The organism is Fundidesulfovibrio sp. YSD1 (assembly GCF_055397115.1).
This window is the reverse complement of the sequence record NZ_AP043666.1, coordinates 2,064,667-2,175,919: the sequence shown is the minus strand read 5'-3', so window position 1 is coordinate 2,175,919 and position 111,253 is coordinate 2,064,667. Positions and strand designations below refer to the sequence as shown.

General features: G+C 67.7%; 104 protein-coding genes, 2 tRNA genes, 1 pseudogene and 1 riboswitch (2 of these 108 running past the window's edge). Of the genes and pseudogenes, 31 read left to right on the top strand and 76 right to left on the bottom strand.

What is annotated here, in order from left to right:
* From ACZ5V4_RS10160 to ACZ5V4_RS10150, 3 genes are all read right to left on the bottom strand, one after another.
* Window positions 1-154, bottom strand: the beginning of a protein-coding gene (locus ACZ5V4_RS10160; RefSeq protein WP_464314739.1) for a metal ABC transporter permease. Its footprint begins 650 nt before the window's first position; only the first 154 of its 804 coding nucleotides appear in the window; the start codon lies at window positions 152-154; the stop codon falls past the left edge of the window.
* Entirely contained in the window at window positions 151-939 is a 789-nt protein-coding gene (locus ACZ5V4_RS10155) for a metal ABC transporter ATP-binding protein (RefSeq protein ID WP_464314738.1), read from the bottom strand. Before ACZ5V4_RS10155 ends, ACZ5V4_RS10160 begins: the two co-directional genes overlap by 4 nt.
* Window positions 940-1,268: 329 nt before the next feature.
* Window positions 1,269-2,153: a metal ABC transporter solute-binding protein, Zn/Mn family gene (locus tag ACZ5V4_RS10150; RefSeq protein ID WP_464314737.1), complete on the bottom strand. Its 885-nt coding sequence runs from the start codon at window positions 2,151-2,153 to the stop codon at window positions 1,269-1,271.
* Window positions 2,154-2,399: 246 nt separating this feature from the next.
* On the opposite strand from ACZ5V4_RS10150, the gene cbiM reads away from it, so the two are divergent.
* Genes cbiM through ACZ5V4_RS10135 form a run of 3 tightly spaced genes read left to right on the top strand, consistent with a single transcriptional unit; the run spans window position 2,400 to window position 4,407 of the window.
* Entirely contained in the window at window positions 2,400-2,990 is a 591-nt protein-coding gene (gene cbiM / locus ACZ5V4_RS10145; protein ID WP_464314736.1) for a cobalt transporter CbiM, read from the top strand.
* Complete coding sequence (gene cbiQ, locus ACZ5V4_RS10140) at window positions 2,987-3,700, top strand: cobalt ECF transporter T component CbiQ (protein WP_464314735.1); 714 nt, start codon at window positions 2,987-2,989, stop codon at window positions 3,698-3,700. Before cbiM ends, cbiQ begins: the two co-directional genes overlap by 4 nt.
* The gene (locus ACZ5V4_RS10135; RefSeq protein WP_464314734.1) at window positions 3,697-4,407 is read left to right on the top strand and encodes an energy-coupling factor ABC transporter ATP-binding protein; all 711 of its coding nucleotides are present in this window, start codon (window positions 3,697-3,699) and stop codon (window positions 4,405-4,407) included. The genes cbiQ and ACZ5V4_RS10135 overlap by 4 nt, the downstream gene beginning before the upstream one ends.
* A 54-nt stretch (window positions 4,408-4,461) precedes the next feature.
* On the opposite strand, the gene ACZ5V4_RS10130 is transcribed toward ACZ5V4_RS10135, so the two are convergent.
* The 25 genes from ACZ5V4_RS10130 to ACZ5V4_RS10010 form a co-directional block, all read right to left on the bottom strand.
* Window positions 4,462-6,138 (bottom strand): DUF2079 domain-containing protein, encoded by a 1,677-nt coding sequence (locus ACZ5V4_RS10130; protein ID WP_464314733.1) that lies wholly within the window; start codon window positions 6,136-6,138, stop codon window positions 4,462-4,464.
* Window positions 6,139-6,186: 48 nt separating this feature from the next.
* Window positions 6,187-7,143 (bottom strand): GDP-L-fucose synthase, encoded by a 957-nt coding sequence (fcl, locus tag ACZ5V4_RS10125; protein WP_464314732.1) that lies wholly within the window; start codon window positions 7,141-7,143, stop codon window positions 6,187-6,189.
* A gap of 76 nt (window positions 7,144-7,219) precedes the next feature.
* Window positions 7,220-7,555 carry an Hpt domain-containing protein gene (locus ACZ5V4_RS10120; RefSeq protein ID WP_464314731.1) on the bottom strand — a complete coding sequence of 112 codons (336 nt, stop codon included), beginning with the start codon at window positions 7,553-7,555 and terminating at the stop codon, window positions 7,220-7,222.
* The gene (gene rpe / locus ACZ5V4_RS10115; protein WP_464314730.1) at window positions 7,556-8,212 is read right to left on the bottom strand and encodes a ribulose-phosphate 3-epimerase; all 657 of its coding nucleotides are present in this window, start codon (window positions 8,210-8,212) and stop codon (window positions 7,556-7,558) included.
* Window positions 8,209-8,664, bottom strand: coding sequence for a siroheme decarboxylase subunit alpha (gene ahbA, locus ACZ5V4_RS10110; protein WP_464314729.1), 456 nt, complete (start codon window positions 8,662-8,664; stop codon window positions 8,209-8,211). The genes rpe and ahbA overlap by 4 nt, the downstream gene beginning before the upstream one ends.
* Before the next feature lie 72 nt (window positions 8,665-8,736).
* Complete coding sequence (gene ahbD, locus ACZ5V4_RS10105; RefSeq protein WP_464314728.1) at window positions 8,737-9,906, bottom strand: heme b synthase; 1,170 nt, start codon at window positions 9,904-9,906, stop codon at window positions 8,737-8,739.
* Window positions 9,907-9,915: 9 nt separating this feature from the next.
* Window positions 9,916-10,893, bottom strand: coding sequence for a porphobilinogen synthase (hemB, locus tag ACZ5V4_RS10100; RefSeq protein WP_464314727.1), 978 nt, complete (start codon window positions 10,891-10,893; stop codon window positions 9,916-9,918).
* Between the two features lie 379 nt (window positions 10,894-11,272).
* The gene (gene ahbC / locus ACZ5V4_RS10095) at window positions 11,273-12,454 is read right to left on the bottom strand and encodes a 12,18-didecarboxysiroheme deacetylase (RefSeq protein ID WP_464314726.1); all 1,182 of its coding nucleotides are present in this window, start codon (window positions 12,452-12,454) and stop codon (window positions 11,273-11,275) included.
* 171 nt (window positions 12,455-12,625) lie between these two features.
* Window positions 12,626-13,357: a hypothetical protein gene (locus tag ACZ5V4_RS10090; protein ID WP_464314725.1), complete on the bottom strand. Its 732-nt coding sequence runs from the start codon at window positions 13,355-13,357 to the stop codon at window positions 12,626-12,628.
* 52 nt (window positions 13,358-13,409) lie between these two features.
* The gene (locus ACZ5V4_RS10085; protein WP_464314724.1) at window positions 13,410-13,745 is read right to left on the bottom strand and encodes a hypothetical protein; all 336 of its coding nucleotides are present in this window, start codon (window positions 13,743-13,745) and stop codon (window positions 13,410-13,412) included.
* Window positions 13,746-13,755: 10 nt separating this feature from the next.
* Window positions 13,756-15,351 carry a YIP1 family protein gene (locus ACZ5V4_RS10080; protein ID WP_464314723.1) on the bottom strand — a complete coding sequence of 532 codons (1,596 nt, stop codon included), beginning with the start codon at window positions 15,349-15,351 and terminating at the stop codon, window positions 13,756-13,758.
* 67 nt (window positions 15,352-15,418) lie between these two features.
* Entirely contained in the window at window positions 15,419-16,564 is a 1,146-nt protein-coding gene (locus ACZ5V4_RS10075; RefSeq protein ID WP_464314722.1) for a glycosyltransferase family protein, read from the bottom strand.
* Window positions 16,561-17,625, bottom strand: a complete 1,065-nt coding sequence (locus tag ACZ5V4_RS10070) for a glycosyltransferase family 4 protein (RefSeq protein WP_464314721.1) — start codon at window positions 17,623-17,625, stop codon at window positions 16,561-16,563. The genes ACZ5V4_RS10075 and ACZ5V4_RS10070 overlap by 4 nt, the downstream gene beginning before the upstream one ends.
* 72 nt (window positions 17,626-17,697) lie before the next feature.
* Window positions 17,698-18,207 carry a flagellar export chaperone FliS gene (fliS, locus tag ACZ5V4_RS10065; RefSeq protein ID WP_464314720.1) on the bottom strand — a complete coding sequence of 170 codons (510 nt, stop codon included), beginning with the start codon at window positions 18,205-18,207 and terminating at the stop codon, window positions 17,698-17,700.
* Between the two features lie 6 nt (window positions 18,208-18,213).
* A complete protein-coding gene (gene fliD, locus ACZ5V4_RS10060) occupies window positions 18,214-19,893 on the bottom strand; it encodes a flagellar filament capping protein FliD (RefSeq protein ID WP_464314719.1) in 1,680 nt (559 codons plus the stop codon).
* Window positions 19,894-20,031: 138 nt separating this feature from the next.
* Window positions 20,032-20,919 (bottom strand): flagellin N-terminal helical domain-containing protein, encoded by an 888-nt coding sequence (locus tag ACZ5V4_RS10055; protein WP_464314718.1) that lies wholly within the window; start codon window positions 20,917-20,919, stop codon window positions 20,032-20,034.
* 243 nt (window positions 20,920-21,162) lie between these two features.
* The gene (locus tag ACZ5V4_RS10050) at window positions 21,163-22,050 is read right to left on the bottom strand and encodes a flagellin N-terminal helical domain-containing protein (protein ID WP_464314717.1); all 888 of its coding nucleotides are present in this window, start codon (window positions 22,048-22,050) and stop codon (window positions 21,163-21,165) included.
* A gap of 216 nt (window positions 22,051-22,266) precedes the next feature.
* A complete protein-coding gene (gene cobI, locus ACZ5V4_RS10045; RefSeq protein WP_464314716.1) occupies window positions 22,267-22,971 on the bottom strand; it encodes a precorrin-2 C(20)-methyltransferase in 705 nt (234 codons plus the stop codon).
* Entirely contained in the window at window positions 22,968-23,834 is an 867-nt protein-coding gene (locus ACZ5V4_RS10040) for an ABC transporter substrate-binding protein (RefSeq protein ID WP_464314715.1), read from the bottom strand. The genes cobI and ACZ5V4_RS10040 overlap by 4 nt, the downstream gene beginning before the upstream one ends.
* Complete coding sequence (locus ACZ5V4_RS10035) at window positions 23,831-24,598, bottom strand: ABC transporter ATP-binding protein (protein ID WP_464314714.1); 768 nt, start codon at window positions 24,596-24,598, stop codon at window positions 23,831-23,833. The genes ACZ5V4_RS10040 and ACZ5V4_RS10035 overlap by 4 nt, the downstream gene beginning before the upstream one ends.
* Window positions 24,591-25,598: a FecCD family ABC transporter permease gene (locus ACZ5V4_RS10030; RefSeq protein ID WP_464314713.1), complete on the bottom strand. Its 1,008-nt coding sequence runs from the start codon at window positions 25,596-25,598 to the stop codon at window positions 24,591-24,593. Before ACZ5V4_RS10030 ends, ACZ5V4_RS10035 begins: the two co-directional genes overlap by 8 nt.
* Complete coding sequence (locus ACZ5V4_RS10025; protein WP_464314712.1) at window positions 25,595-26,491, bottom strand: sirohydrochlorin cobaltochelatase; 897 nt, start codon at window positions 26,489-26,491, stop codon at window positions 25,595-25,597. The genes ACZ5V4_RS10030 and ACZ5V4_RS10025 overlap by 4 nt, the downstream gene beginning before the upstream one ends.
* Before the next feature lie 143 nt (window positions 26,492-26,634).
* A riboswitch (cobalamin riboswitch) is annotated at window positions 26,635-26,814 on the bottom strand.
* Between the two features lie 247 nt (window positions 26,815-27,061).
* Window positions 27,062-27,679: a hypothetical protein gene (locus tag ACZ5V4_RS10020; RefSeq protein WP_464314711.1), complete on the bottom strand. Its 618-nt coding sequence runs from the start codon at window positions 27,677-27,679 to the stop codon at window positions 27,062-27,064.
* A 10-nt stretch (window positions 27,680-27,689) separates the two neighbouring features.
* On the bottom strand, window positions 27,690-28,469 hold the full coding sequence (locus ACZ5V4_RS10015) for a DUF4198 domain-containing protein (RefSeq protein WP_464314710.1): 780 nt from the start codon (window positions 28,467-28,469) through the stop codon (window positions 27,690-27,692).
* Between the two features lie 86 nt (window positions 28,470-28,555).
* Entirely contained in the window at window positions 28,556-29,284 is a 729-nt protein-coding gene (locus ACZ5V4_RS10010; protein ID WP_464314709.1) for a hypothetical protein, read from the bottom strand.
* Between the two features lie 182 nt (window positions 29,285-29,466).
* Here ACZ5V4_RS10010 and ACZ5V4_RS10005 point away from each other — a divergent pair, with 182 nt between their 5' ends.
* From ACZ5V4_RS10005 to garR, 3 genes and pseudogenes are all read left to right on the top strand, one after another.
* Entirely contained in the window at window positions 29,467-30,156 is a 690-nt protein-coding gene (locus ACZ5V4_RS10005; protein ID WP_464314708.1) for a GntR family transcriptional regulator, read from the top strand.
* A 28-nt stretch (window positions 30,157-30,184) separates the two neighbouring features.
* Window positions 30,185-30,970 carry a hydroxypyruvate isomerase gene (gene hyi, locus ACZ5V4_RS10000; protein ID WP_464314707.1) on the top strand — a complete coding sequence of 262 codons (786 nt, stop codon included), beginning with the start codon at window positions 30,185-30,187 and terminating at the stop codon, window positions 30,968-30,970.
* A gap of 18 nt (window positions 30,971-30,988) precedes the next feature.
* Window positions 30,989-31,879: pseudogene (gene garR / locus ACZ5V4_RS09995) on the top strand (2-hydroxy-3-oxopropionate reductase); the annotation flags it as partial.
* Window positions 31,880-31,928: 49 nt separating this feature from the next.
* Here garR and ACZ5V4_RS09990 read toward each other — a convergent pair.
* Window positions 31,929-32,411 carry a hypothetical protein gene (locus ACZ5V4_RS09990; protein WP_464314706.1) on the bottom strand — a complete coding sequence of 161 codons (483 nt, stop codon included), beginning with the start codon at window positions 32,409-32,411 and terminating at the stop codon, window positions 31,929-31,931.
* A gap of 37 nt (window positions 32,412-32,448) precedes the next feature.
* Entirely contained in the window at window positions 32,449-33,183 is a 735-nt protein-coding gene (locus ACZ5V4_RS09985) for an MBL fold metallo-hydrolase (protein ID WP_464314705.1), read from the bottom strand.
* A gap of 142 nt (window positions 33,184-33,325) precedes the next feature.
* Here ACZ5V4_RS09985 and ACZ5V4_RS09980 point away from each other — a divergent pair, with 142 nt between their 5' ends.
* On the top strand, window positions 33,326-33,676 hold the full coding sequence (locus tag ACZ5V4_RS09980) for a hypothetical protein (protein WP_464314704.1): 351 nt from the start codon (window positions 33,326-33,328) through the stop codon (window positions 33,674-33,676).
* A gap of 89 nt (window positions 33,677-33,765) precedes the next feature.
* Window positions 33,766-34,821: a class I fructose-bisphosphate aldolase gene (locus ACZ5V4_RS09975; protein WP_464314703.1), complete on the top strand. Its 1,056-nt coding sequence runs from the start codon at window positions 33,766-33,768 to the stop codon at window positions 34,819-34,821.
* Window positions 34,822-34,859: 38 nt separating this feature from the next.
* On the opposite strand, the gene ACZ5V4_RS09970 is transcribed toward ACZ5V4_RS09975, so the two are convergent.
* Together ACZ5V4_RS09970 and ACZ5V4_RS09965 are read right to left on the bottom strand one after the other, a co-directional pair.
* Window positions 34,860-35,150 (bottom strand): putative quinol monooxygenase, encoded by a 291-nt coding sequence (locus tag ACZ5V4_RS09970; protein WP_464314702.1) that lies wholly within the window; start codon window positions 35,148-35,150, stop codon window positions 34,860-34,862.
* Window positions 35,151-35,164: 14 nt separating this feature from the next.
* Window positions 35,165-35,782, bottom strand: a complete 618-nt coding sequence (locus ACZ5V4_RS09965) for a flavodoxin family protein (RefSeq protein ID WP_464314701.1) — start codon at window positions 35,780-35,782, stop codon at window positions 35,165-35,167.
* 135 nt (window positions 35,783-35,917) lie between these two features.
* Between ACZ5V4_RS09965 and ACZ5V4_RS09960 the strand changes: the two genes are divergently transcribed.
* Window positions 35,918-36,334: a winged helix-turn-helix transcriptional regulator gene (locus ACZ5V4_RS09960; protein WP_464314700.1), complete on the top strand. Its 417-nt coding sequence runs from the start codon at window positions 35,918-35,920 to the stop codon at window positions 36,332-36,334.
* A 62-nt stretch (window positions 36,335-36,396) separates the two neighbouring features.
* Here the strand turns inward: ACZ5V4_RS09960 and ACZ5V4_RS09955 are convergent, their stop codons facing one another.
* The 12 genes from ACZ5V4_RS09955 to ACZ5V4_RS09900 form a co-directional block, all read right to left on the bottom strand.
* Complete coding sequence (locus ACZ5V4_RS09955) at window positions 36,397-36,750, bottom strand: DUF488 domain-containing protein (RefSeq protein WP_464314699.1); 354 nt, start codon at window positions 36,748-36,750, stop codon at window positions 36,397-36,399.
* A 20-nt stretch (window positions 36,751-36,770) separates the two neighbouring features.
* Window positions 36,771-37,349, bottom strand: coding sequence for a flavin reductase family protein (locus ACZ5V4_RS09950; RefSeq protein WP_464314698.1), 579 nt, complete (start codon window positions 37,347-37,349; stop codon window positions 36,771-36,773).
* A gap of 23 nt (window positions 37,350-37,372) precedes the next feature.
* Window positions 37,373-37,993 (bottom strand): DUF4412 domain-containing protein, encoded by a 621-nt coding sequence (locus ACZ5V4_RS09945; RefSeq protein WP_464314697.1) that lies wholly within the window; start codon window positions 37,991-37,993, stop codon window positions 37,373-37,375.
* A gap of 57 nt (window positions 37,994-38,050) precedes the next feature.
* Window positions 38,051-41,287, bottom strand: coding sequence for an efflux RND transporter permease subunit (locus ACZ5V4_RS09940; RefSeq protein WP_464314696.1), 3,237 nt, complete (start codon window positions 41,285-41,287; stop codon window positions 38,051-38,053).
* Window positions 41,287-42,477 (bottom strand): efflux RND transporter periplasmic adaptor subunit, encoded by a 1,191-nt coding sequence (locus ACZ5V4_RS09935; protein ID WP_464314695.1) that lies wholly within the window; start codon window positions 42,475-42,477, stop codon window positions 41,287-41,289. Before ACZ5V4_RS09935 ends, ACZ5V4_RS09940 begins: the two co-directional genes overlap by 1 nt.
* Window positions 42,478-42,884: 407 nt before the next feature.
* On the bottom strand, window positions 42,885-43,352 hold the full coding sequence (locus ACZ5V4_RS09930) for a FadR/GntR family transcriptional regulator (RefSeq protein WP_464314694.1): 468 nt from the start codon (window positions 43,350-43,352) through the stop codon (window positions 42,885-42,887).
* A 19-nt stretch (window positions 43,353-43,371) separates the two neighbouring features.
* A complete protein-coding gene (locus tag ACZ5V4_RS09925; RefSeq protein ID WP_464314693.1) occupies window positions 43,372-44,592 on the bottom strand; it encodes an aminotransferase-like domain-containing protein in 1,221 nt (406 codons plus the stop codon).
* Window positions 44,593-44,695: 103 nt separating this feature from the next.
* Window positions 44,696-47,677 carry a PAS domain-containing protein gene (locus tag ACZ5V4_RS09920; protein ID WP_464314692.1) on the bottom strand — a complete coding sequence of 994 codons (2,982 nt, stop codon included), beginning with the start codon at window positions 47,675-47,677 and terminating at the stop codon, window positions 44,696-44,698.
* A gap of 46 nt (window positions 47,678-47,723) precedes the next feature.
* Window positions 47,724-48,854 (bottom strand): ABC transporter substrate-binding protein, encoded by a 1,131-nt coding sequence (locus ACZ5V4_RS09915; RefSeq protein WP_464314691.1) that lies wholly within the window; start codon window positions 48,852-48,854, stop codon window positions 47,724-47,726.
* Window positions 48,855-48,951: 97 nt separating this feature from the next.
* Window positions 48,952-50,391 (bottom strand): cardiolipin synthase, encoded by a 1,440-nt coding sequence (gene cls, locus ACZ5V4_RS09910; protein ID WP_464314690.1) that lies wholly within the window; start codon window positions 50,389-50,391, stop codon window positions 48,952-48,954.
* 22 nt (window positions 50,392-50,413) lie between these two features.
* Window positions 50,414-52,354, bottom strand: a complete 1,941-nt coding sequence (locus ACZ5V4_RS09905; RefSeq protein ID WP_464314689.1) for a SpoIIE family protein phosphatase — start codon at window positions 52,352-52,354, stop codon at window positions 50,414-50,416.
* Entirely contained in the window at window positions 52,338-53,312 is a 975-nt protein-coding gene (locus ACZ5V4_RS09900; RefSeq protein WP_464314688.1) for an ABC transporter substrate-binding protein, read from the bottom strand. Before ACZ5V4_RS09900 ends, ACZ5V4_RS09905 begins: the two co-directional genes overlap by 17 nt.
* A 120-nt stretch (window positions 53,313-53,432) precedes the next feature.
* On the opposite strand from ACZ5V4_RS09900, the gene fumC reads away from it, so the two are divergent.
* Window positions 53,433-54,833 (top strand): class II fumarate hydratase, encoded by a 1,401-nt coding sequence (gene fumC / locus ACZ5V4_RS09895; protein WP_464314687.1) that lies wholly within the window; start codon window positions 53,433-53,435, stop codon window positions 54,831-54,833.
* Between the two features lie 31 nt (window positions 54,834-54,864).
* Here fumC and ACZ5V4_RS09890 read toward each other — a convergent pair whose 3' ends face one another.
* Window positions 54,865-55,233 (bottom strand): molybdenum cofactor biosynthesis protein MoaE, encoded by a 369-nt coding sequence (locus tag ACZ5V4_RS09890; RefSeq protein ID WP_464314686.1) that lies wholly within the window; start codon window positions 55,231-55,233, stop codon window positions 54,865-54,867.
* A 213-nt stretch (window positions 55,234-55,446) separates the two neighbouring features.
* Here ACZ5V4_RS09890 and ACZ5V4_RS09885 point away from each other — a divergent pair, with 213 nt between their 5' ends.
* Window positions 55,447-56,091 (top strand): class I SAM-dependent methyltransferase, encoded by a 645-nt coding sequence (locus tag ACZ5V4_RS09885; protein ID WP_464314685.1) that lies wholly within the window; start codon window positions 55,447-55,449, stop codon window positions 56,089-56,091.
* 264 nt (window positions 56,092-56,355) lie between these two features.
* Window positions 56,356-56,799, top strand: coding sequence for a flavodoxin (locus tag ACZ5V4_RS09880; RefSeq protein ID WP_464314684.1), 444 nt, complete (start codon window positions 56,356-56,358; stop codon window positions 56,797-56,799).
* Between the two features lie 102 nt (window positions 56,800-56,901).
* Here ACZ5V4_RS09880 and ACZ5V4_RS09875 read toward each other — a convergent pair whose 3' ends face one another.
* From ACZ5V4_RS09875 to fdnG, 4 genes are all read right to left on the bottom strand, one after another.
* A complete protein-coding gene (locus ACZ5V4_RS09875) occupies window positions 56,902-62,094 on the bottom strand; it encodes a PAS domain-containing protein (RefSeq protein WP_464314683.1) in 5,193 nt (1,730 codons plus the stop codon).
* 795 nt (window positions 62,095-62,889) lie between these two features.
* Window positions 62,890-63,798, bottom strand: coding sequence for a formate dehydrogenase accessory protein FdhE (locus tag ACZ5V4_RS09870; protein ID WP_464314682.1), 909 nt, complete (start codon window positions 63,796-63,798; stop codon window positions 62,890-62,892).
* 104 nt (window positions 63,799-63,902) lie between these two features.
* Window positions 63,903-64,634, bottom strand: a complete 732-nt coding sequence (locus tag ACZ5V4_RS09865; protein ID WP_464314681.1) for a 4Fe-4S dicluster domain-containing protein — start codon at window positions 64,632-64,634, stop codon at window positions 63,903-63,905.
* Between the two features lie 101 nt (window positions 64,635-64,735).
* Window positions 64,736-67,783: a formate dehydrogenase-N subunit alpha gene (fdnG, locus tag ACZ5V4_RS09860; RefSeq protein ID WP_464314680.1), complete on the bottom strand. Its 3,048-nt coding sequence runs from the start codon at window positions 67,781-67,783 to the stop codon at window positions 64,736-64,738.
* Between the two features lie 576 nt (window positions 67,784-68,359).
* On the opposite strand from fdnG, the gene ACZ5V4_RS09855 reads away from it, so the two are divergent.
* Window positions 68,360-68,875: a GNAT family N-acetyltransferase gene (locus ACZ5V4_RS09855; RefSeq protein WP_464314679.1), complete on the top strand. Its 516-nt coding sequence runs from the start codon at window positions 68,360-68,362 to the stop codon at window positions 68,873-68,875.
* Between the two features lie 66 nt (window positions 68,876-68,941).
* On the opposite strand, the gene ACZ5V4_RS09850 is transcribed toward ACZ5V4_RS09855, so the two are convergent.
* From ACZ5V4_RS09850 to ACZ5V4_RS09840, 3 genes are all read right to left on the bottom strand, one after another.
* The gene (locus ACZ5V4_RS09850) at window positions 68,942-70,063 is read right to left on the bottom strand and encodes a class I SAM-dependent methyltransferase (protein WP_464314678.1); all 1,122 of its coding nucleotides are present in this window, start codon (window positions 70,061-70,063) and stop codon (window positions 68,942-68,944) included.
* 186 nt (window positions 70,064-70,249) lie between these two features.
* Window positions 70,250-70,327 (bottom strand) — tRNA-Glu (locus ACZ5V4_RS09845).
* Window positions 70,328-70,344: 17 nt separating this feature from the next.
* Window positions 70,345-70,418 (bottom strand) — tRNA-Gln (locus ACZ5V4_RS09840).
* A gap of 85 nt (window positions 70,419-70,503) precedes the next feature.
* Here ACZ5V4_RS09840 and ACZ5V4_RS09835 point away from each other — a divergent pair.
* Entirely contained in the window at window positions 70,504-71,208 is a 705-nt protein-coding gene (locus tag ACZ5V4_RS09835) for a septal ring lytic transglycosylase RlpA family protein (protein ID WP_464314677.1), read from the top strand.
* 142 nt (window positions 71,209-71,350) lie between these two features.
* Here ACZ5V4_RS09835 and ACZ5V4_RS09830 read toward each other — a convergent pair whose 3' ends face one another.
* Together ACZ5V4_RS09830 and ACZ5V4_RS09825 are read right to left on the bottom strand one after the other, a co-directional pair.
* Window positions 71,351-71,653, bottom strand: coding sequence for an integration host factor subunit alpha (locus ACZ5V4_RS09830; protein WP_464314676.1), 303 nt, complete (start codon window positions 71,651-71,653; stop codon window positions 71,351-71,353).
* Between the two features lie 25 nt (window positions 71,654-71,678).
* Window positions 71,679-72,098 carry an HIT family protein gene (locus ACZ5V4_RS09825; protein WP_464314675.1) on the bottom strand — a complete coding sequence of 140 codons (420 nt, stop codon included), beginning with the start codon at window positions 72,096-72,098 and terminating at the stop codon, window positions 71,679-71,681.
* 96 nt (window positions 72,099-72,194) lie between these two features.
* Between ACZ5V4_RS09825 and ACZ5V4_RS09820 the strand changes: the two genes are divergently transcribed.
* From ACZ5V4_RS09820 to rlmN, 6 genes are all read left to right on the top strand, one after another.
* Window positions 72,195-73,226 carry an elongator complex protein 3 gene (locus tag ACZ5V4_RS09820; RefSeq protein ID WP_464314674.1) on the top strand — a complete coding sequence of 344 codons (1,032 nt, stop codon included), beginning with the start codon at window positions 72,195-72,197 and terminating at the stop codon, window positions 73,224-73,226.
* Window positions 73,216-74,343, top strand: a complete 1,128-nt coding sequence (locus ACZ5V4_RS09815; RefSeq protein WP_464314673.1) for an amidohydrolase family protein — start codon at window positions 73,216-73,218, stop codon at window positions 74,341-74,343. The genes ACZ5V4_RS09820 and ACZ5V4_RS09815 overlap by 11 nt, the downstream gene beginning before the upstream one ends.
* 69 nt (window positions 74,344-74,412) lie before the next feature.
* Window positions 74,413-75,333: an aspartate carbamoyltransferase catalytic subunit gene (locus tag ACZ5V4_RS09810; RefSeq protein ID WP_464314672.1), complete on the top strand. Its 921-nt coding sequence runs from the start codon at window positions 74,413-74,415 to the stop codon at window positions 75,331-75,333.
* Window positions 75,334-75,344: 11 nt separating this feature from the next.
* Complete coding sequence (locus ACZ5V4_RS09805) at window positions 75,345-76,625, top strand: dihydroorotase (RefSeq protein WP_464314671.1); 1,281 nt, start codon at window positions 75,345-75,347, stop codon at window positions 76,623-76,625.
* A gap of 12 nt (window positions 76,626-76,637) precedes the next feature.
* Window positions 76,638-77,963, top strand: a complete 1,326-nt coding sequence (locus ACZ5V4_RS09800) for an HD domain-containing protein (protein WP_464314670.1) — start codon at window positions 76,638-76,640, stop codon at window positions 77,961-77,963.
* Between the two features lie 11 nt (window positions 77,964-77,974).
* Complete coding sequence (gene rlmN, locus ACZ5V4_RS09795) at window positions 77,975-79,021, top strand: dual-specificity RNA methyltransferase RlmN (RefSeq protein WP_464314669.1); 1,047 nt, start codon at window positions 77,975-77,977, stop codon at window positions 79,019-79,021.
* A 274-nt stretch (window positions 79,022-79,295) separates the two neighbouring features.
* Here rlmN and ACZ5V4_RS09790 read toward each other — a convergent pair whose 3' ends face one another.
* Window positions 79,296-80,039: a methyltransferase domain-containing protein gene (locus ACZ5V4_RS09790; protein WP_464314668.1), complete on the bottom strand. Its 744-nt coding sequence runs from the start codon at window positions 80,037-80,039 to the stop codon at window positions 79,296-79,298.
* Between the two features lie 145 nt (window positions 80,040-80,184).
* Between ACZ5V4_RS09790 and ACZ5V4_RS09785 the strand changes: the two genes are divergently transcribed.
* The 9 genes from ACZ5V4_RS09785 to ACZ5V4_RS09745 all read left to right on the top strand — a co-directional run bounded on the left by ACZ5V4_RS09785 (window position 80,185) and on the right by ACZ5V4_RS09745 (window position 89,999).
* Window positions 80,185-80,391: a Nif11-like leader peptide family natural product precursor gene (locus ACZ5V4_RS09785; RefSeq protein WP_464314667.1), complete on the top strand. Its 207-nt coding sequence runs from the start codon at window positions 80,185-80,187 to the stop codon at window positions 80,389-80,391.
* An 86-nt stretch (window positions 80,392-80,477) separates the two neighbouring features.
* Entirely contained in the window at window positions 80,478-82,169 is a 1,692-nt protein-coding gene (locus ACZ5V4_RS09780) for a glutamine--tRNA ligase/YqeY domain fusion protein (protein WP_464314666.1), read from the top strand.
* A gap of 237 nt (window positions 82,170-82,406) precedes the next feature.
* Window positions 82,407-83,132 carry a class I SAM-dependent methyltransferase gene (locus tag ACZ5V4_RS09775; protein ID WP_464314665.1) on the top strand — a complete coding sequence of 242 codons (726 nt, stop codon included), beginning with the start codon at window positions 82,407-82,409 and terminating at the stop codon, window positions 83,130-83,132.
* A 63-nt stretch (window positions 83,133-83,195) separates the two neighbouring features.
* Window positions 83,196-84,440 carry a histidine--tRNA ligase gene (gene hisS / locus ACZ5V4_RS09770; protein ID WP_464314664.1) on the top strand — a complete coding sequence of 415 codons (1,245 nt, stop codon included), beginning with the start codon at window positions 83,196-83,198 and terminating at the stop codon, window positions 84,438-84,440.
* Between the two features lie 19 nt (window positions 84,441-84,459).
* Complete coding sequence (aspS, locus tag ACZ5V4_RS09765; RefSeq protein ID WP_464314663.1) at window positions 84,460-86,283, top strand: aspartate--tRNA ligase; 1,824 nt, start codon at window positions 84,460-84,462, stop codon at window positions 86,281-86,283.
* A gap of 3 nt (window positions 86,284-86,286) precedes the next feature.
* Entirely contained in the window at window positions 86,287-86,802 is a 516-nt protein-coding gene (gene def, locus ACZ5V4_RS09760; RefSeq protein ID WP_464314662.1) for a peptide deformylase, read from the top strand.
* Window positions 86,772-87,806 (top strand): methionyl-tRNA formyltransferase, encoded by a 1,035-nt coding sequence (gene fmt, locus ACZ5V4_RS09755; RefSeq protein ID WP_464314661.1) that lies wholly within the window; start codon window positions 86,772-86,774, stop codon window positions 87,804-87,806. Before def ends, fmt begins: the two co-directional genes overlap by 31 nt.
* Before the next feature lie 61 nt (window positions 87,807-87,867).
* Window positions 87,868-88,686, top strand: a complete 819-nt coding sequence (locus ACZ5V4_RS09750; RefSeq protein WP_464314660.1) for a DUF116 domain-containing protein — start codon at window positions 87,868-87,870, stop codon at window positions 88,684-88,686.
* Window positions 88,683-89,999 carry a transcription antitermination factor NusB gene (locus ACZ5V4_RS09745; protein WP_464314659.1) on the top strand — a complete coding sequence of 439 codons (1,317 nt, stop codon included), beginning with the start codon at window positions 88,683-88,685 and terminating at the stop codon, window positions 89,997-89,999. The genes ACZ5V4_RS09750 and ACZ5V4_RS09745 overlap by 4 nt, the downstream gene beginning before the upstream one ends.
* 28 nt (window positions 90,000-90,027) lie before the next feature.
* Here ACZ5V4_RS09745 and ACZ5V4_RS09740 read toward each other — a convergent pair whose 3' ends face one another.
* Genes ACZ5V4_RS09740 through ACZ5V4_RS09695 form a run of 10 tightly spaced genes read right to left on the bottom strand, consistent with a single transcriptional unit; the run spans window position 90,028 to window position 96,426 of the window.
* Entirely contained in the window at window positions 90,028-90,417 is a 390-nt protein-coding gene (locus ACZ5V4_RS09740; protein WP_464314658.1) for a lysozyme inhibitor LprI family protein, read from the bottom strand.
* Window positions 90,418-90,463: 46 nt separating this feature from the next.
* Window positions 90,464-90,697 (bottom strand): hypothetical protein, encoded by a 234-nt coding sequence (locus ACZ5V4_RS09735; protein ID WP_464314657.1) that lies wholly within the window; start codon window positions 90,695-90,697, stop codon window positions 90,464-90,466.
* Window positions 90,694-91,080 carry a DnaJ family domain-containing protein gene (locus tag ACZ5V4_RS09730; protein ID WP_464314656.1) on the bottom strand — a complete coding sequence of 129 codons (387 nt, stop codon included), beginning with the start codon at window positions 91,078-91,080 and terminating at the stop codon, window positions 90,694-90,696. Before ACZ5V4_RS09730 ends, ACZ5V4_RS09735 begins: the two co-directional genes overlap by 4 nt.
* Complete coding sequence (locus ACZ5V4_RS09725) at window positions 91,077-91,679, bottom strand: ABC-type transport auxiliary lipoprotein family protein (RefSeq protein WP_464314655.1); 603 nt, start codon at window positions 91,677-91,679, stop codon at window positions 91,077-91,079. The genes ACZ5V4_RS09730 and ACZ5V4_RS09725 overlap by 4 nt, the downstream gene beginning before the upstream one ends.
* Window positions 91,676-92,566, bottom strand: a complete 891-nt coding sequence (locus ACZ5V4_RS09720) for an MlaD family protein (protein WP_464314654.1) — start codon at window positions 92,564-92,566, stop codon at window positions 91,676-91,678. The genes ACZ5V4_RS09725 and ACZ5V4_RS09720 overlap by 4 nt, the downstream gene beginning before the upstream one ends.
* Before the next feature lie 48 nt (window positions 92,567-92,614).
* Window positions 92,615-93,409 (bottom strand): ABC transporter ATP-binding protein, encoded by a 795-nt coding sequence (locus ACZ5V4_RS09715; RefSeq protein WP_464314653.1) that lies wholly within the window; start codon window positions 93,407-93,409, stop codon window positions 92,615-92,617.
* A gap of 2 nt (window positions 93,410-93,411) precedes the next feature.
* Window positions 93,412-94,164 (bottom strand): MlaE family ABC transporter permease, encoded by a 753-nt coding sequence (locus tag ACZ5V4_RS09710; RefSeq protein ID WP_464314652.1) that lies wholly within the window; start codon window positions 94,162-94,164, stop codon window positions 93,412-93,414.
* 8 nt (window positions 94,165-94,172) lie between these two features.
* Entirely contained in the window at window positions 94,173-94,490 is a 318-nt protein-coding gene (locus ACZ5V4_RS09705) for an STAS domain-containing protein (RefSeq protein WP_464314651.1), read from the bottom strand.
* A 12-nt stretch (window positions 94,491-94,502) separates the two neighbouring features.
* Entirely contained in the window at window positions 94,503-95,525 is a 1,023-nt protein-coding gene (locus ACZ5V4_RS09700) for a bifunctional heptose 7-phosphate kinase/heptose 1-phosphate adenyltransferase (protein ID WP_464314650.1), read from the bottom strand.
* Complete coding sequence (locus tag ACZ5V4_RS09695; protein ID WP_464314649.1) at window positions 95,518-96,426, bottom strand: ParB/RepB/Spo0J family partition protein; 909 nt, start codon at window positions 96,424-96,426, stop codon at window positions 95,518-95,520. The genes ACZ5V4_RS09700 and ACZ5V4_RS09695 overlap by 8 nt, the downstream gene beginning before the upstream one ends.
* A 128-nt stretch (window positions 96,427-96,554) precedes the next feature.
* Between ACZ5V4_RS09695 and ACZ5V4_RS09690 the strand changes: the two genes are divergently transcribed.
* The gene (locus tag ACZ5V4_RS09690; RefSeq protein ID WP_464314648.1) at window positions 96,555-96,974 is read left to right on the top strand and encodes a hypothetical protein; all 420 of its coding nucleotides are present in this window, start codon (window positions 96,555-96,557) and stop codon (window positions 96,972-96,974) included.
* Between the two features lie 116 nt (window positions 96,975-97,090).
* On the opposite strand, the gene ACZ5V4_RS09685 is transcribed toward ACZ5V4_RS09690, so the two are convergent.
* The 11 genes from ACZ5V4_RS09685 to ACZ5V4_RS09635 form a co-directional block, all read right to left on the bottom strand.
* On the bottom strand, window positions 97,091-97,858 hold the full coding sequence (locus tag ACZ5V4_RS09685; RefSeq protein WP_464314647.1) for a ParA family protein: 768 nt from the start codon (window positions 97,856-97,858) through the stop codon (window positions 97,091-97,093).
* A gap of 46 nt (window positions 97,859-97,904) precedes the next feature.
* Complete coding sequence (locus tag ACZ5V4_RS09680; RefSeq protein ID WP_464314646.1) at window positions 97,905-98,195, bottom strand: GAK system XXXCH domain-containing protein; 291 nt, start codon at window positions 98,193-98,195, stop codon at window positions 97,905-97,907.
* A 79-nt stretch (window positions 98,196-98,274) separates the two neighbouring features.
* Window positions 98,275-99,282, bottom strand: a complete 1,008-nt coding sequence (locus ACZ5V4_RS09675) for an NAD-dependent epimerase (protein ID WP_464314645.1) — start codon at window positions 99,280-99,282, stop codon at window positions 98,275-98,277.
* Between the two features lie 107 nt (window positions 99,283-99,389).
* Window positions 99,390-100,061, bottom strand: a complete 672-nt coding sequence (locus ACZ5V4_RS09670) for a hypothetical protein (protein WP_464314644.1) — start codon at window positions 100,059-100,061, stop codon at window positions 99,390-99,392.
* Window positions 100,037-101,263, bottom strand: coding sequence for a bifunctional phosphopantothenoylcysteine decarboxylase/phosphopantothenate--cysteine ligase CoaBC (coaBC, locus tag ACZ5V4_RS09665; RefSeq protein ID WP_464314643.1), 1,227 nt, complete (start codon window positions 101,261-101,263; stop codon window positions 100,037-100,039). Before coaBC ends, ACZ5V4_RS09670 begins: the two co-directional genes overlap by 25 nt.
* A gap of 53 nt (window positions 101,264-101,316) precedes the next feature.
* Complete coding sequence (locus ACZ5V4_RS09660) at window positions 101,317-101,643, bottom strand: DUF190 domain-containing protein (protein WP_464314642.1); 327 nt, start codon at window positions 101,641-101,643, stop codon at window positions 101,317-101,319.
* Window positions 101,643-102,020, bottom strand: coding sequence for a fluoride efflux transporter FluC (locus ACZ5V4_RS09655; RefSeq protein ID WP_464314641.1), 378 nt, complete (start codon window positions 102,018-102,020; stop codon window positions 101,643-101,645). Before ACZ5V4_RS09655 ends, ACZ5V4_RS09660 begins: the two co-directional genes overlap by 1 nt.
* Before the next feature lie 126 nt (window positions 102,021-102,146).
* Window positions 102,147-104,588, bottom strand: a complete 2,442-nt coding sequence (gene gyrA / locus ACZ5V4_RS09650; RefSeq protein WP_464314640.1) for a DNA gyrase subunit A — start codon at window positions 104,586-104,588, stop codon at window positions 102,147-102,149.
* 146 nt (window positions 104,589-104,734) lie between these two features.
* Window positions 104,735-107,143, bottom strand: a complete 2,409-nt coding sequence (gyrB, locus tag ACZ5V4_RS09645) for a DNA topoisomerase (ATP-hydrolyzing) subunit B (RefSeq protein ID WP_464314639.1) — start codon at window positions 107,141-107,143, stop codon at window positions 104,735-104,737.
* Complete coding sequence (gene dnaN, locus ACZ5V4_RS09640; RefSeq protein ID WP_464314638.1) at window positions 107,140-108,297, bottom strand: DNA polymerase III subunit beta; 1,158 nt, start codon at window positions 108,295-108,297, stop codon at window positions 107,140-107,142. Before dnaN ends, gyrB begins: the two co-directional genes overlap by 4 nt.
* A gap of 616 nt (window positions 108,298-108,913) precedes the next feature.
* Window positions 108,914-110,224, bottom strand: coding sequence for a helix-turn-helix domain-containing protein (locus tag ACZ5V4_RS09635; protein WP_464314637.1), 1,311 nt, complete (start codon window positions 110,222-110,224; stop codon window positions 108,914-108,916).
* Window positions 110,225-110,367: 143 nt separating this feature from the next.
* Between ACZ5V4_RS09635 and ACZ5V4_RS09630 the strand changes: the two genes are divergently transcribed.
* Window positions 110,368-111,253, top strand: partial view of a homocysteine biosynthesis protein gene (locus tag ACZ5V4_RS09630; protein WP_464314636.1) — the 5' portion only. Its footprint extends 278 nt past the window's final position; 886 of the gene's 1,164 nt are visible here — the first part of the coding sequence; its start codon is at window positions 110,368-110,370; its stop codon lies beyond the right edge, outside the window.

Here is a 111,253-nt window from a genome sequence, read left to right as displayed (position 1 = left end):
CCACCCCGCCGTAGGCCGCGTGCGAGATGCCCCCGGCCACGAACACCACCCGGTTCACCACCACCAGGCTGCCGATCACCCCGCAGGCGACGCTGGCCAGGAGCCCGGCAAGCACCGCGTTGCGCATGAAGTCGTAGGAAAGGGCCTCGATCACGGTTTGCCCCCGCAGTCCGGGCAGCAGGACGCGCCCTTGCCGGGCAGGCCCTGGGACAGAAACTCCACGGGGCAGCCGTGCGGGCCGCAGCGGTACATCATGCCGAACATCTCCGGCGTTATCTCCGGGCGGGGGTGGAAGTGCACGGTCTTGTTCACGCAGGCCACGCAGGTCACGTGGCGCGAGATCACCGCGATGTCGTGGCTGACCAGCACCACCGTGAGCGTCCTGGCCAACTCCCCCAGAAGCTCCTGGATGGAGGCCCGGCCCTCGGGGTCCACGCTGGCCGTGGGCTCGTCCAGCAGCAGAAGCTCCGGTCCGCAGGCCAGGGCCCTGGCGATGAACACCCGCTGGCGCTGGCCGCCCGAGAGGTCGGCAAGGGCCTTGTCGGCCAGGTGCGCGGCGCCTGCGCGCTCCAGGCACTCCATGGCCGCGCGCCTGTCCTCGCGCGACCAGAACGGCCAGCGCGTGCCAGGGGTCAGCCTGCCCAGGAGCACGGTCTGAAGGACGCTTATGGGGAATGCCCGGCCCGTGGAGGTGATCTGGGGCATGTAGCCCACGCGCGGCGCGGCCTCGGCGGGGTCCTGCCCGAGCACGCGCACCAAGCCCCTTGTGGGCTTCAGGAGCCCCAGAAGCAGGCGCAGAAGCGTGGTCTTGCCGCCGCCGTTTGGGCCCAGGATGGCCAGGTACTCGCCGCGCGGCACAAAGAGCGAGACGCCCTCCAAGGCCGTGGTCGGGCCGAAGGAGAAGCTCACTGATTCGAGTTCGATTGCAGGGTCGTTCATGATCGTCACGTAATGGGTTTCTCGGGCAAAGCAGAGTCAAAAGGCAAGAGAAAGATGCCTCCGGCGGCCAGAGAGGGCGCTGCCCTCTCTGGACTCTCCCGGCAGGGGCATGATGCCCCTGCACCCCCAGTAGCTTCGCGTCGATCACCGGCAGCCCTTGTACTGGCCGGCCCTCGCCCTGGAAGCGAGCTTCCAGGGCGAGGGCCGGCCAAAGTTCACGGTGCTGGTGAAACCCGCGAAGCCGTTGCCGGGGTCCGGGGCCAGGCACTGGCCCCGGCGGGTGCAGGGCAGAGCCCTGCCGGGGCGCGGGGCTGGCCCCGCCCTCTTTGCTACTTGAACGCCTCGGCCAGGGCCTTGGCCACGGATTCCAGGTTCGCGGGCCAGTCCGGCGCCAGGTCGTCGGCGGGCACGAGCCTGGCCCCGATGGCTTCGGCCACGGTCTGGGCGGTTTTCTTGGAGAACTGCGGCTGCACGAAGATGGCCTTGGCCTTGCTCTCTTTCGCGTGCTCGATGAGTTCCAGCAGCTTGCGCGGCCCGGGCTCGCGCCCGCCAGCCTCGATGGCCGCCTCCTTGAGCCCGTGGTCCCTGGCGAAATAGGCCCACGCCGGGTGGAACACGATGAACTCGCTCCCGGCGGGCACGCCCTCGAGGATCGCGGCCAAGCGTCCTGCCAGGGCGTCCAGCTCGGCCTGGAACGCGGCCAGGTTGGCGGCGTAGGCCTGGGCGTTGGCCGGGTCCGCCTCGGCCAGGGCCTTGGCCATGGTCGCGGCCTGGATCTTCACGAGCCCGGGCGAGGTCCAGGTGTGCGGGTCGGTGGTGGCTTCGTGGACGTGCTTGTCCTTGTGGCCATGCCCGTGGCCGTTGTCGTCGTCCCCGTCCAGGGGCAGGAGCTCGATGCCCGCGAGCGTGTCGACCACCTTCATGTTCTTGTTGGTCTTGGCGAGCCTGGGCAGCCAGACCTGCTCGAACTCCACGCCCTGGGCGAAGTAGAGCCTGGCCCTGGCGGCCTGGGCCATCTGTCCGGGCTTGGGCTCGAAGGTGTGCGCGTCCGCCCCGGGCGTGACCATCACGGACACCTCGGCCAGCGGCCCGGCGAGCTTTTCCACGAAATACTTCTGCGGCGCGATACTGACCATGACAGGCAGCGGTTCGGCCAGGGCGGGCGCGGCGCACAGCGAAAGCGCCAGGACGGCGAGGGAAAGGATGCGGCTCATGGTTCCTCCGGTCCGGTCATGCTGGATCGTGAATGCAACCTGGTTGCACTCAAGTCAAGCCAAAATGGTTGACCGGGCGGCGTGTCACGATTATTCAGCATGTGTGCATCGGGCAGGCGCGGATGGCGTAACCCGGCGCAAGCAAAAGGAAACCGCACCCGGCCGCCAGACGCCGCCTGAGGCTTCCATCCCAGAAACCGCCCCGCCGAGCCCGGCGCGGGGCGCACAGCAGGCGGATCACGACGCATGCACATCTCCGAAGGCGTACTTTCAGGTCCCGTGCTGGCCGCTGGCGCGGCTGCCGCCGCCGCTGGCGTGGCCTGGGGCGTGAAGAAGCTCGAGGGCGAGGCGCTGGTGCGCACGGGCGTGCTTTCGGCCGCATTCTTCGCGGCGAGCCTGGTGCATCTGCCCGTGGGCCCGGCGAGCATCCATTTGATTCTCTCTGGGCTTACCGGGGCCATGCTCGGCTGGGCCGCGTTCCCGGCCATTTTTGTCGGGCTTCTGCTCCAGGCGCTCCTGTTTCAATTCGGCGGGCTCACGGTGCTCGGCGTGAACACCGTGGTCATGGGGTTGCCCGCCGTGGCCTGCGGCCTGGCGGCGAAGCCCTTTTTGCGCAAGCCAGGGGCCGCCTTCGCCGTGGCCGCGTTCTGCTGCGGCGCGCTGTCCATCCTGGGCAGCCTGGCGCTCCTCTACTTGGCCCTGGCCTTCTCGGGGGACGAACTCACCGTGTTCGCCGGGGTGTTCTTCTGGTCGCACCTGGCGTTGATGGGCATCGAGGGCGCGATCACTTTGGCCGTGCTCTCCTTCCTCAAGCGCCTGCGGCCGGGGCTTTTGTGATCCCGCTGGACGCCCGGTCGCGGATTCTCGGGGCGCTGGCCGTGTCCGTCGCCGTGGCCGTGTGCCGCACCTGGCCCGCGGCCCTGGCCGGGCTCGGCTGCGGGCTGGCCGCGCTTTGCCTGGGCGGGCAGGACTGGCGGGCGCTCGCGAAGCGCATGGCCCTTGTAAACGTGTTTTTCCTGGGGATCGTGGCCACGGTGCCCCTGGCGGCCAAGGGCGACCCGCTCTTCTCTGTTTGGGGGCTGGCCTTCACCAGGCAGGGCCTGGACACGGCGCTCGTGATGACCGCCAAGGGCAACGCCATCTTCCTCGTGTTCTGGGGGCTGGTGCGCCCGCTCTCCCCGGCAAGGCTGGGCGCGGCGCTCTCGAAGCTCGGCGTGCCCGACAAGCTCTGCCTGATCCTCTCGCTCACCAGCCGCTACCTGGAGCTCATGCGCCTGGAGTGGGACAAGCTCATGACCGCCGCCAGGATGCGCGGCTTCGCGCCGGGCAGATCGCCCGGCACGTGGCGCACCTACGGGCTCATGCTGGCGCTTCTCTTCATGCGCGCCCTGGACCGCTCCACGGCCATACATCAGGCCATGCTCTGCCGGGGCTTCACCGGCCGCTTCGTGAGCCTGGGCGGGCCCGGCTGGAGCCGCGCGGATACTCTTCTCGGCCTCGGCTGCCTGGCCGGGGCCATTGCCGTCACCTGCCTGGAGCTTGCATGATGCTCATCGAACTGACCGGATTGTGCAGCGGCTACGACGGCCGCATGGTGCTCGAGAACCTGGATTTCAGCCTGGAGCAAGGCGAGCGGGCGGGCCTGGCCGGTCACACGGGGTCGGGCAAGACCACGCTGCTGAGGGCCATCATGGGCCTGCGCAGGCCCGACTCCGGGACCGTGAGGATCGAGGGCCGCGAGTGCGCGAGCGAGCACGACTTCGCGGCGAGCCGCCACGTGCTGGGGTACCTGTTCCAGAACCCGGACGACCAGCTCTTCTGCCCCACTCTCCTGGAGGACGTGGCCTTCGGCCCGCTGAACCTCGGGGTCAGGCCCGCCCGGGCCAGGGACATCGCGGTTGAATGCCTGGAGGCCGTGGGCCTGGCCGGATTCGAGGACAGGCTCACGCATTGCCTTTCCGGCGGGGAGAAGCGCCTGGCCTCCCTGGCCGGGGTGCTGGCCATGCGGCCCAAGGCGCTCCTTTTGGACGAGCCCACCACGGGCCTGGACCCGGAGAGCAAGGCCCGGGTGGCCGAAGTGCTCGAAGGCCTGGACATGGCCCTGCTGGTTGTCTCCCACGAGTGGGACTTCCTGGCCCAGGTGGCCCGGTCCCACTACGTGCTCTCCCACGGGCACCTGCACCGCGCGGCCGAGGCCCCGCACGTGCACGCCCACGTGCACCCCATGGGCGCGGTGCCGCACAGCCACGACTAGCGGAGCGTCCGCCGCCTTGCGGACTCCAGGCTGAAGGATCGCCGCCGACGCGGCTTAAGGGGCGGGAAGCGCCGGGGCGGGCTCCGGCGGCGATTGCGGCTGCTCGGGCTGGGCCGACAGGCCCGGCTCCGGCTGCTCGGCCTGGACCGGCGGCGAGGGCGCTGGAGGCGCGGCAGGCTTCCTGCGCTTCAGGATCATGAACCCGTCGTCCTCGTGCACGGTCTCGAAGAGCTCTCGCGCGCGGGCCACGTTCTCGCGAAACACCGCCGCGAGGGCCTCGTCCCCGCACCTCTCCCCGTCCCAGGCGCAGCCCCTGCCCCCCACGTACCAGGGCCTCTTCAGGTCCAGGGTGACGTACTCGGCCAGGTTTTCCGTCACGGGATACAGGGGCTTCTCGCCGGAGAACACGAAGCGCCTAAAGTCGCGCAGGCTCGCGGCCGAGGGGTTCTGCTCCGCGTAGGGCTCGAACACGGCCAGGGGGAAGGCCTGGCTGAAGATGCGCGTGACGGCCTTGCCCCAGTTCAGGCTGTTCTGGGTGACCACGGGCACGGCCGGGTCTTCGGGCAGGATGGTCTCCATGGCCCGGATGATGCGCTTGTCGCGCTCGCCCGGCCAGTAGGCCGCGAAGCCGCCGTGGGAGAAGAAGTCCACGGACGCGGGAGAGGGGGAGAAGGCTACGTGGGCTGCCGCGACCACGAGGAGCAGTGTCCCGGCCCAGCGGTCCACGCGCCAGCGCCTGGACTGCACGATGTCCCTGGCCAGGGGCAGCGCGCCCGCGAAGGCCACCAGGAGCGGGGCGGTCAGGCCCGCGCCGAACTGGCTGCCGAGCGCGTAATCCTCGGGCCTCCCCGAAAGCAGCGCGAAGGCCAGCACGGGCAGGGCGGCCAGCAGAGGGCCGGGGTTCAGAAGCGGCAGGAACCCCAGCGAACCCAGGAGCGCCAGCACGTAGCGCAGCTTGGCCGGTTCGCAGAGCACCTGCGCCGTCACGGAGAACGGGTGCGTGGCCACGTACCAGACCTTGCCCAGCACCGACCCGCCGCCGATCCAGGCGTAGGGCGCGGCGGCCAGGGCGGCGGCCCCGTCGGTGGAGAAGAACGGCACCAGCTTGGCCGTGGCCACCCAGAACCAGCTCAGGCACGCGAAAAACACGGCCAGCCCGGCGGCCGCGCCGCGCCGCTGGAACATCAGGTACACGCCGCAGGCCGCTGCCTGGGCCGCGTAATGCTCCTTGACCAGGCACAGACAGAACGCGAAGAAGGCCGCCCGCCACGGCTTGCCGTCCTGGGCCGCGAAGAAGAACCAGAAGGTGAGGGGCACGGCCAGGTGGTCCGTGTGGAAGTCGAGGACGCCGTTGTACCAGACCGCGAAGAAGGCGAAGTAGGCCAGCGCCGGGAAGGGGCCGTAGCGCCGGGCCAGGGCGGGCAGCGGCAGGGCCAGGGCGAAGGTCTGGGCCACCATCAGGCCCAGGGGGGCCAGCCACTCGGGCAGGGGGCGCATCAGCCAGGCGAAGAGCCAGAGCACGGGCTGGATGTGCCCGTTCATGGCCCGCCACCACTGCCCTTCCGAGTTCATGGCCGTCAGGTCGCGCACGGTCAGGCCCAGGTCGTGCACCAGGGTGCCGAGCGCCAAGTAGCGCAGGCAGGCCATGCCCGCCAGCACTCCGAAGAGCACGATGCCCATGGTCCTGGGCCAGCGCTCGGGCTCCGGTGGCAGGATGTCCAGCCGGGTCACGCTGCGGCGCTCCGGGGCAGGCGGGTTTGTGTCGGCTCGGCCATGGCCTCAGCCGTCGAACCGGGCTTCGGTGCGCACTTCGCCCCGGTGCTCCAAAAACCAGCGGTATGTGCCGGCCACGCCCTCGGCCAGTTCCACGGAGTGTTTCCAGCCGAGTTCCCGGATGCGCGAGACGTCCAGGAGCTTCCGGGGCGTGCCGTCGGGCTTGGTGGCGTCGAAGACCAGGTCTCCGCTGAAACCGACCACGTCGGCAACCAGCCCGGCGAGCTCCCTGATGGTCACGTCCTGGCCCGTGCCCACGTTGAGGATCTGCTCGCCCGAATAGTTCTCCATGCAGTAGACGATGGCCCTGGCGCAGTCGTCCACGTGCAGAAATTCGCGCCTGGCGTTGCCCGTACCCCACACCGTGACGCTCTGCGCGCCCGAGGCCTTGGCGTCGTGGAAGCGGCGGATGAGCGCGGGCAGCACGTGGGAGTTCAGCAGGTCGAAGTTGTCGCCCGGCCCGTAGAGGTTGGTGGGCATGAGGCTTATGGCGTCGAAGCCGTACTGGCGGCGGTAGGCCTGGCAGGTCTTGATGCCGGCTATCTTGGCCACGGCGTACCACTCGTTGGTGGGCTCGAGCGGCCCCGAGAGCAGGTGCTCCTCGCGCATGGGCTGGGGCGCGAACTTGGGGTAGATGCATGACGAGCCAAGGAACACCAGCTTCTCCACGCCGCTGCGGTAGGCCGCGTCGATGACGTTGCACTGGATGATGCAGTTGTTCCAGATGAACTCGGCAGGATAAGTGTCGTTGGCGTGGATGCCGCCCACCTTGGCCGCGGCGAGCACCACGGCCGAGGGCTTCACGTCGGCCATGAAGCGCCTGACCGCGTCCTGGCTGGTCAGGTCGAGCTCGGCGCGGGTGCGGGTGATGACCTCGGAGACGCCCAGGGCATCGAGAGCCCGGACGACCGCGGAACCGACGAGGCCCCTGTGGCCCGCCACGAAGACGCGAGAATGTTTCATTTGGAATCCACCGATGGGAAGTGAAGGCAGGGGGCTCTTAGCATGGCGGACCCCGCTTGGCTAGAGAGGCGCGGAGTCAGTCCGCGCGGAGGAACGAGGCCAGCGACGCCTCCAGGCGCCCGAGCGCGCCGCGCAGCTCCCGCTCGCAGGCGTGGCCGCGAATGGCCGAAACCTCGATGGACAGGGCTATCTCCGCCAGTTCCGGCAGGCCGGAATTGAGCAGGTTGCCCTTGATGCTGTGCGCCCAGTGCGAAACACCCTCGCTGTCGCCGTTGCCTATGGCCTCGCCCAAGGCCGAAAGCCCGGCGCGCAACGCCGCGCGGCTGGTGTCGAGGAGCCCGTTCGCGACCGCGTCGGAGAGCCCGAACGCGCTCTTGAAGTGCTCCAGGATGCGCTGGGACACCTCAGCCATCTAGGCTCCTCCGGCGGCCTCCAGGAAAGCCCTGTGGCGCTCGGCGTAAGGGGGCTTGGAGAAGAACGCCGACCCCGAGACCAGCACGTCCGCCCCGGCGTCCGTGAGCTCCCGGCAGTTCTCCAGGGTCACGCCGCCGTCCATCTGGATGAGCGTGGACAGCCCCCGGCCCGCGATCATGGCTTTGAGGCTGCGCACCTTGTCCAGGCAGAAGGGGATGAAGGACTGGCCGCCGAAGCCCGGGTTGACGCTCATCACCAGGACCATGTGCGCCTGCGGCAGCACGTATTCCACCACGGACAAGGGCGTTGCCGGGTTGAGGGCCACGGCGGGCTTGGCCCCCAGGCGCTCGATCTCTGCCAGGGCGCGCTCCAGGTGCACCGTGGCCTCGGCGTGCACGCAGACCAGGTCCGCCCCGGCGTCCACGAATTCGGCCAGGTAGCGCTCCGGGCGCTCCACCATCAGGTGCACGTCGAAGAAGAGCTTGGAGCGCTTGCGCAGGGCCTTGATCACCGGGGGCCCAAGGGTGATGTTGGGCACGAACATGCCGTCCATCACGTCCCAGTGCACCCAGGAAAGCCCCGCGTCCTCGAGCGCGGCCAGCTCCTCGGCCAGGCGACCGAAATCGCAGGAGAGAAGCGAGGGCGAAAGGATCATGCGGGCTTCTCCATGGCGAAATCCACCTTGATCTTGTAGAGCCGCTCGGCGGGCAGGTTGAGCACGGAGATGCCCGTGTTCAGGGCGATCTCGGCCAGGGCCTTGCGCACGTCCTCCATGGACGGCCCCACGTAGGTGAACCAGACGTTGTAGGGGTGGTCGCGCAGGTAGTTGTGGGTGACGTTGGGGTGGCGGTTCACCTCGGCCACGAAGGACTCGATCTTGTCCTCGGGCACGCGGGCCGCGCACAGGGTGGACTGCCAGCCCAGCTTGTCGGACTGGAAGTTGGCCCCGATGCGCCGGATCACGCCCTTCTGCCTGAGCGCGCGCACCCGGGCGAGCACCTCGGCCTCGGTGAGGCCGACCTGCTCGCCCACTTCGGCGTAGGGCCGCGCGGAGATGGGGAATTTCGACTGGATGACGTCCAGAATCTTGCGGTCGTATGCGTCCATCCGGAGAATATAGCCCAGACCCGCCCCGCTGTCACGGGCGGCGACGCCTCCTGGAGAAGGCGCCGCCTTGATCTATTTCAGCCTCTTCGGCTCGTACGTGCACAGCGGTTCCGGGGCCATGGGGTCGTCCCGCATGGTGTAGGCGCGGGCGCGGCAGCCGCCGCAGACCTTATGGTACTCGCACGGCCCGCACTTGCCCTCGTAGGCCTTCTGGTCCCTGAACTTCAAAAACCACGGCGTGTTGGCCCAGATCTCCGGGAAGGGCGTCTTGAGCACGTTGCCGCAGTCCAGGTCCAGGTATCCGCAGGGCTGGACCATGCCGGAGTGCGAGATGAAGCAGAACCCGATGCCGCCCAGGCAGCCCCGGGTCATGGCGTCCAGGCCGAAGGTGTCGGGCGTGACGGAGATGCCCTCGGCCTTGGCGCGCTGGCGCATGATGCGCAGGTAGTGCGGCGCGCAGGTGGCCTTGAGCTGCATGCGGGTGGTCTTGCGGAAGTCGTAGAACCAGTTGAGCACGGTCTCGTATTCCTCGGCCGTGATCACCTGGGCCGCGATCTCCGAGCCGCGCCCGGTGGGCACCAGGAGGAAGATGTGCCAGGCGCTGGCTCCCAGGCCCTCGGCGAGTTTGAAGATGTGCTTGAAGTTGTGCAGGTTGGACTTGGTGACGGTTGAGTTGATCTGGAACTCTATCCCCGCGTCCTTCAGGTACTGGATGCCGCGCAGGGCCTGCTCGAAGGCCCCCTTTTCGCCCCTGAACTCGTCGTGGGTGGCGGCGTCCGGCCCGTCTATGGAGATGGAGCAGCGCTGGATGCCCACTTCCTTCATGCGCCGGGCGTTCTCGGCGGTGATCAGCGTGCCGTTGGGGGCCATGACGCAACGCAGGCCCTTGTTGTTGGCGTAGTCCACCAGGTCGTCCCAGTCCGGGCGCATCAGGGGCTCGCCGCCGGTGAAGATCACGATGGGGTTGCCCACCTCGGGGAAGGTGTCGATGAGGGCCTTGGCCTCGGCGTTGGTCAACTCGCCCGGGTAGGGCTCGAAGTGGGCCTCGGCGCGGCAGTGCTTGCAGGCCAGGTTGCAGCGCCGGGTGATCTCCCAGGCCACCAGGCGCACCGGGGGCGCGCCGTTTGGCAGGGTCTTGGGCATGGCGCCGGGATGGCCCACGGGGTGGCCTCCCCCGGCGTGTCCCGCGCCAGGCGATCCGGCCAGCTGCGGGCCGGGGTGGCCCTTGGAGTGCGGGTGCATGGTCGGTCCTTACAGACGCTCGAGCACGTCTTCGGTGAAGTAGGTCAGGATCAGGTCCGCCCCGGCGCGCTTGATGGCCAGGAGCGACTCCATCATCACGGCGTCGTGGTCCATCCAGCCGAGCTGCGCGGCGGCCTTGATCATGGAGTACTCGCCGCTGACCTGATAGGCGGCCAGGGGCAGGTCGAAACTGTCGCGCACGAGGCGGATGATGTCCAGGTAGGCCCCGGCGGGCTTGACCATGAGGAAGTCCGCGCCCTCGGCCACGTCGGCCGCGGCCTCGCGCAGGGCCTCGCGCCAGTTGGCCGGGTCCATCTGGTAGGACTTTCTGTCGCCGGACTTGGGCGCGGATTCGGCGGCCTCGCGGAACGGGCCGTAGTAGGCGGAAGCGTATTTCACTGCGTAGGACATGATGGGCACCGACAGGTGCCCGGCGTCGTCGAGCGCGGCGCGGATGGCGGCCACGCGGCCGTCCATCATGTCCGACGGGGCCACCACGTCCGCCCCGGCGTCGGCGTGGGACACGGCGGTCCTGGCCAGAAGCTCGAGCGTGGGGTCGTTTAGCACCTCGCCCTCGCCGGAGAGCACGCCGCAGTGGCCGTGGGAGGTGTACTCGCACAGGCACACGTCGGTGACGAGCACCAGCTCGGGAAACTTGCGCCTAAGCTCGCGCAGGGCGCGCTGAACCACGCCGCCCTCGGCGTAGCCCTGGCTGCCCACGGGGTCCTTCTCGGCAGGGACGCCGAAGAGGATGAGCGACTTGAGGCCCTTGTCCACGGCGCGGGACACCCGCTCCAGCAAGGCCTTCATGCCCAGCTGGTTCTGGCCCGGCATGGAGCCGATGGGCTTGACCATGCCCTCGGAGCCGGTCTCGGCCACGAAATAAGGCATGATCAGGTCGTTTGCCGAAAGCGCTGTCTCGCGCACCAGCCCGCGCAGGGCCGGAGTGCGGCGCAGGCGGCGGCCGCGATGGAAATCGAGCATCATGAAAACCCCTCTTCCCGGAGAGGGCGTCGCCCTCTCCGGACCTCTCCCGCCAGGGAACTTCGTTCCCAGGACCCTTTACAGCTTCGCGCCGGTCACCGGCGATCATGCCGCCGGAACAACTCCTCCCGCTCACCGGCCGTGCGGCCATGCTCCGCCGGTCGGCTTGCGCCGCGAGGCGGGCGCGCAGGAACATCAGGTCGTTCAAATCGGCCCTGGCCGCCTCTTCTCGTCCACATGCCGCGCGGTCGTGGCTCCGTCCGCCGTGTCCGCCGCCAGGCGGGGGCATGGTGGCGACGGATCGTCTTCAAATCGGTCCTAGCCGCCGTGCCCCCGCCTGGCGGCGGACACGGCGGACGGAGCCGAACTACACTACGCCGCTCTATTTCCTGATCTCGTCGTCGGTCAGGTAGCAGGCCGGGTCCTGCGCCCAGACGTCGCCGTAGTAGGCCTCGGCGCGGGCGCGGAAGTTGCCGCCGCAGATGTTCAGGAAGCGGCAGTCCTTGCAGCGTCCGCCCACGTGTTTCCTCTTCTCCTTGAGCTTGGAGAGGAGTTCGATGTTCGGGTCGTCCCAGATCTGCGAGAAGGGCCGCTCGAGCACGTTGCCGAAGGTGTGGATGCGCCAGAACTGGTCCGCGTGCACCTGGCCGTCCCAGGAGATGCACCCGATGCCGCGCCCGGAGTTGTTGCCCTCGTTGTACTGCAGGAGCTCCATGACCTCCTCGGCTCGCTTGGGGTCCTCCTTGAGCAGGCGGAAGTACACGTAGGGGCCGTCCGCGTGGTTGTCCACGGTGAGCACTTCCTTCTCATGCCCGGCCTCGAAGAGCTCGCGGGTGCGGTCCATGATCAGGTCCACCACCTGGCGGGTCTCGGCGTGGTCCAGGTCTTCCTTGATCAGCTCCGAGCCGCGCCCGGAGTAGACCAGGTGGTAGAAGCAGATGCGCGGGACCTCGAGGTCGCGGATCAGGTCGAAGAGCCCGGGGATCTCGGTCCAGTTGCGCTTGTTGATGGTGAAGCGCATGCCCACCTTGAGCCCCTCGGCCTTGCAGTTCTCGATGCCCTGGATGGTCTTGCGGAAGGAGCCGGGCACGCCCCGGAACTTGTCGTGGATCTCCTCCAGGCCGTCCACGGAGATGCCCACGTAGGAGAGGCCGACGCTTTTGAGCTCGCGGGCCTTTTCCTTGGTGATGAGCGTGCCGTTGGTGGAGATGACCGCGCGCATGCCCCGGCCCACGGCGTGGTGGGCCAGTTCCACCAGGTCTTGCCGGACCAGGGGCTCGCCGCCGGAGAACAGCATGACCGGCGCGCCGTAGGCGGCCAGGTCGTCGATCATGGCCTTGGCCTGCGTGGTGTCGATGGGGTCGCCGCCTTCCACCTCCACCGCCTTGGCGTAGCAGTGGACGCACTTCAGGTTGCAGCGCTTGGTCATGTTCCAGACCACAACGGGCTTCTTGTCCTTGGAGAACTGAAGCAGGTGGGAAGGAAGCTTGCCGGAATGGCGTCCGTAACGCAGGGCGTCGGAGGCCTCCACGGTGCCGCAGTAAAGCTTGGAGATGCCGATCATGCTCTGACCTCGATTGTGCTTGGGTGGGGGGGTGCTACCATTTTTCCCCCCGGCCCGAAAGGACCTGGATCACATTTTCGCCGGCCGGGCGAAAGCCGCCCGGCTCCCGGGGAGCGCGTCCCACGGGAGCCGAAACATTGAGGTAAGTCCCGCCCGGGAGGCGGCAAGGGTCTAGCTGTCCAGGTTGGAGCTCTGCAGGGGTTTTTTGGGCGGCGGGGGCGGCGCGGCCGCCTCGGTGGGCACGGACACCGGGGCCGAGAACGCGCCCGATGTCTGGAACTGCATGCCGGTGTTCCACTTCTTGATGGGGCCGCCCGTGTCGTGGGCCAGGGCGGTCATGATCGCCCAGAGCGGATCCTGGGGCATGCGGCTCTCGCGCCTGAAGAGCACGAAGTCGCCGCTGCGGTCCGGGTCCATGCGCCCGGACTGGGCCATGGACCAGATGCGCTGGCCGGAGTTGACGTCGAAGATCTCGAAGGAGAACGACACGGACGAATCCGAGCGCGTGCCCCCGGCCAGGATGTAGGAGTAGCGGCCGATGACCACGCAGTCCGCGCCCCGGTCGCGCCCCACGAGGATGGCCTGCTCGCTGGAGAGGCCCTCGAGGTTGGGCTCGTAGTAGATGGAGGGGAAGACCTGGTCCTGCATCCAGGTGTTGGCGAAGACCTCGGTGAGCTGTTTCGAGATGTGCCTGGCGTTGGCCACGTCCTGCTGCACCGCGAACGGCAGCACCACGGCCTTGAAGGGCCTGCTGGGCGCGTTCAGGGGCTGCACGAACACCGAGGGGTTGTTGCGCTTCACGTGCACGTCCACGTAGAGCACGGACTGCTCGGTGATCTTCTGCTCGTAAGCGCAGGCCGAAAGCATGGCGGCAAGCGCCAGGGTCATGAGGATGCGTTTCATACTGTGCCCTCGCGGGTTTGTTGCCGGGGCGCCGTGCGCGAAACCAGCCCGGCTACTGGGGCCGCGTGGTGGGCGGCGGCGCGGTGGAGACGGTGTCCATGAGCTGCGTCTTTGAGTGCAACAGGCTCTCGCGCAGCTCCAGGCGCTTTTTCAGCGGCAGGAGCCTGAACTCCGGCTTGGAGGTCAATTCGTCGAGCTGGTCCATCTCCTCGCGGATGTTGTTGATCCGGTTCTGGAAGGACTTCTGGTCCGGCCACACGCGCGACGCGACCTCGGCCAGCTCCCGAAGCTCCCGGGAGAGGTCCCGGAAGGCCTTGGGGTTGGTCTCGCGATGCATGCGGCGGTGCGAGAACACTTTCTGTATGCCGCGCGACAGCCAGGAAAACATGCCGACCCTCCTACCTGCGCGTGATCAACACGTGCAACACGGCGAAGGAAGCCATGAAGTAGAGCGACCACTTCACCAGCACCGAGGCCAGTATCTGCGGATAGCCCGCCCGGTGCAGCTTTTTCAGGCCTATGGCCTGCAGCGTCATGTGCCAGATCAGCACTACCGGAATAAGATACGAATACGGCATTGGCAAGGCCGCCAGCAGCCAGGGGGTCCCGGCGTAGCACACGGTGCGGAAGGTCTCCTCGAAGGGCCTGGCGGCCGAGCGCAGAAGCCCCAGCAGCAGGTGCGTGAGCGACGAATCCAGGAACACGAAGGCGATGAGCGCCAAGGGCGCGAGCCCGAGGAGCGCGAGCCCGCCGATGGCCCCGGAACCAAGGCCCTGGAAGCCGTCGGTGCGCCCGAGTTCCGCGAGGTTGGGCCCGAGCCCGAAATAGTTCCAGACCACGCCCGCCAGCATGGCCATGACGCTCACGGCCATGGCGAAGAGCAGGGGCCTGAGCTTGCCCGAGGCGGGCGGCAGCTGGTCGAAGAAATCGCCCGGCTTCAGGAGCACGTTGCGCGCCGTGTTCAAAAAGGCCGGGACCACGCCGTAGTGCTCCAGCTGCTCCCACGGGGCAACGGTGTCCGGGTGGAAGGGGCGCGCGGGCCGGGGCTCGCCGTCCTCTTGCTGGCGGGAGGGCTTGGCGGCGGCCTTGGGGTCGGAGCCCATGGCCTGGAGCCTGGCCCAGATGTCGCGCACGGAGTCGTCCCCGGCCTGGGCCTGGGCCGGCTGATCCTCTTCCGGGGCGTCGCCCTCGGGGAGGCTCGCGGCCTCCTCCCTGCCCGGCACGCCGGGTTCGGGGCGGGTTTCCTCCTCGAAGGCCCTGGCATGCGCGGCGGGCCCCTCGATCACCGGCCCGGGGGCCTCGCCACCCTCGGCGGGTCCGGCCGGCTGGCGTCCGAACTCCATGCGCTCCCAGGGGGCGGGGGCTTCGTCGGGGAAATCGAGGGGCGCGGCTGGGGGCGGCGGCCGGTGGCCGGGCTGCGCCTGGGAGGCCAGCGCGTCCGCGCGCTCGCGCGCGGCCAGCGCCGCCGGGGAGGGCCGCATGGGCTCGCCCGGACGCTCCTCTCGCGCGTGCTCTCCGACCCCGGGGGCCTGGGGCTCCTGGCCCGGCCCGGCGTCCTGGGCCTCTTCGACCGAAGGCCTGCGCACGCGCCGGTACAGGCGCTCGGAAATCTGCTGCGTCTCCTCGCCGTGGCCGGGCTCCGGGTCGGGCAGCCAGCGGGCCTGGGGCCAGGACGGGACGTGCCCAGCGCCCTCCCGCTCGCCGGAGGCGGCCCTGGGCGCGCGCGGCAGCCTGGGCTCGAAGGGCGGCGCGGGCGGGGTCTCCAGGGGTTCGCGGTCCAGGGCGGTCCTGGAGGGCCGGGGCGGGTACACGGGTTCGTCGGCCCCGTAGCCGGGCGCGAAACCAGGCCCCGCGTCCTGGGCGGGCGCGGGCGAAGGGCCACGGAACCGGAAGCGGAACTGACACTTGGGGCAGGTGGCTATGCTCGAGTGGGCCGGGATCTTGTCCGAGGGAATGTCCCGGCTGTATCCGCATTGCGGGCAGACGATGCGCATCGTTAACCTTCATTGGCGGGCTTGAAGCCTCGAAAGCCCTTAGCCCGCCTCGGCCCGCAAATCAACGTCAAACCGGCGCGAACCGCACCGAGCCGGGCCAGGTCCCAACCAGGGGCGCGCTTCTCAGCCCCGCGAAGAACGCGAGCGGCAAGGCCGGATACTCCGCGCTCTGGCGGTGCGTGGCCTCGAGCCCCCCGGCCGCGTCGAACAGGGCGTGCTTGGCGGCCAGGGATTCGGCGTCCTTCATGAGGTCGCTCAGGTGCAGGATGTGCGCCCCCACCACGAGCCCGGTTGGCCCCGGGAGGCCCTCCAGGCGCTCGTGCACGGGGCGCGTGAAGCGCACGGAAGGCCCCGGCCGGAAGAGGCGCAGTTGCAGGTCGGGCCACAACCCCCACCCGGCCTTGGCCCCGCCCCGGGTCAGGGCCAGCCTGGGGAAGGCGAAGGCGTTCACTCCGCCCTGGGCCGTAAGCGAAGGCAGAAGCGCGGCGAGGGAGGGTTCCAGGCGCTCGTCGCCGTCCAGGTAGAGCACCCAGGAGGTGCGGCAGGCGTGAAGCATCCGGTTTCTCTGGGCCGCGAAGTCGTTTTCCAGCGGATGCGCGAAGTGGCGCACTGGGATGGGGCACGGCGGGACCTCCCCGGGCGGCTCCGGGCCGTCCCATACCACCACGGCCTCGCGGGCGAACGCGGGCAGCGAGGCGAGGAAGCCCGCCAGATCCGGCTCCCCTGGGTGCAGGATTGCCGCCACCGTGAGGTCCGGGGCCTGCCCCGCTTCCGGCTGCCCGGCCATGGGCTCGAAGGCCGCGTGGAGCTTCTGCAGGGCCTGAAAGTTCGCCCTGGCGCGGGCATCGTCGATCTCGGGGTTGAGCGCGCAAAAGGCGCGACCGCGACAAAGCCCAACGGAAAACAACAACCAGGCAAGAGCCACGGCCGAAGCGTCCGCGAGGAGCGGCAGGCCCCCCCCGTGGGCGCGCGCCTGCTCCGGGTGGAGCTCGCAGACCACCAGCTCGCACCCCGGAGGCAGCGTGCGCGCGAGTTCCCGGGCGGCCTCGCCGCGCCCGGCCCCGAGCAGCACGCACGCGCCCGTCCTGGCCGCCTGGCGCACGATGGGCGCGAGCGCGCCCGGCGGGCAGGGGCGCGTGGCGTACCCCCCTCCCCCGCCGCCCAGGCGGAAGGAGAGCATGGTCCGGGTGTAGGCTTCGAAGGCTTCCCTCATTTGCTTTCCAGAAGCTCCAGGTAGATGTCCCCAAGCTGGCGCGCCACCACCTGGGCGCGGTAGAGCCGCGCGGCCTTTTCCCGCCCGGCCTCGCCCATGCGCAAAGCCTCCCCGGGGTGCCGCCAGAGCCAGGCCTGGGCCTGGGCGTAGTCCTCGGCCGTGGCCGCCACGAGCCCCGTCACGCCGTGCTCCACGAGCTCCAGCTGGGCGTTGTCGCGCTCGCCACGGGCCGGGTGCGTCACCACGGGAAGCCCTGCGGCCATGGCCTCGGCAATGGCCATGCCAAAGGATTCCCCCGTGTCGTTGGCGTGCGCGAGGTGGCTTATGCGCGTAAAAAACCGCGCCAGGCCCGGGTCGTCCTCCACCGGCGGCAGGATCTCCACGTTTCGCGCGAGCCCGGCCCCGGCCACGAAGGCCTCGAACCCGGGGACCGCGCCGACCACGAGGAACTTGAACCCAGGTTCGGCGGCCTTGAGAAGCGGCAGCGTGGCCTCCACCAGCGTGGACCACTTGCCCGGGTCGCCCCGCGAGAGCCGCCCGGCCACGGGCGCGGCGAAGTCCCTCCCGGTGCGGCGCACCTGGGCGAAGAGGTCGGAGTCCACGGGGTTGTGGAGCACGCGGCAGCGCGAGAGGTCGGCTTCAAGGCCGTGATGGCGGGAGAAGCGCTCCAGGCAGAAGCGCGACACGAACAGGTGCATGTCGATCACGGCCCCGAGGGGGGAGCCGTCGAAGCGGCCGAAGACGTTGGTCTCCACCACGGCCCGGGGGCCGAAGCGCTTCACCGGGGCCAGGAGCTCGGCCTCGGGCCAGCCCGCCCGGTGCACGTGCACCACGTCGGGGCGCAGGCGCTCGAGCGCGGCGAGCAGGTCCCGGCCCACGAGCACGGGGACTCCGGCGGCCTTGAGCTGCGCGCGGCGCGGCCCGTCCTGGGGGCTGTGCACGAAGACCTCGAACCGGGAGCGGTCCAGGTTGGCGGCCATGAGCTGCATGGCCTTCTCCGTGCCGCCCAGGCCCAGGGACTTGACGGCGTGCAGCACGCGCACGGGCTTGGCTTGGGGCATGCGCGGTTATGGCCCGAATCGGCCCGCGCGTCCAGACGGGGAGGAAAAGCGGGGAGCCTGCCGCCCCCCGCGTCAGCCTGTCTGCTTCCTGGCCGAGTACGCGGCGAAGGCCCGGTGCATGGGCGCCCCTGCCGAGGGCGCGGCCCCGGTCATGGTGGGCGGCATGGGCGAGCCCGCGCGCGCGGCCTGGATTGGTGCCGGGCCGGTGGGCGCGAACTCCGGGGTGTTGATCTGGGAGAAGGCGTCGCGGATGCCCGAGAGCATGTTGATCACCTCGTCCACCAGGTTCTGGTCCATGCGCATGTTGGCCATGAGCAGCTTGGTGGAGCACAGAAGGTAGAGCTTGCGCAGGTTCTCCGCCACTTCGCCGCCCTTTTGCGGGTTGAGGCTCGACTGCAGCTCGGCCACCACGTCCAGGGCCTTGGAGATGAGGATGCCCTTCTTGGCGTAGTCCTTGGCGGCCATGCTCTCCTTGGCCTGGCGCAGGAACTTGATGCACCCGTCGAAGAGCATGATCAGCAGGTCTCCCTGGGTCGTGGTGGTCACCTGCGTCTGGAAATATGCTTGAGCGGCCTTTTGCATGACTGCCTACTCCTTGCCCAACTGGGCAATCTGGGACGAAAGCTGGGTCTGGATGGAGCTGTACTGCCCAAGCAGCGCGTCCAGCTTGGAGAACCTGTCGCGCATGTGCTTCTCCATCAGGGAGATGCGCCGGTTCTCGTTGTCGATCTTTTTTTGGATGTTGTCCGAAATGGTCACGTAGTTCTTCTGAAGGATGCCGAGCGGCCCGGTGTCAGCGTTGGTCAGGTCGGCGAGCTCGTCCACCAGTTCGGAGGTCTTGCCCAGGCGCAGGTTGACCTTGTGCGAGTAGGTCCCGTTGGTCAGGTTGTTCACCTTGACCACCAGACCGGCTTCGTCCTGGCCCGAGGCGCCGGTGATGAAGGCGGAATTGGAGCTGAAGGTCGCGGGGTGTCCGTTGATGGTGGTCGAGGTGATCTTGCCCCCGGCCACGGTGTAGTTGACCGTGTACTCCCCGGCCTTGGTGATGCCGTCGATGTAAGAGTTGTAGGTCATGTCCGCGCTGTTGGTGTCGCCCAGGTGGTTGGCCGAGAAAATCTTGCCCACCGAGTAGGCGTTGGAGGCCAGCACCTCGCGCAGGCGCTCCTCGTCGAGCAGGATCAGGCCCTGGGTGGCCGAGCCCTCGGTGGCGTCGGTGGAGAGGCCCACCGAGGCCACCGAGATGTAGTCGTCGCGGGTGCGGTCGAAGCCGACGCCCGGGGCGGCCGTGATGTTCTTCATGATGGAGTCGATGATCTGCAGGCCGTAGTTGCCCGTGAGGATCGACGCCTGCTTGGTGGTGGAGTCGTACTTGGTGAGTTCCTTGATCTTGGCGCGCACCTCGTTGACCTGGTCGATGAAGGTGCGCACGTTCTGCACCACGGCGTCCACGTCCGTGTTCACGGTGATGGTGCCCGCGCCCGAGGACTTGAAGTTGAGCGTCAACCCAGTGATCACGTCGGACACGGAGTTGGACGGCCGCGAGATGTAGGCGTTGGAGAGCGGCCAGCCGTCGATCTTGAACTTGGCGTCCTGGTTCTGCTGGGTGGTGGAGAACCCGGCCGACCCGTAGCCCGGCAGGGTGGTGCTGGGGGCGATGACTAGGCTCGCGTTGGAACCGGTGTCCAGGCCGCGCAACTGAAGGTGGTAGCGCGTGCCGTCGTAGATCGTGGAGGCGCGCACCCCGGTGTTGCCCGAGCCCGCGTTGATGATGTTCACCAGGTCGGTGAGCGTGGCCGTGGCCGGGACGGAGTTGGAGACGGTGACGCCCTTGTAGGTGTAGTTGAAGGTGGCGGAGGTGGCCAGGGAGTTGATGTCGTCGGTGAGCGTGGCCGGGCCCGAGGTGGTGACCATCATCTTGTTCTTGGCCAGCTGGACCACGCTGAAGGAGTGCGTGCCCGTCTCGGCCTCGCCCCCGGCCGTGGCCGTGAGCGCGCCCGTGTTGCTCGACGCGGCCGCCTTCTTCAGGAACTCGCTGATGGTGTCCATGCCCTGCAGGGTGCTGCGCAGGGTGAGCATGCGGGAGTTGAGGTCCTTGAAGGCCGTGTTCTTGTCCAGCCAGGATTTCTTCCAGGTTTCATAGGTCTTGACGCGGCTCTGTTCGACCTGCACGAGCTTCTTGATCATCGTGTCGAAGTCGGTGCCGCTGCCGAGGCCCGAGAAATACACCTGGCCCGATGTTGTTCCTGTAGTCACGTCTCCGATCGCCATGGCCTCACCCCTGGGAATTTTTTGCCTGGGCCTCACGCCTCGACAAGGGGGTAAGCAATCATCGCGCCGCCACCGAAAACGGCCGGACCGCTCGCGCGGCCCGGCCGGATTCTTCGGTCGGTTCAGCCGCTCCCGGCGTTAGCCGAGGAGCTGCATGGCCATCCTGGGCAGGCTGTTGGCCTGGGAGAGCATGGCCACAGCGGACTGGGTCAGGATCTGCTGGCGCACGAACTCCGTCATTTCGGTGGCCACGTCCACGTCGGAGATCTGCGACTCGGCGGCCTGGAGGTTCTCGGCCTGGATCTGCAGGTTCTGCACGGTGTTGGACAGCCTGTTCTGCAGGGCGCCCAGGTTCGCGCGGATCTTGTCCTTGGACACGATGGCCGTGTTCAGCTGGTCCAGGGCCTGCTGCGCCAGCTGCTGGGTGGAGATGGAGCGGCCGGCGGTGCCAGCGGCGCCCAGGCCCACGCCCAGGGCCGAAGCCGTGGAGGTGCCGATCTGGATGTAGTAGTAGTCCTCGGCGGACAGGTTGCCGGTGCCGAAGTGGACCTTCAGCTTGCCGGAGGCCACCAGGCCCGCCCCGCTGTGCGTGGAGGAGGAGAGGTTGCCGTTCAGCAGGTAGATGCCGTTGAAGTCGGTGGCGTTGGCGATACGGGTGATTTCCGAGGCCATGGCCTGATACTCGGAGTCGATGATCAGACGCTGGTCAGAGGTGTAGGTGCCCGTGGCCGCCTGGGTCGCCAGTTCCTTCATGCGGATGAGCTTTTCGTCGATGACGCCGAGGGCTCCGTCCGCGGTCTGGATCAGCGAGATGGCGTCGTTGGCGTTGCGCACGCCCTGGTTGAGGGAGGCGATGTCGGCGCGCATGAGTTCGCGCACGGCCAGGCCGGCGGCGTCGTCAGCGGCGGTCCCCACGCGAAGGCCGGAAGACAGGCGGCGGGTCGAAACGCCCAGGCTGCTGTACGATTCCGACAGGTTGCGCGAGGCATTCATTGCCATCAAGTTGTGGTTGATAACGAGAGACATGGTTCTTCCTCCGTGAAAGAGATTGGCATCCTTGCCGTGCGCTCGCGCCGGGACCCTTTCCCTTTCGTCCGGGTCCCTGACCCGGCCGTGGCGCGGCGACTTTGACCTTCATATCGTCCTCCCCGGAATTTCCTTTAGGGGCTTCCCGCGATTTCGGGCGCGAAAAAGCCGGGCCGCTTTCGCGGCCCGGCTCCACGGAGGAAGGGGGAGTCTCTCTTTCCCTCTTCCAGGAAGAAACGCTTGCTAGCCCAGAAGCTGCATGGCCATCCTGGGCAGGCTGTTGGCCTGGGAGAGCATGGCCACGGCGGACTGGGTCAGGATCTGCTGGCGCACGAACTCCGTCATTTCGGTGGCCACGTCCACGTCGGAGATCTGCGATTCGGCGGCCTGGAGGTTCTCGGCCTGGATCTGCAGGTTCTGCACGGTGTTGGACAGCCTGTTCTGCAGGGCGCCCAGGTTCGCGCGGATCTTGTCCTTGGACACGATGGCCGTGTTCAGCTGGTCCAGGGCCTGCTGCGCCAGCTGCTGGGTGGAGATGGAGCGGCCGGCGCTGCCGGAGGCGCCCATGCCCACGCCCAGGGCCGAGGCCGTGGCCGTGCCGATCTGGATATAGTAGTAGTCCTCTGCGGAGAGGTTGCCCGAACCGAAGTGCACCTTCAGCTTGCCCGTGGAGTTGATGCCCGCGCCGTTGTGCGTGGCGGCCGAGAGGTTGCCGTTCAACAGGTAGATGCCGTTGAAGTCGGTGGCCTTGGCGATACGGGTGATCTCCGAGGCCATGGCCTGGTACTCGGAGTCGATGATCAGGCGCTGGTCCGAGGTGTAGGTGCCCGTGGCCGCCTGGGTCGCCAGCTCCTTCATGCGGATGAGCTTCTCGTCGATGACGCCCAGCGCCCCGTCCGCGGTCTGGATCATGGAGATGGCGTCGTTGGCGTTGCGCACGCCCTGGTTGAGCGAGGCGATGTCGGCGCGCATGAGTTCGCGCACGGCCAAGCCGGCGGCGTCGTCGCCCGCGGTGCCCACGCGCAGGCCCGAGGACAGGCGGCGGGTCGAGACGGCCAGGTTCGAATACGAGTCCGCCAGGTTGCGGGCGGCGTTCTGGGCCATCAGGTTGTGGTTGATAACCAGTGACATTGCGATTCCTCCTTGAATTGCGGTGGCATCCTTGCCTTGCGCCGCTTCTCCCCTCCCCCCGGAAGGAAGAGCCGCGCTTCTGCACCCTTTCTGGCGTACTTATCGTTTACGCGGGGCGGTTCTTTAGGGCGCCACCCGGAGAAAACACGAAAAACCACGGCAAGCCGGCCCAAGAAATCGAGCCAACCTGCCGTGGTTAAAAGATATTTTATTTTTTTATTTTTTCACGAGAAGAAGCGAGAAATAGGGCGGCCTGTCCGGGCAATCCCTAAGCCCGCGCACCACGGCCTCGCCCTCCAGGCCGCAGCGGCTCACCAGCACGGCCTTGTCCGCCAGGCCCATGGAGGACAGAAGCGCCTTGAGCGCGGGAAAGCTCTTGTAGGCCTTGAGGATCACCGCGCCGTCGCAGGCCTCCAGGGCCCTGCGCAGCCGGTCGGGGTCGTCCACGCCCGAGAGCACGGCCAGGCTCTCGCCGGACTGGGCCAGGTCCACCCCGGCCACGGCGGCCGAGGCCTGGATGGAACTCACGCCCGGCACCACCTCGATCAACGCGCCCGGCTCGATCTCGAGCATGGTCCGGCGCAGGTAGACGAAGGTGGAGTAGGTCATGGGGTCGCCCAGGGTGATGAAGGCCGCCCTCTTCCCCTGGGCGAGCGCCTCGAGCACGGTCCTGGCGCTTTGTTCCCAGGAGGCGCGCAGCACGGATTCGTCGCGCGTCATGGGAAAGCCCAGGCGCACCACGGGGGTGCCCGGGCGCACGTGGGCCCCGGCTATGGAGAGCGCCAGGGAGTGGTCGTTGCCTGATGACGACGCGGCAAAGACCACGTCCGCCGAATTCAAGACCCTCGCCGCCTTCAGGGTGACGAGCTCCGGGTCGCCCGGGCCCACCCCCACCGCGTGCAAAACGCCGGGCGCGCTCACTGGGGCAGCCCCCCGGGATAGAGCGCGGCGGACACGGCGGCCACGCCCTCGAGCAGGCGCGGGGTCGGGCGGCCCACCAGGGCCTCGTCGATCAGGTGCACGCGGCCTTCGCGCACGGCCTTGAGCGTGGAAAGCCCGGGAGTGCGCGCGATCTCCTCCGCGCTCACCGGGTTCATGGGACCCTTCTGGGCCAGATACGCATCCATCCTGTCTCCAAGGGCCACCACCCGCTCGAGCCCGAAGGAGGCGATGTTCGTCTCCCCCACGGGCGGCGCGTCGGCGGCCAGGTTCACTGCCCCGGCGCTCTCCAGCACGTAGGCCGCGAAGGACCCGGGGCTTATGGTTTTCATCTGGCGGTGGATGGACTCGAAGAACACGCGCTTGCGCTTCTCTTCGGGTATCGCCGCCGCCTTTTGGCGAAGGGCCGCCATCTCCCGGCCGAAACTCAGGGCCATCTCGCGGGCCTGGGCTTCGCGCCCGGCCAAGCGGCCGAGTTCGAGCCAATACTCCTCGAGTTCCCCCACGGACCCGGGCTGGAGGCAGGCCACGCGGATGCCCAGGCGCTCCAACTGCTCCAAAAGCCCGGGCCGGGTCACGCGGTGCATGGGCCTGGCCAGCACCAGGTCCGGGCGCAGGGCCGCGATGGCCTCGGCCCCGTCGCGCGCCCCGACAACGGGCGCGTCCACTCCGGGCAGGGGTTCGCTGACGCCCACAAGAAGCCCGGCCGCGCCCATGGCAACGAGGTTCTCGGCGTGGGCAGCGTACAGGCTGACCACGCGAGGCTCCGCGCCGCCTTGCGCCCAGGCCGGAAACGCCAGGGCGAGCGCCAGAACCAGCGCGGCGAGAAGGCGCACGGGCCTCACGCTTCCTCCAGGAATCTCACGTTGCCATCCTCCACCCGGGCGCGCACGCCGAAGACCCCGGCCACGGTCCCGGGGGTGAGCACCTTATCCGTGGGGCCGTGGGCCGCCACGCGCCCGTCCTTCAGCATGAGCATCCTCGGGCAAAACATGGCCGCCAGGTTCAGGTCGTGCAGCACCACGGCCACGGCCGCGCCCTGCCCCGCCCTTTGCGCCAGGGCCTTCATGCAGGCCAGGGCGTGACGGATGTCCAGCCCGGCGGCCGGTTCGTCCAGGAGAAGCGCCGCGCCGGGGGGGCTCCCAGCCTGGGCCAGGGTCCTGGCCAGGGCCGCCCTGCGCCGCTCCCCGCCCGAGAGCTCCCTGAGCGGGCGGTCGGCCAGACCGGCCACGTCCATGGCCTCCATGGCCGCCCGGGCCAGGGCCTCGTCCTCGGGCGACGGTTTGCCGAAGCGGGCCATCCAGGGGTGGCGGCCCATGAGCACGCCCTCGCGCACGGTGAAGCCGAAGCGCTCCCCCGAGTCCTGGGGCGCGTAGGCCACCAGGCGGGCCAACTCGCGGCGGGAATAATCGCCCACGCGCCGCCCGGCAAGGAGCGCCTGCCCGCCGTCCGGGGCGAGCATGCCCGCCATGCAGCGCACGAGCGTGGTCTTGCCCGCGCCGTTGGGGCCCACGATGGCCAGGAAGTCCCCAGCCTGGAGCTCAAGGTCCACCCCGTCGAGGACCACTCCCCGCCCCAGGTCGACGCGCAGGCCGCGCGCCTCAAGCACGGCTCCTGCTCCTTATGAAGAGAAAGCAGAAGTACGGGCCGCCGAGCATGGCCGTGAGCACCCCCACCGGCACCTCGTGGGCGAGCAGCGCGCGCGAGGCCGTGTCCGCCGCGAGCAGGAGGAGCATCCCCCCGCCCACGCAAACGGGCAGAAGCCTGGGGTGCGACGGCCCCACGGCGAGGCGCGCCACGTGGGGCACGATGAGCCCCACGAAGCCCACGATGCCCGACACCGCCACGGAACACGCGGTCATGGCCGAGGCCGCGCACAGAAGCGCCAGGCGCACCCGGCCCACGGGCACGCCGAGCGCCCGGGCCTGCTCGTCGCCAAGGCACACCGCGTCCAGGTCCCGGGCGAGAAACACGGCCACGGGCAGGCCCAGGCCCAGCCCCGCCCAGGCGATCGCTGCCTCGGCCCAGGTCTTGGCCGAGAGCCCGCCCATGAGCCAGAACACCAGCCCGGCCACGTTCTCACCGGCCAGGAACTTCACGAACCCGATGGCGGCCTGGAGCGTGGCCGCCACCATCACCCCGGCCAGAACCAGGGTCACGGCGTCGAACCCGCCCCCTGCCCGGGCCATGAAGAGCACCACGGCCAGGGCGCACGCGGCCCCGGCCAGGGCCCACGCGGGCACGGAGAGCACGCCCAGGCCCGTGAACCCGGCCATGAGGCACAGGCAGGCGCCCAAGGCCCCTCCGGCAGAGACGCCCAGGGTGTAGGAGTCGGCCAGGGGATTGGTGAGCACGCCCTGGAAGACCGCCCCGGAGAGCGCCAAGGCCCCGCCCACGGCCAGGGCGGTCATGATGCGCGGCAGGCGCACGTCCCAGACCAGGGCGCGTGCGGCCTCGGGCACGGCGTCCATGAGCCCGTCGAGGCCCAGGAGCCTGCCCGCGAGCACGCGCGCCGTGTCCAGGGGGTCCACCGGCACGGCCCCGCTCCCGGCCGCCAGCAGCACGAGCGCGGCCAGCGCCGGGATCAGAAGGGCCGGCGCGCGGTTCACCTGGCCTTGGCCATGGCCGCCTTGGCCCGCTCCACTATCATGTCCGCGAAGGCGTCGGACTCGCCCAGGCCGCGCATGCGGCAGTCCACCCTGTACCCGGCCTTCTCGAAGAGCGTCTTCCAGGATTCGGGCTCGGGGCCGCAAAGGTCCTCCTCGGCGTGCACCCCGGCCCCGAAGAGCAGCGGGTAGATGATCACTTTCTTCCTGCCGGATTTCTTGAGCCCGGCCAGCACGTCCTCGACGCCGGGGCTGGACTCCATGGTGGCGGCCAGCACCGTGACCCCGGGGTAGGCCTTGGCCATGGCCGCCTGGAAGGCCTTGACCTCGGTGGCTGGCCATTTGGGGTTGCCGTGCGCGCCGTAGACCAGGGCCGCGCCCTGCTCCCTGGCCTGGGCGGCGTCGCCCGCCAGGGCCTCGGCCGTTTCCGCCAGGGCCTTGGGGTCGCCGCCGCGCGTGCGCCCGAGGGCCGTCTCGCCGAGCACGACCTTGCCGAACGGCGGCTTCTCGATGCCTTGCTTGTTCAGGGAGTTGAGCGCCGCGGCAAGAGCGGCCATGTCCTTGTATTCGGAGCCCGCGCTCACGTGCAGGGGATGCACGAACACATTGGAGCAGCCCTCGTCGGCCAGCTGGGCCATGGCCGCGAGCAGCCCCGGGGCCTTGAGCGTGGCCACGGCGTGACGGCTGGTCAGCCCCACCTTCACGGGCACGCCCGGGAAGGCGGCCTCCATGCGGGCCTTGACCTTCTCCACCCCGGCCATGCCCTGGGGCTTGGTGGAGCCGAACGCGGCCAGGACGATGCCCCACCTGGGCGGCTGCTTGGGTTGGCCTGCGGCCAGGGCCGCGGACTGGAGGGCGAAAAGGACGAGAAATACGGATACCGCCAGACGCTTCATCGTTTCCTCCTCGGGAAGTGATGGTTTTGGCCATCCTGCGAGGCGAAACAGGCACGCCCGGCGCGGGGCGGCTCCGCCTTTGGGGAGGGAGCTTCCTGTGTGCGCTTGGAGATAGGCATGTGGCCGCTGTACCTCGCATGGCCGACACGGATGAGGCCTGGGCAGGTCTTCTGGCTCACGGATCAGCCTACTCCCCGCGCCTTCCCGCCTTGCGGCAGTGGCGTGAGCGGGTTTCGTCCCCGTATACAGCGGCGGGACCGCTCCGGTTTCGCACCGGATTCCCTTTTAGCGCCCCGATGGGCACCCAGGCAGGCCTTGAGCTAGGACAAACGGGGCGGGATGTCAAAGGCGGGGATACGTGCGGGGCGCCGCCCCGAACCACGCAAGGGCTCCGCCCTTGACCCGCCGGGGGCAGGGCCTGCCCCCGGACCCCGGCGATTCGCTTCGCGGGTTTCACCCTTGCCGTGACGTGTCGCGGCAACCGGTGGTCGACGCGAAACTATAGCGGGGTGCAGGGCAGAACCCTGCCAGGATGGTGTCCGGGAAGGCTAAAGCCTCCCCGAGACACGGCTATTTCTTCGCAGGCCTCTTGAACCAGGCCACGATGCCCACGAGCCCGACGATCCAGCCGATCCCGCCCACGATGTCGCGCAGGCGGCCGGTGCTCTCCTGTGCGGCGAGCTTGGCGAGCTCCAGGCGCAGCGGGGCCAGCTTCTCCTCCACGGCCTTGGCCGTGGCGGCCTCCACCAGGGACGTAAGCGCCGCCTCGTCGATCCCCTGGGCCACTGACGGGGTCGGCTTGGCCTGCGCGGGCGGCGAGGCGGCGGCCTGGACCGGCGCGGGAGCTTTTCCGCCCAGGTCGGCGGCCGTGAGGGTGAAGTCGTTCTGGTGGCCTTCCCCGGCCTTGAGCACCACGCGAAGCGGCGGCTCGGCCCCGGCCGGGACTGGCACGGAGAACGACCCGTCCGCGCCCGTGCGCGCGGAGGCCACCAGCGCGCCCCTGGCGTCCAGGACCTCCACAGGGCAGTTCATGGCCTTGCCCCCGCCGCCGAAGTAGCCTTCGCCCGTGATCACGCCGCGCTCCGCCACGGCGAAGACGTTCACCTTGTGGGCAAGGGCCGCGCCCCCAGTAAGGGACGCGGCCAGGAGCAGGGCGGCCAGGCAGGCCAGGATCTTTCGAGCGTTCAAGAATATCCCCCTATTTGCCGGGCGCGGGGTGGAAGTACACCCAGATGACCCCGCCGAGCTCCACGGCCTTGTCCTTGCCGTCGTGCTTCATCTTGGCGTCGTCGTCGGTGAGCGCCGCGAAGCCCCACCAGCCAGCCCACGGGGCCGCGTAGGTGAACACGCCCGCGCCGTCGGTCTTGACCACCTGGGTCACGTAGGCGTCGTCCGGGGCCTTGAGCGCGCCGTCCTTGTTGAAGAACTCCACTTCCACCTCGGCGTTGGCCAGAGGCTTGCCTTTGAAGAGCACCTTCCCGGTGAAGGCGTTGCCCGCGTACAGGGCGAAGGGCTTGACCATGGGCACGATCTCGAGCTTGTACCCGGCGGGCTTGTCCCAGCCCTCCTCCTCGCCGAGCGCGCCGATGACGGTCTTGGTGATGTGGATGATGAACTTGTCCTCGGCGGGCTCCCAGTAGGCCGGGGGCGTCATCACCAGGGCCGTCACGCCGGGCTTCTTCACGGCGTAGTCCGCCTTCCAGGCCTTCTTGCCGTCGATGTCGGCCTGGACGAGCGCGGAAGAGACGTCCTGCTTCTTGCCGTCAACGACCGCTTCGAGCCTGGGCTTCTCCAGGCTCATGCCCTGGTTCTCCATGGGGTGCCAGAAGCGCAGGTCCAGGCTCACTGACTTGGGGCCGTCCTTGGTGACGATGTTCTTGTCCGGCACGGCCATGCCGAAGTGGGCCCGGGCCGGGGAAGCCAGGGCAAGGGCGAACACGAGGACGAGGAACGCGGAAACGTGCGGTCTGACGAACATGCAGGCATCTCCTTGTGACATGAATTGCCTGTTCGTGTAACCAAGCAAACACGAAAAGGCAATGCGTGCCACGCGGTGCGGGCCGCTTATTTCGCGGCGAGCAGCGCGCGCCAGTCGCCCCCGGCCATCTTGGCCAGGGCCGCGCGGATCACCTTGTCGTAGGGCACGCGCTCGAACTGCCTGTCGCGGTAGATCGCGTCCATCTCGGCCAGGACCACGTCCGGCGGCAACGGGGCCAGGGGCTTCAGGCAGCCTTGGCCCGCCGGGGTGTCTCCGTACTTGTCCAGGCACTGCTGGTAGACCATGTCCCCGAAGCCCTCCACGAAGAACTGCTTCTGGTGCTGGGCCGAGTCGAGCCAGGTGCGGGCGTAGGTGGGGCCGGAGCCCGGGACCTGGCGGGGCACCAGGGCGTCCAGGTCGATGGGCGCCAGCCAGGGGCGGTCGAAGAGGATCATCTGGTCGAACTGGGGGTCGCGCACCTCGGAGCCCTTCTCCACGAAGGAGACCCCGGTGTCCTGGGCGTGGGTCAGGGCCTGGAGGGCCACGGAGGAGATGGGCTTGCGGGCGTACATGGGGTCGCGGGAGAGGTGGTCCATATTGGTCACGGCCTGGTCCACGCGGATGCGCGCGAGCTTCGCCGCCCCGGGCTGGGCCTGCGAGAAGGCCGAAGCCCCGGCCGCCGCGCCGGTCATGTAGGCCATGCGCGCGTCCTGGGGCAGGCGCGGCCACTGCCCGGCCTGCACGGGGTCGCCCGCCCGGGCCAGGGTGGGCGTGAGGAGGCTCAGGGCCAAGAGGGCGGTTGCGAGAACGCGCATGCGGGGTCCCCTTTCGTTGGCGGTTTGCACCGGAAGGGATCGCTCCGGCGGTCCACTGAGGTAGCGCATGGGCACGCGCCTGTCGAGGCCGGGCCTTGCGGAGGGGACTGGACTCCGCAGAGTGCATTTTGAATTCAAAATTCATATTGACCGGCCTTGGCCCCGGGGCTACGCTCGAGCCCATGAAGACAGGCACCCCCGGCGCGGCCCGGGCCAAGGCCCGGCCCATCGAGCACGAGAACCTGGACGACAAGGTCTACGGCCAGGTGCGCGACATGATCGCCTCCGGGCAGTTCGAGCCCGGGGCCCGCATCGTCCAGGAGGACCTGGCCTCGGAGCTCGGCGTGAGCCGCACCCCCCTGGTCAACGCCCTCAAGCGCCTGGCCCAGGACGGCCTGCTGGAGTGGGTGCCCAGGCGCGGCATCTACGTGCGCGGACTGGACCCGCCCCGGATGGTCGCGCTCTACGAGGTTCGCGAGCGCCTGGAGCCGCTGGCCGCCCGGCTCGCGGCCACGGCCGTGAGCCGCGAGGAGGCCCTGGAGATGCGTCGGGACTGGCAGGCCATGGCCGGCCTTCCGGACACGCCCGAGGCGCACAGGCTGTTCATCGACCGCGACAGGCGCTTCCACCGCAGGCTGGCCGAGCTCTCGGGCAACCCCTACCTGCTCGCGGCCATGACCCCGGTGAACATGCTCGCCTCGGCCTACCTGCACGGAAACCCGCGCCCGTGGGACGATACAATTCCCGATCACTTATCGATAATCGAGGCCCTTGCGGCAGCCGACCCGGACGCGAGCGAGGAGGCCATGCGCCGCCACATCGCCCAGTCCCTGGAGGAGCTGCGCGCCCAGGCCGGCCCCGGCAACAGCTGACAAACCGCGCATCCCAAGGAGGACGCCCATGCCCAGATTCGCGGCGAACCTGACCATGCTCTTCACGGAGCTGCCCTTTCTCGAACGCTTCGCGGCCGCCCGGGAGGCGGGCTTCAAGGCCGTGGAGTACCTCTTCCCCTACGACCACGAGCCCGCCGTGCTGGCCGGGCTTTTGAAGGAGAACGCCCTCGCCCAGGTGCTCTTCAACCTCCCGGCCGGGGACTGGGCCGCGGGCGACCGGGGCATCGCGGCCGACCCGGCCCGCACGGCGGAGTTCGCCCAGGGCGTGCCCAGGGCGATCGCCTACGCCAAGGCTCTGGGCGTGGCCAACGTCAACTGCCTGGCGGGCAAGACCCCGGCCGGGGCCTCGCCCGAGGCCTGCCGCGAGGCGTTGGTCTCGAACCTGCGCCTGGCGGCCGACGCCTTCGCGCCGGAAGGCCTGACGCTCCTGGTGGAGTTCATCAACCGCAAGGACATCCCCGGGTTCTTCCTGCACTCCTCGGCCCAGACCCTGGAGATACTGGACGAGGTGGGCAGGCCCAACGTGAAGATGCAGTACGACGTCTACCACGCCCAGCGCGAGGAAGGCGAGCTCGCGGCCACCATCCGCGCGCACCTGGGCCGCATCGGCCACGTGCAGGTGGCGGACAACCCGGGCCGCAACCAGCCCGGCACCGGCGAGATCAACTACCCCTTCCTCTTCGCCGAGCTCGACCGCCTGGGCTACCAGGGGCACGTGGGCCTGGAATACATCCCCCTGCCCGACACCCGCGCCTCGCTCGGGTTCGCTGCCCGCATGGGCTACCCGCTCTAAACGACCGCAAAGGAGCACGCCATGAAACGTATCGGATTCATAGGGCTCGGCATCATGGGCAAGCCCATGTGCCTCAACCTGCTCAAGGCCGGATACCCCCTCACTGTTTACAGCCGCACGGCCAAGGACGTGGACGCCGTGGTCTCGGCCGGGGCCAATGCGGGCACGTCCCCGGCGGACGTGGCCTCCCGCTCGGACATGGTCATCACCATGCTGCCGGACTCGCCCCAGGTGCGCGACGTGCTCACCGGTCCGGGTGGCGTGATCGAGGGGGCCGCGCCCGGCTCCATCGTGGTGGACATGAGCTCCATCGCCCCCCTGGCCGCCCAGGAGATCGCCGCGGCGCTCAAGGCGCGGGGCATACGCATGATGGACGCCCCCGTGAGCGGCGGCGAACCCAAGGCCATCGACGGCACGCTCTCGGTGATGGCCGGCGGCGAGCAGGCCGACTTCGACGAGTGCCTGCCCGTGCTCAAGTCCATGGCCGCCTCGGTGGTGCGCGTGGGTTCGGTGGGCGCGGGCAACGTGACCAAGCTGGCCAATCAGATCGTGGTGGCCGTGAACATCGCGGCCATGTCCGAGGCCCTGGTCCTGGCGGCCAGGGCCGGGGTCAACCCCGAGCTGGTCTACCAGGCCATCCGGGGCGGGCTCGCCGGAAGCACCGTGCTGGACGCCAAGGCCCCGCTGGTCATGGACGGCAAGTTCACGCCGGGTTTCCGCATCAAGCTGCACGCCAAGGACCTGCGCAACGTGCTGGAGACCTCGCACGAGCTGAGCGTCCCCCTGCCCGTCACGGCCCAGGTGATGGAGATCATGCAGGCGCTCAAGGCCGACGGCCTGGGCGACGCGGACCACGGGGCGCTCATCCGCTACTGGGAGAAGCTGGCCGGAGTCGAGGCCAGGAGGTAACGATCCGCACCGAATGAAAAGGGCGGGGCCGCGCGGCCCCGCCCTTTTTTCACGCCCTGCCCGCGCGCCCGGCCGCCAGGCGGTCGCGGACCACGTACGCGAGCATCAAGGCGAAGAACACCGCCTCGAGCCCGAGAAGCACGGGCTGGTCGTGCAGGATATAGAAGTGGCGCAGGCTTTCCGCCAGGTCGAACTGGTACCCGATGGGCGCGGGCTGGAAGACGAGCACCTGGCGCAGGCGCAAGGGCCACAGGAGCGTGCGCAGGTCCAGCTCGTCCAGGGCCAGGTGCAGGAGGTAGAAGAAGAGCGCGAGAAAGCCCGCGCGCACGGGCCTTCGCGCCCCCACGCCCCAGGCGCAGGCGCAGACCAGGAGCCCTACGGCCGCGCCCGAGAACACCGAGTGGGCGTAGCCGCTGGACGACAGCCCGAAGAAGAACGACGGCGACTTGTCCAGGATGTCCGGCAGGTAGGCCAGCACGAACACCAGCACTGGGCCGGGCGCCCGGCTCACGCCGAGCGCGCGCCAACCCACGTACGCCGCCGGGAAATGACCCAGGACCACCCGGGCGCTACCGCATGGGCCGGATGCGCACGTCCACGCCGGGCACTGCCTTGAGCATGGCCTCCAGCTTGGCCATGTCCGTCTCGCCGGTGTGGTACGGGTAGAGGATGCCCGGCTTCAAAAGCTTCGCGGCCTCCACCGCCATCTCGGGCGTCATGGTGTAGGGCAGGTTCACGGGGATGAAGGCCACGTCCACGCCCGCCAGGGCGGCCATCTCGGGGATGTCCTCGGTGTCGCCCGCCACGTAGACCTTCTTGTCCCCGAAGGTGATCACGTAGCCGTTGCCCACCCCCTTGGGATGGTAGAACTCGCCCTCGGGGCGCTTGTGCACGCGGTTGTAAGCGGGAACGGCCTCGATGGCGAAGCCCTGCTCCGTGAACTTGTCGCCGTTCTTCACCACCTTGGCCCCCTTGACCTGGGCCCCGGCGTTGGCGTTGGCCACGACGGGCGCGCCGGGCTTGGCGGTCAGGGCCAGGGCCTCGGGGTCCAGGTGGTCGCGGTGCTCGTGGGTGATGAGCACCAGGTCCGCCTTGGGCAGGGCCGCGTAGTCGCCCACCTTGCTCCAGGGGTCCACCTGGATGACCTTGCCCTTGTACTCGAAGAACACCGAGCCGTGGCCCACGAAGCCGATCACCAATTCACCGTCCGAGGTCGCCATCCGGTCCGTGGTGACCGCCGACGCCAACCCCTGCCCGAGAACCGCGAACAGGGCCGCCGCGAAAAATGCCGTCTTGAGGATCATGGTTTGCTCTCCTTTTCCTCGTCACCATATGCATTCACTTTCCCGGGGGCGCAAGGGGCGGCGGCCCGGCCCGCATGCGTCTGGCCTTTTCTCGCGGGAACGGATAATCATCCCCAAGAGCGCGACGCCCATGGAGGGACGAATGTGGATCTTCACCCGTGACGGGTTTTATTCGGTGGCCGCCACCAAGTTCTGCGAGCCGGGCGACGTGGCCGTCCGGGCCAGGAAGAAGGAGCACATCGAGAGCCTGATGAGCCGTCACGGCATCACCGCCGACATCCTGACCTTCCCCAGCTCCGACTACCGCTTCCGCATCCAGATCCCCCGCGAGCAGTGGGCTCAGGTCATGCACGACGAGGCGGCCTCCATCGACTACAACTCCTTCAAGGACGCCATGGCGGGCGCGGGGGCCTCGGCGGACTACCTGCGGGCCATGTTCGCCACCTGGGCCGTGATCCACAAGATACAGGACCAGGAGCTCCCCCACGACTGACAAGGCCCCGAAAGGGGCTTTTTTCGTTGCCGCGAGGCTTGGCCACGGGTATGGACCAGGGTGAAACCCCGAAGCCAGGAGACCCGCCAATGATCGACACCATCGCGCAACTGCTCGGCGCCGAAGCCAAGTCCCTGCTGGAACACACCTGCGCCACCGTGCCCCAAAAAAGCCTGCACCTGCCCGGGCCGGACACCGTGGACCGCGTCTACGCGGCCACCGACCGCCCCATCCCGGTGCTGCGCAGCATCCAGGCCCTGTGCTCCGCCGGGCGGCTCTCCAACACGGGGTACCTCTCCATCCTGCCCGTGGACCAGGGCATCGAGCACTCGGCCGGGGCCTCCTTCGCGCCCAACCCCATCTACTTCGACCCCGAGAACATCGTGAAGCTGGCCCTGGAGGCCGGATGCAACGCCGTGGCCTCCACCCTGGGCGTGCTCGGGGCCGTGGCGCGCAGGTACGCCCACAAGATCCCCTTCGTGCTCAAGATCAACCACAACGAGCTGCTCACCTACCCGGCCAAGTTCGACCAGGTCATGTTCGCACAGGTGGAGCAGGCCTTCGACATGGGCTGCGCCGCCGTGGGGGCCACCATCTACTTCGGCGCGCCCGAGGCCACCCGCCAGCTCCAGGAGGTCACCCACGCCTTCGCCAGGGCCCACGAACTGGGCATGGCCACCATCCTCTGGTGCTACACGCGAAACCCGGGCTTCGTGAAGGACGGGGTGGACTACCACGCCGCGGCCGACCTCACCGGCCAGGCCAACCACCTGGGCGTGACCATCCAGGCGGACATCATCAAGCAGAAGCTGCCCGTGAACAACGGCGGGTACAACGCCGTGAAGTTCGGCAAGACCGACAAGCGCGTCTATTCCGAGCTGACCACCGACCACCCCATCGACCTCTGCCGCTACCAGGTGCTCAACTGCTACTCGGGGCGCATGGGGCTCATAAACTCGGGCGGGCCGTCCTCCGGGGCCTCGGACATGGCCGAGGCCGTGAAGACCGCCGTGGTCAACAAGCGCGCGGGCGGCATGGGGCTCATCTCCGGGCGCAAGGCCTTCCAGCGGCCCATGGAGGAGGGGGTGAAACTTTTGAACGCCATCCAGGACGTCTACCTCTGCAAGGACGTCACCATAGCCTGAAACGGGAAAACCGGGGGGAGAAGCCTCCCCCCGGTTCTTCAGCCGAGCTTTTCGAGCACCTTCACCTCGGCCCCCGCCACCAGTTCCCCGGCGGCCTCCCGCCAGGCCGACAGGTGCGGCGCGGCCAAGTGCGCATCCAGCATTTCCCGGCTCTCCCAGGCTTCGTAGAAGACGAACGTCCCGGGCTCGTCCAGGCTGCGGTGCAGGTCGTACGCGAGGCACCCCGGGTCCTGGCGCGAGGGCTCCAGAAGCCCGCGCAGCCAGCCTTCAACGGTCTCCTCGCAGCCGGGCCTGGCCGTTATCACGGCCACCACGTTCACAACGGACATCGCGCCCTCCCGGCTCAGTTCTCGCCCGGCACGGGCAGCTTCGGGTACGCGCCCAGGTTGGGCTTCACGGCCCTGCCCAGCCAGTCGATGGCCTGGCCCAGGTGGCGCATGTTGCGCATGCCTTCCGCGTCGCCCTCCACCTCGCCCGGGTTCAGGCCGAAGCCCAGGTTCCAGTAGGACGACCCGGGCACGATCATGCCCGACATCAGGTACATGTGGTTGATGCTGTCGAAGGCGTGCGTGCCGCCGCCACGCCGCACGGCCACCACGGCCGCGCCGATCTTGCCCGCGAAAAGCATGCCGTTGGCGATGGCCACCAGCCCGGAGCGGTCGATCACGGCCTTGAGCTCGGCCGAGACGTCCGTGAAGTAGGTGGGCGTGCCCATGATTATGGCGTCCGCCGTGACCATCTCGGCCATGCAGTCGTTGAACGCGTCGTTTTTTACCGCGCAGCGCCGGTCGCGGTTCTCGAAGCACTTGTAGCAGGCGATGCAGCCCCGGACCTTGGCCCCGCCGACCTGGACGAAGCTGGTCTCCCATCCGGCGGCCTCCAGGGGCGTGAGCGCCTCCCGGAGCAGTCTTTCCGTGTTGCCGCCCTTGCGGGGGCTTCCGTTGATGGCGACGGCCTTCATGCGTCTCCTCCTTGGGTGGTGTCGCGGGCGCTTGACGTCCCGTCATTGGGCGACATATGCAGGGAACACGCTTAAAGCGCAAGTACTGTCTGAAATGTGCCATACTTACATTTTGTATAGCGTGAGGTGAGAGGCGTGATCCAGCCCTGCAAGGACAAGCAGCTCGGGGACAAGGTCTACCGCTGCTATTTCGAGCTTACTCTCCAGGTGATGGGCGGCAAGTGGAAGCCGGTGATCCTCTACCACCTGGCGGTGGAGGGGGTGATGCGCTTCAGCGACCTGCGGCGCAGCATTAACGGCGTGACCGAGAGGATGCTCGCCAGGCAGCTGCGCGAGCTGGAGGCGGACCGCATCGTGAACCGCAAGGTCTACCGCGAGGTGCCCCCGCGCGTGGAGTACTCGCTCACGGAGATGGGCCAGGGGCTAATACCGATCCTCAAGGAGCTGCGCGACTGGGGGGCCGTCTACGAACAGCGCATGGGCGGGGCGGACCTGTTCGCGGGCGAGGGGTACGAGCGCCCGGAGAGCGGGCGCAAGGTTTCCGGGGCGTAGTCCGCGCCCCGGGGCGAGGTGCTGCCGGGCGGAGCGCGCTGCGGTTTCCCCGGGAGGAGGCGCTACGCCCCGGAGTCCAGGAGCTCCTTCAAGACCACGGCGTTGTTTCGCGCCTCGTCCTTGGCCGCGAAGACCAGCGTGACCGTCCCGGCCGCGGCCTCGCGGCGCAGGCGGGCGAGCAGCTCACGCGCCTCGGGGCGCCCCAGTTCCAGCAGGTAGCGTTGCCTGAACTCCTCCCAGCGGGCCGGGTCGTGCCCGAACCACTGGCGAAGCCCGGTGCTGGGGGCCAGGTCCCTGAGCCAACCGGCCAGGGCGGCTTTCTCCTTGCTCGTGCCCCTGGGCCAGATCCTGTCCACCAGGTAGCGGGAGCCGTCCTCTGGCGTTGCCGGTTCGAAGGCGCGCTTGATGGCGATCACGGACGTCCCTCCCGGCGGGCCTAGTTCTCCCGGCCCTGCTTGAGCTTCTTGCCCACGTTCCAGCACCCGCCGAGCAGGCCGCCCAGGCCGTAGTAGGAGAGCGTGCCCATGTCGAACAGGAGCGGGCGGACCCTGGCCGGGTCCACCTTGCCCTTGTCCGTGAGCACGTCCCCGTCCGCCCAGGTCTTGACGATCTCTCCCACGAACACCTCGTGGGCCGGGAAATCCATCACGGCGTGCAGGCGGCACTCCATGCACACGGGGCACTCCCGGATGAGCGGCGCGTGCTCGAGCTCGCCGGTGAACAGCGTGAAGACCTTGGACTTGTCGGTGTTCTTGCCCGTGACGATGCCCACGTAGTCGGTCTCGGCCATGAGCGCCTCGCCGGGCACGTTCACGCTGAACTGGCGGTGCGCGTGGATGCCCTGTCCGGAGTAGTGGCTCTTGTTGATGCCCACCGAGATGTACTGGGGCTGGCCGTGGTTCATGATGCCCACGTGGGCCACGGCCAGGAAGTTGGGGCGGCTCTCCACCACGGTGCCCACGATGGTGGTCAGGGACGGATAGAGCGCGTTGGCTGGGCCGAGGTCTTTTTTCATGGCGTAAGCTCCCTTGCGGCCGCTCACATGCCCGGCTTCTTGCCGGGGGCCGCTCCGGGACCGGGCCTCTGGCCCATGTCCGGGATGTTCATGCGCTGGTAGCCCTGGGGCACCTCGAAGAGCTGGTTGTCCAGGGGCTTCTGGCTGATGTTCTTGTATTCCACGGTCATGGTTTCCTTGCCGCTCACGAATACCGTCTTGATGGGGTAGTCGAGCTTGAGCGCGAACCAGCCGGTCATCTCGCCCTGGCTCTTGTCCTTGAAGTCGAACACGCGCTTCTCGCACTCCCAGCCGTCGAGGGTCTCGCGCCCGAGCACGCGCCACTGTCCGAGTTCGCCGGGCTTGCCGGACATGGTTTCGGGGGCGAGCTTGGCCGGGTCCACGCGGGTCTCCATGTACATGCGCGTCTGGGGCTGGAGCATGATCATCCGGCCCTTCACCGGGTCGGAGATGACCACCTGGCTCACTCCCTGGACCGTGGATTCCATGCGCACCTTGCCGTCCTTGACGGCGGCCTTGCCCGAGAGCAGGGGCTGGCCGTTCAGGGTCTGGGTCATGTCGGCCGTGAAGTCGGCGGCCAGGGCCGGGACCGCGATTGACGCCGCCAGCAGCAGGGCGGCAACGACTCTGAGCGCTTTGGTCATGGTGGTGTTGTCCTTTGTTCGGAGTATGCACGGCTGTAGCCGCGAGGCTCGGTGCGGTCAAGTGCGGCCGGGGCCGCGGCGCTGGTCCAGGTAGTACATCACGGGCACCACCATGCGCGAGAACAGCGTGGCCGCCACCTCCCCGGCCATGAGCGAGATGGCCAGCCCCTGGAAGATGGGGTCGAAGAGGATCACGAACGCGCCCGCCACCACGGCGATGGCTGTCAGCAGCATGGGCCTGAAGCGGATGGCCCCGGCGTCCACCACGGCGTCCTCCAGGCTCGCGCCCTGGGCGCGGCGCATCTCGATGAAGTCCACCAGGATGATGGAGTTGCGCACCACGATGCCCGCCCCGGCGATGAACCCGATCATGGACGTGGCCGTGAAGAAGGCCCCGGCCAGGGCGTGGGCCGGGATGATGCCTATGAGCGAGAGCGGGATGGGCGACATGACCGCGATGGGCGTGGTGTAGGATTTGAACCACCCCACCACCAGGATGTAGATGAGCACCATGACCACCCCGAAGGCCAGGCCCATGTCCCTGAAGACCTCGTAGGTGATCTGCCACTCGCCGTCCCACTTCATGGCGTAGCCCGTGGCCGCCCCCGGCTGCGAGGTGTAGAGCACGGGCAGCAGGCCGCCCTCCCCGCGCTGCCACGCGCCCTCCCCTTCGCGGCCGAGGGTTTCCAGGCGCTCGGTGATGGCTGACATTGCGTAGACCGGGCTTTCCTCCCGCCCGGCCACGTCGCCCGTGACGTAGACCACGGGTTGCAGGTTCTTGTGGTAGATTGCCGTTGGCACGGTCCGCTCCTCGATGGTGGCGATCTGCGACAGCGAGACCAGCCCGCCGCCCTCCCCGCGCACCGGGATGTCCGGGATGTCCGAGGCCCTTGCGCGCGCAGGCAGCGGCAGGCGCACCACCACGGGCGCGTCCTCCCGGGCCGCGTCGTCGTGCAAAAGCCCGGCCCTGGCCCCGTCCAGCGAGGCCGACACCACCTCCAGGGCGCGCCTGGGGTCGATCCCGGCGGCCAGGGCCTTGTCGCGCTCGATGCGGATGAGCTTTTCGGGCTGGGGGTCGTCCACGTACCAGTCCACGTCCACCACGCCGGGCGTGCTCCGGAAGGCCTGCTTCACCTGCCCGGCCACGGCCAGCCTGCCCTCCAGGGTGGGGCCGTAGACCTCGGCCACCAGGGTCTGGATCACCGGGGGCCCGGGCGGCACCTCGGCCACCTTGATGCGCGCTCCCGTGCGCTTGGCCAGGGGGACGAGCGCCTCGCGCACCTGCTTGGCGATGTCGTGGCTCGAAAGCCTGCGCTCGCCCTTGGGCGCGAGGCTCACGGCGATGTCCGCCGCGTTCTGGCCCCGGCGCAGGTAGTAGTGCCTGATGAGCCCGCTGAAGGACACCGGGCCGGACGTGCCCGCGTAGATCTGCGCCCCGGTGACGTCCGGGCGCTTCAGTATCTCGGCGGCCAGTTCCGAGGCCGCGCGCGTGGTCTCCTCCAGGGTCGCGCCCCGGGGCATGTCCACCACCACCTGGAACTCGCTCTTGTTGTCGAAGGGCAGCATCTTCACCAGCACGAGCTTGAGCGGGAAGAACAGGCAGGAGAGCGCCAGGAGCCCGGCCACCGAGCCCAGGAACACCCAGCGTTTGCGAGGCTCCCGGATGAAGCCGCCCATGAGCCTGCGGTAGAGCCTCGTGCCCGCTCCCTCGCGGTGCTGGGCGTGGCTCGCGGCGTGCTTGAGCGCGCGCTTGGCCGTCCACGGGGTGATCACGAAGGCCACGCCCATGGACAGGAGCATGGCCATGGACGCGCCGATGGGCATGGGCCGCATGTAGGGGCCCATGAGCCCGCCCACGAAGGCCATGGGCATGATGGCCGCCACCACGGTGAACGTGGCCAGCACCAGGGGCGCGCGCACCTCGTTCACGGCCTCGACGATCACCTGGGAGAGGGGCTTTCGTGAGCTGCCCGGCATCTCCAGGTGGCGCACGATGTTCTCCACGTCCACGATGGGGTCGTCCACCAGGATGCCGATGCAGAAAATCAGCGCGAACAGCGTGACCCGGTTCAGCGTGTAGCCCGACAGCCAGTACACGGCCAGCGTCACGGCCAGCGTCACGGGCACGGCCACCATGACCACCAGGCTGGCCCGCCCGCCCAAAAAGAGCGCCACGATGAGCCCCACGGACACGGCCGCCAGGGCCAGGTGTTCGAGCAGTTCGTTCACCTTGGCCCTGGCCGTGGCCCCGTAGTCGCGCGTGGCCTCCACGGACACCCCGGGGGGGATGGCGTAGCCCTTGAGGGCCTCCACCCTGGCGAACACCTCCCGGGTGAGCTTCGTGGCGTTCTCGCCCGGGCGCTTGGCCACGGTGAGCGTCACGGCGGGCTGCATGGCGCCAAGCGCCTCCCCGGCGCCGCGCGCGGCCCGGCCGTCCATGTGGAACACGTACTCCGTGGCTTCGTCCCAGCCGTCCGTTATCTTCGCCACGTCGCCCAGGAACACGGGCCTGCCCTCGCGCACCGCGAGCACCGCGCGCTCGAGCTCCTTGACCGAGCGGAAGAAGTTGTCCAGCCGGATGCTCACGGCCCTGGACTCCTGCACGGCCTCGCCCAGGGTGCGGCCCTGGTTCTGGGACCCGAGCGTGTCGAGCACGTCCACGGCGTCCAGGCCGTTGGCCTTCAGGCGCTCCTGGTCCAGCTCCACCATGAGCGCGCGCTTGCGCCCGCCGATGACCGAGGTCTCGGACACCCCCGGTATCCGGCGCAGCTCCTCGTTGACCTGGAGGGCCACGGTGCGCAATTGGCGCGAGTCGAGCCCGCCGCCGTGGAAGGTCAGGGCGGCCACGGGCACGTCGTCGATGGAGCGCGGCTTGAGGATGGGCTCGGAGCAGCCCGGGGGGATCCAGTCCAGGTGCTGGTAGAGCCTCGCGTAGGTCTTCACCAGGCTGCGCTCCGGGTCGTCGCCGACCTTGAAGCGCACCACGCAGAGGGCCTCGCCGTCCATGGCCGTGGAATAGACGTACTCGACACCGGGGATCTCCCAGAGGATCTTCTCCATGGGCGCGACCACGCGGTTCTCCACCTCGCGCGGGGAGGCCCCGGGCATGGTCACGTGCACGTCGATCATGGGCGCGTTTATCTGCGGCTCCTCCTCGCTGGGCGTCGCGAGCACCGCGAACGCGCCCAACAGCACCGAGGCCAGGATGGCCAGGGGCACGAGGCGCGAATCCACGAAGGCCGCGGTGATGCGCGAGAGCAGGTCGTGCCCGTGGGGCGGGGGAGAAGCGCCCATCAGCGCGCTTCCTCGATGCGGTCGCCCTCGCGCAGGGTGTCCGAGGCCGAGCAGACCACGCGCTCGCCGCCCGAGAGCCCGCTCAGCACCTCCACGAACGCCTGGCGCGACGGGTCGGAGAAGGCCTCGGAGTCGGTGAGGTAGGGCTTGCCATCCAGCTCCACCCTGATGAAGCGCCCGCCCGGCTTGACCACCCTGAAGCGGGCCACGCCGTCCGCGTCGGCCACGAACACGGCGGGCAGGTCGCCGCGCATCACCAGGCAGTCCGCCGGTATGAGCACCTTGCGCCCCACGCGCGCGGGCAGGAAGAGCCTGCCGAACATGCCCGCCCTGGGCTCCTGGGACATGCGCGGCAGCTCGGCCTTGAGCTTGAACGTGCGCGTGCCCGGGTCCACCCGGCCGACCACGGCGCTTATCCTGGCCGCGAAAGGCCCGGGCGAGAGCGCCGGGATCACGCCCACCACCTGCTGCCCGGCGCTCACGGCGGAGAGCAGGCTCTCGTCCACCTGTGCTGTCAGGTCGTAGCCGCCGGAGGCGTCGTCCATCTGGGCCAGGGGTTGGCCCGCGCCCACGAAGGCCCCCAGGTCCACGAAGCGGCGCGTGAGCACGCCGTCGAAGGGCGCGGTGATGCGCGTGTAGGCCGAGAGCGCCCCGAGTTCCTCCAACTGCGCGGCCACGGCTCGCTCGCGGGCGGCCACGGCGTCCTGCTCGCGCGAGAGCGCGAGGAACTCCGTGCGGGCCTTGTCGAAGTCGTCCTGGCTGATGACCTTCTGGGCAACGAGCTTCGTCAGCCGCTCCAGGTTGGCCTTCGCGTGGGCCACCTTGGCCTCCAGGGCCTGGCGCTCCGAGGCGGCCTGGGCCATGGACGCCTTCAGGCCCTGGGCGCGGCCTTGCAGGTCCTTGTCGTCGATGCGCATGATCGCGGCCCCGGCGCGCAAAGCGTCGCCCTCGCGCGCCAAGACCTCCACCACCGCGCCGGAGAGCTTGCTGGCCAGGGTCACGCTGTTGGCGGCCTCCACCTGGGCCGGAAACGAGCGGCACTCCACGGCCTGCTCCAGGATGGCCGCGCCGGTGCGCGCCTGCACGGTGCGCGCCTTCGGCGCGGCCGGAGGCTGCGAGTTGCAGGCGGCGAGCAGGCAGAACGCGACGGCCGCAAGCGCGAAGGCCTTCGAAAAGCTGGCTGTGGTCATGCAATGGCTCCGTTGCGGATGGGCACGAACGGGCGGACGCCTGGCCGCTCCGGTTCATGCAAAGTCCTGGGAGTGTGTATTACGGATGCAGGACAGGGGCGCATCTGTCAACAGCACAGGCAAAAGCCGACCACGACAGTACGAATGGGACAATCAGGAGCGGGGCGCTGCCCCGAGCCCCGGCAGGGCTCTCCTGCACCTGCTGGGGGGAGTGCCTCCCCCCAGACCCCGGCGACGGCTTCGCGGGTCTCACCACCAGCCTGAAACATGTCCGCCCGGCTGCCTGGAAGCGTGCTTCCAGGCAGCCGGGCGGATCAATTATAGGTAACCGGTGATCGACGCGAAGCTACTGAGAGTGCAGGGGGATGATCCCCCTGCCGGGTCCAGGGCGGAGCCCTGGCGATTCGTCAGCGCCGCGCGGCTTCCAGGGCGTGCTCGCCCACGTCGGCCAAGTGTTCGCGCATGGCCTCGCGGCAGGCCTCGGGGTCCCCGGCGGCCAGGGCCTCGTACACGCGCCTGTGCCCGGCCAGGGAACGCGCGCGGCGTTCCGGGCCAAGCAGCGGTTCCACCCTGCTCTCCGAGAGCAAGTCGGAAAGCACGGCCGCCATCTCCCAGACCACTTCGTTGCCCGAGGCCTTGGCGATGGCCATGTGGAAGCGCGAGTCCTTCAGCGCGAACTCCTCGCCCTGGGCGCTTTGCTGCTCCTCGAGCAGGCGGGCCAGGCGCGCGAGGTCCGCGTCCGTGCACCGCGCGGCGGCCAGGGCCGCGATCCCGGGCTCGATGACCTGGCGCAACTCCAGCACCTCGCGGATGCGGCCGGGGTTGGCCGCGATGAGCGCGCCGAAGTAGCGTTTCAGGGTCTGAGCGTCCTGCATGGTCCGCCTCCCCCGGGGTTTAGATCTCCAGGTCCGTGCCGGACGCGCCGGGCGCGCTGGGCCCGGTGCCCGCCAGGACCTCCTTGAGGCAGGCCCCCAGGCGCTTGATGCCCTCCTCGATGCGCTCCGGAGTGGAGTTGGAGAAGTTCAGGCGGAAGGCGTTGTCCGTGCCGTCCACGAAGAAGGGCAGGCCAGGCACGAAGGCCACCTTGCGCTCGATGGCCTTGGCGAAGACCTCCTCGGCCGTGACGCCCCTGGGCAACTCGCCCCAGAGGAACATGCCGCCCTCGGGCTCGGTGCAGCGCACCTCCTCCGGAAACTCGCGGCGGATGGCCTTGACCATCAGGTCGCGCCGCTCGCCGTAGGCTTGGCGAATGGTGGCGATGTGGGCGTCCAGGTCATTGTCCTCCAGGAAGCGGTGCAGCACGCTCTGGGCGAAGATGGAAGTGTGCAGGTCCGCCGCCTGCTTGGCAGTGACCAGCTTGTGCATGAGCTCCGGCCCGGCCGCGATCCAGCCGACGCGCATGCCCGGGCTGGCGATCTTGGAGAACGAACCCATGAGCGCCATGGAGTCCCCGTCCATGTAGGCGCGCATCGGCGGCACGGACTCGCCCTTGAAGCGCAGCTCGCCGTAGGGGTTGTCCTCCAGGAGCACGGTGTCGGAGGCGGCCAGGAGCCTGGCGGCCTCGCGCCTGGTGTCGGCGTCGTAGGTGGTGCCCGAGGGGTTCTGGAAGCTCGGCACGGCGTAGAAGATCTTCGGGCGCTCCTTGAGCCTGTCGGCCAGCTGCCCCAGGTCCACGCCGCGCGGCCCCAGGTCGGCGGTGATGAAGTTCGCGCCGAAGAGCGAGAAGGCCTGGATGGCTCCCAGGTAGCCGGGGCGCTCGATGAGCACCTTGTCGCCCGGGTCGAGCAGCACCTTGGCCATCAGGTCCAGCCCCTGCTGGGAGCCGGTGGTGACGAGGATGTTCTCTGCCGGGATGTCCAGGCCCCACTTCTTCTTGTAGCGCGCGGAGATGAACTCGCGCAGCTGCGGGTGGCCCTCGGTGATGGAATATTGCAGGGCCTGCGCGCCCTGGTTGGCCAGCACGTCGGCCGCGGCCCTGGCGAAGGCCTCGGCGGGGAAGTGGTCCGGGCTCGGCAGGCCGCCCGCGAAGGAGATGATCTCCGGGTTCTGGGTGACCTTGAGGATTTCTCTGATGTAGGAACGGCGGACGCCGGACATTCTCACGCTGAAACGCACGATGGCCTCCTGTCGGGGATTTGCGCCTGTCTCTTTGCGTTGAAGGTAGTTTTTTTGCCCTCCGGCCGCAACCGGAAGGGAGCCGAACGGTCCGGCCGGACCGTCAGATGTTCATCCCCGGGGGGCGGGGGGAATAAGGGATGCGGATGGTGAAGCGCGCGCCCTTCCCGGGCTCGGACTGGACGGTCATGTCCCCGCCGTGGTTCTGTGTGACGATGAAGTAGGAGACGGAGAGCCCGAGCCCGGTGCCGATGCCCGGGGGCTTGGTGGTGAAGAACGGCTCGAAGGCGCGCTTGCGAACGGCCTCGGTCATGCCCGGGCCGTTGTCCTCCACCTCGATCCTGGCGAACTCGCTCTCGGCGGCCAGGCGAAGCACGATCACGGGGTCGCGCACGTCCGCGCCCGGCCCGGCCAGGGCCTGGGCCGCGTTCTTGATCAGGTTGAGCAGCACCTGTTCGAGTTCGGTCTTGGCGCAGCGCACGGGCGGGATGCCCGGCTCGAAGACGCGCTCGATGCGGATGCGCTTGAAGTCGTAGTTCTTCTTCAGGTCGTAGTCGTTGGAGGCGAGCTCCAGGGCCTTGCCCACCATGTCCGGCAGTTCGCAAGGGGCCATCTTGGACTCGCTGCGGCGGCTGAACTCCAGCATGTTGGCCACGATGCGCGCGGCCCTGGCCCCGGCGTCCTGGATGGCGTTCAGGAAACGGTCTATCTCGCGGGATTCGAGATAGGCGTTGACCTGCTCCAGGCCGAAGCCGCCCTCCCCGGCCGAGCGGCGGTTGGCCGGAAGGGAAGGGTCCAGGCGGCGCTTGATGATCTGCACGCTCTGGAGGATGCCGCCCAGGGGGTTGTTGATCTCGTGGGCCATGCCGGCGGCCAGCCCGCCCACGCTCATCATCTTCTCCGTCTGGAGCACCACCTCCTCCATGCGCGCCCGCTCGGTCACGTCGTCGAGCCTGAGCACCGCGCCCGCGCCGCCGGGCTCGGGGTCCATGGGGAACACCTGGAGGTCCACGAGCCTGGGCTCGCCCGAGATGCTCATCCTGAGCCTCGGGATCAGCGCGGGCTGCCCCGAGGCCATGGACGCCCGGACCGCCTCCTCCTGCCCGGCCAGCAGGGGGAAGGCCTGGGCAAAGGGCAGGCCCTGGGCCGCCAGCAGCGGAACGCCGGCCAGGTCGGACGCCGCCGAGTTGACGTGCGCCACGAGCCCGCCGCCGTCCAGGCCGATCACGGGCGAGGGCATGGAGTCCAGGATGTGCTGGATGTCCACCCGTGCGCGCTCCAGGGCCTGGCGCGTCCGGATTTCCTCCGTGGTTTCCATGAACACCGTGGCGAACTGGCCAGGGGCCGGGCAGAAGGCGGAGACGTGGAAGTGTTTGTCAAACGGCTCGTAATACGATTCGAACGTCGTGGGATGGCCAGAGGCCGCCACTTCGGCATAGATTTCGAGAAACGGCGCGGTCTTCCCCCCGAAAAGGTCCGAGGCGAGCCTGCCGATCGCCTCGTCGCGGGTGATCCCCAGGATGCGCTCGAAAGCGGGGTTCACGTCCAGGACGCGGTAATCGATCATCCGGCCCGATTCCGCCGGGATCACCTCGTGCAGGCAGACGCCCTCGGTCATGGATTCGAAGAGCGAGCGGAACTTGCGCTCGCTGCGGCTGAGCTCCCGCTCGGAGAGGAGCCTCCCGGTGACGTCCAGGCGCACGGAGAGCACCTGCCCGCCGTCGCGGCCCTCCAGCGGGAGCCTCAGGGTTTCGAAGTAGCGCTCGGCCCCGCCCGGGCCGGGGGCTATCTCGGCCTGCACGTAGCGGGGGCTCCCCGAGGAGAGCACCAGGGCGTCCTCGGCCTGGGAGGCCTCGGCCCAGGCCTCGTCCGCGCCCAGCTCGGAGTCGGTGCGCCCGGGCACCTCGCCGGCCGCGCGCCCGAGCAGGAAGGCCTGGGCCCGGTTGGCCACCAGATAGCGGCCCTGACCGTCCTTGACCGCGATGGGGTGCGGGATGTTGTCGATGATGGCCCGCAAGAGCTTGTGCTGGCGGTTGAGCCGGTCGTAGAGCGCGGCCAGGTCGGCGCTCATGGAGTTGAAGGCCTTGGCCAGCTGCCCGATCTCGTCGTCCCGATGGGCCTCGTGCAGCGTGCCCAGGCCGCTCAGGTCCCTCACGCCGGAGATGTGGCCGGTGATGCGCCCCAGCGGGACGAGCACCGCGCGCCTGACCAGGGCCAGGCTGGCCGCGAAGGCCAGCGCTCCCGCCAGCCCCATGAAGGCCAGGGCCAGATAGACGGACTGCCTGAACTGCCAGGCGTCCATGCGCGGGTGGTCCACCCGGACGAGGAAGGCCGGTATGCCCAGGTAGTCCGGGTAGGCCGCGTAGACCGGGAGCACCCCGTTGACGGGCGCGCCGAACACGGCCAGCCCTCCCTCGCGCAGCGCCTCCCTGGCCCTGCGGGCCGTGTCCGGGTCGGCTTCCTTCATGGGCGAGACCGCGAAATCGAGCTTCAACTGGTCCTTGATCCGCGCGACCAGGGCTTCGTCCAGGAAACGCCCGGCCAGGAGCGTCCCCCTCGGCGGCCCCCAGCCCAGGGAGTTGAGCACCGGCTGCCAGCACACGAGCATGGGGCCCAGCGGAGTGCGCAGAAGCCCCCTGCCCTGGTTGCGCGACTGCGTGCCCTGCCTCATCACTTCGCCGGGCACGCCCTCCAGGAGGGTGCCCAGGGCTATGGCCTCGCGGTTGCCCAGGTCGTAGGCCCCGCCCGCCACGAGCTTGCCCGCCGCGTCGTAGAGGGCCATCAGGTTGAGCCCGCCGCCCTTGAGCGCCTCCCAGGAGAAGAAGTTGGCCGCGAGCTTGGGGTCGCGGTCGGCGGCGAAGCGGAAGGTGATGTCCGAGACGCTCTTGAAGCGCAGGGCCGCGTCCATGTGGGCGAGTTCGTTGTCCAGCGCGCCCACCACCCTGGCCGCGTCCCCGGCCGCTCGCTCCTGGTCGATGCGCGCGAAGCCTTCCATGCTCAGGTAGCGGATGGCCGCCCACCCGGCCAGCACGGTGAGCACCGAGGTGAACACCATGCCGAGGAAGACCCGGCGCCTGATGGTCACGGCAGGGGCCTCCGCCCGGCGCGGCCCGCTCTGGCCGGGGGGCCGCTCACCGCCCCAGCCTTTTCACCTGGCCGCCCTGCCAGACGCCCATGTAGAGGTTCTCTGACTTGTAGAGCTCGTGGCCCTTGTCCTTGAACGGACGCTCGAAAACCCGGGCCACGCCCTCGAAGCGTTCCATGTTCTCGAGCGCCGCGCGCACGGCCGGGCCGTCCTGCGATCCGGCCTCGCGCACGGCCTGGATCACGAGCATGGCCCCCTCGTAGGCGGCCTCCACGAACTTGAAGGGATAGTAGCCCTGGGGCAGGTAGCGCTCGCGCACGAGCCGGTCGATCTCCCTGGCCTTGGGGCTTGCGTCGGGCGACGAGCCCAGCACCCCGGTGAGCCCGTTGGAGAGCCGCTCGGGCAGCTCCTTCACCGGGTGCAGGAAGAAGGGGTACTGGCCGATGAGCGCGGGCCTGTAGCCTATGGCGTCCGCCGAGCGCACGAAGTTGGCCACTTCCGTGCCCAGGCTGAGCACGGCCACGGCCTCGGCGGGCGTGGCGGCCAGCTGCCTGGCCTGGGCGGTCATGTCCAGCGCGCCCAGGGGGAAGCTGACCACGGCCACCGGGGCCAGGCCCTTTGCGGCCATGATCTCGGCCATGTCCTGCTTGGCCAGCTGGCCGTAGGGGGTCTCGTCGCAGGCGATGGCTATGCGCGTGAAGCGGGCGGACGCCCAGTCCACCAGGGCGCGGATCTGCTCGCGGTCGGGCAGCGTGGCCCGGAAGATGTAGTTCTCGGGCTCGCCCGCGTAGGCGCGGGTCAGCTTGGTGGCCGAGGCGGTGAGGATCATCAGGGGCTTCTTCGCCTCCTGCATGATGGGGATCATGGCCAGGGCGTTGCCGCTGTTGGCCGGGCCGAGCACGGCCACGGCCTTCTCCTCCCCGATGAGCCGCCGGGCGTTCTCGGCGGCCTTCTGGGGGCTGGTCTCGTCGTCCAGGATGACCGCCTCGAACTTGGGGCCCGCCTTGGCGTTGGCTTCGGCGAAGGCGATCTCCACGCCCCAGAGCAGGTAGCTGCCGATGTCGGCGGCCGACCCGGTCAGGGGGATGTTCACTCCGATGCGCACGGGCTCTCCCGCCAGGGCGCCGACTGGAAGAAACGCGGCGCAAGCCAGCAAAAGCGTGATGATTCTTTTCATCATGACTCTTTGCGTCCCTCCCGGCGCGAACGTTTTTGCCTTTTCACGATAACCCCGGCCGCAAAAAAAACCCAGACAAAATCGCTGGGCCGATCGATTACAGAATGGGCGAGAAGAGTCGCGCCAGGCGCACCGCCGCCTTGAACCCGGGCCAGCGGCGGTCGTAGTCCTCGGCCGTGGCCCGCTGGCAACGCGCGAAGTCCTCCAGGAGCATGGCTTCCACGCTGGAGGCAAACTCGCGCCCGGTCACGGCCATGGTGATCTCGAAGTTGAGCCGGAAGGAGCGGTTGTCGCAGTTGGCCGTGCCCACGAAGGCCAGATCCCCGTCGGCCAGGACCACCTTCTGGTGCAGAAAGCCCCGCTTGTAGCGGTAGAACTTCACGCCGTGGCGCTCGAGTTCGGGAAAGTAGGAGAACGACGCCAGGTAGACCAGCCGGTGGTCCGGCTTGTCCGGGAGCATCACGCGCACGTCCACGCCGCGAAGCGCGGCCAGTTGCAGGGCCGTCGTCACCTCGCGGTCCGGCACGAAGTAGGGGCTCACGATCCAGAGCCTCTCCCTGGCCGAGCGCACGAGCTCCATGAAGGCCAGGGTGTAGGTCTCCACCACGTCCGCCGGTCCGCTGGGCAGGGCCAGCACGTCCATGCCCGGGCCGTGCTCCCTGGGCGGCTCCCACCTGAGCTTGGGCAGCCCGCCCTGGGCCCAGTACCAGTCCTCCACGAAGCACAGCTGCACCAGGGACACCACGGGCCCGCGACAGCGCAGATGCGTGTCGCGCCAGGGGCCGAAGCGGCGGCTTAGGCCCATGTACTCGTCGCCCACGTTGTGCCCGCCCACGAAGGCCGTCTCGCCGTCCACCACCACGATCTTGCGGTGGTTGCGGAAGTTGACCTGGAAGGGGTTGGTCCAGCCCCGGGTGGTGTTGAAGGGGCGCACGTCCACCCCGGCCGCGCGCAGGTCGTCCTTGTAGGCCTCGGGCAGTGCGTGGCAGCCGATCTCGTCGTAGAGCAGGTGCACGCGCACGCCCTGGCGGGCTTTCGCGCACAGGCGCTCCTTGAACTCGCGGCCTATGGCGTCGTCGTGGATGATGAAGAACTGGGCGAGCACGTAGTCCGTGGCCCGGGCCACCTCGGCGAAGATGGCCTCGAAGGTCCTGCGGCCGTCCACGAGCAGTTCCACCCGGTTGCCCGAGGTGAAGGGCGTGTCCGCCAGGGTTTCGAGCACCGTCAGGGGGGCCCGGGTCCCTGCCGGGCCCAGGTCCGCGCGGTCGCGGTCGAGCCTGGCGCGCAGGGTGTCCAGCTCCGCGCTGCCCGCCCGCCTGGCCCGCACGTAGCCCACGAAGCGGTCGCGCCCGAGCACCCAGTAGAGCGGCACGGCCACGTAGGGGAAGGTGATCATGGACACGGCCCAGGCGATGGCCCCTTGCGTGGAGCGCGTGGAAAAGAGCGCGTTCACGGCCGAGACTATGCCCGCCGTGTGGAACACGGCCATGGCCGTGAGGAAGATGCGCTCCAGGGTCACCAGCAGATCGTATTCCATTCCGCGCCCCTCCCTCCCCGCGTCAGGCTCCCCGGTACAGAAGGGCCAGGAGCGTGATGTCGTCCGCCTGCGGGGCATCGCCCGCGAATTCGCGCACCGAGGCGGCCACGGCCTCGCACGCGGCCTTGGGCTCGAGCCCGGCCAGCCCGGGGGCCACCTCCAGGAGCCGCTCGCTGGAGTAGAGCTCCCCGGCCTCGTTCATGGCCTCGGTCACGCCGTCCGTGTAGACCAGCAGCCGGTCGCCTGGCGCGAGCGTCACGGAGGCGTCCCTGTAGCTGGCCTCTTCCATCACGCCCAGGAAGAGCCCCTTGGGCAGCGCGAGCCAGTCCGCCCCGCCCCGGCGCACGAGCACCGGCGGGTTGTGCCCGGCGTTGGAGTAGGCCAGCTCGCCCGTGGTATGGTCCAGGATGCCCAGGAACATGGTCACGAAGAGCATGGCCTCGTTGTCCTTCAGGAGTTCCCTGTTCACCCGGTCCAGGATGGCCGAAGGCGTGGCCTCCTGCTCGGCGATGCCCTTGACCAGGGTCTTGGTCACGGCCATGAAGAGCGCCGCCGGGACGCCCTTTCCGGACACGTCGCCCACAAGGAACAGGAGCCGCCCGTCCTCCAGCAGGAAGAAGTCGAAGAGGTCGCCGCCCACCTCGAAGGCGGGCTCCAGCCCGGCGTGCAGGTCAAAGGCCGGGATGTCCGGGAAGGGGGGGAAGCGCTTGGGCAGAAAGCTCATCTGGATGGTCCGGGCGATCTTCAGCTCGGACTCCATGCGCTCCTTGGCCTTGGTGGTCTGGGTCAGGTTGGCGATGTACTCCTTGAGCGCCAGGCGCATCTCCTCGAAGGAGCGCGCCAGCTGCCCCACCTCGTCCCCGGAGGCCGGGGCGGGCACGGGGATGTCCAGGTCGCCCCGGGCGATCTCGGCCGTGCGCCCGGCCAGGGCCTTGATCGGCCGGGTGATGGAGGTGGCCACCAGCGTGACCACCAGGGCCAGGAGCACGGACCCGCCGATCCCGATGCCCGCCACCCGCCTGCCCAGGGCTTCCAGGTCCTCGAAGAGCTCGTCCTCGGGGATGACGAGCCCCACCGACCAGCCCGTGCGCCCTACCGGGGCGAAGCACAGGCGCGCGGCCCTGCCGATCACCTGGCTCGGCAGCTCCACGTGGCCGGATTCCCCCGCGGTCATGCGCCGCCCGATGGCGCGCAGCCCGGGCAGGCCCGTGGCCTCGGCGATGCTGAAGATGCTCTCGCGCATGATGCGCGACCTGTCCGGGTGCGCCAGGTAGACCCCGTTGCGGCTGAGCAGGAAGGCGTAGCCCGTGCGGTAGATGGACACCGCGCCCACGAACTCCTTGAGCCATTCGAGCGAGATGTCCGCCGTGACCACGCCGAGAAAGCGCCTGCGGGCGTCCTCCTCCCGGAAGATCGGCGCGGAGTAGGTGGACATGACCACCCCGCCCCCGCCCTCGTCGAAATAGGGCTCGCTCCACAGGGCGCGGCGAAGCTCCCTGGGGATGAGGAACCAGTCCGCCACGGTGTAGTCGTAGGCCTGGGCCAGGTCGGTGAAGGAAAGGCCCCCGCCCTCGCGCCAGGCATAGAGCGCGCCCGGCCCGGCAGGCCCGCCCAGGCTGCCCGGGGCGTAGGCCACGCAGGAGCCGTACACGGCCTGGTTGAAGAGCACGAAGCCCGTGAGGTCCTCCCTGATGTCGGAGGCGAGCGGCGTGCGCTTGCCATAGGTGAAGGCCAAAAGCTCGGGCACCACCTCCACCGAGACGAGCACGGACTCGATCCTGCGGGCGCTGGCCAGGGTCAGGCTCTCGGCGCGCGCCCCGGCCTCCTTGAGGATCGCCTCGCGCGAGGAGTGGTAGTAGTAGGCGAAGGCACCCAGAAACACCGACGTGGTGCAGGCCAGGATCAGAAACGACAGCCTGAAGGCCAGGCCGCGCCCGCGCGGGATGTCACCTTGGGAACGCACTGAATTCCTCGTAGGTCACCGGCTTGTCCAGGAGCCCGGCCTGTTTCAGGGCCGCGGCCACCTTCTCGAACTCGTCCCTGGCCAGCTTCCCCGGCCCTTCCGCACCGCCGCGCGGGGCCATGGCCTCGCGCAGGCGCGCGAGCATCCACTTCTGGTGCATGCGGTTGGTGGGCAGCCTGGCCTCGTCCACCCGGGCCATGACGAGGTCCAGGGCCTCGTCCTGGTGCTCGAAGGCGTAGCGCCAGCCCTCCAGGCTGGCCTCGGCCACGTCCCGGCACAGCCCCGGGTCGGCCCGGCAGGTGCCCTCGAGGGCGTAGAGCCCGTCCTCCGGGTAGTCGAAGCCGTGGTCGCGCATGGGGAAGAGCGCCAGTTCGTCCGGCTCCAGGCCGCTGTTGAGCAGTGTGTGATACTCATTGTAATACATGGCGCATACGGCGTCCACGCCGCCGCGCAGGAAAAGGTCCACCCCGTGGCCCTGGGGCAGGCGGACCACGTTCATGCCGTACTTACGGAAGAAGGCCTCGGGCTGGAGGCTGAACTCGCGGCCCCAGAGGCTCACGCGCCTGCCCGCCAGGCCTTGCGGGGAGGCGACGCCCGCGCGGGCCACGATCATCAGCGTGGAGCCGCGCATGAACTGGGCGAGGTTCACGAGATCGAGCCCCCTGGAGCGCTCCAGCACGGCCGTGGCCAGGAACATGGTGCCGAAAGCGGCCTCGCCGTCCGCGAGCAGCCTGGAGGGCGGGCGGGACGGCCCGCCGCGCAGGATGGTCATGTCGATGCCGCGTTTTTCGTAGAAGCCCTTGGCCAGGGCCACGTAGTAGCCCGCGAACTGGGCCTGGGGCTCCCACTGGGGGATGAGCGCGGCCTTCCTCGGCCCCTGGGCCAGGGCGGACGAAAAGGCCAGGCAGGCCAGCACGATGCAGGCCGGGACGGAAACAGTTCGCCGCCATGAACACATGCGCCCTGGTTACCCGACTCGGGCGCTCTTGGGAAGCCGCCGGTTGACACGGCAAGGGCCTTTGTGCAGGAGAATGGAGCATATCCTCACCTTCCCGCCTTTCCCCGAACGGAGGCCCGCATGGCGCAACATCGAGTGGAAACCGACAGCATGGGCGAAGTCCAGGTCCCGTCCGACGCGCTCTGGGGCGCGCAGACCCAGCGCTCGCTTGCGCACTTCAGCATCGGGCGCGACCTGATGCCGCGCGAAATGATTCCGGCCTACGCCTGGCTGAAGAAGGGCTGCGCCATGGCCAACACCGCCCTGGGCAGGCTCGCGGAGGCCAAGCGGGACATGATCTCGGCCGTGTGCGACGAGATACTGGCGGGCAAGCACGACGCCATGTTCCCCCTGCACGTCTGGATGACCGGCAGCGGCACGCAGTTCAACATGAACGTCAACGAGGTCATCGCCAACCGCTGTTCCCAGCTGGCCGGGGAGCCCCTGGGCAGCAAGCGGCCCGTGCACCCCAACGACGACGTGAACATGTCGCAGTCCACCAACGACAACTTCCCCTCGGCCATGTACATCGCTGCCGCCGTAGGCGTCTCCTCCACGCTCCTGCCCGCGCTCGCGGACCTGTGCGAAGGCCTGGACGCCAAGGCCAAGGCCTGGGACGGCATCGTGAAGATCGGGCGCACGCACCTTCAGGACGCAACGCCCCTGACCCTGGGCCAGGAGTTCTCGGGCTACGTGGGCATGCTCTCCGACGCGGCGGCCGGGCTCGAATCGGCCCTGCCCGGGGTATTCAGGCTGGCGCTCGGCGGAACGGCCGTGGGCACGGGCATCAACGCCCCGCCGGGCTTCGACCGCCAGGCCGCCGCCGCCATCGCGGAGCTCACGGGCCTGCCCTTCGAGACCGCGCCCAACAAGTTCGCGGCACAGGGCGCGCACGACGCGCTGGTGCACCTTTCCGGGGCCATCCGCACCCTGGCCGTGGCGCTCTTCAAGATCGCCAACGACATCCGGCTGCTGGCCTGCGGCCCGCGCGCGGGCCTGGCTGAGCTGAAGCTCCCGGAGAACGAGCCCGGCTCGTCCATCATGCCCGGCAAGGTCAACCCCACCCAGTGCGAGGCCATGGCCATGGCCGCCGTGCAGGCCATGGCCAACGACATGGCCGTGGGCATGGGCGGGGCCGGGGGCTATCTGGAGATGAACGTCTACAAGCCGCTGATGATCCACAACGTGATGCAGTCCGTGCGGATACTCGCCGACTCCATGGCCAACTTCCGCAAGTACCTGGTGGACGGCATGGAGCCGGACCGCAAGCGCATCGCGGCCTACGTGGAGCGCTCGCTGATGCTGGTCACCGCGCTCTCGCCGGTGATCGGCTACGACAAGGCCTCGCGCATCGCCCACCACGCGGCCGAAAACGACCTGACCCTGCGCGAGGCCGCGCTGGAGCTGGGCTACGTGGAGGCCGGAGAGTTCGACCGCATCGTGGTGCCGGAGCGCATGGTCAGGCCCTCGGTGGCCAAGTAGCCCGGGCGCGGGGCGGCGCCCCGCCGGCCTCCTACGAGACGCTCAGGTGTTCGGTCTTGCCGATGGCCTCGGCCTTGATCCTGTTCAGGGTGTCCACCAGCGTGGGGGCGACGTTCTCGCGGATGTCGCCCGCCACGATGATGAAGAGCAGGTCGTCGCCGGGCTCGAACACGCCGCTCTTGGCGTGGGCCGTGACCGCGAATATCCCGGGGCGCTCCTCCATCTCGCGGCACACGGCGGCCACCCGCTCCTGGTCCGGCCGGACCTCCAGGCGCTCCACGGCCGCGCCCGTGCCCCGCGAGGTGCCGCGCACCACGCCGTTGTGCACCAGGACCATGCCCACCCTCTCGGTGAACCCGGGCCTTTTCTTCAGTTCCGCGATGGCCTGCGAAATGTCCATGCAACCCTCCTCGCGCCTGCTTGCCCGGGTTTCGCCGCGGGCGGGCGCGGCCGGCAGGTTACCCGGCCGCGCCCGGCGCGTCCAGACGCCCGGAACGGACGAAGTCACCATACTTCAAGAAAAAGTGACCCGATTGCCCGCACGAGCGGAGCGGGGCCTTCCTCGGTCCCTTCCTTGCCTCCACGTCCCTGAACGGGTAACGCGCAAGGCCGCATGACCGGAAAGAAAGGAGAGGCCGTGGGCGGCAAGCCATCCATCTGCCAGCGCTACGAGCGCATCAGCGCCTGGTACGCAAAAGTGCGTGGGGCGGACGGCAAGCTCATGGAGACCGAGTACCTGGAGGCCGTGCGCCGCGAGCTGCCCGAGGGCGCGGAGGTGCTGGACCTGGGCTGCGGCGCGGGCGAACCCATGGCCGGGTACTTCATCCGGCAGGGCTTCGCGGTCACGGGCGTGGACGGCTCAAGGGCCATGATCGCCACGTGCCGGGAGCGCTTCCCGGCCATGACCTGGATCGAGGCCGACATGCGCGGGCTGGACCTGGGCAGGCGCTTCGACGCGGTGATCGCCTGGGACAGCTTCTTTCACCTGAACCCGGCGGACCAGCGGGCCATGTTCCCGGTGTTCGCCAGGCACGCCCTCCCTGGCGCGCTCCTGCTCTTCACCTCCGGGCCTGACCAGGGCGAGGCCACGGGCGTGATGGAGGGCGTGGCCTTCGAGCACCACAGCCTCTCCCCTGGCGAATACCGCGAACTTCTGGAGGAGCACGGCTTCGCGGTCCTCACGCACCTCGTGGAGGACCCGCGCTGCGGCGGCCACACGGTCTGGCTGGCCCGCGCCCGCAAAGGGCTGGCGGGCTGAAGCCCCCGCGCCCGGAATCCGGCTCCGGGCGCGTCCCGCGGGCCGCCGGTCCGCGAACGGCCGCTCCCGGATTATCATCAAGTAGACTTCCCGCTTGCTTTCCCCGCGCCTTGTTCCATGCTCCAACATCCCGAAATGAAAGTCAGAACAGGGTGGACGCACGAAAAACATAATTGACTCTGATTTTCAATCTCATTAGGCCACGCACATGACGGCATGGCCGGAAGCGGCCAAGCCACAACACTCAAGCGCATGGAGATGGTCATGGCGAAGGCACTTGTTCTGTTCGGCTCCACCACCGGCAACACGGAATCCGTGGCCGAGTACGTGGCCAAGACCCTCGAAGGCGAAGGCATGTCCGTGGACGTGCTCAACGCGGCCAAGGCCTCCCCGGCCGGGCTGGCCGACGGCTACGACCTGGTGCTCATGGGCTGCTCCACCTGGGGCGACGACGAGATCGAGCTCCAGGAGGACTTCCAGCCCATCTTCGACGAGATGGAGAAGGCCAACCTCAAGGGCAAGAAGGTGGCGGTCTTCGGCTGCGGCGACTCCAGCTACACCTACTTCTGCGGCGCGGTGGACGTGATCGAGGAGAAGGCCGAGCACCTGGGGGCCAGCGTCGTCGCGCCGTCGCTCAAGATCGACGGCGACCCGGACAAGGACGAGGCCGTGTCCTGGGCCCAGGAGGTGGCCAGGAACGCGGCCTGACCGGATACCCCGGAGATGCCCGGCAACGCCGGGAAAACGCGAAGGGCCCGCGCGACGCGCGCGGGCCCTTGTGTTTTGGAATCTCCCGGGGGTTGAGTCGAATCAGGCCGAGCCGGCAGAGCCGGGGCGAAGCCCCGGCGAGATGCTCCGTTGAAGCGGGAAGCACAGCTTGAAGCGCGTGCCGCCGGACGACTCGACGCCCAGTTTGCCGTGGAGTTGCTCTGCGAGCATGGACACTATCTGCAGGCCCAGGGAGACCGCCGTGGCCAGGTCGAACCCTTGGGGCAGCCCCGCGCCGTCGTCCTGGACCACGAAGCACACGGCTTCCTCCTCCACCGAGGACGACACCGTGACCGTTCCGCCGTCTCTCTCCCTGAACCCGTGCTTGAGCGCGTTGGTCACCAGTTCGTTAATGATCAGGCCGAAGGGGATGGCCTGGTCGATGGAGAGCGAAACCGGCTCGAGCTTCAGCATGAGCCCGATGTCGCGCTCTCCCTGGTAGGCGGAGATCAGCCTGGGCAGGAGCTGCTGGATGTAGTGGTCGACGCGGATCTCGCTCAGGCTCGAGGAATGGTACAGCTGCTCGTGGATCAGGGCCATGGAGGTCACCCGTCCGCGGCTTTCCGCGAGCACGTCCAGCGTGTCCAGGTCATCCAGCGACTGTTCCTGGAGGCTCAAGAGGCTGGAAATTATCTGGAGGTTGTTCTTCACCCGGTGGTGGATCTCGCGCAGCAGGACCTCCTTCTCCCGAAGCGACGCCGTGATCACCTCCTCGTGCTGCTTGCGCTCGGTGACGTCCTGGCTGAAGACCACGATGCCGCCCACCTCGCCCGTGGCCGTGCGCCAGGGGCGGATTTCCCAGCTGATCCACTGCGTGTGGCCGTCGGCGCGCACGAAGGGGTCGTTCTCCTCGCGCTCCACGGCGCCGGCGAGGCAGCGCCGGTGGATCGCCTTCCAGCGCTCCGGGATCTCGGGGAAGATTTCATAGTGGCTGCGCCCGATGATGTCCCCCGTGAGGCCGTATTCCTCCAGCCAGCGGTTGCTGGCCACCAGGTAGCGCATGTCCGCGTCGAACATGGCCACCGAGGCCGGCGCGTGGAAAGCGAAGAGCCGCAACTGCCCCTCGCGTTCGGCCAAGAGCCTGGCCGAGGCGACGGACTCCGTGATGTCCAGGACCGTGCCCACGAAGCTCACCGCCTTCCGGGCCTTGCCCTCCCCCGAGAACGAGGCGATTCCGTGGGCCTCTATCCAGCGTTCCTCGCCGTGCCTGCGAATGCGGAAGCTGGCCGTGTACGGCTTCGGAGCGACAGGATCGAGGGCTGCCTCCACCCTGGACCAGACTCCAGGCAGGTCGTCAGGATGGATGCGGGCGAGAATCTCCTCGTTGGGACGCTGGAAGCCCTCCACTCCGAAGATTTCCTTGTAGCGTTCGTCCCAGGTGGCCACCTTGGTCTGCGGGTCGTAATGCCACCAGCCCATGTTGGCCGCGGTGAGCGCGAGTTCGAGCTGGGAAGCCAGCGCCTGGAGCTTTTTCTCCGCCCGCTTGCGCTCCGAGATGTCCAGGACGATGCCCATGTACCGCTCGACGGTTCCGTCCGGTGCAAGCCGCGCCCGGCCCCGGGAGAGCAGCCAGCGCTCCTCGTCGCCGGGCAGGTTCACCCGCCATTCAACACTGACCTCCTGGCCCTTGGCCAAGGCCGAGTTGACGGTGGCCTCGGCCTCGGCCCGGCAGGCGGGGTGGATCGCCTCGCGCCATGAGTGGTAGGAAGGCTTGTGCAGCGCCGGATTCAGCCCGTAGAGAGGCCAGAGCCTCTCCGACCAGATGTTCTCGTTGGTGGCGGGAATCCACTCCCACGTTCCGGCGTTGGCCGCCTCCAGGGCCAGCACCAGGCTGTCCGCAGTGGCCTTGAGGGCCTGCTCCAATTCGACTCGCTCCGTGATGTTCACGCCCACGCCGCCGATATAGCGCCTGCCGCCTTCGTCAATGACGAGGAATTTCGAGTTGTGCCAGTAGAGGCTCTTGCCGCCCGCATCCACGGTGCGCTCGGTGAACACCCGGGCCACGCCGTCGGAAAGGACTAGCAGATCGTTCTCCCTGAACACCTGGGCGATGTCGGATGGCCAGAGCTCGAAATCCGTCCTGCCCTTCCAGTCCTCCTGGCGCACGCCGAACTGCGCCTCGTAGCGCGCGTTCAGGTAGACATGCCTCCCCTCCTCGTCCTTCATCCAGGCGATGCTGGGGGCGTTGTCCATGAAGAGCTGGAAGAGCATTTCGGCCTTGCGCTTGCCCGCCACGGCGGCCTTGAACTCCGTGTAGTCCAGGAAGACGCCCACCGCGCCGCTGGGCTCGCCCTGGGCGTCGCGCAAGGGCGCGGCGTTGCCGAGGATGGTGAGGATCGAGCCGTCCGGGAGCGCCAAGTCGATCTCCTCGCCAGTAACGGTCTCGCCCCGGGCCGCGCGCTGCAGGGGCAGCTCTTCGGGCTTCAGTTCGCGGCCGCCCTTCACCGGCCGGTACGGAGGGGAGCTGCCCGGGCCGGACTTGGAGACGTTGGCCCCTGGCTCCATGCCAAGAAGCCTGTAGCCCGCCGGGTTGCCCACGATGACCCTGGCCTGGGTGTCGCGGGTTATCCAGATGGCGGCCGGGGTCTGTTCCATGAGGGCCTCGAGCTCGCCGGCCCGGCTTTCAGCCTCCTCGCGCGCGGCAATCAGCTCCCGGCTGCGCTGGCTCACCAGGGCCTCGAGGTCCTCCTTGCTGCGCATGAGGACCTTTTCGGCCTCCTTGAGCGTGGTCACGTCGCTGTAGGTGAGCACCACCCCTTCCATGGCGGCCGCGCCCGTCCGGAAGGGGAAGACCCGCCTGAGGTAACAGCGCCCGCCCGGCCCCGCCACCTCCCGCTCCGTCAGCTCCCTACCGTCCAGCACCTGCCTGATGTCGTCCATCAGGTGCGCGTCGTCCACGCGGGGCTTGATGCCGGAAATGGGCCTGCCCCGGTCCTGAACGGCCAGGTGGAAGATGTCCAGAGCCTGCGGCGTGGAGCGCACCACGCAGAGGTTGGAATCCAGGAATACCGTGGCCACGTTGGTGCTGCGCAGGAGGCTCTCCACGAAGCTGTTCGCCCTGGAGAGCTCCTCCAGCTTGAGCGAGAGCTCCTCGTTCAAGGCCTGGAGCTCCTCCCGGGAGGCGTCCATCTCCTCGTTGGCGGACTGAAGCTCCTCGTTCATGCTCAGGAGCTCTTCGTTGGAGGCGCGCAGCTCCTCGTTCAGGGCCTCGTCGCGCGCCACGACCTCGCGGAGCTGGTCGTGGGAGGCCTGGAGTTCGGACTCGTAGCGTTGCACCACCCCGCATTCGGTGAGCCCGGCCAGGGCCGGGTTGGCGCCGGACAGGCGCGGTTCCTCGCACTGCTCGAACACCACCAGCATGGAAGACAACTGTCCGGCTGCGCCCTTGACGGGGTCAACGACGATGTTCACCGCCGCGCCCCGGAGCCCTTGCAGCTTTGGCCCCAAGACCACGGCAGGTTCCCCCGAGGCCAGCACGGAACGCAAGGCCATGCGCAGATGGTGGCGCAGTTGCGGGTCGGCCAGCTTGAGCACGTTCAGGCTGGGCTCCCCGCTGGGCATTTTCAGGAAGGGGGTGATATCTCCGCGAGAATGCAGGACGCTGAAATCCCGGTCCACGAGCACGGCGGGCCTGGCGTAGCGGCGTTCGAGGGCCTCGGCCATCACGGCGGCCGGGCTCTGCTCCTGCCTGGTCTGGGCCACGGCCGCCGCCTTCTGCTGGAAGGGTGACTGCCCCGAGGCGTAGGAGACGAGCCCCTTGCGCTCCGGGGCGCCCGTGCTGCGGAAGATCCGCCAGCGCTTGTCCACCACCTCCATCTTCTTCATGTGCGGGGTGGCTGATTCCGAAGGCCCCAGGAAGAGGAACCCGCCGGGGTTGAGCGCCTCGTGCAGGAGCGTCACGGCCTTTTCCTGAAGGCCCTCGTTGAAATAGATGAGCAGGTTGCGGCAGGCCACCAGATCCATGTGCAGAAACGGGGGGTCCTGCAGGAGGTTGTGGTGCACGACCACCACGCGTTCCCGCAGGAAGGGGGCGATGGTGTAGCCGTGCCGGTCCCGCCTGAAGTAGTGTTCGAGCCTGGCCTGCGAAAGCCCCTTCTGGCCGCGCGCCGTATAGCGCGCCTTGCGCGCGGTCTCCACGGCCACGGAGTCGATGTCGGTGGCGAAGATCTTCACCCGGCAGCGCACGTTCGAGGACTCCATGTACTCGTCCATGAGCATGGCCAGGGAATAGGCCTCTTCCCCGGTGGAACACCCGGCCACCCAGACCCGCACCGTCTCGTCTGGCTCGCGGTCCCGGAACACCTCCGGCAGGACCTTTTGGTGCAAGGCCTCGAACGCGTCCGGGTCCCGGAAGAATTCGGTCACTCCGATGAACAAGGCCTTGAGGAGCTTCGGCCGCTCCTCGGGGTTGGCCTTCAGTTCCGCCAGGTAGCTCTCCATGCTGTCGAAGCCGGCCAGGATCATCCGCTTGCGGATGCGCCGGGCCAGGGTGGTCTTGCGATACCCCCCGAGTTCGTAGCCGCAGTGCTCGCTGATCACCTCCAGCACGCCCTCGACGAAGGAAGAGGTCACCTTGCCGCGCGTGCCCGCGCCCTCGATCAGCCTGACGAGGTGCTTGCCCATCATGGCCACGGGCATCACGGCCGAAGCCATGCCTGTGCGGATGACGCTGGCCGGCATTCCGGTATTGAGCGCGTCCGAGGGGTCCTGAACCAGGACGGTTCCGCCGGCCTTGGCCAGGCGCATGGCACCGGCCGTGCCGTCCGCGCCCGCCCCGGAGAGGATCACGCACGCGTCCCCCGCCCCGCGCTCGGCGGCCAGCGCGGCCAGGAAGCGGTCTATGTTGCGGTGGGGAGGGGTCGGGTCCTCGGCGCCCAGAGTGAGGACGCCCTTGGCCAGGCCCAACTCGTGCCCGCTGGGCGCGGTGTAGACCACCCCGGGCTCCACTGGCGTGTTCCCGGTGACTTGCACGCAACGCAGGCTGCTGAAGGAGGCGAGCACGTCGCGCAGATGGGTCGGCTTCTCGCGGGAAACGTGCGTGAGCACGACCACGGCCGCGTTCAGGTCCGGGCCCAGGTCGCGCAGGAGGACCCTGAGGGCCTCGATGCCACCGGCGGAAGCCCCCACGGCCACCACCGGGCAGCGCGCCCTTGCGGTGCGGCCACGATGCGGGTGCTTGCGCTCCTTCTCCGGCTCGCCCTTGTCCTCGACGCCCGGCGCGTCCTTTCCCTTCATGAAGTGTTCTCCCTCCGTATCCAGCGTGATCGAGACGGCACCCTTGCGCGCAGGAAGCGAACACCACGGCGGCACCGGCCAAAACCCGGCTCCATTCAACGTAATACTATCGCCTTGGTCTATTTAATCATAAAACTACAATTATCATCCGCGATCCATGTTGATCAACCCTGGTTATTGAACAAAACTCAGCTCTTTCCGGAATAAAGCGAACCGATGTTTTTCTGCACCCCGCACGCGTTCCCCGCCTGTTTCGGATACGCCCTCCTGCTGACTCCAAGTCGCGCAAACCGATATACAAAAGCTCTCCATCTCATTGAGCGTTTCGACGAGACCAGCTGACCTCCACCGGGAAACGCACTTCCGGGAGGGCCGGTCCGCCCCGGTCTTCAGGCTCTCCCCCTTCCGGCTACTCCCATCAGTGCCCGGGTGGCGCATCCAATCGGGGTTGGGCGTGAAGGATCCCCAGGCCTCAAGGCGTGGCTATCAGTGCGGCGTGGCGCACAACGCCAGCCGCATTCCTGTTGTGTGAGCGTGCGGAAGAATTCGAAATGACGGGATGAATGGAATCAATATTCGGAAAGTTACCGGCAAGCTGCCAGTCCGCGGCGGACCGGGGCGAGACGCCCGCCCCATGCCGGGGACCACCCGTGTGGGGCGGATGGTCCCGGCACCGGGATCGGGAGGCCCGTACGACAAAAGATGGTCCGGAAAAGCCCGGCCCGCTGGGCCGGGATCTTTCGCAGGGGGCCGGTTGAAGCGGTCGTCCAGACCAGCCCCGCACGAAGTCCGGCGCTAGCCCAGCAGCCCGCTCCAGGGGTGCCTGGCCATAGGGGAGTAGCCCTCCTGGATCGCCCTCGACTCCAGGGCGCTCATGGCCAGGGCCGTCACGTCCGGGTCCGGGGCTTCGGCCAGTTCACCGGCGTCCAGGCAGAGCAGGAAGGTCTTGCAGCGGCGGCAGGCGTCCACGCGCTCGAAAGGCCGGGCGGGCTCGCGCAGCACCACCAGCTCGTCCGGCTCCTCGCACCCGCAGGTGGGGCAGGACACGCGCTTGTACGTCCACTCCACCGAGCAGCACGAGCAGCGCAGGTAGCGCCGCCCGCCGTGGGCCTGGATGAACTCGGAGGCATCCCAGGTCCGGCGCATCACGCTCATGTTGGGCGCCCCCCCGCAGATGGGGCAGTTCGGATGCCTCCACGGCAGGTCCGAGACGGAGGCCAGCAGGTCGGAAGCCTGGTTCTCGATGAACGGCCTGATCAGCTCGGAGGCAGCGAAAGAGAGTATGCCGGCGTCGATTCCCGGCGCCTCGACCGTCTGGCCGAAACCGGCCAGGACCAGGGCGTCCGGGGGAAGCGCCCCGGACTTGAGGGCCGCGCCCAGGGCGTCCAGCGCCGGGGCGATGGCGGGGAAGCAGCGCGACATGACCGGAAGGAGCGCCGCGGCAGCCTGGGGGAGGTGCGCGCTCATGTCCTGGAACCCGGAGTCGGCCAGAACGAACGCCCCCTGGGAAAAACGGTCGGGATCGATGGCGGGCGGCGTGCCGGTCCAACCGGGCACGGACTGCCTCAGACGGGCGCGCTCGGCCAGCAAGGGCCCGAACGATTCGAGCAGCCCGGCCAGCGCCGGCATCTCCCGCGCCGTCCGGGACAAGGCCGCCTCGACACCCTGCGGGGTCGTGAAAACCGCTCGTGAACTGATCTGCATGTACGACGATCTCCTTGCCTTGAAATGCTTGTGGGGACGCAGCCCTTCAGGGCCGCCCGGCAAAGCCGGGCGGCCCGTCGGTCTTGATGCCGGATGCCCGGCCGCTAGCCCTGCATGTTCTCGAACATCTTCCGCAGCGGAGCCACGGCTCCGGCCAGAAGGTTCTTGCGGGTCATGCGGGTGTCCACGTCGGAGGCGTCGGCCACGGCGAACTTGTGGTAACGCTTCGGCTCGTCGGCCACCAGGAAGATGACCGACACGTCGTCCTTGTTCAGCAGCGCGGCCTTGGGGAACTCCTTCTTCACGGCCTCCAGGCGTTCGGCGGCCTGCTTGAGGATGTCCGCGCGCTCGCCGAAGGACATGGCCCCCATTGCGCAGCTTTTGACGCACATGGGCAGCAGGTTCGCCTTGACCCTGTCGATGCACATGTCGCACTTGACGATCTTCTTGGTCGCGGGATCCTGCCTGGGAATGTCGTAGGGGCAGGAATCCTTGATGGTCTTGAAGTCTTCCTTGGCCGTCAGATCGGTGTAGATGATCGCGCCCGTGTCCTTGTCCTGGATGATGGAATCCTTCACCGAGGCGACGTTCTTGCAGGGCGCGTCCACACAGTGGCGGCAGCAGTCTGGGAAGAAGTACCACTTGACGGTGTCTCCATCCAGATGCTCGCTGAAGCGCACCAGCTTGAAGTTGTAGTGCGTCAGGTCGGGCGGGTTCTGGTGCGAGCCCTGCTGTTTGGTCGGCACGGCAGGGAAGTTCTTCCATTCCTTGCACCCCACCTGGCAGCCGCGGCACGCGGTGCAGCGTGTGGTGTCCACGAGTATTGCCTTTGGCATTTTCTCACTCCTTTCTTCTTCGGCAAGGCTTGCGGCCTGGGCCTGCCGCGTCCGCCGTAAGCGGCGCGGCAGGCCACACCCGCCCGCAAGCCGGTCTCTGGCTACAGTTCCGTCACCTTGTCGGCCTTGCGCAGGTTCACCAGGCTGGCCTTGTACTCGGGGATGGTGGTGTTGGGGTCACCGACCGAGGCCGTCAGCCTGTTCACTGCGTCGCCGCATTTGGGTTTGGTCCAGCCGAAGCAGAAAGGCATGCCCACCAGGTGCAGGGTCTTGCCCATGACCGTGAGGGGCTTCATGCGAACCGTGACCATGGCCACCGCCTCCACCTTGCCGCGCAGGCTCTCCACGATGACCACGTCGCCGTTCTTGATGCCCTTTTCCTGGGCCAGCTGCGGGCTCATCTCGATGTACTGCTGGGGTTCGGCTTCGAGCAGGGCCGGGCCGTTGCGCGTCTCCGAGCCGGAGCACCAGTGTTCGGTCAGGCAGTAGGTGGTCAGCACGATGGGGAAGCGCGGATCACCGTTGGCGCACAGCTTGTCGAACTCGCTGCCGCTGACCGACTTCATGCACGGGTTGCTCATCTGCGCCGAGAACGGGTTCTTGGTCAGAGGGGTTTCCGCGGGCTCGTAGTGCTCGGGCAGGGGGCCGTCCTCACGGCCGGGGCCGTAGAGCTGGCCGTGTCCGTCCGTGCACATGATGAAGGGGTACTTGCCGCCTTCCAGGGCCATGGGCGGCTGCGGGCCGTCGGGCACGTCGCCCACCCACTTGCCGTCCTGCCAGGCGATGACCGCCTTCTCGGGGTTGTAGGGGTTGCCGTTCATGTCCACCGAGGCGCGGTTGTAGAGCACCCGGCGGTTCAGGGGCCAGGCCCAGGAGAACTTGGGATACAGGTGTATTTTGGCCTGCATGGGCGTCTGGGTCAGGTCGCGGCGCTTGGCCAGGTTGCCCTCGGTCTCGGAATAGCCGCCGCAGTAGACCCAGTTCAGGCTGCTGGTGGACCCGTCGGTCTGGAGCAGGGGAAAGCCCGGGACCAACTGGCCCTTCTTGTACTCCTTGTCGCCGATCTTGACGTCGCGGGTGAAGAAGCCGTTGATCTTCTTGGTCATATCCTCGGCGACGAACTTCTCGGGCAGCTCGTGCTTGAGCACCTGGTCGGACAGCGGGCCCTTCTTGGTCTTGTCCTGGGCGTAGAGCTTGCGCACGCGGGACATGATCTGCACGAACATGTCGCCCATGCTGCGGCTCTGGCCGATGGGCTCGATGGCCTTGTAGTGCCACATGTGCCAGCGGCCCGAGTTGGAGATGGTGCCTTCCTTCTCCGCGCGGTAGGCCGACGGGAGCAGGAACACCTCGGTCTTGCACTTCTTGGGGTCGACGCCGGGGCGGCACCAGTTGTCCGTGGTCTCGTTGTGGAACACCTCGCCCACCACGAGCCAGTCCAGCTTGTCCACGGCCTGGCGGACCTTGTTGGTGTTGGGGAAGCTCTGGCAGGGGTTGTGCCCGAAGATGAACCCGCCCTTGATCTTGCCCTGGTACATGCGGTCGAAGAGGAACAGGTGCGAGCAGTCCATGCCGGGGTCGAGCTTCGGCAGGAGCCCGTAGCAGAAGTCGTTCTCCTTGCTGGCGTTCTCGCCGAACCAGCCCTTGAGCAGGCTGACCACGTACTTGGGCCTGTTGCTCCACCAGTTCACGCTCTTGGGGTCGGCCGTCACCGGGGTGTTGGCCTTCTGGTACTCTTCCAGCGTCTTCCACGTGGCGATGGGCGCGTTGTGGTAGCCGGGGATGTAGCCGTAGAGCAGGGCGTGGTCGGTCGAGCCCTGCACGTTGGGCTCGCCGCGCAGGGCGTTGATGCCGCCGCCCGCCACGCCGAAGTTGCCGAGCAGGAGCTGCACGATGCCAGCCAGGCGGATGTTCTGCACGCCCACGGTGTGCTGGGTCCAGCCCAGGGCGTACATGATGGTCCCGGCCTTGTCGGGCTTGCCGGTGGCGGCGAAGGCCTCGTAGACCTTGGTCAGGTTCTCCTTGGAGACGCCGGTGACCTGGGAGACCATGTCCAGGTCGTAGCGCTCGTAGTGCTTGGCCAGCACGTTGAGCACGCAGCGGGGGTTGGCCAGGGTCGCGTCGCGCTTGACCATGCCCTTCTCGTCCTTGTCGAACGCCCACTGGCTCTTGTCGTACTTCTTCTTCTCGGCGTCGTAGCCGGAGAAGAGGCCGTCCTTGAAGGAGTACTTCTCGCCCACCAGGAAGGTGGCGTTGGTGTAGTTCATCACGTAGTCGTTGAAGTACTTCTTGTTGTCCAGGATGTACTTCACCATGCCGCCCATGAAGGCGATGTCCGTTCCGCTGCGCAGGGGAACGTGGAAGTTGCTGCGGGCCGAGGTGCGCGAGAACTTGGGATCGACGTGGATGACCGTCGCGCCCTTTTCCTTGGCCTTGAGCACCCAACGGAAGGAGATGGGATGGTGTTCAGCGGCGTTGCTGCCGATGATCAGCACCGCATCGGCGTTGCCGATGTCGGTGTAGTGGTTCGTCATTGCTCCACGCCCGACCGACTCTGCCAGAGCCGGCACAGTTGGGCTGTGTCAGACCCGCGCCTGGTGGTCCATGTGGACGATACCCAGGCTGCGTAAAGATTGGTGAGCGACGGCGCACTCTTCGTTGGACATCTGGGAGGAGCCGAGGCAGAAGCCGGACTCCCAGCGGTTGACGTCCAGGCCGTCCTTGTTCTTGAGCACGAAATCCTTGTCCCGCTGCTCCTTGACCTTCTTGGCGATGCGGTCAAGCATCCAGTCCCAGTCCTTCTCCACCCACTTGTCGCTGCCGGGGGCGCGGTACTTGGGCTTGGTCAGCCTGTTCGGGCTCACGTGCAGGGAGCGCAGGGCAGCGCCCTTGGCGCACAGGCCGCCCGCGCTGATGGGGTAGTCCGGATCGCCCTCGATGTTGACGATCTTGCCGTCCTTGACGTGGACGAGCGTGTTGCATCCGCAGGAGCAGAACGGGCAGATGGAGATGACCTCCTTGCTGCCCTCGATCTTGAGCCCGGCGGCATACGCCTGGGCTGGGCTCAGATCGATCCCGAGCTGGGTCAGGGTCAGCGTCGCCGCCCCCGCTCCAGCTATCTTGATAAACCCACGCCGCGAAACTTTCATGAACACCTCCTTGAAAGGGTAACTCATGCCATCAACAAAGCTCCTAGTCCGGCTGGGGTTTGCCGGGCACACGGCTATGTCAAACCAGACACAGCCTCGTATGTCAAATTTTATCCAATGATTTTAAAGTGTTTTCTTTAGCACATTATTTTAGCCAAGTGCCCGCCTCAGGTTTGAAGCCCGGAAAAGCCCTGCTCATTGACGATCACGCGACGGCCTTGACGCAGCACGGCCCGTTGCGTAGCTGACTTCATCGACACAACCTTTTCCAGAGGCCTGTTTGAAAACCATCGCAATGGACCTTGCTCTCCCGGTTGCCGGCGAAAGCCGCGGCCGGTAGGCGCCCCTGAGGCGCGCGCCTCCCTGCCTGAGGCAGGCGCGCCCCCCCCGTGGGCGGCCTGTTCCCGCCCGCCCTGCCCGGCTCCCCGGGCCGGACTCTTTCCGCTTTGACCCGGCAACCGCTCTTTTGGCGTTCTTCCACGGCCATCACCGGCCGCGCGCGCCGCATGGCGCTGGCCTGGCTTCCGTCAGGCCCCATGCGGGCACGCGCCGACAACGCGCACAAGGAGTGCGGCAATGATGATCAGAGACGAAAGACCAGGCGACGCCCCGGCCATCGCGCGAATACACTACCGGGCCTTCAAGGGGCATCCGGTGCATCCGCCCGGCTCCGAACCCGTGGAGCACCTCATCGTGGAGCGCCTGCGCGCCGCGCGCGACCTGACCCTCTCCCTGCTGGCCGAAAAGGACGGCGAGGCCGTGGGGCACGTCGCCCTCTCGCCCTGCGCCGTGGGGGAGGACCACGGCGGCTGGTTCCTGCTCGGGCCGGTGGGCGTGCTGCCCGGCCTCCAGGGCAGGGGCATCGGCTCCGCCTTGATCAGGGAATCGCTTGAACGGATGCGGGAGATGGGGGCGCAAGGAGTCGTGCTGGTGGGCGACCCCGGGTTCTACGCGCGCTTCGGGTTCGCGGGCGCGGCGGGCCTCGCCTACGCGGGCGTGCCGGACCAGTACATCCTGGCGGCCTGCTTCTCAGCCAGGTCGCCCCGGGGCGAAATCCGGGCCCATGAGGCCTTCGGCGCGGCCGCCGGGTAGCGGCGTCAAATGAAGGGGCTTCCGCCTAGGCGGAAGCCCCCCTGGACGGCAGCAGGCAGCCGGGCGCTATTTGTGCGCGGCAATGGCCGTGGAAGACACGAAGCTCCCGGCCGGGCAATGGTCGAAGAGCACTTCCACGTCGGAGAACCCGGCGATGCGGAGCATGTCCAGCAGGCAGGCCACGTTTGCTGTCCACTTGCCCACGCTCCTGTCGGAGAGCAGCATCATGGAAGCCCCGCGCCCGGTGTACACGTCCGGGCTTGCCCCGTGGATCTGGTCGTGGGCCACGTTGATGGGGTCGTACGCGGTGAGGGCAATGGTCCTGCCCGTGACGATGAGCGTTTCCCGGGTCAGGGCGTGGAGCTTCCTGAAGCAGGAAAGCGGATCGGGCAGATGGTAGTAGATGCCCAGGAAAAGCACGATGTCGAAGGTTCCGCTGGTTGAATCGATGAAATCCTCGATCCGCGCCACGCGGTGTTCGACCTTCGACCGGTAGCGGTCGCGGGCGAACAGGAACCTGTCCAGCCCGGCTTCGTTCTCCCAGCCCGGGCCCTCCACGGCCGTCACGCTTCTGGCGTTGCGGGCCTCGCATTCGAAGCTGTAGAAGCCGTCGGACGCGGCGAGGTCCAGCACGGATTTGCCCGAAAGGTCCTTCGGCAGCTTGATCTGGTCGAGCATCCGGTAAGTCAGCGCGGCCTTCATCGATTTGGCGAAACGCCCGCCGCCCAAGGGCAGACACAGGTACCAGTCGGAGTTGTCCGGCCCCTCCTGGTTTCCATCGAAAGGCTCGGAGCCCATTTTCCCGGCCAGCGCCGAATGCCTTGCTTCGTAGCGCAGGTACTCCTCCATCCTGTCGGCGAGAAGGATCGGGACGTCGCCGCCGAGCCTGCCGCGCAGGTCGCGGAGCATCGCGGGGTACAGGGCGGGCGAGGTGACCAGGACGAGATCGGGATCGAGCGAGGACAGCCTGTCCGGAGCAAATACCCTGAATCCGTTCTGGCGAAGCGATGTCTTGTTGGGATCCTTGTCGCCGAGGCCCACGATGCGGTCCAGGATGTCCGGGTGCATCTCCCGGAAAAAGGAGATCAGGTAATCCGAGCCGCTGGCGGCCGGGTAGAGAAGGATGCGCTTGCTTCCCGCGAGCGAAGAGATGGGGTAGGTGACGCACGCATGGTCTTTCAGCTTCATAACGCTCCCTGGCGCAAGGCGGAGAGCCCGCCGCTGCGCGCAACACACCGTCTTTTCTCACATATGCGAGGCGAGCCTACACCGCTGGCGCGCCACAAGGCAACAGGTCGAGCCACAGCGGGGCAGGAATTGGTGCGCAGAAACGAAAAAGCGGCCTACGTTTGCACGTAGGCCGCTTGTTTTAGCTGGCGTCCCCAAGGGGATTTGAACCCCTGTTATCGGCGTGAAAGGCCGGTGTCCTGGACCAGGCTAGACGATGGGGACGCGCTGAGAAAGAAGGTTGGCTGGGGGACTAGGATTCGAACCTAGGTTGATGGAGTCAGAGTCCATAGTCCTGCCGCTAGACGATCCCCCAGCACGCGGAAGGGAGCTATTAGGACAGTTCAAATCGCTTGTCAACGAGCTTGCGCGAAATTTTTCTTTGCACTAGCACCCTGGCCATGTGGACGCGAATCCTGGCCGTGGTGCTCGTTGCGGCCCTCACCGCCTCCTGCTCCGCGCCGGCCCCCAAGGGCGCGCCCAAGGGCACGTTCCGCCCCTACACCATCAAGGGCAAGACCTACCACCCGCTGAAAAGCGGCCACGGCTTCAGCGAGGAGGGCTACGCCTCCTGGTACGAGCCGGGCTGGTTCTCGGGCAAGACCACGGCCAACGGCGAGCGCCTGCGCTCGAGCGAGCTCACCTGCGCGCACAAGATATTGCCCATGAACACCATGGTCCGGGTGGTGAACCTGGAGAACGGCCGCGAGGTGGTCCTGCGGGTCAACGACCGGGGCCCCTTCGTGTCCGGCCGCTGCGTGGACCTCACCGAGGCCGGGGCCAAGGCCCTGGGCTTTCACGGCAAGGGCGTGGCCCGGGTGAGCCTTTCCACCGTGGGCGGGGTGCCCGGCATGATGGAGGACGGGCGCATGCCCGGCCCCTTCTACGTGCAGGTGGGGGCCTTCGCCGTGCGCCACAACGCCGAGCGCCTGGCCGCGCGCCTGGCGGACCAAGGCTACGCGCGCACGCGCGTGCAGGAGGGCGACCAGACCGGCCAGCGCCTGTGGCGCGTCCAGGCCGGGCAGTTCGCTTCCGTGGAGGAGGCCCTGTCCGCGCAGGACCGGTTCGCGGGGGAGTTCCCGGACGCCTTCGTGCTGGCGCAGTGAAAGGGGACGCGCCGGAAGGACGCAAGAATCCCGCGCGGCGGGCCGATCACGGCCGCCGCTCGAAAGGGGGGAGGACGCCAGGCCCGGACGGTCCGGCCGCCCTGGGCGGGAGGCCGGACACGCCGCGAACGGCTCTGGCGGACTACTCTTCCTCGTCGGGGTTGAGCTCCGCCCGGAACTTGCGCGACAGGCGGAAGACCACCACCTTGCGCGGGGGCAGGATGATGGAGTCGCTGGTCTGAGGGTTGCGGCCCTTGCGGGCGCGTTTGTCGTAGGCGTCGAACTTGCCGAATCCGGAGACGAGCAGGGAGCCGTCCTTCTTGATGGCCTGCTTCATGATGTCCAGCAGGTTGTCCACCAGGACCTTGACTTCCGCCCGGTTCTTCTCGGTTTTTTCGTAAATATAGTCGACGATGTCAGCCTTCGTGAGAGTCTTCCCGCTCATGGCGTCCTCCCGGGGCGTCGAGGGGTTAGCGGATGGAGCCGGATATCTTCTGGGCCGTCTGGTTCATTTCGTCGGGTCCGGCGTAGCTTTTCTGCGGCCAGAGGCTGAGTCCGTCCCCCTCGAAGCGGGGGATCAGGTGCCAGTGGGCATGGAACACGACCTGTCCGGCGGCCGCGCCGTTGTTCATGCCAAGGTTCACGCCGGTGGCGCCGAGCCCGTCCTTCAGGGCCTGCCCGACCGTGCGGATGGCCGCGAGCAGGTCGGGCCCCAGGGAGGGGGGCAGCTCCCAGATGTCCGCGCAGTGCGCCTTGGGGATCACCAGGGTGTGGCCCTTGTTCACCGGGGCGATGTCCAGGAAGGCGAGCACGGATTGGGTTTCGAAGACCTTGGAGCAGGGGATTTCCCCGCGCACGATCTTGCAGAAGATGCAGTCTTTGTCGGTCATGGTTTCCTCGGCGGACGGCCTGACGGCCTTGTCCATATAACCAGTTGGTAGCGCGGGAGAATTTTTTTTGCAAGTGGGAACTGAAAACTTTCTGGCATGTTAACGCGCACCGTCTTCCCCCATCCCGCGCCGAGGCGCGCCAGGCCTCGTATCCTGCCCGTGTTCACCCCGCGCGCTGGCTGCGCCGGGCGCTGCCTTTTCTGCGCCCAGGAGGAGCAGTCCGGCCACTCTCCCCTGCCCCTGCCCCGGGTGCTCGAGGAACTCGAGGACAAGCTCGACGCAGCCGGTTCCGGCCCGCCGGTGGAAATCGCCTTTTACGGCGGCACCTTCACGGCCCTGCCCCTGGAGTGGATGGAGCGCTTCCTCCTGACCGCCGCCAGGGCCAGGCGCGCGGGCGCAGTGTGCGCCGTGCGCTGCTCCACCCGGCCGGACGCCCTGCCCCCGGGGCTTCTCCGGCACCTGGCCGCCCTTGGGCTGGACAGCGTGGAGCTTGGCGTGCAAACCTTCGACGACGCGGTGCTGGAAACAGCCCGGCGCGGGCACACGGGCGCGGACGCCCTCAAGGCTTGCCGGGACGTGCGCGAGGCGGGCATGGGCCTGACCGTGCAGCTTCTGCCCGGCCTGCCCGGGCACACGCCCCCGGGGCTTGCGCGCGACGTGGATTTCTGCCTGCGAGCTATGCCCGCCGCCGTGCGCCTGCACCCCTGCCTGGTGCTCGCGGGCACGGGCCTGGAGGACCTCTGGCGCGCGGGCCGGGTCGAGCCGTGGGACCTGCCCGCCACCGTGGAAGCCCTGGCCCTCGCCGTGGACCGGCTCTGGGGCGCTGATATCGCGGTGTCGCGCATCGGGCTCGCCCCCGAGCCTTCCCTGGAGCGGGCCGTGCTGGCAGGCCCCAGGCATCCGGCGCTCGGGACCATGGTCCGGGCCAGGGCCGTGCTGGCCGAGGTCGCGCGCAGGCTCGACGGGCGACGGGCCGTTCGCCTGGAAGCGCCGCAACGGGTCAGCGGGGAGCTCTTCGGGCACGCCCGCGAGTTGGAGCGGGCCTACGAATCCCTTGGACTGGCGCGCGACAGGATCGCGTTCGCCGACACCGGCACTTTCACCCTGGATACCGATGATGCGATGTGACGACACGCGCGTTCTGCGCGCCATGCGCGCGGCCCTGATGACCCCGGGCCGCGAGGTGATCGAGGACGCGGCCGTGGCCGTGCGCGCGGGCGTTGTGGTCGAGGCCGGGACGTGGGCCTCCCTGGCCGGGCGCCATCCCGGGCCGGTGACGGACCTGGGCGAGGTCACGCTTTTGCCCGGGCTCGTCAACGCCCACACCCACCTGGAGCTCTCCCACGTGGGCTTGCCGCCCGAGACGGGCAAGGGCTTCCTGGCCTGGGTGCGCTGGCTGGTGGCCCAGCCCGTGGCCCAGGCGGACGAGGCCTCGCTCGCCTCGGCCGTGGCCCAGCTGGAAGCCTGCGGCACGGCCGGGGTGGCGGACATCTCCAGCCGCAACACCGCCATGGTGGCCGAGGCCCTGGAGCGGGCGGGCATCCGGGCCGCGCTCCAGTTCGAGCGCTTCGGGCACATGCCCGACTCCCCACTGCCCGACGTGGACCACTCGCGCCTGCACCTGGCCGGGCACGCTCTCTACTCCACCGCGCCCGAATCCTTGCGCGCGGCCAAGGCCTGGGACTCGAAGCGCGGGCGCGTCTTCTCCATCCACCTGGCCGAGCACCCGGACGAGGCTGAATTTCTGGCCACGGGCCGGGGCGATTTCGCGGATTTTTTGCGCGCGCGCATCCTGCCCCCGGACTTCGCCCACCCCGGGCTCTCCGCCGTGGCCTGGGCCGAGGCGCTGGGCCTTCTGGACCAGCGCACCCTGGCCGTGCACTCCGTGTGCGTATCGAAAACGGATATAGAAATTCTAAAGAACCGGGGTTCCAGCGTGTGCCTGTGCCCGCGCTCCAACGCGGTCATCGGCGTTGGCGCGGCCCCGGCGCGCGCACTCCTGGACGCGGGCGTGCCCTGCTGCCTGGGCACGGATTCCCTGGCTTCCTGCCCGGACCTCGACCTCTTCGCCGAACTCGAAGCCCTGCTCGCCCGAACGCCGATGACCCTTGCCGAGGCCGTGGGCCTTCTTTCGGCCAACCCCGCCGCGCTCTACGGCTTCCCCGGCCTGGGGCGCGTCAGCCCCGGCTCGCCTGCGCGTTTCGCGGTGCTGCCGCACCGCCTGGAGCAGGCACTGCGCGATTGACCCGGCCTGCATCGTATGGGAAAATGTTCGGCGCAACGATTCCGGTCACCACCCACCCCAAGGAGCCCTATGACCTGGCCACACAAGGATCTTCTGGACGTCACCCAGCTCTCCAAGGCCGACGCGCTGGAGATTCTCCGGGCGGCGAAGTCCTTCCAGGAGGTCAACTCCAGGCCCGTCAAGAAGGTGCCCATCCTCAAGGGCAAGTCGGTCATCCTTTTCTTCGCCGAACCCTCCACGCGCACCAAGACCAGCTTCGACGTGGCGGGCAAGCGCCTCTCAGCCGACACCTTCTCGCTCCAGAAAAGCGGCAGCTCGCTGGTGAAGGGCGAATCGCTCAAGGACACGGTGCTCACGCTCCAGGCCATGAGCCCGGACGCCATCGTCATGCGCCACAATTCCAGCGGCGCGGCCGCGTTCATCGCCCAGCGCCTGGACTGCGCCGTGATCAACGCGGGCGACGGCTGGCACGCCCACCCCACCCAGGCCCTGCTGGACGCCTTCACGCTCACCGAGCGCTGGGGCGGCGTCGAGGGCAAGACCGTGCTCATCCTGGGCGACATCACGCACTCGCGCGTGGCGCGCTCCAACGTGCACCTCCTGCGCCTGCTGGGCGCGAACGTGCGCCTGTGCGCGCCCAGGACGCTCCTGCCCCTGGCCGTGAACTCCTGGGGCGTGCCCGTGTACAACGACCTGGACGAGGCAGTGCGCGGCGTGGACGCCGTGATGTGCCTGCGCCTCCAGCTGGAGCGCCAGCAGGCCGGGCTCCTGCCGGACGTCCGCGAGTACTCCCGCCGCTTCTGCATGACCCTGCAAAGGCTCTCCAAGGCCGCGAAAAACGCCGTGGTGCTTCACCCCGGGCCCATCAACCGGGGCTGGGAAATAGCCTCGGACCTGGCCGACGCCCAGGAGAGCCTGATCCTCGACCAGGTGGCCTCGGGCGTGGCCGTGCGCATGGCCCTGTTGCACCTCTACCTCACCCGCAAGTAAGGGAGCAGACCATGTCCCAAGCCGATCTCGTGGTGCGCTCCGCCGCCCTGGCCGAAAATCCCGACGAACCGGTGGACCTGTTCGTGGCCAAGGGCCGCGTGCTGGCCTTGGCCCCGGCGGGCACCCTGCCCGCGCCCGAGGGGGCCAAGGTGGTGGAGGCCGCCGGGCTTCTTTTGCTGCCCGGCCTCACCGACGCCCACGTGCACCTGCGCGAACCCGGGCAGGAATGGAAGGAGACCATCGCCACGGGCCTTTCCGCCGCGGCCAAGGGCGGGTTCGTGAACGTGATGTGCATGGCCAACACCGACCCGGTGAACGACCAGGCCAGCATCACGGAACTCATGCTCGGCAAGGCCCAGGCCTCGCACCCGCGCGGCCCCCGGCTCTTCCCCGTGGGCGCGCTGACCGTGGGCCTGGAGGGCAAGGCCCTGGCCCCCATGGAGGAGCTCAAGGCCGCGGGCTGCAAGGCCTTCTCCAACGACGGCCGCCCCGTGGCCGACACCGAGCTTTTCCGCCGGGCCCTCGAATACGCCTCGGATTTGGGCGTGCCCGTGATCGACCACTGCGAGGACCCCTACCTGGCCCCGGCGGCCGGGATCAACGAGGGCGAGGTCAGCGCGCGCCTGGGCCTGCGCGGCCACCCTGCCGTGGGCGAGGCCATCCAGGTGGCGCGCGACTGCCTGCTGGCCAGGTACCTGGGCGTGCCCATCCACCTGGCCCACGTGTCCAGCGCCATGTGCGTGGACGTCATCCGCCAGGCCAAGGCCCAGGGAGCCCCGGTCACGGCCGAGACCTGCCCGCACTACCTGGTGCTCACGGACCAGGCCTGCGAGGGCTACGACACCAGCGCCAAGGTCAACCCGCCGCTGCGCACCCGGGAGGACCAGCAGGCCCTGCTGGCCGCCCTGGAGGACGGCACCATCGACATCCTGGCCACGGACCACGCCCCCCACGCGGCCCACGAGAAGGAAACCCCCTTCGACGAGGCCCCCAACGGCATCTCCGGCCTGGAGACCGCGCTTTCCGTCACCTGGGAGCTGGTGGCCCGGGGAGAGCTTTCCGCAAAGACCCTCGTCTCGGCCTGGTGCACCCGCCCGGCCGAGATCTTCGGCCTGCCCCGGAACCGTTTCCAGGAAGGCGACACGGCCGACTTCATCCTTTTCGACCCTGCCGCCCGCTGGACGCTCACGCCCCAGGCGATGGCCTCCAAGGGCAAGAACACCCCGCTCATGGGGCGCGAACTGACCGGAGTGGTCAGGGCCGCCTTCGTGGCCGGGAAAAACGTGCTGTAACCGGGGAGAGACATGACCGATTCCTTCAAGGATGCCGTTGGCATCTGCAAGGCCATCATCCGTAACGGCTACGACGCCTACGTCATCAACGCCAAGCTGCAGAAGTCCCTGCTGGCCGCCTCGGCGCAGCCCGAGCTGGACATCTGCACCGACGCCGGTTTCGACGAGCTCCAGAAGCTCTTCCCCAACGTGGCTGTCGAATCGGGCGAATCCTTCGCCACGCTCAGGGAAGGCGAGACGGTCCTGCATTTCTACCGGGGCGACGTGCCCGAGGGCTCCAACCCCGAGGAATGCCTCGTGCGCCTGACCTCGCGGCTGGCCAAGAAGCTCACCGACTCCGGCGAGATGCCCGCCAACATGGCCTGCCCCTACATGCCCCGCACCGCCGACCCCCTGGACGGCTTCGCGGACTTTTCCGGCGGCATCATCCGCTTCAAGGGCATCCAGGACCAGACCCTGCGCCAGGACTACCTGCGCGCCATCCGGGCCATGCGCTACTCCGCCAACTTCGGCCTGCCCATCGGCCCCAACTCCTGGATGGCCATCCTGCGCGCCGGGCGCGCCATCCTGGACTACGTGCCCGTGTCGGACATCATGGACGAATGGCGCAAGGTCGAGGCCGAGAACATGCACGCCTTCGTGCGCCTGCTCTACGAGGCCATGATCCTGCACGGCCTGCTGCCCGAGATCGCCGCGCTGGCGCGCATCAAGCAGAAGAAGAACGAGACCGAGGAGGAATCGGTCTTCGAGCACACCCTGGCGGTCATGCGCCACTACCCAGAGGAGCTGCCCTACGACTGGTACGGCACGCTCTCCTGCCTGTTCCACGACGTGGGCAAGCTGCACACCGCCGAGATCGTGGACGGGCGCTGGCACTTCCACCAGCACCACCGCGTGGGCGCCAAGGTCACGCGCAAGCTGCTCACGGGCCTGCGCATGGACCACGACGAGATCGACCTGGTCTGCCACCTGGTGCGCCACCACATGCGCTTCCACTTCATGCTCACCGACAAGGGCATCCGCCGCTTCAAGAGCCTGGACGAATACCCCAGGCTCATCGAGCACGCCCGCGCCGACATCAAGGCTAGGGGCGGCAACTACAAGGAATTCAACCACAACATGAAGATGCTCGAGCGCACCGAGATCCGCGAGGAAGAGCTCGAGCCGCTGCTCAACGGCAAGGAGATCATGACCATCCTGGGCATCTCTCCAGGACCCGGCGTGGGCGTGATCCGCGACGCGCTGCTCAAGGCCCAGGTCACGGGCGACGTGACGAGCGTCGAGCAGGCCGTTGATTTCGTGAAGAAATACTCCGCCAGGGAGCAGCTCACGGGATGACCCCCTCCCCCGTGAAGACAAACCTTCTCGACCTGAGCTTCCACGAACTCGAAGCCTTCCTGACCACGCTTGGCGAGGCCCCCTACAGGGCCCGCCAGGTGTGGCAGTGGCTTTGGCAGAAGCGCGCCCGCGGCGCCGAGGAGATGACCAACGTCTCCAAGGCCCTGCGCCAGCGGCTCGAGGAGGCCGCCGTCATCGCCGCGCCAGAGGTGGCGCAACGCCTGGAGAGCAAGGACGGCACGGTGAAGTTCGTGCTGGAGCTCGCCGGCGGGGCCGGCGTCGAGACCGTGCTCATCCCGGAGAAAGACCACTACACCCAGTGCCTCTCCACCCAGGCGGGCTGCGCCATGGCCTGCACCTTCTGCCGCACCGGGCAGATGGGCCTCACGCGCAACCTGGGCCACGCCGAGATACTGGGCCAGATACTCGTGGCCAGGGACTACCTCGCCTCCATCCGGAGCCCCTTGAACCTGCGCAACCTCGTGTTCATGGGCATGGGCGAGCCCCTGATGAACTACAACAATCTCCTGCGAGCGCTCGAGTCGTTGCAGCACCCCCAGGGGCTCGACTTCTCGAGCAGGCGGGTCACGGTCTCAACCGTGGGCATCGTGCCGGGAATACTGGAGTTTGGCCGCACGGGCTTCGGTTCCCTGGCCGTGTCGCTGCACGCCCCGGACCAGCAGCTGCGCGAGGCCCTCATGCCCAAGGCCGCCAAGGCCCTGCCCCTGCCGGAACTCATGGAGACCCTCAAGCAGTACCCGCTCAAGCCGCGCGAGAACATCACCTTCGAGTACGTGCTGCTCGGCGGCGTGAACGACTCGACCGCCCAGGCCCGCGACCTGGTCCGGCTCATCTCCCACGTGAAGGGCAAGGTGAACCTGATCTCCTACAACGAATCGCCTGGCCTGCCCTACAAGACGCCGGACCCGGCCAGCGTGGAGGCCTTCCAGAAGGTGCTCTGGGACAAGGGGGTGACGGTCACGCTGAGAAAAAGCAAAGGCAGGGACATCTTCGCGGCCTGCGGGCAGCTCCTGGCCGCGCACGAGATGAAGGACTAGGAGGCCTCCGGCGGCCAAAGGGACTTCGTCCCTTTGGAATCCCCTCCAGCTTCGCGCAAGGCTTCGTTGTTTACGTCGTGGGACGGGGTGGTTTCAAGGCCCGGTGATCCGCGCAAAGCCGCGAATCGCCGGGCGCGGCTGGTGTGGGCGTGGTCGCGGGGCCGCTCGCACGAAGGTCGAAACCCGCAGGAGGCTTTGCGACGAGTAATGTTTCGGCCTTCCGGCGGACGGTTTCGCGAACACGCCCCTACCGGCCGCGCCGACTTAGCAATTCCTAGGGCTTCACCGCGCCGAACAGCATCCCCATGGTCACGGGCGAGCTCCTGTAGCCCGACTCCCCGTACTCCCTGACATCGGCAAACCCCGCCTCCTTCAGCATCTCCAGGAACACCGTCCCCGGTATGGCCCCGCCACGTCAGGTGAACCACGAGGCAACCATGTCCGATGCGGACATGGGCGGCGGCCCGGTCAGTATCTGGTCCGCAACCTGGACCCGCCCGCCAGGCTTGAGCACCCGGAACGCCTCGGCCAGGGCCGCGCGCTTGTCCACCACGAGGTTGTACACGCCGCTGGACGTGACCATGTCGAAAGTCCCGTCCGCGAACGGAAGCACGTCGGCCGTGGCCTGCACGAAATAGGCGTTTCCCGCCTCGGACTCGTGGGCGTTGCCCCGGGCCTTGCCGAGCATCTCCGGCGACATCTCCACGCCGACGGCCATCCCTCCCGGCCCGGCGAAACCGGCGCTGACCAGCGTGTCCACGCCGCAGCCGCTGCCCACGTCCAGGACCTTCATCCCCGGCTCGGGCAGACCCATGGCGAAGGGATTGCCCACCCCGCAGAAGCACTCCCGCACCCGCTGCGGCAGGTGCGATATCCACCCGGGCTCGTAGCCCAGGCCCGCAAGCCCCTCCTCCCCCGTAGGATAGCGGAACTGCCCGGGCTCCCCGGCGGCCACCTTGCGGTACTTGTCCAGGATCGACGTTCGGATGTGCTCGCGCTGTTCGTTGGTGATCTGCATATACCAAATCTATCACGAGGTGATTAACCAATCAACTATCCCGATAACAGCCCACTCCGCCCCCTCTTGCCATTTATGCAAAAGCGGCTACTTCTTCCGGATGAGGCGCGCGGCCCCGCAGCGCCGCGCCACAAGGAGCACCGCCATGAGCATCGAATCAGCCAAGGCCTACATGCAGCGCATGCGCAGCGACGCCGCCTTCCGCAGGGCCGTGAACGAGAACGAGGACCCCTCGGCCAACTGGGCCTTCCTGCGCGCCAACGGCTACGACTTCACCGTGGACGAGTTCAAGCTGGCCCAGAAGGAGGTCTTCGAGGCCCACGGCACGGACCAGCTCCCCAAGGCCGGCTGAAGCCCGCGAACCCGCCGCGTTTGACCCGTCGCGCCTTTTTCCCTATTTCTGGCTGGTTGATCACCAAGGGAGAAAGGAAGCACCCAATGAGCCAGAACGTCAAAGAGCACCTGGACTTCATCCGCACCATCGTCGCCGGGGACCTGGAGGCAGGCCGCCACGCCAGCGTGGCCACGCGCTTTCCTCCGGAGCCCAACGGCTACCTGCACGTGGGGCACGCCAAGTCCATCTGCCTCAACTTCGGCATCGCCAAGGAGTTCGGGGGCACCTGCAACCTGCGCTTCGACGACACCAACCCCACCAAGGAGGAGCAGGAGTACGTCGACTCCATCCAGGCCGACGTGCAGTGGCTGGGCTTCACCTGGGACGACCGCCTCTACTTCGCTTCCGACTACTTCGAGAAGCTCTACGAATACGCCGAGATACTCGTCCAGAAGGGCCTGGCCTACGTGGACGACCAGACCGCAGAGCAGATCCGCGAGACGCGCGGCACCCTGACCGAGCCCGGCATCGACAGCCCCTACCGCACACGCACCGTGGAGGAGAACCTCCAGCTCTTCAGGCGCATGCGCGCGGGCGACTTCCCGGACGGCGCGCGCGTGCTCCGGGCCAAGATCGACATGGGCTCGCCCAACGTGGTCATGCGCGACCCCACGCTCTACCGCATCCGCCACGCGCACCACCACCGCACCGGCGACGCGTGGTGCATCTACCCGATGTACGACTTCACCCACTGCATCTCCGACGCCCTGGAGGGCATCACGCACTCCATCTGCACCCTCGAATTCGAGAACAACCGCGAGCTCTACGACTGGGTCCTGGACAACCTGCCCGTGCCGAGCCGCCCCAGGCAGTACGAGTTCGCGCGCCTGAACCTGACCTACGTGGTGGTCAGCAAGCGCCGCCTGATCCAGCTGGTCACGGAAGGCTACGTCACGGGCTGGGACGACCCGCGCATGCCCACCATCCAGGGGCTTCGCCGCAGGGGCTACACGCCGGAATCGCTCAGGCTCTTCGCCAAGCGCATCGGCGTGGCCCGGGCCGAGAACACCGTTGAGATCGAGATGCTCGAGGCTTGCCTGCGCGAGGACCTGAACGACCGCGCCCCGCGCGCCATGGCCGTGCTCAGGCCCGTGAAGCTCGTGATCGAGAACTACCCCGAAGGCCAGGAGGAAGTCTTCGAGTGCCCCAACCACCCGGAAAAGCCCGAGATGGGCGCGCGCCAGGTACCGTTCTCCCGCGAGATCTACATCGACCGCGACGACTTCCGCGAGGTGGCCCCCAAGGGCTACCACCGCCTCTCCCCGGGCAAGGAGGTGCGCCTGCGCCACGCCTACTACGTCACCTGCACCGGCGTGGAAAAGGACCCCGAAACCGGCGAGGTCACCCAGGTGCGCTGCACCTACGACCCGGCCACGCGCGGCGGCTGGTCCGACGACGGGCGCAAGGTCAAGGGCACCATCCACTGGGTCAGCGCCAGGCACGCGGCCTGGGCCGAGGTCAGGCTCTACGACCGCCTCTTCACCAAGCCCGACCCCATGGACGTGGAGGAGGGCAAGGACTTCAAGGACTACGTGAACCTCAACTCGCTGGAGACCATCGCCTCCTGCCCGGTGGAGCCGAGCCTGGCCCAGATGGCGCCCGAGCAGTTCGTGCAGTTCGAGCGCACCGGCTACTTCGTGGCCGACCGCCGCGAGCACGGGCCGGACAGGCTGGTGTTCAACCGCAGCGTGGGGCTCAAGGATTCCTGGGCCAAGCAGGAGAAGAAGGGGGGCTGAGCTCCCTCGGTGTGATGAGAGAATTCAGTATTTGAAGTGGGGCTCTGCCCCACGCCCCGCCAGGGGGCATGGCCCCCCTGGACCCGCAAATGGGCTTCGCGGGCTTCACCCTTGCCGTGACGTGCCGCGTTCATGGACACCGGTGAACGGCGCGAAGCTACCGGGGGCGCAGGGGGATCATCCCCCTGCCGGGAGAGGTTCGGAGAGGGCGGCGCCCTCTCCGATGAGAGGTGACGCATGTTGTGGGACCGCCACGACCTGGAGCGCTTCGAGCGCTGGCTGGCCTCGCCCAGGGGGGCCTTCGCCCTGTCGTGCGAGTGCCGCCTGCTGGAATGGCTGGCCAGGGCGTGGCCGCGGCGCGGGCGCACGCTTCTTGAGGTCGGCTGCGGGCCGGGGTACTTCCTGGAGTTCTTCCACAGGGCGGGTTTCGACGTCACCGGGTTCGACAAGTCCCCGGTGATGCTCGAGGCCGCGCGCCAGCGCCTGGGCGACTCGGCGGACCTGAACCTGGGCGACGCCCACGCCCTGCCCTACGACTCCGACTCCTTCGACTACGTGGCCCTGCTCACCGTGCTGGAGTTCGTCGAGGACCCGCGCAAGGCCCTGGCCGAGGCCGCGCGCGTGGCTAGGCGCGCGGTGATCGTGGGCTACGTGAACCGCTTCTCCTTTTACCGGCTCTCGGCCAGGAGCCACGGCGTGCTCAGCCAGGCGCGCTGGTACACGCCCTGGGGGATGCGTTCCCTGGTGCGCTCCGTGGCGGGCCCGGCCCCGGTCAACGAGGGCAGCGTGCTGCCCGGGCCGGAATGCACGTGGCGGCACGGGTTCCCCCTCTACGGCCTGGGCGGGGCCGTCCTGCCCGTGCCCGTGGGCGCGTACTGCGCCCTCTCGGCCGACCTGACCTGCGAGGCGCCCCTGACCCCCATCGCCTCCTTCGCCGGGGCCCAGCCGACAAAGAGTTTTTGACAACATGAGGGCTTGGGGCTAACAGCCCTCTTTTGCCGGGCGCTCGCCGCCTGAGGGACATCTATGGAAAAAATCCAGAAAATCAAAGGTTTCGCGGACTTGCTCCCCGAGCAGGCCCAGGTGTTCCACCACCTGGAGCAGACCGCCAAGCAGGTCTTCGCCCGCTACGGCTACAAGGAAGTGCGCCTGCCCGTGCTCGAGCGCACCGAGCTCTTCTGCCGCTCCATCGGCGAGGAGACCGACGTGGTCCAGAAGGAGATGTACACCTTCCCGGACCGCAAGGGCCGCTCCCTGACCATGCGCCCCGAGGCCACGGCCGGGGTGGTGCGCGCCTACGTGGAGAACGCCCTGAACGTGAAGGAGGAGCTGACCAAGCTCTACTGCGCCGGGCCCATGTTCCGCTACGAGCGCCCGCAGAAGGGCCGCATGCGGCAGTTCCACCAGATCAACGTGGAGGCCTTCGGCTCCCCGTCCCCGCTCCTCGACGCCGAGATGCTCTTCATGCTGCATCACTTCCTCGACGAGGCGGGGATTGCCGACATCTCGTTCGAGCTTAATTCACTTGGGTGCCCGCAGTGCCGCCCGGCCTACCAGAACGCGCTGAACGAGTTCTTCCGGGGCTTCGACGCGGGGCAGCTCTGCGAGGACTGCATGCGCCGCAAGCTGACCAACCCGCTGCGCGTGCTGGACTGCAAGGTGCCCGGGTGCAGGGAGCTCACCCGCTCGGCCCCGCTCATCTCCGACTACCAGTGCCCCGAGTGCCGCGAGCACTTCGACACCGTGACCGGGCTTCTGGACAAGGGAGAGCTGGCCTACACCCTGAACCCGAGGCTCGTGCGCGGGCTTGACTACTACGTGCGCACCACCTTCGAGGTCACCTCGGGCAAGATCGGCTCGCAGTCGGCCGTGGCTGGCGGCGGGCGCTACGACGGGCTGGTCAGGACGCTCGGCGGGCCGGACCTGCCCGGCATGGGTTTTGCCTGCGGCATGGAGCGCCTGGCCCTGCTCCTTGGCGACATGGCCCCGCCCGCGCCGGACTTCCACCTCGCGGTGCTCGGCGAAAATGCCCTGAACGAGGGGCTCCTTCTCGCCCAGAAGCTTCGCGCGGCGGGAATCGCCGGAGAGTGCGCCCTGGCCGCCAGGTCCGCCAAGAGCCAGATGCGCCAGGCAGGCAAGTCCGGCGCGCGGTTCTGCCTGATTCTCGGCGACGCCGAGCTCGAGGCCGGAACCATCGTGGTCAAGGACATGACGGCGGGGACCCAGGAAGTGGTCTCCCGCGACAAGATCGTCGAACATATTTGCAAGTAATCACTGGAGCTTACGCCTCATGGACCAGACTCTTTCCGCCGACGATGCCCCCCGCGCCACCGATCCCCTCGGGGACTGGAAGCGCACCCATTCCTGCTGCCAGCTCACCGCCAGCGACGTCGGAGCGGAAGTCTGCCTCATGGGCTGGGTCCAATTCCGCCGCGACCACGGCGGGCTCATCTTCGTGGACCTGCGCGACCGCGCGGGCCTGACCCAGGTGGTCTTCAGCCCGGACCACGCCCCCGAGGCCCACTCCCGGGCCCACGTGGTGCGCTCGGAGTACGTGCTGGCCGTCAAGGGCCTGGTGCGCCCGCGCCCCGAGGGCATGGCCAACCCTGGCATGGTCACGGGCGAGGTCGAGGTGGTGGTCAACGACTGGAAGCTCTTGAACACCGCCAAGACCCCTCCCTTCACCATCGAGGACCGCGTGGACGCGGGCGAGGCCCTGCGGCTCAAGTACCGCTACCTGGACCTCAGGCGCCCCAAGCTGGCCCAGAACTTCATCCTGCGCTCCAAGGCGGCCCAGAGCGTGCGCCGCTACCTGGACGGCCTCGGCTTCCTCGACGTCGAGACGCCCATGCTCACCAAGTCCACGCCCGAGGGCGCGCGCGACTTTTTGGTGCCCAGCCGCGTGAACCAGGGCCAGTTCTTCGCCCTGCCCCAGTCGCCGCAACTCTTCAAGCAGCTCCTCATGGTGGCGGGCATGGAGCGCTACTACCAGATCGTCAAGTGCTTCCGCGACGAGGACCTGCGCGCCGACCGCCAGCCCGAGTTCACCCAGATCGACATTGAGATGAGCTTCGTGGACGAGGCCCAGGTCATGGACATGGCCGAGGACATGGTCCGCACCGTGTTCAAGGAGTGCCTGGACATCGCCCTGCCCGACCCCTTTCCGCGCATGACCTACGCCGAGGCCATCCGCGACTACGGCCTGGACAAGCCCGACATCCGCTTCGCCCTGAAGCTCACCGACGTCACGGACATCGTGCGCGGCTGCGAGCTGCGCGTGTTCGCCAAGGCCGAGCTGGTCAAGGGCCTCAAGGTCGAGGGCGGCGAGACCATGACCCGCAAGGAGATCGACGAGCTCACCGAGTTCGTGAAGATCTACGGCGCCCAGGGACTGGCCTGGATCAAGATCCGCGAGAACGAGTGGCAGTCGCCCATCGCCAAGTTCTTTTCCGACGCCGAGCGCGCGGCCCTGGCCGAGCGCCTGGGCCTGAAGGTGGGAGACATCGTGTTCTTCCAGGCCGGGCCTGCGGACATGGTCAACACCGCCCTGGGCCAGCTGCGCAACCAGCTGGGCGAGCGCCTGGGGTTGATCGACGAGGAGGCCTTCAGCCCCCTGTGGGTCACCGATTTCCCGCTGCTCGAGTACGACGCCGACGAGAAGCGCTGGGTGGCCAAGCACCATCCCTTCACCTCCCCCAAGGACGGGCACCTCGAGGCGCTCAAGTCCGACCCGGCCGGGGCCCTGGCCCGGGCCTACGACATGGTGCTGAACGGCTACGAGATCGGCGGCGGCTCCATCCGCAACCACACCCTGGAGAAGCAGTCGGCCATGTTCGAGGCCCTGGGCATCGACGCGGCCGAGGCCGAAGACAAGTTCAGCTTTCTCTTGAACGCCTTGCAGTACGGCGCGCCCCCGCACGGCGGCATCGCCTTCGGCCTGGACAGGCTGGTGATGCTCATGTGCCGCGCCAAATCCATCCGCGACGTGATCGCGTTCCCCAAAACACAGAAGGCCACCTGCCTCATGACCGAGGCCCCGGGCGAAGTATCCACCAAGCAGCTCCGCGAGCTTGGCATCAAGCTCAGGGAGAACGTGGCCAAGGACGGCGCATAGAAAATGGCTCTCCCCATCCTCAAGTACCCCAACCCCATCCTGGCCCAGAAGGCGGCGGAGATCGAGAAGGTCACCCCCGAGATCCGCAAGCTGGCCCATGAGATGGCCGAAACCATGTACGAGAACCGCGGCATCGGCCTGGCCGCCCCCCAGGTGGGCCAGTGCTGCCGCCTGATCGCCGTGGACGTGTCCGGCCCCGAGGAGCGCAACGAGCTGATGTTCCTGGTCAACCCCGTCATCGTCTCCCGCGAGGGCGAGATGGAGGACGAGGAAGGCTGCCTCTCCGTGGTCCAGTTCCGGGCCAAGGTGAAGCGCTCCGAGAAGGTCGTGGTCAAGGCCCGCGACCTGGACGGCAACGAGGTGGAGGTCCCCGCCGAGGGGCTTCTCGCCGTCTGCCTCCAGCACGAGATCGACCACCTCGACGGAGTCCTCTTCATCGACCGCATCAGCCGCCTCAAGCGCGCGCTCTACGAGGGCAAGGTGAAGAAATGGATGAAATCGAAGAAGCCGGACGCCTGAGGCTCGTCTTCATGGGCACGCCGGACTTCGCCGCCGCCGTGCTCGCCAAGGTGCTCGACGCGGGCGCGGCCCGGGTCGTGGGCGTCTACACCCAGCCCGACCGGCCCTGCGGCCGGGGCCACAAGTGCCAGCCCTCCCCGGTGAAGCTCCTGGCCCTGGAAGAGGACCTGCCCTACTACCAGCCCCTGAACTTCAAGGACCCCGCCGCCGTGGCCGAACTGGCGGCGCTCAGGCCCGACGTGCTGCTGGTGGCGGCCTACGGGCTCATCCTGCCGCAGTCCGTGCTGGACGTCCCGAGGCTCGGGCCCTGGAACGTTCACGCATCGCTTCTGCCCCGGTACCGGGGGGCCGCGCCCATCCAGCGCGCCATCATGGACGGGGAGAGGCAGACCGGCGTGACCATCATGCGCATGGAGGCGGGCCTGGACACCGGCCCCATGCTCTTGAAGCACGCCATCCTCATCGGAGCCGACGAGACCGCCGGTACCCTGCACGACCGCCTGGCGTCGCTCGGCGGAGACATGGCCGTGGAGACGCTGAAGCTTCTCTCCGGGGGCCCCGTGCACCCCGAGCCCCAGGACGGCTCCCAGGCCACCTACGCGGCCAAGCTCACCAAGGAGGACACCCAGATCGACTGGGCCAGGCCCGCCTCCCAGGTGCACGACCACATCCGGGCCATGCACCCAAGGCCGGGCGCCTTCTTCTCGGTGGAGTTCCCGGGCGAAAACCGCCAGATTCGCCTTCAGGCGAGTCCTGGCAGCTTCTTGCCGGGGTTGCCCCCGGACACGCCCCCAGGACGCATCCTGGGGCTTTCTGGAGGCCTGCTTCAAATCGCCTGCGCCGATGGCATCTATCAGATTCCATCGGTGAAGCCCGAGGGCAAGAAATTCATGGACGCCCAGGCCTTCGCCTGCGGCTACCTGAACAAGATCGACTGCAACCTTCCACTGGTCTGCCCGCCGCCCGCCCATCTTCTCCAGCAGGTGCGGCTGCCCGGCACCTGATCGCCACGGGGCTTTTCGCCTCCCTATGCAAACGCGTCCAAAGGGTTTATTTCAAGCACGCATGGAAAAGACCGAGTCCTCGCGCAAGCGGCTCTTCATCGGCCTGATCGGGGCCACTTCCCTGGTGGTCTGCGCCATCCTGGCCGCGCTCTGGATCGTGCCCACCATCGGGCTCGAGAACATTCACCCGGCGGCCCCGGCCGTCTGGGGCGCGGTGATGGCCCTGGTCATCGCCGTGGTGCTCTGGGCTGGCCTCGGGCTCGTGCTCTCCATAGCCGCCGGGCGCACCCTGCCCATGACCAAACGCCTGCGCGGCGTGACCATCAAGCTCTTTTTGCCCCTGATGATCATCCTGGCCAGGCTCATCGGCATCTCGAAGGAGCGCGTGCGCAACTCCTTCATCAAGGTCAACAACGAGTTGGTGCTTGGCGAGGGCAAGAGCTACAAGCCCGGCGAGATCCTGCTTCTTTTGCCGCACTGCCTGCAATCGAGCACCTGCGCCATGCGCCTGACCTACGATATCAACAACTGCAAGCGCTGCGGGCTGTGCCCCGTGGCCGGGCTCCTGGCCCTTTCCGAGGCCTACGGCGTGCACATGGCCATCGCCACGGGCGGCACCATCGCCCGGCGCATCGTGGTCCAGAAGCGCCCGAGGCTCATCTTGGCCGTGGCCTGCGAGCGCGACCTGGCCAGCGGCATCCAGGACACCTACCCCCTGCCCGTGTTCGGCATCCTGAACGAGCGGCCCAAGGGACCCTGCCTGGACACGCTGGTGCCGCTGGACCAGCTCGAGCACGCCATGCGCCACTTCCTGCGCTCCGAAGCCCCGCTGGTCTGCGCCAGCCCCCTGATCCGTCCGACCCTCCCCTCTCTCAAGTGAAGCAAACAAATTCCCCCCTGCCGCCGTCCCGGTCCGCCGCGCTCACGGCCATCGAACAGACCCTGCCCCTCTCCGGTAAGCCCGGGCAGGACCTCCAGGCCGCCCTGGACAACGTGCTGCGCTCCCTTCAGGACCCGCGCGACAGGGGCCTGGCCACGGAGCTGGCCTACGGGTTCATGCGCCACAAGCTGCGCCTGGAGCATCTGGCGCGCGTGCACCTGGCAAAGCCCGAACACACCCACGCCTTTGTTCTGCGCGTGTGCGCCCTGGCCGCCTACGAGCTCTGCTTTCTCGATTCCGTACCCGCCCACGCCACGCTCTCCTGGGCTGTGGAGGCCGTGAAGGCCAGGCTGGGCCAGGCTCAGGCAAACGTTACCAACGCCGTGCTGCGCAAGGTCCAGGCCCTCGGGGCCGAGGCGCGCGAGCCCGGGTTCTACCGGCGCACCACAGGCAGGGAGCTCGAGTTTTTGTGCGTCTGGCACTCCTGCCCCGCCTGGCTCGTGAAGCTCTGGGAGGGCGATTACGGCCAGGACCGCACCCTGGAGCTCCTGCACGCCCAGACCCTGCCCCCGCTGACGGGCGTGCGCGTGAACATGGCCAGGCCCGGGGCCCACGACCTGTTCGCCCGGCTGGAAGCCGCCCCCGGGAGGCTTGCAAGCCTCAAGCCCTGGCTCGGCTTCGCCCCCGGCCGCCAGGAGGGCCTGGAGGGCCTTGGCGACCTCGAATCGAGCGGTCTGGCCTCGCGCCAGTCCGCGGCAGTGGGCGACGCGCTTTCGCGCCTCGGGGCGGGAGATTGGCCTGGTCCGGTCTGGGACGCCTGCTCGGGCCGTGGCGGCAAGACCCTGGCGCTTCTTGAGATGGGCCACGAACGCGTCCTGGCCAGCGACCCGAGCCTCAAGCGGCTGCGCGCCGTGTCCGGCGAGGCCTCGCGCCTTGGGCTGCGGGCTCCGCTGGTCTTCAGGGCCGACGCGGCCCATCCGCCGCTTCGCCCCACCTCGGGGACCATCCTTCTGGACGCGCCCTGCTCCGGCCTGGGCGTTCTTTCGCGCAGACCCGACGCCAAGTGGAAGCGCACCCTTGCCGACGTGGACACCCTGGCCGCCCTGCAACGCCGGATCATCGACGGCTGCGCCCAGGCGCTCACGTCCGGCGGGACGCTCGTCTACATGACCTGCACCCTGACCCGTGCCGAAAACGACCAGCAGGCCGCGCACATCGAATCCCTGGGGTTCTCGCGCGTGGCCCTGACCGAGCCTTCCGTGGCCAGCGGGCTGAGGGAGTTCTTCTGGGGCGGGGTCTGGCGGAAACGCTGACGTAAGACGATCGTATTACGAATCGAAATCAGTAGCCGGAATAGCTTCGCAGGTCCTTCACGCGGTCCTCGGTCATCTGGGCTTCCAGCTTCCTGCGGACCACCACCGCCTCGGCCGGGCTGCCAGCGGCCCTTCCAGCCAGGGCCGACTCCGCGTCGCGCCAGAGCACCCAGGCCTCCTGGGCCTTGCGCACGGCGGCCGCGAAATCCTTGTCTTCCGACTCGAGGAGCGCCCCGTAGACGTCGTTGAGCTCGCGCTGCGCCGCGCGCAGGCGAAGGTTGGCGCACTCGGCCACGTCGGACGGCGTGGCCGGGGAATCGCAGTTCTGGGCCGCCGCAGGGCCCGACCAGAGCACGGCCCAGGCCAAGAGCCCGGAGGCGAGCGCCATCGCAGCAGGGCCGCGACGCAAGGCGATCACGCGCTTCGCCTCCCGCGCGAACGCTCGTTCACGAAGGGGGGGCCGCTCAGTCACCGAGTTCGTCCGGCCCGGGCCGCGTGCCTTCGGCCCTGTAGAGCTTGAGGCGCTCCAGGTGATCCATCTTGTCCCTGAGCTCCAGGAACTTGGCCACGAATTCCTCCACGTGCTCCGCCGGGATGACGAACTCCCCCCCGCTTCCCCTGGTGACGTAGGGGAAGTGCTCTTCCAGCACGCCGTCCTTGCACAGGTAACCGGCCATGGGTTCGCAGCCCTTCTTCATTCTGCCTCTCCTTTCGCCACGGTGAGCCTGTCCACCACGGCCGCGTAGTAGCCCTCGCCTTCCCCGATCCGGGCCGCCCTGCCCCCGTGGCGGGCGAAGCGCGCCTCGATCACCTGGAGCTTCTGCATCTGCCTGAGCTTGAGCCGCTCGTCGGGATTGGCGCCGAGCATCCCTTCCAGCGTGGCGGGCATTGCCCCGGCCTTGACCTCGTCCAGGTAGCCCCCGTTCTTGAGGAGCTTCCAGGCCATGCGCAGTTCCTCGGGCACGTTGGCATCCTCTTCCAGGTCGAGCGGGCGGCCCTTCCCCGGCAGGTCCTCGAACTCGCCGCGCTCCATGGCCTCCCTGATGCGCTGTTCTGCCACGATTGCGATGGCCGCGATCATTTCGCGCCCCTCCCGGCCGCCTGCGCGCGCACCCAGGCAGCCGCCGCGCCGGACACCTCCGAGACCGCCCTGGCACCGGCGTCCGCGATGGATGGGGCGTCCAGGCGCGCGAGCGCCTGCGAGGAAGTGAACTGTGCCGCGCCCACCGGCTTGCCGCCGCTGCCTTCCCAGAGCTGGTACTGCGCCGAGACTTCCACGGCCATGGACTCTTCCTGCACGGTGAACCCCGTGACTAAGCCCGTTACCGAGTAGCGCACGTCACTCCCCGAGCGCACCGGGGTAACGGCCGCAAGCCCCTCCGTGCAGTTGAGCGCCCCGGCCAGGCCCTGCTCGAGCATCCTGCCGGGCGCGGCCTCCCAGTACCAGCGTAGGCTGGGGCTCATCACGCGGCCCTTGGCCAGCATGACGGCCTGCCTGTCCAGGGCCTCGGCCGTGTCGAAACGCTTGATGCCGACGCCCACCGCCCCGGCAGCGCCTTCCATGCGCTCGCAGCGCTGGGCCTGGGGCGAGACGCGCAGGTATTCCTCCACCGGCCCGGGCTTGCCCAGGCACCCGCCCAGCACGACCACGGCCAGGACGGCCGCCATACGCTTGATCATTTCGCGCGCTCCCGTGGTTTCTGGATCACTTCCCAGGGCCGCTCCCTGAGCCTGGCCGAAAGCTGCTTGAGGTCGGAACTCAGCCGGTCCACGTTGTCCAGGATGTCCTCGATGCGCTCCTGGTCGTGCAGCACGGCCTTGCGCACCGAATCGGACAAGGCACCCACCTGCTTCACTTCCTTGCGGATGTCCGTGAGCGTGGCCGAGAGCTCGGCCCGGATGGCGTCCACGGCCTTGTCCAGGCCCTTGATGGTCTTGGCGGCCTCGTCCGCGGCCTTGCCGCCGCTGGCCGCGAGCTTGCCGAAATCCTTGCTCACGCTCATGGCCGCCTCGCGAAGCTCGGTCACCAGCTTGGGCGCGGATGCCAGCACCTCGGCGATGCGCGCCGAGTTCTCGCTGGTGAGCACCGTCTCCAGGCTCATGGCGATGCGCTCGAGCCTGGGCTTCAAGTCCGCGAGTATCTCGCCCGCCATGCCCGCCAGCTGCGAGATGTCCACCGTTTCCACCGAAGGGATGAACGCCCCGGGCAGAATCCGCTCACCGAGCGTGCCCTGCGGATCCAGGAACACGTAGTAGTCGCCCACCAGCCCCTTCTGGGCGATGCGCGCCACCACGCCCTCGCGCAACTCCACGGCCTCGGTGAGCCCCACCACCACGCGGATCTTGGTGGGGTCCTCCTCGTCCACGCCGATGTGCACGATGCGGCCCACGTCCAGGCCGCCGTACTTCACGGGCCTGCCCGTGGAGAGGTCCTTCACGCTCTTGAAGCGGATGTTGTAGTAGGAGAGTTCCTCCCAGAACCGGTAGCCCCCGAGCACAACCACGAACGCGCCCAGGATGGCCAGGCACAAGGCGATGGCCGCGCTGGCCTTGACGGTATCCTTCACGTGAGCTTTCTTGGAGAACACAGCCCGCCCCTTTGATTACGAACCGTATTACGTATCCGAGTTGTTGCCGTTGCGGCCCCTGTTGGGCTCGCGGTTCAGGAACTGCCGCAGGAACGGGTCCTGGCTTTCCTTGAGCTTGCCCGGCTCGCCCTGGAACACCGCGACCCCCTTGTTCAGCACCACCACGTGGTCCGCGATGGTGAACACGCTCTGCAAGTCGTGCGAGACCACCACGATGGTCATGCCGAAGGCTTCCTTGAGGTCCATTATCAGCCTGTCCAGGTCAGCCGCCGTGATGGGGTCCAGCCCGGAGGTGGGCTCGTCGCAGAGCAGCACGCGCGGGTCCAGGGCCAGGGCCCGGGCGAGCCCGGCACGCTTGCGCATTCCTCCCGAGAGCTGGTTCGGAAAGTAGTCCATGAAGGGCTCCAAGCCAACCAGCGAGAGCTTGAGCCGGACCACTGTCTCGATGATGTCCTCGTCCAGGGCCGTGTGTTCGCGCAGAGGCAACGCGATGTTCTCGCACAGCGGCAGCGACCCCAGGAGCGCGCCGTCCTGGAAGAGCACGCCCATCTTGCGCCTGATCTCGCGGAGTTCCTCGGGTACCAGCGCGTAGAGGTCCGAGTCGCCCAGCAGCACGCGCCCGCTCGTGGGCTGCAGAAGCCCCAGGATCGCCTTGAGCAGCGTGGACTTTCCCCCGCCCGACCCGCCCAGGATCACGCTGATACGTCCCTTGGGCAGCACCGCGTCAACGTCGCTCAGCACCGTGCGCGAGTTGTACCCCACCGTTACGTGGTCCAGCCTGATGTCCGGCGGCTCGTGGTTGGTGGTCCAGGTCAGGCTCATGGTCAGCGGGAGACGTAGGTGAGGGCGGTGAAGAAGAGGTCCAGGAGCACGATGAAGAAGATGGACTGCACCACGGACCGCGTTGTGCGGTGGCCCACGTCCAGCGCGCCTTCCTTTGCCAGGTATCCCTGCCAGCAACCGATGAGCGTGATGGCCAGCCCGAAGGCCAGGCTCTTGACCAGGCCCGAGGCAAGGATGCGAAGCGAGATGAAGCTGGCGGTCTGCTCGTAGTAGCCCGAGGCCGAGAGGTCCAGGACCATCACCGAGAAGATGCCGCCCGCCAGCACGCCCGTGAAGTCCGCCCAGAGCGTGAGCAGGGGCGTCATGAGCACCATGGCCACGCACTTGGGCCAGACCAGGTAGCGCACGGAATCGAGGCCCATGACCTCCAAGGCGTCGATCTCCTCGGAGATCTTCATGGTGGCGATCTCGGCCGTGAACGCGGCCCCGGCCCGCCCCGAGAGGATTAGCGCGGTGAGCAGCGGTCCGAGCTCAGCCACGATGCTTATGCCCACGAGGTTGGCCACGTAGGAGAGCGCGCCGACCTTTTCCAGCTGCGCAGCGGCCTGGAGCGCTAGGATGATGCCCGTGCAGGAGGAGATGACGCTGACGATGGGCAGGGAATCCGAGCCCACCCAGGCGAAGTGCCGCCAGCACTGCCAGCTCATGTAGGGCTTGCCCGTGAAGGGGCGGCGCAGGCAGCCCAGGAGCCTGTTGACCAGCCAGATGAATTGATCGAACTCGCTGGCCGCCACAACTTCTCCTAAATGCCGAAGAGCTCGCCGATCTGCGTGAGCGTGAAGAGTTTCTGAACCTGGTTGGAAACCGCGACCACCCGGATGGAGCGCTGCTTTGCCCTGACGAGCTTGCGCACCTCGATGAGCACGGCCAAGCCGGAGCTGTCGATGTAGGACAGGTCCGCCAGATCCACGAGCAAGTCGCCGTCCTTGTCCGCGACGTGCTCCTTGAGCCAGTCCCTCACGTCGAGCGAGTTGGTGAAATCCACCTCGCCGCCGATCTTCACGACGCCTGAGGAATCATCGACCTGCACGGTCCAGGGAGTCTTCTGGTCCTCAGCCATGGTTGCACCACCTCATTCTATGGCCAGCCATTTTTCGACTTCCGGCGGAGAAAGCCGGGACATGGCCGAAAGTACGTCCTGCCGCGTGGCAGCGGCGGTGCCGACCAGCCCCACCACGATGCCCGCGGCGTAATTGGCGAGAACGGTCGCGGTGAGAAGCCCGATGCCCGCGCCGTAGGCCAGGGCCAGCACGGAGATGACCGTGTCCCCCGCGCCCGTGACGTCGAACACGCTCCTGGCCACGGTGGGCACGTGGAACACCCTGCCGGGGCGCTCGAACACGGCCATGCCCTCGGCCCCCAGGGTGACGCACAGGCCATTGCAGCGAAGTTTCTTGAACAAGGCCAGCCCGGCCTTGAGCACGCCGTCACGGCCCTTGGCCGCGACCCCGGCCATCTCGCCCGCTTCCTTGGCGTTGGGCGTGAGCAGGTCCGCCCCGGCGTAGAGCTGCGCGTTGACCACCTTGGGGTCCACCAGCACGGCGGGCTTGCCCGGCAGGCCGAGCACGGCCTCCATCACGGCCTTGCTGACAACGCCCTTGCCGTAGTCCGAGACCACCACCGCCGAACAGCCCTCGGCTTCCTTGCGCACCAGCTCCACAAGCGCTGCCAGGCCACCGCCCGCGAGCTGTCCGCTCTCCTCGCGGTCCACGCGCAGCATCTGCTGGTTGCGGGCGATGATGCGCGTCTTGATGGTGGTCTTGCGCTTCTTGTCCACCACCAGTTGGCCGGAAATGCCCTCGCGCTCCAGGAGCGTCCCCACGGCGCGGCCCGGGTCGTCGTCACCGACGACGCTCAAAAGGACCGGCTTGCCGCCAAGTGCCGCGATGTTGCGGGCCACGTTGCCCGCACCGCCCAGCAGGTGGCGCTCCTCGCGCACGTGCACCACGGGCACCGGCGCCTCGGGCGAGATGCGCTCGGCGTCGCCGGAGAGGTAGTGGTCGAGCATCACGTCCCCGACCACGAGCACGCGCACCCCGTCGAGCCTGCGCAGGGCGCGCGCCAGTTCGTCCCCCTTGGCGGAAAACTCAGTCATCAGGCAATCCCCAGGCTTCAAGCAACGCCTGAAGCTCGGCCTGGGAGGAATAGGCGAAGGTGATCTTGCCCTTGGCCTCGTCCCCGCCGATCTTCACGTTGGACTTGAATTTGTCGCGCAAGCGCACGGCCAACCCGTTCAACTCCTGCGAAAGCGGCTGCCTGCGCCGCTTCTGGGCCGGTTCCCGCTCCGGCCGGGGTTTGCCTCCCTCCTCGGGCAGGGCTCCGGTCTGCTTCCAATGCGCGGCCAGGTCCTCGGTTTCGCGCACGGACATTCCCTGCGTGCTCGCGCGCCGCCACAGTTCGATCTGGGCGTCCACGTCCCCCACGGAAAGAAGCGCTCGCGCGTGCCCGGCGGTGATGGCGTCCTTGAACAGGCTCTCCTGGATGACTTCGGGCAGTTGCAGCAGGCGCAGGCTGTTGGCCACTGCGGGCCTGCTCTTGCCCACCTTCTGGGCCAGGGCTTCCTGGCTCAGGCCGAAGGTCTTCTGGAGCTGGTCCAGACCCTTGGCCTCTTCCAGCGAGTTCAGGTTCTCGCGCTGAAGGTTCTCGATCAGGGCGATGGCCAGGCTCTGCTCGTCCGTGACGTCGCGCACGATGGCTGGAATCTCCGCAAGGCCCGCGAGCCTGCTGGCGCGCAGCCTGCGCTCTCCCGCCACGAGTTCGTAGGGGATGCCCGGGGCGTTGGAGGGGCGCACCATCACCGGCTGCAGGACCCCCTGCTCCCGGATGGAGTTGGTCAGGTCCTCCAGGGCGGCGGGATCGAATTCCAGGCGCGGCTGCCGCGGGTTGGGCCGGACGTCCTCCAACTTGAGCATCACGACCTCGGGGTTGTCCCTGCCCACGGCCATTCCGCCGAGCAGCACGTCCAATCCCCTGCCCAAACCTTTCGCTCCAGCCATTGCGGCGACCTCCTCCGAGACATCCGCGACGCTTGACATCGCGTGTGAACCTCTTACCCTCAAGCCTGCTCTGAAAGCAACCGCAAGCACGGGCTTTCACGGCTTTATCACCTTCATGGAGGTCCAGCGTGCCCGGATTCACCGAACACTTCCAACCCCTTTACGACCAGGACCGCAATCTTCTGGGCGTCTGGCTGAGCCCCGAGCTCTGGGCCAAGGCTGAAAAGGCCCTTTCGCCGGTTATCGACAAGGCCCTGGATGAACTCTCCCCCACCGCCAAGCCCGAACCTCCCGAACCCATCAAGGACTGGGAACTTCTGGCCCAGTACTGGGATTTCCAGTACCCCCTGCCCACGGACGTCGCCTGCGAGGCTTGCGGAGCCAAAACCGAGGACTGGCAGGCCGACGAGCCCCGCAAGTTCCGCCTGCGCGCAGCGAGCATGGGCGGCTTGGTCAACTTCGAATGCATGGGCTGCCGCGCCAGGATTCTCAAGAAGCACTTCAAGAAGCACGTGGACGTGGAGTGCCGTCCCTTCGTCCAGAAATAACCCTGCGCATCCATCCTGCATCTCGGCCCGGGCTTTCCCGGCCTTACACGCGCAAAAAACAAACAGCCCGGCGGACGAAAGTCCACCGGGCTGAAATGTTTTCGAAGATGTCCGGCCTAGACCGGCATCCGGCAAACGATCTCCCGGGCCAGCCCCAGGTACGCCTCCGCCCCCTTGGACCGGACATCGTACCCGATCACGCTCATTCCGTGGCTGGGCGCCTCGGACACGCGCACGTTCCTGGGGATGAGCGTCTCGAAGTGATGCCTGGGGAAGCACTTCCTGATTTCGCGCTTCACATGGCGGTTCAGCTTGTTGCGGCCGTCGTACATGGTCATGACCACGCCCAGCAGCTGCAGGCGCGGATTGAACCGCCTGCGCACCAATTCGAAGGTCTTGAGCAGCTGGGCCACTCCCTCCAGGGCGTAGTATTCGCATTGCAGCGGCACGAGCAGTTCGGTGGCCGCGCACAGGGCGTTCAGGGTGACGAGGCCCAGCGAGGGCGGACAGTCCAGGAGGATGAAATCGTACTTCTCGTCGAGCACGCGCACCACTTCCTTGAGGAAGTTCTCGCGGCCCTGCTTGTCCACCAGCTCGATGTCTGCGGCCACAAGGTCAGAAGTCGAGGGGAGGACGTGCAGGTAGGGCATGCTGGTCTCGTAGACAGCATCCCAGGCCTTCTGGGGCTCGTAGAGTACGGAGTAGAGGTTTTCCGCGACCTTCTCTGGATAGATTCCCAGGCCGCTCGATGCGTTCGCCTGCGGATCGCAATCGATGAGGAGGGTTTTCTTCTCCATCACCGCCAGGGCGGCGGCCAAGTTCACGGCCGTGGTGGTCTTGCCCACCCCACCCTTCTGGTTGGCGACAACAATGCATCGGGCCATTCGCTCCGATCCTCCGGTTTATCCCGGATGTTTCACGTGAAACAACCTAGGCTTTGTATGTCCGATGGCAGTAATCCTGAGCGTCCTGCAGGGAATCGACCAGACGGATAGCGTCCTCGCGTTTCCCTTTCTTGACGGTCTGGAGAAGTTGATTGGCAAGATGGGCAAAATCTTCGGCTTCCCCTACCCAGTCCTCATCCGCCTGCACATGAAGCTGTGTGCTCAAGCGAACGAACTGGTTCACGAGCTTTTCGTCGGGAAGCTGGCCATCCTGGACAAGATCGAGGATTTTCTGGAACGTATCCTCCAGAGAAGCTTTTAAAACGCGGAAATCCATCTCCGTTTACCTTCAAGGTCTGTTACATGTTCGATTGCCTCTGCGTTAGTAAGGAACACGCAGAAGACTGTCAACAGAATCATATCTTGTAATAGTCTTTATACCAAGCCACGAACTGTTCTATTCCGCGTTCGATGGGCGTGGAGGGACAGAACCCGACGTCCTTCATCAAGTCGTGCACGTCGGCGTAGGTCGCGGGCACGTCTCCGGGCTGCATGGGCAGCATGGACTTCTGGGCCTTCTTGCCCAGGGCGTTCTCCAAAGCCTCGATGTACGCCAGAAGCTCCACGGAATTGTTGTTGCCGATGTTGTAGATGCGGAAAGGACAAATGCTGGACCCGGGATCAGGGCTGTCCCCGTCCCAGGAGGGGTCGGCCTCGGGAATTCGCATGGCGATGCGGGTCACGCCCTCGACTATGTCGTCGATGTACGTGAAATCGCGCTTCATCTTGCCATGGTTGAAAACCTGGATGGGCCTGTCCTCGACGATGGCCTTGGTGAAGAGGAAGAGCGCCATGTCCGGCCTGCCCCAGGGGCCGTACACGGTGAAGAACCGCAGGCCGGTGGTGGGCAGCCCGTACAGGTAGCTGTACGAGTGGGCCATAAGCTCGTTGGACTTCTTGGAGGCGGCGTACAGGCTGATGGGATGGTCCACGTTGTCGTGCACCGAAAAGGGCATGCTGGTGTTCAGGCCGTACACCGAGCTGGACGAGGCGTAGACCAGGTGCTGCACGGAGCTGCGCTTGCAGCACTCCAGGAGATTGGCGAAGCCCACGATGTTCGACTGGATGTAGGCCGCCGGATTCTCCAGGCTGTAACGCACGCCTGCCTGTGCAGCCATGTTCACCACGTGGGTGAACTGGTTGGTGGAGAACAGGTCGTCCATGGCCGAAGCGTCGGACAGGTCCAGCTTGATGAAGGTGAACTGTTCGTGCTTCTTGAGCAGCTTGAGCCGGTCTTTCTTGAGGGCGACGGAATAATAGTCGTTGAGGTTGTCGATGCCGATAACCGGATGGCCAAGTTCCAGAAGCCTCTTTGAAACGTGGAACCCGATGAATCCGGCAGCGCCGGTGACAAGAAATTTCATGAGCAGGCCTCAAGCATCTGGCGATAGTGTCATTGTAAACAACAGGCAGGTTTTCGGGAATGATGTGCGTGGTACTGAGGGGATCGTCCGTTTGTCAAGCATTGGGCTCAAAGCAGTTCCAGAAGGCGTGAGCGCAATTGCTGGATGAACTGGTCGTATTGCCCCTTGGTCATGCCGAGAAGGGTCTCGGGTGACGGTTGGTGCAAGAAAACGCGCGATCCGTCAGGACCGGACGACGATGCGGAGGCAACGAGCGGGTTTGACGGGGACGAATCGAACACGAGGACCACTCGCGGAGAAATCGTGTCCAGGTGGCTGAAGAAATCAGCGAGGTGGACGCTCTGCCCTTCCCCGCACGGAAAGCTGTACGGCAAGAAGCCGAAGGTGCCCTTCTCGAAGCCGAGCACACCCAACAGGCTGCGCCACAAGAGGCCACGCCTGCTGTCGGGGGTGCCGACGAGGTCCTGCCCGAGGCCGGGATAGGTGATCAGGCCCAGGGGGCGTGGCGGCAGCTTCGCGAGTACCGCCCCCCAAGGGGGCATAAAGCCGGGCGCGGGCGCGAAAGACACCGCTGAAGATCCGGGAGAAGCGTTTGCCTGGGCCGCGCCGGCCGGCTGGACAGAGGCCTGGCGGACGGGCTGCGCAGGCTCGGCGCCGTGAATCGGCACGGTCTCGGAAGTGGCTTCGGGTTCAGCGACAGGGCCGGGAAGCACGTGGCGGATGCCGGCCAGGCGCAGCACCCGCTGCTGCTCGCTCAGTGCAAAAGGTGCGTGGTCCATTCAAGGAGCCTCCAGGCCACCTCGGTCTTGGCCAGCTGCGGCCACTGTTCGCTGCGGCCGGAGGAATCGACCACGATGACCTGGTTGGTGGCGGAAGCGAAGCCGCTGCCAGGGGCCGCGATGGAATTGGCCACCATCATGTCGCAATTCTTCTCCTTGAGCTTGAACGCGGCGTAGGCGGCCAGGTCGCTGGTTTCGGCGCAGAAGCCCAGGAGCTTCTGCGAGGGCTTCTTGTTCGAGCCCAGGGTGCGCAGGATGTCCGGGTTGATGGTGAAGGCGATCCGGAGCTCCTCGTCCTTGAGCGTGCGCTTCTTGAACTTCTCCTCACCGTGCGGCACGGGCGAGAAATCGGAGACGGCCGCGGTCATCATCCCTATGTCCATGCCGGGCCAGAGCTCCATGCAGGCGTCGAACATCTGGCGCGCGGTGTTCAGCGCGATGCGCTTGATGGACCCGGGCAGCCAGAGGTCCACAGGGCCGTGCACGACGGTGACGTCGGCCCCGCGCAGCCAGGCGGCCATGGCCAGGGACGCGCCCATGAGCCCGGTGGACGGGTTGGACCAGTAGCGGGCCGGGTCGAAGTATTCGCGGGTTGGCCCGAGCGTGACCAGCACCTTCGATCCCTGCATGTCCTGGGGGGTCATGGAGCGCATCACACTGGCCACGATGTCCTCCAGGGGAACCAGCCTGCCCTTTCCCTTCTCGCCGCAGGCCATGGCCCCGGAGCAGGGATCGAGCACGTTGACCCCATACCCCCGCAAAAGCGCGAGGTTGGCTTGTGTCGGCTTTGCGTCCCAAAGACGGGGGTTCATGGCCGGGGCAAGGATCAAAGGCCCCTGAAAGGCCAAACTTTGCGTTGACAAAATCTCGTCCGCGATGCCGTGGGCCAGCTTGCCGATGATGTTGGCAGTGGCCGGGGCGATGACCATGCAGCGGGCCTGCTGCGCAGGCTCGAGATGGCCGAAGGCGCTGTCCTCCCCGTCCCACATGGCCGAATAGACGTGCTCGGCTCCCAGGGCCTCGAAGCTGAGCGGCGTGACGAACCGGGCGGCTGCCTCGGTGAGGGTCACGCCCACGATCAGCTCGAGCTCCTTGAACATGCGCAGAAGCTCGAGGGCCTTGTACGCGGCCACGCTGCCGGTGACGCCAAGCTGAATGCGCTCGCCGTGGTGGATGGGGAAGAGGAGGTGCTTTGGCAACATGAAGCGATCATGCGCGAGGCGCGGGCCTCTGTCAAAGGGTGAGGCCGTTGCCTTCAGGGCGTGAGCGCGGCCGCCGAAACCGGATCGCGCGTGACGAGCCCCTTGGCCATCTTCACCAGGACCTCGTTGCAGAAAAGCTCGATCTTCGCTGGCTCGTCCACGATCTCCACCACGATGGGAAGGTCCTCGGACAGGCGCAGTATCTTCGCGGTGTGGATCTCGCTGTGCCCGCCGAAGCCCATGCTGCCGCGAAACACGGTGGCCCCGAGCAATCCCCTGGCGTGGGCGGCCTTGACGATGAAGTCGTAGGCTGCCGCGCCCTCGATGCGGTCGTACTCACCGGTGTAGATGCGCAGCCTCTCGAACTGGCGAAATTCCATCAGACGACCCTCCCCATGAGCACACCGGCGTAGAAGGCGGCGAAGCCGAGGACGTTCTGCCCGGCGAGGTTGGCGGCCAGGGCGAGCCACTGGCCGTCCCCGGCCATGCCGGAAGACTCGAAGATGTAGGTGGAGAAAGTGGTGAAAGCCCCCATGAAGCCGGTGAGGATGACCACGCGCGCCTCGCCTGAGATGGCGAAACGCTCCTCGGAAAGCACCCAGACCAGGCCGAAGAGCAGGCAGCCCAGGATGTTCACGGCCCAGGTGCCGAAGGGGAAGTCCGCCCCGAAGAGTCTCTGCACCGCTCCGCCGAGCCAGTAGCGGGCCAGGGTGCCGGCGGACCCGGCGAGGGCGATGAGGAGGAGTTTGCGGGCCATTGGGTTGTGCCTAGCGCGCCGGGCCCGGCGAGGCAAGGGTGAAAGGCGCGAAGCTGAAAGCTGGAGTCCGGGGGGAGAAGCCTCCCCCCGGGCGGGGTACGGGGCAGCGCCCCGCTTATTGACTTTCTACGCTTCCTCTTTCCCGGCTCCCTCTCCGTTGGAGCCCTCGACGATGTCGAAGCCCACGGCCTGGATACCTTCCTCCATGGCCACCAGGGTCACGCCCTGGGCGGCGCGGCCGACGTTGCGCACCTGGCCCACGGGCACTCGGATGATCTTGTTGGCCGAGGTCAGCAGCAGGAGGTCGTCGGTGTCGCACACGGAGCTCGCGCCGATGACGTGGCCGGTCTTCTGGGTGACCTTCATGTTGATCACGCCCTTGCCGCCGCGCGTCTGCAAGCGGTAGTGCTCCACGTCCGTGCGCTTGCCGAAGCCGTTGCTGGACACGGTGAGCACTTGGTTCCTGAGCGGGTCGCCGAAGACCACACCCGAGGCCACGCGGTCCTTGCCCACAAGGGCGATGCCCTTCACTCCCGCCGCGCTTCTGCCCATGGGGCGCACGTCCGAGACGCTGAAGCGGATGCCCTGGCCGTACTCGGTGGCGAGCAGGATCTCGGCGTTGACGGGCACTTCCTTCACGTCCAGGAGCTCGTCGCCGTCGTTCAGGTTCACGGCCCTGATGCCGCCCACGCGCACGTTCTTGTACAGGTCGATGCCCGTGCGCTTGACCATGCCCTTGCGCGTAACGAACAGGAAGAAGCGGTCCGGCGTGAACTCGCGGATGGTCAGCGCCGTGGCCACGAATTCCTCCTTGTCCATGGGCAGGAGGTTGGCGATGTGCATGCCCTTGGCCGTGCGCGAGCCCTCGGGCACCTGATGCACCTTGAGCTGGTGCATCTTGCCCAGGTTGGTGAAGAGCAGCAGGTACTGGTGGTTGGTGGTGGTGCAGAAGCTCTGGATGAAGTCCTCGGCCGAGGTGTGCACACCGGCGATGCCTTTGCCGCCGCGGCGCTGCTGCTGGTAGGTGTCCAGCGGGGTGCGCTTGATGTAGCCCCTGCGCGAGAGCGTGATGACCACGTTCTCGTCCGGGATCAGGTCCTCGATGTCGATGCCTTCCAGGCTCTCGAGGATCTCGGTGCGCCGGGGCGTGGCGTACTTGTCCTTGAGCTCGGTGATCTCGTCGCGGATGACGCCGCGCAGCACCTCGTCGTTCTCCAGGATGGAGCGCAGGTACTCGATGAACTTGAGGAGCTCCGCGTACTCTTCCAGCAGCTTCTCGCGCTCGAGGTTGGTGAGCCGCTGCAGGCGCATGTCCAGGATGGCCTGGGACTGGCGCTCGGAGAGCGAGAAGCGCTCCATGAGCTTTTCCTTGGCTTCCTGGGGCGTCTTGGAAGCGCGGATCAGGCGCACCACCTCGTCGATGTTGTCCAGCGCGATGCGCAGGCCTTCCAGGATGTGCGCGCGCTCCTCGGACTTGCGCAGGTCGAAGCGCGAGCGCCGCAGGATGATCTCCTTGCGGTGGTCCAGGAAGTGCTCGAGAATCTGCTTGAGGTTCAGAAGCGCCGGGCGGTTGCCCGCAACCACCAGCATGTTGATGCCGAAGGAGGTCTCCAGCGGCGTGAACTTGTAGAGGCTGTTGATGACGATGTCCGGGATGGTGCCGCGCTTGAGCTCCAGGACCACGCGGATGCCCCTGCGGTCGGATTCGTCGCGCAGGTCCGAGACGCCGTCGATCTTCTTCTCGTTGACGAGCTGGGCGATCTTCTCCACCAGGGAGGACTTGTTCAAGGCGTAGGGGATCTCGCGGATGACCACGAGCTCCTTGTCCTTCTTGAACTGCTCGATCTCCACCCTGCCCCTGATCTTTATGGAGCCGCGCCCGGTGCGGTAGGCGTCGGTGAGGCCCTGACCGCCGAAGATGGCCCCGGCCGTGGGGAAGTCCGGGCCGGGCACGCAGGCGATGACCTCGTCCACGGAGCAATCGGGGTCGTCCAGGATGGTCAGCATGGCGTCGCACAGCTCGCCCAGGTTGTGGGGCGGGATGTTGGTGGCCATGCCCACCGCGATGCCCGCGCTGCCGTTCAGGAGCAGGTTCGGCACTTTGGTGGGCAGGACAGCGGGCTCGTCGAGAGAGTTGTCGTAGTTGGGCCTGAAATCGACGGTCTCCTTGTCGATGTCGGCCAGGAACTCGCTGGTGATGCGGGACATGCGCACTTCGGTGTAACGCATGGCCGCCGCGGCGTCGCCGTCGATGGAGCCGAAGTTGCCCTGGCCGTCCACCAGGGGGTCGCGCATGGAGAAGTCCTGGGCCAGGCGCACCAGGGCGTCGTACACGGCCGAGTCGCCGTGCGGGTGGTATTTGCCGATGACGTCGCCGACCACGCGCGCGGACTTCTTGTAGGGCCTATTGTAGGTGTTGGAGAGCTCGTGCATGGCGAAGAGGATGCGCCGGTGCACGGGCTTGAGCCCGTCGCGCACGTCCGGGATGGCCCGGCCCACGATGACGGAGAGCGAATACTCCAGGTAGGACTTCTTGAGTTCTTCTTCGATGGATATCTGGTCGAGCACGTGTGCCTCGTGTGCAATGTTTTTCAGGCAGGCCGCCCCCCTACCCCCGACAGCACCGCGAAGCCGTCGCGAAGCATGCTTGCGGGTCCAGGGGGCCGCGCCCCCTGGCGGGGCGCGGGGCGGCGGCGCCCCGCATCCGGGTCAATCTAGATGTCGAGTTCCTTCACGCTGAGCGCGTTGCGCACGATGAACTCCTTGCGCGGCTCCACCTTGTCGCCCATGAGGTCGGAGAAGATGTCGTCGGCCTCGGCCGCGTCCGCGATGGACACGCGCAGGAAGGTGCGCTTGTCCGGGTTCATGGTGGTCTCCCAGAGCTGGATGGGGTTCATCTCGCCCAGGCCCTTGTAGCGCTGGATGTTGATGCCCCTGTGGGCCTCGTCCAGCACGGATTTGAGCAGCCCGAAGATGCCCTGGGCCTGGGACTGGACCTCCTTGCGCGTGACCGTGAAGCTCTCGCCCCCGAAGGAGCGGCGCACGTCGTCCAGGCCGTTCCAGCACTGACGGTAGACGCGCGAGGCGAAGAACTCCAGGCCGAGCCGGGTCTTCACGCCGTTGCGGTTCACGAACACCGCGAACACACGGGCCTCGGTCTCGTCCTCCTCACGCTCGGCCGTGACCGTGTACTCCTTCTCGGCCATCCGGGCGCGCAGGGCGTCGAAGGGCTCGCCATCGAAGTCGGCCGGGGCGAGCTTGGCGGGAGTGTCCAGCAGGAGCCAGAGCAGGGGCTCGGGGATGCCGTAGTTCTGGGCCTCCTGGAAGCGGCCCTGCAGCGTCTGGATGCGCGAAAGCATCTCGCGCAGGTTCTCGCCGGACAGGGGCGCGCCGTTGGCGCCCGTGACCGTGAGGTCCTCGGTGACGCGCGAAAGCAGGAACTCGGAGAGCTCCTTGTCGTCCTTGATGAAGCGCTCCCAGTCGCCCTTGTGCACGCGGTAGAGCGGCGGCTGGGCGATGTAGAGGTAGCCGCTGTCGATGAGCTGCTGGTACTGGCGGTAGAAGAACGTGAGCAGGAGCGTGCGGATGTGCGCGCCGTCAACGTCGGCGTCGGTCATGATCACGATCTTGTGGTAGCGCAGCTTCTCGAGCTTCTCGGCGTCGGCGTCGTCGAGGCCGCTGCCGACGCCAAGGCCCATGGCCGTGATCAGCGCGCGGATCTCCTTGTTGCCGAGCATCTTGTCCAGGCGCGTCTTCTCCACGTTCAGGATCTTGCCGCGCAGGGGCAGAATGGCCTGGAACTTGGGGTCGCGCCCCTGCTTGGCGGAGCCGCCCGCCGAGTCGCCCTCGACGATGAACAGTTCGGACTCGCCCGGGTCCTTGGACTGGCAGTCGGCCAGCTTGCCCGGCAGGGCGTTGTCGGAGAGCGCGCCCTTGCGCCGGACCAGGTCCTTGGCCTTGCGCGCGGCCTCGCGGGCGCGAGCCGCGTCCACGGACTTGTCCACGATGAGCTTGGCGTCCTTGGGGTTCTCCTCGAAGAACGTGTTCAGGGCGTCGCCGATGACCTTGGCCACCTGCCCCGCCACCTCGGAGTTGCCGAGCTTGGTCTTGGTCTGGCCCTCGAACTGGGGCTGGGGGATCTTCACCGAGATGACGGCGGTCAGGCCCTCGCGCACGTCGTCGCCCGTGAGCTTCTGCTTGAGCTTTTTTATGAGCCCGGACTTTTCGACGTAGATGTTGATGGCCCGGGTCAGCGCGGTCTTGAAGCCGGCCAGGTGCGTTCCGCCCTCAACGGTGCGGATGTTGTTCACGAAGGTGAGCACCTGCTCCTTGTAGCCCGCGTTGTACTGGATGGCGAAGTCCACGATGGTGGTGTCCATCTGGCCCGAGGCCGCGATGATTTCGTGGATGCCCATCTCGCCGGCGTTCAGGTCCTGCACGAAGCGGCGGATGCCGCCGTCGGCCTTGAAGACCTGCTCCTCCTGGTTGCGCTCGTCCTTGAACTCGATGGTCAGCCCGGAGTTGAGATACGCCAGCTCCTCGAAGCGCTTGGCCAGGGTGGAGTGGTTGAAGTCGGCTGTCTCGAAGATCTCCTCGTCGGGCAGGAAGCGCACGGTGGTGCCCGTGCCTTCGGCCTCGCCGATGGTCTCCACCTGGGTGACGGGCACGCCGCGCTCGTAGCGCTGGCGGTAACGCTTGCCGTCGCGCTTGATGGTCACCTCGAGGTATTCCGAGAGCGCGTTCACGCAGGACACGCCAACGCCGTGCAGGCCGCCGGAGACCTTGTAGGCGTTGTTGTCGAACTTGCCGCCAGCGTGCAGCACGGTCATGACCACTTCCACTGCCGGGCGGTTCTCCTTGGGGTGCATGTCCACGGGGATGCCGCGCCCGTTGTCGGAGATGGTCACGGAGTTGTCCAGGTGGATGATCACCCGGATGCGGTCGCAGAAGCCGGCCATGGCTTCGTCGATGGAGTTGTCCACCACCTCGTAGACCAGGTGGTGCAGGCCGCGGATGTCCGTGGAGCCGATGTACATGGCCGGGCGCTTGCGCACGGCCGAAAGGCCTTCCAGGACTGTGATGGAGTCCGCGGTGTAGGACTTGGGGGCCTGGGACTGGGTCATGCGGAGGCTTCCTCGCTGTAGTACGTCTCCTCCACGATCTTCATGGGCATGATGATCACCAGGTAGTCGGTGTCGTCCTCGCCGGTGATGCCGCAGGGTCCCTCGGTGCCGGTCAGGGTGAAGCGGACCCTGGAGGAGTTGAAGTGCCCGAGGATCTCCAGAAGGTCGCGGGTGGGGAACGCTATCTTTTTCAGGTCGCCCGCGTACTGGGCTTCCATGGATTCGGTGGCCGCGCCCGTGTCGTTGCCCTGGGACTGGAGCGTCAGCTGTCCCGGGGTCTCCAACTGGAAGTACGTGCAGCGGTTGTTGTCGGTGTTGAAGATGGAGATGCGGTCAAGGGCCTCGGAAAGGGCCAGCTTGTCCGCCGCGAGCTCGGAAGCGCCCGTGGAGGAGAGCTTGCCCACGAAGTTCTTGTAGTCCGGGTACTGGTAGTACGAAAGCGGCAGGCTGAAGGACTCGCGGTGGTCCTGGGTGCGGAAGAAGAGCCGCTTCTGGCTGATGGCCAGCTCGATCTCGTCGGCCGTGAGCCACTTCTTGAGCTCGAGCACGTACTTCTTCTGGATCAGGATGCCCTCGTCGGGGAGCATGCCCCGGATGTCGTCGTTCAAGAAGCCCATCATGGAGAACTGGTGGCCGTTCAGGCCGCAGACCTCGATCTTGTCCTCCACGGGGCGCAGGTACATGCAGGCCATGGCCTCCATGGTGTCCTCGTCGGACACGCAGAAGAACACGCGGTCGATGATCTCCTGGAGGAAATCGCCGCTCCACATCACATGCTCGCCCTGGGGGAACTCCGCGAAAGGCTGGAACCAGCTCTTTTCACTGGTGGGCAGCTTGTAGCGCCTGCCGGACTGGGTGACCTCCAAGGTCTGGCCCGAGGCGTCGAGCTTCAGCTGGATCTCGCCCGGAGGGAGCTTGCGCACCAGGTCGAAGAACGAGCGGCCCTGGACGCCGCAAAGGCCCTGCTCCACCACCTCGGCCCGGTATTTGCCGACGAACTCCAGGGAGGAGTCCGTGGACATGATGCGCAGCGCGCCGTCCTCGGCCGAGAGCCAGATGGTGCGCAAAAACGCCGCGCCGGTCTTGGCGGGTATGATGTTGGCCGATTTCTGCAGGCCGTCGATGATGTCGTTACGGGTGACCTTCACGAACATGGAGTCGTCTCCTTGAGCGGGTATGCATCGGTGGTCGGGGGTAATCTGAGCCAGCGTGGCTGGTGGACTATACGGAAAAAAAGCGAAAGGGCAAGGCCCAGAAAAACAAGACAGAGCAAGGGTTCCCAGGCCTGGGCACCCGCTGGCGGCCTTCCTTCTCACGCCATGCGGCGTCAAGCAGGACTGTATCGCGCGACCGTACAAACCCGTAGCGAAGGCTCCGTCCTCGACCCGGCGGGACGCTGTCCTGCACCAGGGCTTCGCCCTGGAACCCGCCGGGGGTAGATTCCTGCTCCCGGACCCCGACCCCGGCTTCGCGGGCTTCACCGTGACCACGAAATACTCCCGGCAGCTTCGCGGCGATGAGCGGCGGGATGCCCATTTGCCGGTCCGGAAGGGTCATGCCTCCCTGCGGGGTCAGAGACGGTGCTTCGCTTTGAATTGTACCGATGTCTTCTTGGATCTCAAAAAAAGAAAAGTAATTCTTGGTTGCTGTAATTGTAGGGGGGGGGCGGTTGTTCGCTTGCAGGACAACATGCCTTAATAGCAGGGAAAATTACGGAACAGGCAGGCGCGGGCAAGGAACGCTCGAACATCTGCCCGGGCTTGGGGCCTCTCAGGCGCCGCCTTGGCGGCAGTTTTTGCGCAGCGCGTTCACAAGTTCTTTCATATCGTTGCTATCCTGCTGGACTTTCTTGATTTTCTTTATGGCGTGCAGGACGGTGGAGTGGTCCTTTCCCCCGAAGAGCCTGCCCAGGGCGGGGTAGGAGAGCCCGAGTTCCTCCCGGCACAGGAGCATGGCCACCTGCCTGGCCAGGACCACTTCCTTGGTGCGCTTGGAGCCCAGGATGGCCTTCACGTCCAGCTTGAAGCTCTTGGAGACCTGCTCCAGGATCACCTGGGAGGTGGTCTTGGCCGTGAGCTCGCTCTGACTGCGCCCGAGGATGTTCTCGAAGATGGCCTCGGAGATGTCCTTCTTCAGAAGCTCGCGAAAGGCCTGGAACTTGTTCAATAGGCCGCTCAGGCTCCTGAAGTCGTGGTGGCGCTGGGCGAGGGTGAGCATCTGGGCCTTGGTCAGGGGGATCTTCTTGCGCTGGCAATGGTCCTGGACGAACTTGACGCGCACGTCCAGGTCCGGGGTATGCAACTGGACCATGAGCCCGCTGTCCAGCCGGGCCTTGAGCGCCTGGGGCAGCCCCTCGCAGGAGGGCACGGGCAGGGAGGTGGAAAAGGCCATCTGCCGCCTGGAGTCCTGGAAGGCGTTGAAGATGGAGAGCAGCTCGCGGGCCAGGTGCGGGTATTCGTCGATGCGGTGCAGGTCGTCCAGGAAGAAGCAGGAGAGCCCGGAGACGTGCGCGCGCATGGGCGAGGGGGCGTCCAGGCGCGCCGGGCCGCAGAGCTCGGCCAGGTCGTCCACGGTGCCCATGAAGATCTGGTTCTTGCTGAGCCGCTTGCTCAGTTCGTTGGCCATGGAGCGCAACAGGTGCGTCTTGCCCGTTCCCGGTTCGCCCTGCACCACCAGCGGGTTGAACTTCACCTCCCTGGCCTTGGCCAGCTCCCTGGCGGTGGCCAGGGGGAAGAGGTTCTTCTGGTTGGTGAAGAACTGCTCGAAGGTGAACTCGTGGCCGAAGGGGAAGTCTATGCTGGCCGAATCCTGCGACACGCCGGGCAGGGCCGCGCCAGGGGATTCCCCGGGCCTGCTGCGGTAGCGAAGCACGTAGCCCGGGCCGAGGAACAGGCTCACCTGCTTCTCGAAATGGTCCTTGAGCTGGCCCAGGAACCACTGCCCGAAATAGGCGTGCGGGAACTCCACCACGATCTCCGGGGAATCGGGCAGCGGGTGCAGCTCCAGGGGGTCGAACCATCTGACGAGGTCCGCCTCCGGGGTGGATTGCGCGAAGCGCTTGCGAAGCTGTTGCTTGAGCACGGCGGGCCGGGGGGAAGAGCACTTGGGATGGCCTCATGGTAGTGCAAATCCCCTGGCGAGTAAACCGGCCCCCTGGCCCCATTGCCAAGGGAGCCTTTTTTGTCCATGATGATCGCCTCTTTTCATCAGGAGGCTTGAAAGCCATGGCTCAGGTTCAAAAGACCATTCGCGAGATCAACGAGCGCATCAGGAAAGGCAAGGCCGTCATCCTCACCGCAGAGGAGATGGTGGAGGCCGTCCGCAGGAAGGGCAAGACCGCCGCGGCCAAGGAAGTGGACGTGGTCACCACCGGCACCTTCTCGCCCATGTGCTCCTCGGGGATGCTCTTCAACTTCGGACAGGAACCGCCCACCATCAAGGCTTCCCAGGTGTGGCTCAACGGGGTGCCCTGCTACGCGGGGCTGGCCGCCGTGGACGCCTACCTGGGCTGCACCGAGCCCAGCGTGGACGACCCCCTGAACAAGGTCTATCCCGGCCGCTTCCTCTACGGCGGCGGCCACGTGATCGAGGATCTCCTGCGCGGCAAGGCCGTGCGCCTGAAGGCCACGGCCTACGGCACGGACTGCTACCCCAGGCGCGAGCTGGACAAGTCCGTGACCCTGGCCGACCTCAAGTACGCGGAGCTTCTCAACCCCCGCAACTGCTACCAGAGCTACAACGTGGCCGTGAACACGGGCAGCCGCGTGATCTACACCTACATGGGCCCGCTCAAGCCCGGCATGCGAAACGCCAACTACGCCACGGCTGGCCAGCTCTCGCCGCTCTTCAACGACCCGTATCTGCGCACCATCGGCATGGGCACCAAGATCTGGCTCGGCGGCGGCACGGGCTGGGTGATCGGCGCTGGCACGCAGCACAACCCCAGGCCCGCGCGAAACGAGCGCGGCATCCCGCTCACGGCCTCGGGCACGCTCATGCTCAAGGGCGACATGAAGGCCATGAGCGCCAAGTGGGTCCGGGGCGTGTCCATCCTGGGCTACGGCTGCTCGCTCAACGTGGGCGTGGGCATCCCCATCCCGATCATCGACG

What these genes read in the sequence shown, in the direction of transcription:
- ACZ5V4_RS09805 (WP_464314671.1), top strand. Translation starts at nt 75,345, where the DNA reads ATGTCCCAAGCCGATCTCGTGGTGCGCTCCGCCGCCCTGGCCGAAAAT.
- ACZ5V4_RS09945 (WP_464314697.1), bottom strand. Translation starts at nt 37,993, where the DNA reads ATGACCAAAGCGCTCAGAGTCGTTGCCGCCCTGCTGCTGGCGGCGTCA.
- ACZ5V4_RS10090 (WP_464314725.1), bottom strand. Translation starts at nt 13,357, where the DNA reads ATGAAACGCATCCTCATGACCCTGGCGCTTGCCGCCATGCTTTCGGCC.
- ACZ5V4_RS09725 (WP_464314655.1), bottom strand. Translation starts at nt 91,679, where the DNA reads ATGATCAAGCGTATGGCGGCCGTCCTGGCCGTGGTCGTGCTGGGCGGG.
- ACZ5V4_RS09695 (WP_464314649.1), bottom strand. Translation starts at nt 96,426, where the DNA reads ATGGCTGGAGCGAAAGGTTTGGGCAGGGGATTGGACGTGCTGCTCGGC.
- ACZ5V4_RS09715 (WP_464314653.1), bottom strand. Translation starts at nt 93,409, where the DNA reads ATGAGCCTGACCTGGACCACCAACCACGAGCCGCCGGACATCAGGCTG.
- ACZ5V4_RS09850 (WP_464314678.1), bottom strand. Translation starts at nt 70,063, where the DNA reads ATGAAGCTGAAAGACCATGCGTGCGTCACCTACCCCATCTCTTCGCTC.
- ACZ5V4_RS09865 (WP_464314681.1), bottom strand. Translation starts at nt 64,634, where the DNA reads ATGCCAAAGGCAATACTCGTGGACACCACACGCTGCACCGCGTGCCGC.
- rpe (WP_464314730.1), bottom strand. Translation starts at nt 8,212, where the DNA reads ATGATCCTTTCGCCCTCGCTTCTCTCCTGCGATTTCGGTCGCCTGGCC.
- ACZ5V4_RS09975 (WP_464314703.1), top strand. Translation starts at nt 33,766, where the DNA reads ATGATCGACACCATCGCGCAACTGCTCGGCGCCGAAGCCAAGTCCCTG.
- ACZ5V4_RS10120 (WP_464314731.1), bottom strand. Translation starts at nt 7,555, where the DNA reads ATGGCTGAGGTGTCCCAGCGCATCCTGGAGCACTTCAAGAGCGCGTTC.
- ACZ5V4_RS09660 (WP_464314642.1), bottom strand. Translation starts at nt 101,643, where the DNA reads ATGGAATTTCGCCAGTTCGAGAGGCTGCGCATCTACACCGGTGAGTAC.
- ACZ5V4_RS09820 (WP_464314674.1), top strand. Translation starts at nt 72,195, where the DNA reads ATGTTAACGCGCACCGTCTTCCCCCATCCCGCGCCGAGGCGCGCCAGG.
- ACZ5V4_RS09970 (WP_464314702.1), bottom strand. Translation starts at nt 35,150, where the DNA reads ATGTCCGTTGTGAACGTGGTGGCCGTGATAACGGCCAGGCCCGGCTGC.
- ACZ5V4_RS09940 (WP_464314696.1), bottom strand. Translation starts at nt 41,287, where the DNA reads ATGGGCGCTTCTCCCCCGCCCCACGGGCACGACCTGCTCTCGCGCATC.
- ACZ5V4_RS09780 (WP_464314666.1), top strand. Translation starts at nt 80,478, where the DNA reads ATGAGCCAGAACGTCAAAGAGCACCTGGACTTCATCCGCACCATCGTC.
- ACZ5V4_RS10150 (WP_464314737.1), bottom strand. Translation starts at nt 2,153, where the DNA reads ATGAGCCGCATCCTTTCCCTCGCCGTCCTGGCGCTTTCGCTGTGCGCC.
- ACZ5V4_RS09670 (WP_464314644.1), bottom strand. Translation starts at nt 100,061, where the DNA reads ATGGACCACGCACCTTTTGCACTGAGCGAGCAGCAGCGGGTGCTGCGC.
- ACZ5V4_RS09835 (WP_464314677.1), top strand. Translation starts at nt 70,504, where the DNA reads ATGTGGACGCGAATCCTGGCCGTGGTGCTCGTTGCGGCCCTCACCGCC.
- ACZ5V4_RS10055 (WP_464314718.1), bottom strand. Translation starts at nt 20,919, where the DNA reads ATGTCTCTCGTTATCAACCACAACTTGATGGCAATGAATGCCTCGCGC.
- ACZ5V4_RS09985 (WP_464314705.1), bottom strand. Translation starts at nt 33,183, where the DNA reads ATGATCCTCAAGACGGCATTTTTCGCGGCGGCCCTGTTCGCGGTTCTC.
- ACZ5V4_RS09935 (WP_464314695.1), bottom strand. Translation starts at nt 42,477, where the DNA reads ATGACCACAGCCAGCTTTTCGAAGGCCTTCGCGCTTGCGGCCGTCGCG.
- hisS (WP_464314664.1), top strand. Translation starts at nt 83,196, where the DNA reads ATGGAAAAAATCCAGAAAATCAAAGGTTTCGCGGACTTGCTCCCCGAG.
- hemB (WP_464314727.1), bottom strand. Translation starts at nt 10,893, where the DNA reads ATGATGCTCGATTTCCATCGCGGCCGCCGCCTGCGCCGCACTCCGGCC.
- ACZ5V4_RS09930 (WP_464314694.1), bottom strand. Translation starts at nt 43,352, where the DNA reads ATGCAGGACGCTCAGACCCTGAAACGCTACTTCGGCGCGCTCATCGCG.
- ACZ5V4_RS10070 (WP_464314721.1), bottom strand. Translation starts at nt 17,625, where the DNA reads ATGCCCCAAGCCAAGCCCGTGCGCGTGCTGCACGCCGTCAAGTCCCTG.
- ACZ5V4_RS09915 (WP_464314691.1), bottom strand. Translation starts at nt 48,854, where the DNA reads ATGAAAAGAATCATCACGCTTTTGCTGGCTTGCGCCGCGTTTCTTCCA.
- ACZ5V4_RS10015 (WP_464314710.1), bottom strand. Translation starts at nt 28,469, where the DNA reads ATGTTCGTCAGACCGCACGTTTCCGCGTTCCTCGTCCTCGTGTTCGCC.
- ACZ5V4_RS09965 (WP_464314701.1), bottom strand. Translation starts at nt 35,782, where the DNA reads ATGAAGGCCGTCGCCATCAACGGAAGCCCCCGCAAGGGCGGCAACACG.
- hyi (WP_464314707.1), top strand. Translation starts at nt 30,185, where the DNA reads ATGCCCAGATTCGCGGCGAACCTGACCATGCTCTTCACGGAGCTGCCC.
- ACZ5V4_RS09785 (WP_464314667.1), top strand. Translation starts at nt 80,185, where the DNA reads ATGAGCATCGAATCAGCCAAGGCCTACATGCAGCGCATGCGCAGCGAC.
- ACZ5V4_RS09735 (WP_464314657.1), bottom strand. Translation starts at nt 90,697, where the DNA reads ATGAAGAAGGGCTGCGAACCCATGGCCGGTTACCTGTGCAAGGACGGC.
- ACZ5V4_RS09810 (WP_464314672.1), top strand. Translation starts at nt 74,413, where the DNA reads ATGACCTGGCCACACAAGGATCTTCTGGACGTCACCCAGCTCTCCAAG.
- ACZ5V4_RS10085 (WP_464314724.1), bottom strand. Translation starts at nt 13,745, where the DNA reads ATGTTTTCCTGGCTGTCGCGCGGCATACAGAAAGTGTTCTCGCACCGC.
- fliD (WP_464314719.1), bottom strand. Translation starts at nt 19,893, where the DNA reads ATGGCGATCGGAGACGTGACTACAGGAACAACATCGGGCCAGGTGTAT.
- cls (WP_464314690.1), bottom strand. Translation starts at nt 50,391, where the DNA reads ATGGAATACGATCTGCTGGTGACCCTGGAGCGCATCTTCCTCACGGCC.
- ACZ5V4_RS10135 (WP_464314734.1), top strand. Translation starts at nt 3,697, where the DNA reads ATGATGCTCATCGAACTGACCGGATTGTGCAGCGGCTACGACGGCCGC.
- ahbA (WP_464314729.1), bottom strand. Translation starts at nt 8,664, where the DNA reads ATGGACGCATACGACCGCAAGATTCTGGACGTCATCCAGTCGAAATTC.
- ACZ5V4_RS10025 (WP_464314712.1), bottom strand. Translation starts at nt 26,491, where the DNA reads ATGAAGCGTCTGGCGGTATCCGTATTTCTCGTCCTTTTCGCCCTCCAG.
- ahbD (WP_464314728.1), bottom strand. Translation starts at nt 9,906, where the DNA reads ATGCACCCGCACTCCAAGGGCCACCCCGGCCCGCAGCTGGCCGGATCG.
- ACZ5V4_RS10050 (WP_464314717.1), bottom strand. Translation starts at nt 22,050, where the DNA reads ATGTCACTGGTTATCAACCACAACCTGATGGCCCAGAACGCCGCCCGC.
- ACZ5V4_RS09750 (WP_464314660.1), top strand. Translation starts at nt 87,868, where the DNA reads ATGGAAAAGACCGAGTCCTCGCGCAAGCGGCTCTTCATCGGCCTGATC.
- ahbC (WP_464314726.1), bottom strand. Translation starts at nt 12,454, where the DNA reads ATGATCGGCATCTCCAAGCTTTACTGCGGCACCGTGGAGGCCTCCGAC.
- coaBC (WP_464314643.1), bottom strand. Translation starts at nt 101,263, where the DNA reads ATGTTGCCAAAGCACCTCCTCTTCCCCATCCACCACGGCGAGCGCATT.
- ACZ5V4_RS09885 (WP_464314685.1), top strand. Translation starts at nt 55,447, where the DNA reads ATGACCGGAAAGAAAGGAGAGGCCGTGGGCGGCAAGCCATCCATCTGC.
- ACZ5V4_RS10010 (WP_464314709.1), bottom strand. Translation starts at nt 29,284, where the DNA reads ATGCGCGTTCTCGCAACCGCCCTCTTGGCCCTGAGCCTCCTCACGCCC.
- ACZ5V4_RS09855 (WP_464314679.1), top strand. Translation starts at nt 68,360, where the DNA reads ATGATGATCAGAGACGAAAGACCAGGCGACGCCCCGGCCATCGCGCGA.
- ACZ5V4_RS10005 (WP_464314708.1), top strand. Translation starts at nt 29,467, where the DNA reads ATGAAGACAGGCACCCCCGGCGCGGCCCGGGCCAAGGCCCGGCCCATC.
- ACZ5V4_RS09830 (WP_464314676.1), bottom strand. Translation starts at nt 71,653, where the DNA reads ATGAGCGGGAAGACTCTCACGAAGGCTGACATCGTCGACTATATTTAC.
- ACZ5V4_RS09875 (WP_464314683.1), bottom strand. Translation starts at nt 62,094, where the DNA reads ATGAAGGGAAAGGACGCGCCGGGCGTCGAGGACAAGGGCGAGCCGGAG.
- ACZ5V4_RS10075 (WP_464314722.1), bottom strand. Translation starts at nt 16,564, where the DNA reads ATGAGGGAAGCCTTCGAAGCCTACACCCGGACCATGCTCTCCTTCCGC.
- ACZ5V4_RS09655 (WP_464314641.1), bottom strand. Translation starts at nt 102,020, where the DNA reads ATGGCCCGCAAACTCCTCCTCATCGCCCTCGCCGGGTCCGCCGGCACC.
- ACZ5V4_RS09890 (WP_464314686.1), bottom strand. Translation starts at nt 55,233, where the DNA reads ATGGACATTTCGCAGGCCATCGCGGAACTGAAGAAAAGGCCCGGGTTC.
- ACZ5V4_RS09700 (WP_464314650.1), bottom strand. Translation starts at nt 95,525, where the DNA reads ATGACTGAGTTTTCCGCCAAGGGGGACGAACTGGCGCGCGCCCTGCGC.
- ACZ5V4_RS09705 (WP_464314651.1), bottom strand. Translation starts at nt 94,490, where the DNA reads ATGGCTGAGGACCAGAAGACTCCCTGGACCGTGCAGGTCGATGATTCC.
- def (WP_464314662.1), top strand. Translation starts at nt 86,287, where the DNA reads ATGGCTCTCCCCATCCTCAAGTACCCCAACCCCATCCTGGCCCAGAAG.
- ACZ5V4_RS09800 (WP_464314670.1), top strand. Translation starts at nt 76,638, where the DNA reads ATGACCGATTCCTTCAAGGATGCCGTTGGCATCTGCAAGGCCATCATC.
- ACZ5V4_RS09870 (WP_464314682.1), bottom strand. Translation starts at nt 63,798, where the DNA reads ATGCAGATCAGTTCACGAGCGGTTTTCACGACCCCGCAGGGTGTCGAG.
- fumC (WP_464314687.1), top strand. Translation starts at nt 53,433, where the DNA reads ATGGCGCAACATCGAGTGGAAACCGACAGCATGGGCGAAGTCCAGGTC.
- fliS (WP_464314720.1), bottom strand. Translation starts at nt 18,207, where the DNA reads ATGCAAAAGGCCGCTCAAGCATATTTCCAGACGCAGGTGACCACCACG.
- ACZ5V4_RS09675 (WP_464314645.1), bottom strand. Translation starts at nt 99,282, where the DNA reads ATGAAATTTCTTGTCACCGGCGCTGCCGGATTCATCGGGTTCCACGTT.
- cbiM (WP_464314736.1), top strand. Translation starts at nt 2,400, where the DNA reads ATGCACATCTCCGAAGGCGTACTTTCAGGTCCCGTGCTGGCCGCTGGC.
- ACZ5V4_RS09825 (WP_464314675.1), bottom strand. Translation starts at nt 72,098, where the DNA reads ATGACCGACAAAGACTGCATCTTCTGCAAGATCGTGCGCGGGGAAATC.
- ACZ5V4_RS09775 (WP_464314665.1), top strand. Translation starts at nt 82,407, where the DNA reads ATGTTGTGGGACCGCCACGACCTGGAGCGCTTCGAGCGCTGGCTGGCC.
- ACZ5V4_RS10155 (WP_464314738.1), bottom strand. Translation starts at nt 939, where the DNA reads ATGAACGACCCTGCAATCGAACTCGAATCAGTGAGCTTCTCCTTCGGC.
- gyrB (WP_464314639.1), bottom strand. Translation starts at nt 107,143, where the DNA reads ATGACCCAGTCCCAGGCCCCCAAGTCCTACACCGCGGACTCCATCACA.
- dnaN (WP_464314638.1), bottom strand. Translation starts at nt 108,297, where the DNA reads ATGTTCGTGAAGGTCACCCGTAACGACATCATCGACGGCCTGCAGAAA.
- ACZ5V4_RS09900 (WP_464314688.1), bottom strand. Translation starts at nt 53,312, where the DNA reads ATGTGTTCATGGCGGCGAACTGTTTCCGTCCCGGCCTGCATCGTGCTG.
- fmt (WP_464314661.1), top strand. Translation starts at nt 86,772, where the DNA reads ATGGATGAAATCGAAGAAGCCGGACGCCTGAGGCTCGTCTTCATGGGC.
- ACZ5V4_RS09730 (WP_464314656.1), bottom strand. Translation starts at nt 91,080, where the DNA reads ATGATCGCGGCCATCGCAATCGTGGCAGAACAGCGCATCAGGGAGGCC.
- aspS (WP_464314663.1), top strand. Translation starts at nt 84,460, where the DNA reads ATGGACCAGACTCTTTCCGCCGACGATGCCCCCCGCGCCACCGATCCC.
- ACZ5V4_RS09880 (WP_464314684.1), top strand. Translation starts at nt 56,356, where the DNA reads ATGGCGAAGGCACTTGTTCTGTTCGGCTCCACCACCGGCAACACGGAA.
- ACZ5V4_RS09685 (WP_464314647.1), bottom strand. Translation starts at nt 97,858, where the DNA reads ATGGCCCGATGCATTGTTGTCGCCAACCAGAAGGGTGGGGTGGGCAAG.
- ACZ5V4_RS09950 (WP_464314698.1), bottom strand. Translation starts at nt 37,349, where the DNA reads ATGAAAAAAGACCTCGGCCCAGCCAACGCGCTCTATCCGTCCCTGACC.
- ACZ5V4_RS10080 (WP_464314723.1), bottom strand. Translation starts at nt 15,351, where the DNA reads ATGCGCATCGTCTGCCCGCAATGCGGATACAGCCGGGACATTCCCTCG.
- ACZ5V4_RS09680 (WP_464314646.1), bottom strand. Translation starts at nt 98,195, where the DNA reads ATGGATTTCCGCGTTTTAAAAGCTTCTCTGGAGGATACGTTCCAGAAA.
- fcl (WP_464314732.1), bottom strand. Translation starts at nt 7,143, where the DNA reads ATGAAACATTCTCGCGTCTTCGTGGCGGGCCACAGGGGCCTCGTCGGT.
- ACZ5V4_RS09815 (WP_464314673.1), top strand. Translation starts at nt 73,216, where the DNA reads ATGCGATGTGACGACACGCGCGTTCTGCGCGCCATGCGCGCGGCCCTG.
- ACZ5V4_RS09980 (WP_464314704.1), top strand. Translation starts at nt 33,326, where the DNA reads ATGTGGATCTTCACCCGTGACGGGTTTTATTCGGTGGCCGCCACCAAG.